Genomic DNA, 115343 nt, shown 5'->3' with positions numbered 1-115343 from the left:
CAGGATGGGAAAAAGCCCTGGAAACGGCGGCTTTGCTTGCCTTTGCCGCCGAACAGAATGCCTGTCCCCTGGGTGCTGTTTCTTTCGGAGCTTCAGTGGAAAAGATTTTCAGTCCCAGACAGGGCAGGGATTATGTGCTTACAGTATTATCAGCGCTAGAGAGAACATCTTCCGGTGAACCCGGGTCCGCGCTGGCAAATGCATTGGCGGGAACTGCAAAGATCCTCCGTTCCAGATCCCTGGTAGTGATTATTTCCGATTTCAGAATTTCCGGATATGAAAAAAGCCTTGGACTTCTCGCCAGAAAACATGACGTAATCGCGGTCAGAATAACGCCTCCGGCTTCTTTTCCCTTTCCTGATTCCGGCTTCCTGGATGTAGCTGATCCGGAGATGGGCATGCACAAGAGCTTTCCTACCGGTTCAAAGACTTTCAGAAGTCAATGGGAGAGGGATCAGAAAGAATCTCTTATGCGCTGGAAACACATATGTCTCCGGCGGAATGTCTCGCCTCTTATTCTTTCAACCGGTGATGATGCGGTGTACAAGTTTTCATCTTTTTTCTCTGACCGCCGCAGTAAAAATACACGGGAGTAAAATATGGGAAAAAAAAAGCTGATTCTTTTGCCCGTACTTTTCTTTTCCATTCTCTTTATGCTATGGCCGGTAACACTTATTCCCCAGGAAGTTTTTATTGGTGATATCGCTGAGTGCCGGTTTGCGACCGATTCTTTCGATTCTGCTGCGGAACAGATTTTTCCGGTAATGCTGCCTCCCGAATCATTACCTTCTTCTCCTGATGCAACCATTCATTCAATAACCATCCAGAAAAACGGACCGGATATAACTGTTTCCATCAATTTTACGCCATGGAAGACCGGCGTTCTCCAGCTCCCGCCATTTTTTGTGAACAATGTCCGTATCCTTCCTCCTGCATTTCAGATTGCGTCATTAATGGAAAAAACAGGCATGGCTGTTCTTGCTCCTCCGAGACGGCCTCTTCTTGTTCCCGGAACAACATATTTGATATACGGAACTATTGCAGCTTCATGTGTTATAATTATGGTGCTGATTATTGTCTTCAGAAAATTGATTATAGCCCGCACAATAACTGCGTCTGCGCGGATAAACCGGGTCCGCTTCAAAAAAACAATGAAAGCTATGCGTAAGCTTGAAAAAAAGATACGGAAACAGCCGCAGGCAGAATGGTATGCGCAATTGTCACGGGTAATGAGAAATTACTTCGGCTTGTTATGCCGGAATGATCCTCTTTCCCTTCTTTCGTCAACCGGTCCTGAAATTGCTGCGGAAATCAAGTTTGTCTTTTTTCATATCCCCGATGCCATTTCCGATTCTCTGCTGAAAATGTTTGAAGAAATGGATATGATACGATTCAGCGGCCGGCCTTTTCCCGATATGCGCAAAGACCGGATTCATGACATAAGGCAACTGTTGCTTCAAACGGAAAACGCAGTAAATGAACCCGATCAGGAGATACAGCCACATGCCTGATTTTTCACGTCCGGTTTTTTTATTGTTAATTCTGCTTGTCCCCCTGTTTTTTCTCCTCCGGAAATACGGAATACTAAAAAAAATAGAATTCCCTCTTACTTTCTGTGACTGGCAGGGAATGGCCTTTACGTGGAAGGCTCCCTTTCTGCAATTTGCTTCCTGGTTTTCAGTTTTTACATTAATTGCAGCTTTTGTCTGCGCCATCATTGCCCTCTCCGGACCGGTCCGGCTCCGCCAGGAACCAATATACTCGGGCAGAGGAGCCGCAATTATATTTGTTATTGATATAAGCCCGTCAATGGCGGCATATACAGAAGACGGACAAACCAGAATTGACACCGCACTCCGTTATATAAAAGAATTCACTGAAACCAGGCCGGGTGAATCTTTTGGTCTTGTAGCCTTCGGGTCCGAAGCTGCGCTTCTTATTCCTCCTACTATTGATCATTATGTTTTCATTAACCGGCTTGAATCTCTTGTCCCCGGAGAGCTTGGCGACGGGACGGCAATTGGTATGGGCCTTGCGGTAGCCGCAGCCCATCTGATATACCGTTCATCGGGCAATGCATACGTCATACTTTTGACTGACGGCGAGAGTAATACCGGTGAAATAAACCCGTCCACTGCTGCAGGTATTTATCCTGAAAATAATATACATCTCTTTGTTGCCGGTATAGGCAGTACGGGTGAAACCGCAATTGAATATACGGACCCGAATACCGGAAGGCGCTATAGCGGATTCCTGGATTCTGATTACGATGAAAAAACACTGATGGATGTCGCCCAAAAAGCCGGCGGTACTTATATACGGGCAAGGAACAGCGAAATGCTTGAATCGGTTTTTATGCGCATGGGAAATACTATTCCGCTTGCTGATACTTCCTGGACGCAGTCCGTCGAGGAATCCCTCGACCATATATTTGTTTTATTTACCCTTGCGCTGGCCTGCGGAGCCTGGATATTGCGGCGGCTGATAATGGGGGGCGTATTATGAATCAGCTTTTTGACCGCCCGGCCTGGCTGTTCGCAGCTTTTGCAGTTATTCCCTGCCTGATATTTCTTTTCCATAAATTTAAAAAAATATTTTCTACTCTTGGACCCGCGGTACGGTCAGAACATGTTACGGAAAAATCATTAAAAACCGGATTCTTTCTGAGGAGCCTTTTTTTTGCTTTAAGCTGGATATGTCTCACTATAGCGGCCGCCGGACCCCGCTGGGGAAGCAGATATACAACAGTCCCTCAGGAGGGCTCGTCAGTAGTATTTGCTATGGACATTTCCCGGAGTATGACTGTTTCTGACATGCAGCCCAGCCGCCTGGCTTTTGCGGCGCAGTATGCAAATATGCTGACCGGGCAACTGCAGAATACACTTTGCGGAATAGTTCTGGTTAAAGGTTCTGCTGTTCTTGCCATTCCTCTCACCGCAGATTACCAGATAGTCAGGAGCCTTTTTGAAAGCCTTTCCCCTGCGCTTCTTTCATCTCCCGGATCGGATATAGCGAGCGGAATACGCACAGCCCTGACGGCCTTTCCGAAAAATATCGGAACCTCAAAAACGATTATACTTTTCACTGACGGTGATGAAACCCAGGGTTCTCTGATCGCTGCCGCCCGGCAGGCCGGAGCGGAAGGCGTACAATTGATAATCGTTGGTGTAGGAACGGAAAGCGGCAGTGAAATTAATGTATACCCGAACTCGGAAAACGCCAGTTTTATTTTAACTCCGCTAAGAGAGGATACGCTGAAAGCCGCCGCGGACGAGGCGGGTAATAACGGACTCTATGTTCAGGCAATCCTCCCCGGTTCGGCAAGAACAATTCTTGATTTTATTTCTGTTTCCGGAGGAAACCAGCGGCGGATAGTATATTCATCGCAGCCTGTATACAGGTATTTTGAATTTATTCTGGCAGCGCTCCTTTGTTTTTGCGCCGGTATAATGGCAGGAGGACGAATATGGAGAAAAAAATAGGATGCCTCCTTGTTTTTCTTTTTCTGGTTTTCATGTCAGGCTGTACCCCAGCAAAGCCGGCTTTGAAAATACTGTCGGGCGCCCTTGCCTCTAACCGGCAGGATTTTGACATGGCTGTCATGAAATTCCTGACTGCGGAACATGAAGCTTTAATAGGAGATAATCCCTCCGTCTGGGAATATGCGGAATACGGTCTGGTGTCAGTGTATCTCATCCAGAATGAATATGAAGCCGCCCAAAACAGGCTGGAGGGAATTCTTGACGCATCATCACCCGATATCCGTTCCGGGGCATGGTATCATTTCGGAATAATCGCTTACCGCAGAGGTGAATATCAGGAAGCGGCTTCATATTTCCGGAAGGCGCTTGAAAATAAACCGGATTCAATTGACGCAAAAATAAATCTGGAATTGAGTCTGCAAAATACTAAAGATGAAACGGTGGAATCGACCGGACAGACCCGGGTATTTCATGGCTCGACTGACGAAGAGCATAAAAACCGGACAATCTTTGACTTAATCAGGAAAAAGGAACAGGACAGATGGAAAAACCAAAAAGACACTGCGGACAATTCCTCAATAGCGGATTATTAACAATTTTCTGCCTGCTTTTTTTTCTTTTTCAGCCAGGCTTATGGAAATTATATGCACTTGAAACCTCTTTTGACATTTCCTCATACGAGGTTATGACAGGAGAACCGGTTTTACTGTCAATTACCGTATATAATGCTTCCCCCCAGGATATTCAGGCGGAAATTATCAATATCCCTGAGGGATTCAAACTCATTTCAGCCGGCAAGGAACCCCGCTGGGCTGAGTCCTCCGGCGTTTTTTCCGGAAACAGAATTCCCACAGTGTATATTACATATGAATGGGTCCCGGAAAATCCCGGTTTTTTTACTCTGGGACCATTTAATATAACAGCCCCTGCAGAACATGTTTCACTGCCCCAGGTTTCAATACATGTTATGGCTTCGCCCGGCAGTACGCATGCTTCCCTCCGCTGGAAAGTCCATGACGGACAGCCGGTTGCCGGCGTTCCTGTCCGCATCCTGCTGGAAGGCCTTTTCACCGGAACGGTAACCTCTCTTATATGTCCTCCGCCGGAAAACGCCCTTCTGGAGCGCCTCCAGGAAGAATTGCCCTCCGGTGAAATAGATGAAAAAAACGGAGAACCTTGGCTGCCCCTCGCAGTTTTCAGCTGGACCCCCCTTGTATACGGAAAACAGCCGCTGCCTGAAGCCTTTATCGAATATATCACTGCCGACGGAAAAAAATATACGCTTTCTTCCATACCTGAAGAAATATCCATCAGCGCTCCTTCCGCACACACCGCAGAAACGAGCATCCCGGATTCCCCTGTTTTACGGGACGCTTTTTCCTCATCCGGTGATGATAACAGGCTTTCCGGCGGGGAAACATCCCTTGCGGAAATAAAAATGTTTGCGGATATGTTACAGGAAACAGAACGCGTCCCGGAGGTTCTTGCCTTGGCTGAATATTTCCGGCAGGGCTTATATGCGGAAGCCCTTGCGCTACTGCGCCGCGCGGAATATACAAAACTCTTTCCCGGAAAATACCGGAATATCCGGACCCGGGCGGAAGAAATACTCGGGTTTGAAAAAACGCTGTCCGTGCCGAATACCGTACTCCCCTGGTGCATTATACTGGTTTCAATACTCACCGGACTCACTTTACTAATAAAAAAACGAGTATCCGGGACAGGCGTTCCGGGGCTATGGGTATATATTGGAATATGTGCTATAATATGCATGATCGGATTTGCCTCTGTTGCCAGGCTGCATTTTTATCATGCCGGAGTGACGGTCGGCACCGATGTATACCACATTCCCGAATTGAATGCGGGAATAATGGGAAGCCTCCCGGCGGGTACGCCGGTACGTATTGTCCGAACGGCGGAAAAGTGGGTTTATATACAAACCGCTCAAAATCAAAGGGGCTGGGTGCCGGCTCTGAAGGTTATAGAATATACAACAGGAGAATAGATCAATGAATTTTGGTGATATTCTTGACGAATGGGAAAAGATACCCGCTTCCGCGAAGGTAAAAAAAACAACTGCATTGCAGGATGAAAGTACAGAAAACGCATACGGCCAAAAAGAATTGCCCCATGCAAATCCCATGGATGTCTGGATGCGGCGGTACGGAATTCAGGATAAGGATGCTCTCCTTGAAAAGGAACGGGAGCAGGAAAACAGTTCCGGCAATAAAAACTATAATGCCGAACGCCGAAAAAAGCTCCGGGCCATGAAACCCGAGGCTGTTATTGATCTGCACGGATTAAACCGTGAGGAAGCCTGGATAAAGCTGGATGTTTTCTTTGCCGATAGTGTCCGGCAGGGGTTGAGTAAAATTCTTATTGTGCACGGCAAGGGTAATCATTCCGATGAAAATCCCGTTCTTGGCAAAACAGTGCGGGAATTTATTGAAAAAAATCCCCATGCCGGAGAATCCGGGACGGGAGCCAAAGAACAGGGTGCTGCCGGATCAACCTGGGTTATCCTGAAGTAACGCGGCTGAAAATAACAAAAAATTATGAAAAAGTCGTGTAACTGTATGGCTTTTCTGGGTATTTTCTTAATAAGGTTTAGAGGGATGCAATTTTAAAACTGAGAAAGTTTTGAAATTGCAACCTTAGGCGTAACAAAAGAAAAATCTATTTCTATCAGATATAAAGAAATAGATTTTTCTTTGAAAAGCTTCTTTCAAAACTAACCGAGTTTTGAAAGAAGCTCGGGGATATGAAAAATATCCGTAACAGTATAAAATAATATATGTACTTTCCAACTGACGGAGACAGGGTTTATGACAGATTATTATGAAATATTGGGAGTCCCCCGTGATGCCTCACAGGAGCAAATAAAAAAAGCATACCGTGAACAGGCCCTGAAATATCATCCCGACCGGAATCCGGGAAATCCGGCCGCCGAAGACCGGTTTAAACTGATAAACGACGCTTACTCCGTACTCAGCGATACAGATAAGAAGCAGCAGTATGATATGGGCGGCTATCAGACCGATGAAGACCGCAGGCAGAGAGCGGCGCAGGAAAATAACACATACGGCCAGTATGGCTGGACTTTTTACGGGCCTTTCGGTGCGTCAGGCAGCTGGAATACGGAAGAGCGCAAGCGGACATATACAACATACACAAAACGGCAGGCCTTTGAGATGCTCCTCAAAAATATTCTTCTGACTCTGGTAGGATTATTTTCACTGCGTTTCGCAATATGGTTTATTCCATTCGGATTAATTATCAGTATAGCGCTTATCAGTAGCGGTGTTACCAATATAATCCGGGCCATCAGTATTCTGTTGGGGGCGGGGAAAAACAGCAGAAAGGGAGATCAATAGGGGCGGATGCTTCCAAAACCCTGTTCTGGAAGAGCTTTCGCTTACTTTTCTCGGTAAATTATTCTGCCCCTGTTTAAATCATAAGGGGATAACGCGACTTTTACGCTGTCGCCGGGAACAATACGGATATAATGCTTCCGCATTTTTCCCGAAAGATGGGCCAGTATAATATGACCGTTTTTTAATTCGACCCGGAACATTGTATTCGGGAGAGACTCCTTCACAATACCTTCAACTTCAATAGCTTCTTCTTTGGCCACAATTCCTCCAAAAGAGAGATAAAAAGCGAAAAAAAATTTGCCTTTTCATGATTTCATACGTATAATTCTATGGACTATCAAATTTTTTGTCAACTGGAGTTTGCCTTATGGAACAGGAATTTGTTGAACAGATGAAAGAATCGTTATACGCTCTGAAAAAAGAGATAATAGATACATTGGTTTCGAATAATGAAGATTTTCGTGATATTGTAGAAGGTATTGATCCCAAAGATTTTGCGGATATTGCTTCGGACGATATGGACCGGAAAATGCTTGAAACACTCGGGACCAAGGAAATGAAAAGGCTCCGGCTTATAGATTCGGCGCTTTCGCGCATTGAACAGGGAAAATACGGTACCTGCATGAAATGCGGGAAGAAGATTCCCAAGGAGCGGCTTGAAGCCATTCCGTATGCGCTTATGTGTATCGATTGCCAGACCGCGGATGAAAGGCGGAACCGGTAAACCTACGCAGGACATGCGGTATATCACAGCCTGAATTCTCATATCGTATCCAGCTGACGGATATCCTGATAATGGGTTATTTATCAGCGGTGTACGAGAGACATAACCGTCAAAAAAATAAGCGCAAAAGCAACAAGGACAGCGGGAATTACAAGCAAAAAGCTGAATCCTGATCCGGTTTTTTTATACAGGGACCAGCCCTTGAAAACACAGATCAGGGGTACGACAAAAATATTCATACCAAGAATAACCATCCAGTTTCCGCCTGCGCATAACAGTATTCCCAGCGAAACAGCTATAATGGTTATGAACAGCAGGCCGGCACCTATACCCCTTTTTTCATGGAATAGCTGTTTTAAATATCCTATATTAAAGAAAACAGGGATAAACAGAAAAGAAAGGCAGGCCAGAATAAATGATTTTCCGCTCATGGAATTAATGGTTCCGGTTTTTTCGCGGGATTCATTCAATGCAGGAGTTTCTTCATTCCCCCGGCTCCGCTCGCCGGCCGGAAATATACCAGAGAGCAGGTTCGCGGCTTTTTCCGCATGTTCTTCCCGCACAAAAATTTCTATTTCGCCGGCGAGAAGGTCCATGCCAGTAAAAAGTTTTGTTGTCCCCAGAATATTCTGGATATACAGGTTTTTGATGTAGAAATCAATGTTATTTTCTTCAAAAATATTTTTAACCTGCAGCGCTTCAAATTCCTTATTTGTTGCAAAAACGCATTGATCCATTTTATACTCCGTCTGTACTCTCTACGCGAAAAGAGTATACCATAAATAATAAGGCCCGTAAAATCCGGGCAGTGGACTTGTTTTCACAAACGAAACTTACATGTGTATATCAGGGAGAATAGTATTATGTTTTTTAATTCGGCATTCTGGCTTGTTATTTTAATTATAGTGCTGCTGGGTGCGGGATTCATCCTTGGAAGACAGTTTACCAAAACCAGAGAAAGAAAAAATACCAATATTTCCGGCAGAATCAGGGAAATTCTGCCGGCGTCGGAATACGCCTGCCTGGTATATCATTACAGTTCAGTTGTGCAGGACTCGAACAGCCGTTCCATTATTAACTGGAACATACCGTTTACGGAGAAAAAAATAATATTCGTAATTGACGGAACAATAAAACTGGGCCTCAACGGAAAAGATATAGCAATCAAAACGGATTATAATGTTATAAAAATAATGCTGCCGCAAATACGGATACTGTCTCATGAATTATATCCGGAAACATTGCAGGTATATAATGAAAAAAGCGGTATTTTTAACCGGTATAAAGCAAAAGAACATTTTGAATTGCAGGCTGAAAATAAAAATGTTATGGCAGATAAACTGCTTGCCAATGATGATATTTTTGCGCAGGCAAGGGAAATAGCTGAACAGCAGTTCAGAAGTTTCCTGGAAAACCTTCCCGGGATCAGGGATGTTTATTCAATCATTTTTCAGTGGAAACAGGATTTTCTTCCTGAACCGGCCCTGAACAGCGATCAATAACGTCGGCTGCCTCCCTGCAGCATTTCAGGAGAGCATATCCGGCAGCTTATATACATCTTCCACGCCGGAAACCAGTATGCCTCCCATCCCCAGCTCCAGCGGAAGGGCGATATCTATGTCAAACCGGTCTCCGACTGAAAGGCATTTGCTGAGCGGCACCCCGGCGGCTTTTGCCGCCCGGCGGAGGGGTTCCGGATGGGGCTTTGAGTAACCAGTGGTATCAAGCGCAATAATAACCGGAAACAGGTCCGCGACCCCCAGCGCGGCAAGCGTTTTTTTCGCGGGAACCAGAGGATTGTTTGTAACTGCCCCCAGCGTATATTTTGCCGACAATTCTGAAAGGGTCTCCCTCAGACAGACATCCGGAGCCAGAAATTCCGCCGGTTCAAGCAATTCATTCCTCCAGCGGATGCTCTCCTCTATGGGTATCCCGAAATGGGTCAGCGTATTACCCAGACTCAGCGAAGTACCGTGTTCCTTCCGGAAGTTTTCCCGGAAGGCTGCAATCATTTTTTCCGCTTCAGAATAGGAAATACCTTTGATATCAGCGAATCTGCGTATCTGGATACCGGTCTGTTCCCGGGCATATGCTTCGTTCGTATACAGGGTTGAATCTATATCAAATATGATACAGGAAAGATGATCAGGAATTCTGTAAATTGTCATACTGCGCATATTTCCGGGAATAACTGGCCAGCCGTTCCGGGGACGGCTCAAAATACCTGCTGATTTTTACCAGCCTGTCCGCGGCCTCCTGAATGGCGCCGTAATCCCCGAGGGAGGTAAAACCGATAATTGCATCTCCCATGAGTTCGGCATCAGGAGTACGGGTAAGCGCGAAAACTGAACCGGTAATATCGGCCTTAAGCTGGTTCCACAAATTGTTTTTTGCCTGCCCGCCCGCAAGCGTAAAAACAGGCGTATATCCGGTAACCGCCTGAAGGATTTCAATCCCTCTGCGTATGGAAAATCCTATTTTTTCGATGACTGCCATTCCGGGGTGTCCCGGGGTTTCCAGTATCTCTTTGAGAATTTCAGGGTAGGGCAGATCCTCCTTTCCCGATTCTTTCCGGTAGTTATGGAACAGTGTTCCCGTTTCCGGCAAAAGAAAAGAAGCATTCCAGAAACCGGATAAAACCGAAGGAAGCGTCCTGACTGAAGGGTGTGAAACAGGCTGTTCCGTACATATATTAAGACCTTCACTGGTCCCGGCCCTGTCACAGGCCTTCCCGGGCAGAATGGTTCCCGTTCCGATCAGCGCGGCAAAAAAATCAGGCGCGCCTGCTATAACCGGAATGCCTGACCTTGTTTTCCCGGCGACCGTGCCGGGAGGAACAAAGGGAGGGAGTTTTGCGGGGTCAATGCCGGCTGCTTCAATATCATGATCTGTCCAGTATGCGTTCCGGAACCGGGATTCCGGTAAAATGGTAACCGCATTTGCTGTCAGGGAATATATGAGATATTCCGGGCAGGAAAACAGAAAACGGGCTTCAGTATATGCTTCGGGAAAAAGTGTACGGAAAGCTGTTATACGGGGAATAAAGAGTGATTCTGAATGTACCTTCGACGGTGATTCGGGGACCGGATCATCCCATAAAAGAACTTTTCCCGGATTGCCCTTGCTGTCAGCACTGACCAGCGTAGGCCCGTTTCCCGAAATAATTATTGCTGAAATATCGCCGCCGCGCCGGCAAAGGGAAGTCCAGGCCTGGTCAAAGGCTTTAGTCCAGGCCCTTGCCCTGCTTGCGGGATCTTCCGCCGAAGGAAAGCGGTGCCGGACAGAGGCATGTATTGTCCCTTCCGAATCGATCAGGCCGGCTTTTAATGAAGAGGTCCCGATATCTGCGGCCAGGACAAATCTGTTCATTTTCAGGATTTTGTCTGATCCGTTTCGGCCGGTTTGTCCTGTTTTACCAGTTTTTCAATAATGTTCCGGTTATCGAGCAGGTCGCTGAGGGACTGGTTATGATGCAGCCGTGAAATAACCTGCGCAAATAAACGGGAAACACTGGTTTTAATATACCATTCCTTTTTCAGCAGTTCTTCATGATAAACGGCATTGGTGCCAATAATGCGGTAAAAGTGACCCTTTGCATATGCCTCATCGAATAATTCGATGGCATTGCCCGTAAAGAAGGGCAGGCTTATGGCTGCAATAACCTTTGTGGCCCCTTTTTCCTTCAGAAATTCCATGGCCTTGAGCAGCGTTCCTCCGGTGCCAAGCATGTCATCGGCAAGAAAGGCAACCTTCCCCGAAACATCCCCGAGCAGTTTGATACTGGTAATATTTGTGTCGGTCGCGTTCTGGGTAACTACAGAATAGTCCCTTTCCTTGTAAATCATCGCGAGGGACTTTTTCAGACCGGTTGCGTAGAATTTATTGCGGTCGACGGCCCCGGTATCCGGCGACACAACCACAAGATCATCCTCGCCGCTGGTCAGATCGACAATTTTTGAAAGTTCCCGGATAATCTGGTAGCTTGCGTGGAGATTTTCTATCCTGGCTGAATAAAAAGCATTTTCAATTTCACGGGAATGAATGTCCAGTGTAATAACCTGGCTCACTCCGAGGTTTTCATATAAATGACCGAGCAGACTTGCCGTAAGCCCTTCGCGGCCTTTTTTCTTGTGCTGCCGGCTATAGGGATATACCGGCAAAACCAGTGTAATGCGTTTTGCCCCGGCATGCCGCACCGCATCAATTGTTACCAGAAGACACATGATATGGTCATTTACCGACAGCCTCATTTTATTTTTGCCGTCATTCAGGGTCAGCTCCTGGTGGTTTTCCACATCCTGAAAGATAAAAACATCCTTTCCCCTGATGCAGTCCAGTAATTCAGTCTTGAATTCCCCATTCATAAACCAGGTAAAACGGCTTTTTACCTTGAAACCCGGAGCCCTGTACTTTTTTATGTCACCTTTAATGCAAATATCAGATGTCTGCAGGTCATTGTAGAAGTTGATGTCCTTTATGAGGCTGGTTTTTTCCATATCATAACGTTTTGCCAGGACATCACTTTTCTGGTTAAAGCGACGGCGGTAAATATGGTTCAGATGATGGATAGTCTCATCAGCGAACTTTTCACCGCCCGGACAGGCAACAATTGCAAGATCAGTTGGCTCTGAATATGTCATGTAATCTCCCCGATACATAATATGTATCATTAATCGGAGAAACTATCAAGATTTATTCAAGCCCATTATCCGTGCGAAAATGGAATGTTACCATTTTTTTACTTTTGCGGGGTTTTCTTTACAGGAAAGGAGGATCATTGTTCCTGAACAAGGGATTTTAAAATCCATCCGGCCCCGCTATTTTTCGAGAATGGTGATTTCAACCCGGCGGTTCCGGGATCGGTTCGCTTCGGTGGTATTCGGCACCAGAGGTTTTTCCGCCCCGAAACCTCTGGTGTATACATTATATTTGCTCCGGACTCCCATCTGGACCAGATAAGCGGCGACCGCCTCGGCCCTTGCCTCTGAAAGTTTCTGCCTGCTGCCTGCCGTTCCCGCGAGGGCGGTATGCCCGCTGATAAGCAGTTCCTTATCGGGGTAGCGCTCAAGAAGAGCGGCAAGCCGGGTTATTTTTTCCTTTTCAAGAGGAAGCAGATTTGCGGAATCAGGTTCAAATTGTATATTTTCAAGAGTTATCGTAATCCCTTCTTCGGTTTCACTGACCAGGGTGTCAGGGATATTCAGGCGGGCTATTTCCTCATTCATTTCCCGGACAATCCGTGTCCTGTCCAGGGCCGTATTTTCCGTGACCGTAGCCTCCGCCTCTCCGCGGAATTCAAGCACAATCCCCGAGGCAAGCTGCATCCTGATATGGAATTCTTCCGTATAATACTGGATCATTCCGGCCTCATTATCCCAGTAAATCTGCTGTCTGGAAAATCCCTGGGTATTCACGGGATAATTGACCGAATAATCAGACGGACGTCCCGGCGTTTCAAAAAAAAGGGTATATTCAGCCTGAATATGGTGGAGTGTTTTCCCTTCTTCTTCAACCGTTTCCTTGTAAAGATATGAAACCTCAAACGGCACCCTGAAAGGTTTTTCCAGTCCGAGCTGGTCACGGAGATCATGCACTTCTTCGCCTGTTCCTGTCCATGTATCTCCGGGTTCCACATTATATTCGGGAAAAGTGGGAACATTCCGGACAACGGGCATAAAGTACTCGTCACCTATGGTATATACTCCGACTTCATCCCGCCGGAAGATACTTTCATATTCGCGGCCCCAGGTAAAGGACCGGTTGTTGGTCTGCTCACTGGTCATAAAAGTACAGTAATGACGGGCCGAGTAAAAAGAATCCCCAGCCTTTTTGTCAACATCGGAAACCTGGACTGTTATCCTGTTTGTAATTTCCGCGCTGTGGGAATATCTGCGGTTAATATATACGGTTTCACGCACAACCGAATTGATGCGGTAGGAATCCCCTTCAAAAAAACGGTAGCGGAAGGTTTCCGCCGCTGAGAAGAAGGGCAGTATCGAGAAAATAAAGAAGACAATGCCGGTGCGGAGACGCTTTTTCATACTACGAATATCGGCGTTTTGAAAAAAACTATTACAGGTTTTTACAATGTTACATGTTGGCAGGCTTCTCCGTATTTTCCAAAAACACTGTAACGTTTCAGGATCATTGTTATTATATTAGTGTATGTTTTGAAGCTGAATACATAAAGCTGTATAAACAACCTCCTTTTGTTATCCCGGCAGGGTTTTAAGCTCCTCCTTTTACCTGCCGGGTTTTTTTACGGGCGGATTGCGGTGGAAATACCGGGGTTCTCCTCCTAATACTTTATGAGCAGGGAAGCACGATGTATCACGTTGTAATATATCGTGTTTTGATATATCGCATTATGCTATAGCGCGATATATCAAAACTCCCGATCAGCATCCCCGTGCCGGATTAAATCGGTTAAGTGAAGCTTTCTCCTTAATTTATCCGCTTTCCGGCAGGAACCGGCCGGGGTTGCTTGACTCAATACCATCTTTTTGATAGTATGACATTATACGACGCAGGGTAGAGCAGTTGGCAGCTCGTCGGGCTCATAACCCGGAGGTCCCAGGTTCGAGTCCTGGCCCTGCTATAGTCCTAATTCTTTATGTTATAGGGAATTAGGGCGGGACTACCAAACAACGATGTCCTTAATCATCGCATATAGCGACAAAGTGGCACAAAAAATGGCGTAAATCCATTTTCAATGTCACGGACAGGATTAGGGACATGAAAACACACCTTCCTTTTTCCGTATTAAAACGGAGCGACCGGCAATTCTACACAGTCAGATTCAAGAACGAACAAACCGGTAAATACCTTCCAGCAATTAACACCAAAAAAGAAACTGAAAAAGAGGCCATAGAAATAGCCTTTGAATGGCTCAGGGACGGCATACCCCAAAAAGGGGAAATGGTCAGTCTGAAAAAGTATTCCCTGCGGGATACAGCGAAAGAGGCTGACCTGACCAAAGCCGACGCTGAGTTTATCTGCAAAGAGCTTCAGCGCCGGGGACTGCTGAAGTCATATATCCTTGAAGAAAGTAAACAGGCAATAGATTTTATAACATACCTGACCGACTTCTGGGACTGGGATAAATCCCCTTACATAAAAGAAAAGTTACGAAGGAACCACGGAATCCACAGGCGCTATGCTATCGAAATGACCGGAACGGTCATAAGATACTGGGCGCCTTTTTTTCGTGGTAAGGCCCTGGGCGAGATTACCCGGCAGGATATAGAAGCCTTTATTACCCATCTGGAAACTCTGCCTGAACAAGCCCAAAAAGAGCAGGCTGAAATAGACAGGGCGTTACAGGAAGAAAAAGAAAAGGAACAAGCTGAAATCAAAGCGGGCTTACGGAAACCGAACCGGAAAAACGCCGCTCCCAAAGTCCGCCCGATTGTCCGCTTTCCGAAATCAGCCTCAAGAAGAAATACCATAATACAGGCGGGGACTGTTCCCCTTGCGTGGGCCTTTCAAAAAGAAATGATAGAAAAAGATGTTACATCGGGAATAACCTGGTTTTCCGGTAAATCCAAAGAACGCCAGATATTAACTCCGGAACAGGCCAAAGCCCTTTTTAAAGTTAACTGGAAGGATGAAAGATCAAGGCTTGCCAATATGCTGGCAATGGTTACCGGAATGCGGGCGGGAGAGATTCAGGGTTTACGGATACAGGATTTAGGACAGGATTGTCTTTATATCAGGCATAGCTGGAATTTTCAGGACGGCCTGAAAACCACAAAGAATAATGAAACCAGGACTGTCGAGGTTCCTTTTCCGGGGCTTATGCGTGAGTTAATAGAGATGGCAAAAAGTAATCCCCACGGCCAGGACATGGACAGCTTTGTATTCTGGGCGGAAAAATTTTCAAACAAACCTATGGAACAGGATATTTTCAGGCGTGACCTGAAAGACGCATTGATAAAAACCGGACTCAGTCAGGAATCGGTAATGGCCTATACCTTTCATGGCTGGCGGCATTACTTTACTGCTTATATGAGGCCCCGGATTGATGAAAAACTCCTGCAATCCCAAACCGGACATAAGACGCTGGTTATGCTTGATCATTACGCCGGGCATAGGATTGCCGGAGACCGGGAGCGAATCAAGCAGGCCCAGATAGAAACTTTTGGGGATATATTGCCGGAAGAAAAGATTAGTTTTCCGGTGGTACATTTCCCTGCGTAAGATAACAGGTTTGTATGTTTTTCACGGTTTGGGTGACCGCCTCGACAATATCATTACTCCAATTTGTTAAGGCGGTTGTTATTTCCGGCGATACAGCATTTTCAGGCTTAAATAGCTCATAAGGTTCTATATCCAAGGCAGAAGCCAATTTTACCAAAGTTAACGGAGAAATCCATTTTCTGCCATTCTCAACATCACTCAGAAAAGGAATAGAAATATCAAGCTTTTCAGCCAATTCAGCCTGTGAGAATTTACGATAATTTCGATATTTTTTTAAGTTTGAGCTTAGAATACCGCGTATTTCAACTTCCGTCATATCCTACCTTGATCCCTCGTTTTAAAAATATGTACTTATATATAACGGATTGGATAAAAATCACCTCATATATTGCACCCAAGTTACGAATTACAAAAAGTAATTCTGATAGCTAGGTAATTATTATCTTATTGGCCTTGATCGTATTGCAAATAGCTATTAAAATTATAGTTATATTGCTATTAGCAATGGTTAAAACAACTAAGAAGGATTAATAAGGAGCTTTTATGAAAACGTTTATTTGGACTTTTCTATTATGTTTATTCTGCATTTCTTGTTCCGGCGGGACAAAAAGTGATATTCTAGGGTTACCTTATGGTATTGAATATTCAAAAGCAAAAGAAATCATCATTAAGACAGGGCTGGAAATAAAAGAAGAAAATTCTAACCAAAATGATAGTGAAGATTTGAAAAAGTATGGTTTAAGATCAAGTTTTTCTGTTGATAGTAAATATGGTTCAGATGATGCAAAATACACTCTCTCATTTCATTCCAATAAATTAGTTGGTGGATTGATTAGGATAGATTATCCGGATACTCAGAAACTTGAACGGAAATCTATTGAAATTAAGAATAAGTTGATAAGAGAGTTTGGAAATCCGAAAAATGAAACAAATAGCATGTCAGCATGGGAAAAAAATAATTTATTTATTTTTCTCGCCTCAATGGATTTATCTTCCATCGATACTTATTATAATATATTAAATTATCAAAATGAAAATTACTATAATCAGGAAATACTTGCAAGATATAAAATGCTTGAAGATACATGGAAGGTATCCATTTATCCAAAAGAATATAGAATTATATTCTCTAATGGTCAAATGGTTAATGAAACTTATGAAAGAAACAAATTGATAAAAAAAGGCGAGCCAATTCCATATATCCTTTCCGGAAATAAAATTAGAGCTGTTGATGAGAATGGTATTTTAATTGAAGAAATGGAATATATTCTTGATAGAAATACTTTAAAAATAACATTTGCCGATGGTGATAAAATGGATTTCATAAGAGTGCCATAAAAGAGAAGATTGCACACAAGTTCCCCCGCTATGCCGGGGGATTTTTTATTTATAAAATACAATTTTTTACAATATTTAATCAAAATGCCACATTCATAATGCAGTCGTTTTCTAAAATCATAATGTTCTACATTAAATTCCTATAATATAAGGTGAAAGGGCAAAAAAATTTTATAAGGAGAATAAAGGAAATGACACCAAAAGAATATCGTTTGCTAAATAATCATGACTATTCCCAAGATATGGGAGAAATGGGCAAAATTTTCACTGAATGGAATGACAAGAAAATCAATGGAACAAATGCAGTTCAAATGATGAAACAATGTTATGATGTAGGCTTAGAAAAAATAGAAAATAAAAAATCTATAGAAATTCAAAAGAAAGAGCTAAAAAGATGCTTTGATTCTTTAGCTTCTTATATCAAAAATCGTGACTCACTAGATGATAAAGAATTATTTACCACAAACAGTGATTCAGCACCAAAAACCAAGGATCATAGCTTAGTAGATAGTGAAGAGTTGCCTGATTGTTATAAACACTTTTTTATGGTGCTTCTCGAAAATACTGCACCCGATGCTTATAACGCCATGAAAAAAGCACTTGATATCAAAATGGTAGTTTATGAAAACGGCTTTTATAACTTCAAATGTGCAAAGGGTTGTGTAGGTTTAATTTTTTCAACCGCGGGATATACAGAATACAAAGTAATAAATCAACATATTTTGATAAACGGGAATTCACCAGGAAAATCAACATTAAAAAATGGGAGAAACAATACACCTCCGAAAGAATGGAATGAGATAGAAAAACTGCTTTTTTCTAATTAAACCCAGAATAAACTCAAAACAAACCTCTACGGATTTAGCCTTATCAATGCTTAAAAAATATATTTATTTTATAACATGCAAAGAAAAAATTGCATGAGGAGGTTAGATATGCTTAATTCTGAAATATCAGGTAGAGAAGTTTTAAGCCGTGAGGAAGCGGCAACGTTTTTGGGTATATGTAAAACTACTCTGGACAGTTTGCCTATACCACGAATCAAAATCAGGCGGAGGGTTCTTTACCGGAAATCCGAACTGGACGAATGGCTCATCCGGAATACACAAATAAAGGATGGCCTGAAATGAATGAAAAACAAGCAAGCCTAAAGGTCATCAATATTGCAGAACGGCTTTGCGAGAATGCCGCAAAAATCCGTTATGGTTCGGTCAGCGCTACCCTGAAAATCCATAATGGGCGGGTTGTGGATATTACTCACTCCATAACGGAAAATACACGGGAACAGGAGAAATAAAAATGAAGCCGGATGCCATTTATTATTTTGAACGTATACCTGGAACTCGAACCCGCTACAGAAAAATTGGTCATAAAGGAAAAATTATTCCAGATTTTCCATCTGTCTATAAAAAAGGGAAATATAAGGGGGAGAAATATATAGTTTTCCGGAAGAAAGAAGGTTATTACAATCAAAGTTCCCCGCAATTTTCCCATACGCTTGAATTGGCGAGAAGTCAGATAATTACATGGCTGATTTTTATGCCTGAACGTCCCCTGCAATCATACGGAGATTACAATGATTATGGGCTACTCATTGAGTTGTCGGAAGATTCTGAGCAACTTACAGTCTGGTTTTTTAAGGGGTTACAGGAAGCGGTACCTCTTCTTTTTCAAAAATGGCTGGCAGGGCAAATCCCTGAAGTAACAAAATCCGGGATAGTAACACTGAAATATGGAACCGATTCATCACACTGGTAACAAGTTACTTTGCCCACCAGTTTCTGTCTCTATAGGGAGGTTTAAGATGTTTGATAATGTAACACTGAAAATATATGATCCGCCAAGAAACTATATTCCGGGTAGAGATATTACAGACAAATATAGAAGTGATATAAACACCTACAGAGGAAAAATAAAGAATATGGGAATATATAAAAATCTTAATTCTCTGGTAATCTGTGGTTCACTGGCAAAATATCTGTATGGTGAAAATATAACTCCATTGACTCGGGAAGAAGTCAGGATGAGTATAGAAAAACTGGAACAGGATATTAATCTTGATTTAAAAAAAGCCATTGTCACGTCTGCGGAATTTGGAACAAGTATCATCATCAAAGAAAAGCCATTTGAATATCTGAATTTATTTGGAAATACAAAAAGACTTACCCGGATAGAGTATTCAAAATGGACTGGCGTTGAAACCGTGACTTATACTTCCAAAAAAGGTTCATTTGAATTTATTGGATATGATAAAGTCAAAGAAATGCTTGATAGAAAACAGGAAATCCCTTCTTTATTTGCCGGGGCAAATGTCCTTCGCCTTGAATTCAAAATACGAAATAGAAAGGGTATAAAATCAATATTTAAAAATGACTTAACAGCCCAGGATCTTTTGATGAAAATATTTATAAGAGATTTCAAAAACTATTTTATGATAAATACACAGTTATAGAAAAAATGGGGCAGTTAGTATATGCCGATAAGTCAGAAAATATAACTCCGGCAAATTTGCGAAAATTGCAGGCTGAGCAATATCGTCAATGCTTTCCTAAAGATTATCGCTATTCTATACAGCAATTAAAGGAAGCTGGTAAACTATCTCCAAAAAATCTTGAACGAATACAGGCGGAAAATAATAAAATGGGACATGATATTTATATAGCTGAGCCCAATACTTTAATAAAAGAACTCGATGTTCTTGTATATGATAGAATGATGTTCGGGACTTAAATTGTATGAAAGTTAATATAAACCCCTCTTTAATAGGCTGAAAATTCCCTTTAAATAGGGGTAAATGATTATAATAGATATATACTAGTATAAGCCAGTTCCAAAATGCAAAATTTTGGAGCGGCTCATTAGAGGATGATGAGGTAAAAAAAAAATGAAGATAAAAGAACTATTTAAGAGAACGCCTCCTTTTTCTCTTCGGGGGATAGCGCACTTTATGAATGGCTTAAAAATGAACTAGATCCAAACTTTGATGTAAAAACAATGCAAGAAGCTATTTCATATCTTGCCCTTTTCATAAATCAAAAAATTGGAGTTGATTTTATCCGGAGTAATGAAACTATAGAAGTTCCATCCCTAAAGAAAGGAAGTGGGATTTCCGATGGAAGGGTTGATTTGCAAGGATGGAAAACAAACACTCTTTCTTATATGCTCAAAGAACTTCAAAAAGAAGTTTGATTTTGGGGAATTGGGGAGGCTCCTTGGTGAAAAGGTATATCCCCGATCAATAAGCCTGCCCTGATCCGCTATAAACTACTCCTGGACAGTCCAGGAGTAGTTCCAGTGCTTCGATAGCCAGACAACAGTAAAATCACTAATGAGGGGCCTTGAATCACTATAAACCCTTATTTTAAGCCACTTAAATAATTAGCTTTAATTCTTTTATGTCTTTATAATGCTTTATATCATTTGACATTAATTTTTCATCACCAAAATTAAACAATCGGTTTTAATATTTTGCATTGTACTAAAAATTTAATTGCATAATGAAACGATTTATTTTTGGCAGTAACATTATATTGCTTTTTCAACTCGCCAAAATTTACTATTCCGTATTCTTTAAGTTCTTGTACAAAATCGAAGTATTCCTTATTAATCATAAAGAACATATTATTTCTGACATTGAAAACAACAAATACATTTTCATATTCCTGCCTATATAAATATTCGCTGTTGATTTCAAAATTAATATTATCTGTCAACTCAATTGGTTTTTTATGAAGTGGTGGTTGTGCTTTCAACGGCATTGTCCCCCAAACATCTTCAGCGTTCCATTTACCTGAAAAAACCTTGGCATTTGTCCGACAGCCGCCAAGACAGCGATTGAGCCAAGTGCATTTCTCACATTTTTTAGGTACATATTGCATAGACCGCCAATCGCTCATCTTTTTCCAAATTGTTTTTAATTCCTCTTCCAAAATATTTCCATACGAAGTTGTATTATTAGCACAAGGGCGAACATCGCCATTGCACGATACCGCAATAAATGAGCGCCCCGCTTGGCACTTACGAGAGAGAAATAAATGGTCTTCAGATAAAATTTTATCAGAAAATAAACACTTTGGTAATACATCCAAACAATCCACTTTCAATTCTAACGTTTTTTCTGCCCAAAGCAAATCGTTAATTACCTGACGAACTTCATCTTTTGAAAGCAGTAAATCCAATCGAGGATATTCCATATTTAGTGCCATCGGTGTTGTAGAAAATGCACGACAACCTATTTTTTTCATCTTTTCAGCTGTAGCACGAATCTCATGCAAATTATCTTTTGTAACAACCATATTGACGCTAAGTTTTAGGTTCGCTGCGACTATTTTTTTTGCATTGTTTTCAAACAAGGTATAATTATCTACCAAAGTTAATTTTTCAAAGAAGAAGATACAGCTGAAGGACACGAAGTTAAAATACGGGTTTCGGATTTCTTCAGAAATTCAATAAAATCGTCATCTAAGAGAGTTAAATTTGTATTAATTGAAACTATCGTATTTGTATTATTTGATAATGCAATAATTTTTTTTACTAAATCCTTATTAAGTAAAGGTTCTCCACCGGTTATTATTATTTGGATGATACCATTGTTTATTAATTTTTAGCACACGCCAATACAGTTTCATCGTCAACTTTTCGCATAGGACGATTTTCTATTTTGGAATCTAACTTATAACAATGTAAGCACTTGTGATTACAAGAATTTGTAATTTCAAGGTGTGCCATTAAAGGAACTGATAAATATTGTCTTTCTATTTTCATATCATTTCCATTTCTTCTTTAGTTTTAGTGATTTCATTGGTTTTGATAGTTCTCTAATACCCCAATAGCACATTTCAAACATTTTATAGGCATTGCGTAATAAAAAGAGTTTTTGATACTCAAATTCCTGCGTTTCTGATAAATCCAACAGTTTATTTGCGACTGCACTCATCGAATGATATTTATTACTATCGTTAAAGGATGTAATCGACCCTTGTCGTCGCCGATGAACATAATGATGAAATTTTATATGAGAGTATGTCGTTGCTAAAAGCAACATTTGAGGAACCCATTCTTCATCTTCATATGTTATTGCTTCATTAAAAAACAATTTGTTGTCTTGAATTATTTTTCTTTTTACAACAAAACGCCATACTGTATGAAGGAGTCTAATCCGATATAAATAATTCAAAACTTTTTCTTGTGATTGGTTATTGATTTTCCGATAATTAATACTTTCTGGATTTAGAGGAGTTCTTCTTTCATCTTCGACAATGCAATCAAAACCACCAATAAAACAATCAATATTCTTTTTTTTATTAACATTATTAATATATGTAAATAACTCTCCCTGCATGTAATCATCGCTATCTAAGAAAAAAATATATTCGCCAGAAGCTTTGCTTATCCCAACATTTCTGGCATGAGAAACCCCTGCTTTCTGAATTTTCTCTACGAATATTTTTTGGGGGTACAACCTTTCATATTGTTTTGCAATTTCATACGAATTATCATTTGATTGGTCAATAATAAAAAGTTCCCAATTTTCATAATTTTGAGCAATTACACTCTTGATACAAGTTTCTAAGTAGTTACTTGTATTATAAGAAGGAATAATTACTGAAAATTTTACTGTATCTTTCATCTATTTGTCCAATTATAACATTTTTGTCAACAGAACTCCGACCACCTGCATACAACACACCTGTGGCTTGGTGAACGCGAGGATTTATCTACACTTAAAATGTGACACGAACAGTGATTGTTCTCACTGTTTACCAGCCGAATCGCATCCTTCATTTATCAAACCGCCTCGCTGTCAGCAGGCTTCGGTTGTCAAATCTTGCTATTTAATGAGCAAAATCAAACAAAACTTTTACCTGTGGTAACAAGAACCGTGGTCATAATGTTGAAAAGAATCATATGTGTTAACATAACCCTCTTTATCAATACAACCATTTTTGCCTTCGTATAAATTTAGATTGATACTATAAAAATCATATACAATCATTTCGTCAAAATTGACTTTTGCTTCCTTATCCTTTGTGTCCATAAAATACTCCTTATAAAGTCATTGTAAAATTGTTCTTTTAATCTTTGTTTGTCAAGGCTACGGAGCATGCATCATTAAACGTATAATCTTTCATACACATTTTCCACTATTTATCCAGTGTAACATAACGTCCCGGGTGTATCCGACGCAGGCCCGTGCCGATAGGTGCGTCCGTGGATACACGCTGTTAGACGAAGTGCCCAATAATATATTTAGAGCATAGCTAAAAGTTCAATATGATTTTTGATAGAAATACGCTTAGGATATCCCAAGCCTTTGTATTGTTGATTTTTAAGATTTTCTCTATAATTTTCAGCAGCCTGTGTTTCAATATGATTTTCAAATTTATTAAAAAAAGCAACAAGCTTCTTCAATGCTTGAAAATATTTTCCTTGAACGTTTGCTGTTGTTTCTTTTTCATCGGAAATAAAATGATATATCCACATCTGGCTGTTTTTCTTAATGCATGTCCAATGCAAAGCAACTGCATGAGCAGGTCCTCCAGGAGATATTTTTCTTCCTATCATTTGATAATCACTAAATCCATTAAATCCGTTTTCCTTATAAAGAATATGATTACTTGAGAAATATTCGTTTTCTGGATAATCTGCATTCCTAATTGCTGGATTGAAAGGATCATCTAATAGGATAATTTCATTTTGTGATTTAATTTTAGTAATAACATCATTCGAAAATCTATCCTTAAAAATAAAATATTTTGTATCTTTTAAGATACTTAATATGCTATCAATTTCATCAATTTGTCTATATAAAATAGGAACTAATCTATCTTTAAATGGGGCTTTACCTGATAACTCTTTTAAGTATTTATAATCAATTGAATTTTGTATATTCATTGCAGGAATAATGTTGCTATTCGCTACTAATTCAAATAATACTTTTTATCAATGGAATCAGAAAGTTCAGAATTGATTATTACAAAAGTTTTGATTTTACTTGAAATAATTTTCTGAAAAAACTTAATTGTTGTTGAATTCATATTCATAAGTTCGATCACAGGAAAAACATTTTTTGTATCAATGATTAAATTTTGTAATTCTTGAATTGCATATAATTCTTCTCTCTTTCCTCGCAAAATTGGATAATACATAACAACTCCTTTTAATCATGTTAATGAGGTAACACTTTCTCTATAAATTGTTTTTTTTCATTCTTTGTAAGAGAACTTTTCCTAGCAATAAATGTTAAATAGTTTGGTATTCTATTATCAGAATAGTCTTCAATCTGAATTCTTTCTGCTAACCGTTTTCTAAAAAGTCTATAAAAAAAAAGCATTGGGATTTCCATTGCTAAAGAAAAACATTCCGAAAATATCAATCCATTTGGAACATTTGGGACATAACCATAATACTCTTTAATTAGTAACTCATATTCATGTCGACGAAGAGTATAAAACATTGTTTTTTTGTCTAAAAGAGAGTCATTATATTTGGCATTTCTTAAAATATTTATTGAAAGATCGTTATTTAAAACTAAAAGACCAATATCTTTAGAAATTACCTTGAATATCTTATCTATTTGATCTTTTGAAGAAATAAGTGACACAAGTGGAAACATTTTTTGATAATCAATAACTTGCGTTGTTGCTTTAGAAATTTTATCAATATCACTTTTTATTTCAATACTATTAGAAGTTCTTTTACTCCCAAAGGTAGCTATATCAGCTATTGAATTACCAGTTCTCAACTCAGAAATGACACTAAAATTACTACTTTTCTCTTTATCCTCTAATATTTGAGAATAAAACACGGTTTTATATATATATTCATTTCTATAGTCATTTGCTAATAATATAAAAGCATTTTTATATAAAAGTTCATAATCTGAATTCGCTAAAACTTCATTAATAAATGAAAACGTAGGTTTTAACTCATTTAAAAATAATTCATCTGAACCATTAATAATTTTCCTTGCGAAAGTCGTAGTAAATATCCTAGACAATTGTGCAACATGTTTCATATCAATTCCTATTATAGCTATTATTGGGCATTTCGTCTAACAAATTATAAACGAATTTCCTATAAAAAACAGAAAAATTATAATAAAATATAGATTTCTTTAAATAGTCTAATCAACTTCATTGAGAAATGCCCCTTACCCCCTTTTTTGACATCAATTACTTAAGTAGCTCATGATTATAATCCTCCCAAAAACTGGCATAAAAAGTGACGTAAATTCACCTAATCTTCCATGATTCAATTCACTCCAAAACAAGCCACAATACGTTTAATTATCTTGTAAGTTCTTATCTGACAATGATATAATACGTTCAGATAGTATGTGATGATTCTTGGCAGGCCGGGGAGAGAAATCTCATAACCCGGAGGTCCCAGGTTCGAGTCCTGGCCCTGCTAAATTACAGCGCTTCTGAAAAGAAGCGCTGTTTTTATTAAATCCTGGGACTCGAACCGGAGTTCCGGCGCGACCAGGCGGGAGCGCAAACCGGCATGGATGCCGGTTTAGGAACGCAGGCGGATTGGAAAGAGCCGGCACGATGCCGGCGACTGGAAGCCGAGTCCTGGCCCTGCGTCACGCACATTCACCGTATCTTCTGTTTATTCGGATTTGAATTTATAAATGACTGTCCTCCAGACAAAAATATATTCCGGGAAAATAAACTGTCATGATTATTCAATCATACGTATCATACATTTCATACTTTTTCTCCGGTGGAATATAGCCCTGGCAGGTAACAGTATCTCAGAACTGAAAAAATAAAAATGTCATATCATCATGCTGGGGTGTATTAGTGCGGAATATATCAAGCGCCTCCGGAAGCACCTGCGACAGTTTTTCGCCTGATTTTATGCACTGTCTTGAAAAATCAACAATCCTGGTTTCCCCGAATTCTTCTCCTTCCTGATTCTCCTGTTCTGGTATTCCGTCTGAATAAACAAGCAGGGCGTCTTCAGGCTGAATTCCGAAAGCATAAATGACCGGATCAATATCCTGCTCAATTCCGAGCGGAAGATTGCCCTTTGTTTTTGTTAGAGGGTGGTCGGCGCTTTTCCGGATAATAACGGAATGGGCGTGCCCCATATCGGCAATGGACAGTCTGCTCTTTTCACTGTCATATATAAAAAAGAAACCCGTTACATATTTTTCGAGATGAAATGTTGATATGATTGCGGTATTGAGCGCTGACAAAAGGCTTTTCAGGCCCCTGTTTATATCATACGCCCTCAGGAATCCCCAGACCATTGAAACGACCAATGAGGCTGCAACACCTTTTCCCGATACATCGCAGAGGGCCCCGAAAAAACGGTTTTCCCCGATATTTTTTATATAATAAAAATCCCCTCCAACACCTTTTGCCGGACGGGACCAGGCGTCGGCCCGTATATTGAGAATGCTGATATTGTCAGTATTTTCCAGCAGACGTTCCTGAAGTACTCTGGCTGTTTCAATATCGCGGTTTGTTATTCCCGCCATAAAACCCGACAGTTCATGTTCAGAAAGAATTCCCGAAAAGGTTCCCCCATGTCCTGTAAGAATGATGTAGATAGACTCATCGTTATCACACGCTTTTTTGTATGACGCGAGCATTTCCGCGGCGGCAAATATATTTGTGTTTCCCTGTATGACCAGCCCCTGCCCGGCGATTTCCGATACATTGCATTTTTTCAGGAGGTCTCTTCCGAAAGGTTTTCCCAATAGCTGAAACAGATTTTCCCTTCTGACTATTCCGACAGGCCGCTGTTTTTCATCTACAATGCACAGGACCTTTATTTCTTCCTGAAGTGCGAGGGCATCTGCAATTTCCAGCATATTCTGACCGGAATAGGCATATTCAAAATTTTCTGCAAGCTTTTGTATCGAGTTCGGATAGCTTTTTATTATCCGCTGTTTCCTGATGCTGGTTTTTTCGGTGGTTGTTTTCATAACTGAAATATATATGCTGACTGTTAATTTTCTATTAGTAAATTATTGCGTTTTATCTTTTTAACGGAAAATTAACTTCGCCGGTATCATTCCGCGTTTTATTTAACCAGTTTTTCATTATCGCCTCATTAAATCCTAACAATCATCTTTTATAACTTCCTTCAGATACCAAGAAAAGGAGGTTCAGAAAATGAACAAACGAATTGCAGGCATGGTGCTGTTTACCGTATTAACCGGTTGTTTTCTGCTGAGCGCAGAACCGGTTATAAAACTAAATTCCCGCATAAAGGCAACACTATTCACGGTTGACTTTGAAGATGACGGAAACAATTTAGGAGTCCGGCTTCCCGGAGATGATTTATTTGATATTGAGATCGCGGGTGAAAATGCCGGAGCGAGGCTGGTGATTAATACGACCTTCGGCGAGGCCGTTCCCTTCTCGATATATGATTATTACGGCTGGCTGTCTTTCGGTGATGTATTCAGGGTTCAGTTCGGTGAATGGGACCACAGGTATGCCGACCGCGTAAAGAATGAAGAAAGCTCCTGGATGCTCTGGGAAATATTCAAACTTGGCGCTATTGATTTGCAGAATCCGCTCAAGCTCAAGGCTGAAGCTGACAACATGACCCCATGGAAAGCAACGGAACTCGCGGGCGATTTCACTTTAGGTGATGTTCTTATCGGTATCAGTACCGGGACCAATGATACGAAGCAGGCATACAATGTACTCCATTCCTTTGGCGCGAGGGCAGGTTTTAAAGCCGGGGACGCGGTAAAAATGAATGCGACTTATGTGCAGCTCGGAGAACAGACCGCCTCTCTCGGCGCTTATATCAGTCCCATACTGCCGGGAGGAATGACAGCCGTTTTCGGTTATTCCGCTTTTTACGACTATGAAGACTTCAGTAAAAAAAGCCTTCACGCAATCGAAGCCCGTTTCCGCGCTCCCTTGTTTGAAAATGCGCTTCTCCTGACAACTCACAATAATTGTACTTTCAGCAATGGAGAATTCGCCTTGTATAATATGGTCAATATTTCCTGGAACGCGAACGAATCGTTCATTCCCGTATTATGGGCCGCGAACATATATTCCAGTACGCAGGAAACGGACGTGCTCTATATCCGCCCTGGAATTACCATAGTCGCGATGAAAAAATGTACCATTGATGCGGGCATCCAGTTCACCATTACAATGAATAAGGACACGTCCGCAACCGTTATGGAAGTGCCTGTTGTCTTCCGCGTGCAGCTCTGACAAATATACGGCACATAAAGAACCGGACATATCCGTCGGGATCTCTGGATCACGGATTTGTCCGGTTTTGTATTGTCTGAAGCACTTAATTATTTATTGATAAATACTTTATTACCGACAGTTTTCCGTACGTTACCTTTTCTGATTAACCGTTTTTTTGTTTTTTAACCGAATTCTAATACTTTACTCATCATTTCCTAACAATGGAAAACTATACTGCAATTGTCTTAATGGACTGGAGAAGGACAAAAAAAACTCTCCAGAATGTACAGGAACTTATAAGGAGTAATGTATGAAAAGAAAATGCTGGTTTCCGCAATTCTGTTTGGGGTGTTCGGTTTGACATTTCTTTTTGCAGGGGGCGGCAAGGAAAGTCCGCAGGGCGCTTCAGGAAAGACCTCTTATACTATCGAGGTGTCCGGTTCAACTTCCGTAACGCCTCTCATGGAAATGCTGGCCGCCGAATATTCAAAGGTCAAACCGGAAATTACTATCAACATTAATGGTACCGGATCTTCTGACGGGATTACGGCCGCAAGCCAGAAAGCCACTGAACTCGGAATGTCCAGCAGGACACTGAAACCCGAGGAAAAAGGATATGGTTTGACGGAACTCATTATTGCGATCGACGGAATTGCCGTAATTGTAAATCCGGCAAATCCGGTGCAAAACCTTTCAATCGAGCAGATTAGGGATATATATGCCGGGAATATTACCGACTGGCGTCAGGTTGGAGGAAAGGCGGGAAAAATTGCTGTCGTATCACGGGAACCCGGTTCAGGTACCAGAGGCGCGTTTGAGGAAATAATTGCCTTCAAGGATGCGCTTGTTCTCGGAGCTACCGAGTTCGATGGAACCGGAGCGGTCAAAGCCGAAGTATCAAAGAACGCCGATGCCATCGGATACATATCCCTTGGTTCCATGGATAACTCAGTCAAAACAGTTTCCGTGGAAGGCGTGCCGGCAAGTACTGATAATGTAATCAACGGGACTTACAGTATAGCCAGGCCTTTTATCATTCTGTATCTGCCCTCAAATATCCGCGCCGAGACAAAACAGTTTCTTGACTGGGTAATGTCTTCGGACGGACAGGCTATCGCCGGGACAAGCTGGATTGCCGTAAACTAAAAAACGGATAGCGTGCGGAAAAATGCGGTTCACTGCAGGACCGCATTTTTCCGGCGCCAATGAAACGGAGGAAAGGGTGCTTTTTAATCGCTATAAAACAGACATTATGTTCAGATATCTGCTTATAGGAGTATCAGGAATATCGATCATTGCCCTGGGCGCCATTTTGCTGTTTGTCTTTTTTCAGGGAACGGAACCCTTTATCACATCCACCGCTCCCGGAATACGGATTGTAACAGAACAGATTGATGAAATCGAAGTAAATGGAGTGGGCTACAGGGACCATTCAACATTTATCGAAATCCCCCGGAATACCCCGGAACTTGCCATCACTTTTGCCGGGAACGGAGAGCCCGGAGTTTTGAATGTGTCTATTGATACGGGAAAAAAAGATATCACCCACTCTCTCTTATTCGAAAAAACCGGGGCCGGAGAAGTCAGCAATCCTGAGGCCTATGTATATACAGTAACTTATCCCGGCAGAATGGCCGGTCTGGAGCAGAAAATACACATTATCCTGCCGGAACCGCCCTACGGAATATTCCGGTTTTTAACGGGACTTGACTGGCGGCCCACCTATAATAAAGTATATGGCATTCTGCCGATGATTCTCGGGACGGTCCTGACCAGCCTTGGCGCGATACTGCTTGGCGTACCTATCGCGCTTTTATGCTCTCTGTTTCTTGCGGAATTCGTTCCTGAAAAACCTGCGGCCCTTTTGCGGAGCGGTATTGAACTTCTTGCCGGCATCCCTTCGGTTGTTTACGGGTTTTTCGGACTTATGGTAGTTGTTCCTGCTGTTAAAAAAATATTCCATGTCCCTTCGGGAAACAGTATGCTGTCGGCCGTAATTATCCTCGCTATTATGATCCTTCCTACTATAACGTCCATTGCTGAAACATCAATGCGTGCAGTCCCCGGGGCAAACAGGGAGGCCTCGCTTTCACTCGGAGCAAGCAAGATGCAGACTGCCTGGCATGTCGTTCTTCCTCATGCCCGCTCCGGCGTCATTACCGGAATTATTCTTGGCATCTCCCGCGCGGTCGGAGAGACTATGGCCGTTATACTGGTTGCCGGAAATTCCGCTCAGATAATCAGAGGCCCGCTGGATAGTGTGCGCACACTTACCGCTACAATCGCACTGGAAATGGGTTACGCCCAGGGCCGGCATAATCAAATGCTGTTTTCGGTTGGCGTTGTCCTCTTTATTCTTATCCTGCTTTTGAACAGCGCCATCTTATGGATGCGCAGAAGATTTTCCGAGGAGGCTGTTTAATGGAACTCGCAATGACTGCGGCACCAGTACAGAACAATAGCGTTATAAAAAAACAAACGCCTATGAAGGGGCGAAAAGACAGAAAGTTGAAGGATAGTTTGCTTTACGGATTAATGGCGGGTGCGGTTGTACTTGTCCTCACCATACTTGGATTCATTCTTGTATATATTATCAGCCAGGCAGCCGGTTATCTCAATTTCAAATTCCTTTTCGGATCCGCCCAGAGCGGCGGAATCCTTCCGATGGCCGTCACAACTCTTTATGTTGTAATTACCTCTCTCGTGATTGCGCTCCCCATCGGGGTTATGACCGCTATTTTCCTGAATGAATACGCAGGCGATTCCAGCCCTGTCCGGCTTCTCAGGCTGGCTATTGAAACTCTGGCGGGTATCCCGTCGATCCTGTATGGATTATTCGGTTTGCTGGTGTTCTGCCGTGTCCTTGGCTTCGGTCAGTCAATCATAGCAGGGGCGTGTACGCTGAGTATTATGATTCTTCCGGTAATCATACGGACTACCGAGGAATCCCTGAAAACAATACCTGTTTCCTTCAGGGAAGGTTCTCTCTCCCTCGGCGCAACAAAATTTCAGACAATCCGTCATGTAGTTCTTCCCTCAGCCATGCCTGGGATCGTAACTTCCGCAATTCTCGCCATAGGCCGGGTTGTAGGCGAATCGGCCCCTGTCCTGCTTACTGTGGGAATCGCGAAAAATATTCCCAAATCAATCTTTGAGTCCGGCAGAACCCTTACTATCCACTTGTATTACCTGACAAAAGAAGCAATCAATCCCGATGATTTCGGCCATGCCTTTGCAACTGCCGCGGTACTCATCATTATGGTCATCATAATAAACTCGGCGACAAGAATTATTTCGTCCCGTTTTGGAAAAAAACAGGGAGGCGGCGCATGAATACCATCCCGGAAAAACTGACTGTCCGCGAACTTGATTTATTTTACGGTGATTTTCAGGCCCTGAAAAAAATCAACTTTTCACTTGCGGGAAAGGAAGTATCCGCCCTGATCGGACCTTCAGGCTGCGGTAAATCCACCTTTATCAGGGTCCTTAACAGAATGAATGATCTGATTCCATCCTGCCGGATTGCCGGGAATATTTTTCTGGACGGCGAGGATATTTATGGCGGTATTGATGTGACGGAACTCCGGAGCAGAGTCGGCATGGTATTCCAGAAACCGAACCCCTTCGCAATGAGCATTTTTGATAACATTGCCTATGGACCCCGGATGCAGGGAATAAAGGATAAACGGAAGCTTGCCGGCCTTGTTGAACAGTCGCTCGTAAAAGCGGCACTCTGGAACGAGGTCAAGGACAGACTGAAAAAATCAGCCCTGAGCCTTTCCGGCGGCCAGCAGCAGAGGCTCTGTATTGCCCGGTCTATTGCCATGGCGCCGGAAATAATTCTTATGGACGAGCCGACCAGCGCGCTTGATCCGATCGCGACCGGAAAAATTGAAGAACTTATCGGCGAACTGAAACAGGATTACAGTATTATCATTGTAACTCACGCCATGCATCAGGCCGCGAGAGTGAGCGATAAAACAGCCTTTTTCCTGCTGGGAGAAATAATTGAGTGGGGCGATACAAAAGAAGTATTTACCAATCCGAAAGACAGACGTACTGAAGATTACATTTCGGGAAGGTTCGGTTAAGATGCCGCAGTTTAGAATGATTGTTTTTTGCGCTGTCCCCGGGAATTCGGGACGGCTCAGGACAACTGATTATTTCAAATGCGCTGGAGGGAAACAATAATGAATACACGAGCCGGGTTTAATGAAAAGCTGGAAAGTCTCCGGCATGATATACTCCGTATGGGTACAACAGTTGAAGAAAATCTCGAAAAGGCCATGACAGCCCTGAGAAATAATGATACAGATCTTGCGGAGACCGTAAAGGCGGAGGATAAAAAAATAGATGCCATGAAGCTCTGCATTGAAGATAAAACCGCCGGTTTGATTGCGACCCAGTCACCGGTCGCCCGGGACCTCCGGGAAATGGTAGCCATTTTTAAGATTACCGCAAATCTGGAGAGGGCCGGCGATTACACGGCGCATCTGGCCAAAGCGGCAATAAAGCTCGGGGGGAATCCGGCATTCCGTTTGCCTGACCAGCTGGAATGTATGGCCGGAACAGGACAGGAAATGATCCGCGCCGCGGTGCTTGCCTATCTCAGCCAGGATGCCGAAGCCGCCAGGAAAGCGGCTGCAATGGATGATATAATAGACCGGGAACATAAGGCGCTGGTTGAAGAACTTCTGCGTTTTATGAAAAAAAATCCCGGACTCGTTAAAATGGCGGTCAGGATTCTTAACATATCCGGATTTCTGGAACGCTTCGGAGACCATGTTACCAACATTTGCGAAAATATAATATATATGGTAGAAAGTAAACATGAGGAACTCAACTGACTAGGAGTGCATATGGCAAAGCAGTCTATCCTTATAGTAGAAGATGATCCCGATATCCGCGAGCTATTGACCTTTTCTCTTTCCAGGGAAGGCTGGGAACTCCTTATGGCGGAAAATGGGGAAGCCGGACTGAAACTGCTCGGAGAACATTTGGCAGATTGTGTTTTGCTTGATATAATGCTCCCCGGGATAGACGGTCTGGAGGTTCTGAGACGGATCAAGCACCAGCCTGACTGGAGCAAAATCCCGGTCATCATGGCCTCCGCAAAGGGCGAAGAATCCGATGTAGTCACCGGACTGGAACTGGGCGCCGACGATTATATTGTAAAACCCTACAGTCCGAAAATTCTGGCTGCCAGGATCAAAACAGTCATGCGGCGCAGGCAGGAATCCGGGGCTGCGCAGGAGGAACGGAATGTATGGCAGCAGGGAAGCCTGAAAATCGATACACTCCGGCATGAAGCTTACAACGGCGAGCACTTGCTTGATCTATCCGCAACCGAGTTCGCCATTCTTCATGTGTTTCTGTCCCATCCGGAGGAAGTATTCACCCGGAACAAAATTATTTCAGCGATCAGGGGAGACGATTATCCGGTAACGGACCGATCGGTTGATGTGCAGATTCTTGCCCTTCGCAGAAAACTGGGAACGGCGGGAGATATGATTGAAACAGTCCGCGGCGTAGGATACAGGTTTAAAATTCAATGAAAACTATATTCAGAAAAAGTCTGCAAATTCTGACAGTTATTGTCCTGGGCATTTCCCTTTCTTTTATTATAGCTGTGCTGGGTTTTATGAATTCCCTGTACTATGAGACAAATACCGGCAATCTTGAATATATGGCAAGAACAATGCTGGCTTTAATCGGCCAGGAAAAGCTGGGAGAATATTTTTCAGGTCAATCCGGTTCCGCACAATCCGGAATTCCGGTACTTCAGGAAGTCCTGCAAGGTTCTTCCTATCGGGTAACGCTTATTGATTCAAATGGAACTGTTCTCGCGGACACTCACGGCGACGGACTCGAATTTGAAAGTCACCGGTACCGGCCGGAAGTCGAAGCCGCGCTTCAGGGCGAAGAGTCAGTCAGCCGCCGGAATTCACGAAGTCTCGGGTTTGAATTGATATATGTTGCGCTTCCGGTAAAAAACGATATAACCCGGGAGATTTCGGGAGTATTCAGGATATCCCTTCTTATCCCTTCCTTCTGGAAACGGATAGCTTCCGTGGTCTTTCCTTTTATGCTTGTCGCGCTTGCCGTTATCGCTGCGGCTGTAGCGGCCGTGTACGGATTTTCCCGTTCTCTTTCACAGCCGGCTACCCATCTCGTCCAGATCGCTTCTTCCGCGGCTGAACAGGAAACCAGAGATGCGGACAGCATGCCGCCTCCGGTAGTTTCCGATATCAGCGAATTTGTAAGGCTTGATGCCACCCTCCGCACCATGGCTTCCGAGCTGACCGCACGGATTGAGAACGCCGAATCTGAAGGCATGCGCCTTGAAGCCATTCTCAATGGCATGACGGAAGCGGTTTTTGCCATGGACAATAGACTCCGCCTCCATCTGATTAACCCGGCGGCAAGGAGATTGTTCGGCATATCTGAGATACGGGATTATCCGGACCAGGCTTTCCTCTCCCTGCTTGAGGCGACCCATTCAATGGATCTGGAAGAGACTGCGGTACAGGTGCTTTCCGGCGGGACTTCGGGCGAATCTGAACTGGTTATTCACCGGAACGGAGGCAGGGAATATTTCCAGGTTTTTGCGGCTCCTCTGCTGAGGACCGGTCCGCAGGGAAATTATATTGACGGCGTCGTTATGGTTCTCTCCGATGTTACAAGGCTCCGCAAACTCGAAACAATACGGAGAGATTTTGTGGCAAATGTTTCCCACGAACTCAGAACCCCCATTCAGCTGGTAAAAGGATTTTCGGAAAATCTCGCGGAATCCGGAGCCGTCAGCGGAGAGCAGGGTCTTCACTTTCTTGAAATAATCCGGCGGAACGCCCAGCGGATGGAAAATCTGACTGATGATCTCCTGCTCCTTATGAATCTGGAAGCCTCTGATACAGCAAGGCCCGTTCCTGATGAAACAGACATTAAGGGAATTTTATCCGAAGCTGTTTCATCAGTACAGTACGCGGCAGGAAAAAAACATATTTCAATTTCACTTGAATGTGAGGACGGCTTGTCCGCGCGGGTTAATGACTCGTTCATTATCCAGGCTGTAATAAATCTTCTGGATAACGCGGTAAAATATTCTCCCGAAGGTTCGCCGGTGTGCGTAAAAGCCTTTATCCGGGAAAAAAATCTGGTAATTGAAGTCGCTGACAAGGGGATCGGAATACCTCCGGAACAGCAGGAGCGGATATTTGAACGGTTTTACCGCGTAGACCGGGCTCGCACCAGGGAAGCCGGAGGTACCGGCCTCGGGCTCGCCATTGTCCGCCATATAGCGCTTCTCCATAATGGGACAGTGGAAGTTGAAAGCCGCGCAGGCAAGGGCTCCGTTTTCAGATTGCGGATTCCTCTTGAAGAATAACCTGCATGCTTTCTTTCTAGCGGCCCTGTTTTTTCGGATATCTGTCTGAAGTTCCTCCGAATATCCTGTCGTACATGACGGCCAAATCTGCGCTTGTATCAATGGCTATGCCGCGTTCTTCATCCCCGAGAAGGATGATAGTGTCGCCGGGATTCAGATTGAAAATTTCCCGGGCTTCCTTCGGAATAACAATCTGGCCCTTTTCGCCCATTTTTACCATCCACGCATGTTTCCGTCCCCGCGCTGTTTTTCTGTTCGCCATATTTTGCTCCTTTCAACCGGAATAACTAATCATACAAAACATACTGGTCATACTTGATATATAAATCATACAAATCATACTATAATTAAGGCAAGCGTTTTTTTATAACAGCATTACTGGCAGACATGTACGAAAAAAAAGAAATTTTTTCCCAGTCAATCCACCCTATGGCAATATGATAGCAAAAAGTATTCCGTAAAACTTCAGTTCCAGGGCGGTTTCCCGTCAGTTTTAGTTATATACGCTTTTTCCTTGTATCCTGCCCGGTTTCTTTGTATATTTAAGGGCAATGAAACTATACCGGCTTATTACTTGCTTGACCGTTTGTTTTCTGTTTTTGCAATTTTTCCCTGTGTATTCTCAGACAGCTGATCAAGAACCTTACATGCAGAATGCCGGCCGCCCTCAGGTCGCCATTGTTCTGGCAAGCGGAAGCGCCTGGGGGCTTGCCCATATCGGAGCGATCAGGGTTATCGAGGAGCTGGGGATTCCTGTCGACATGGTAGTGGGGACCAGTATAGGCTCTATTGTAGGAGGAATGTATGCAAGCGGTTACTCGGTGGATGAAATACAGCACGTTTTTGAAACAACAAACTGGCAGAGCCTTTTCTGGGAAGAAAAAAGACCGGAAAATGAAAGTTATACCATAATAGAGCAAAAGGCAAAGTACGCGCTGTCCGTTAATTTTGACAGGTACGGACTTTCATTCGGAAAAGGTTTTCTTCCTGGGGACAATATCCTTCGCATGCTGGATACCTACTTTTTGCGCTGCCCGTCACCGGTACATTTCGATGAACTTCCCCGGAGGTTCAGGGCTGTGGCGACTGATTCACTGACCGGCGAACGCGTTGTTTTATCACAGGGTCATCTTTCCGATAGTATCCGGGCAAGTATGAGCATTCCCGGTGTTTTTTCGCCCTGGTATATTGACGGCAGGTATCTTGTGGACGGCGTCATGTCCGACAAGCTGCCGATCAATGTAGCGAAAGAAGCGGGAGCTGATATTATAATAGCCATTGATCTTGTTGATTCCGAAGGATACCGGTTTGAAAATAATGACATAACAGGCGGTTCCGATCTTATATTAACGAGGCAGGTCCAGAATCAGGAAAAGGTCCTCGCGCAGATTCATAATGCGGACATATATATCCCGATTGACATAAAGGGGTTTACGATAACCGACTTTGACAAAGTCGTCGAGTTGAGCGAGGTAGGCAGACTCACTGCGCTGAAGTATGAAAAAGAACTGCAGAAAATTCTGGTCCGCACCGGTGAAGAGAATCCGGCGAATATTGAGGCTGAGGACACTCGGCAGGTTTTCAGTCTGTTCTTAACGGAAGACACCACGCTCGAAATTGTCGGGGCGGTAAATAATGACAGGGAACATATAGAGAATAAATTTTATTCACTCGTCGGAACGGTCTCGGATGTTGAAGCAATCAATTCCCTGTATAACACAATATCCCGTACCCGGAGGTATCAGACTGTCAGAATGAGAAGGCATGCTGATCCGGATAAAAATACACTGGTTATAATCCTGGAACGGAAAAATACGGAACGGAATACCCTGCGCGTCAATTTTCTGTATTATCTGTCCCTGTCCTCCAGAGGTGTGGTGGGCCTTGATGTAATTCCGGCCGTTTTCCTGAACGGGCTTACAACAAAAGGTTCGCAGCTGGTGATTGACGCAAAACTGCTGGATATGCCGGGAATAGATATATCTTTCACACAGCCCCTGGGAAATCTGTTTGCGCTGCGGGCTTTTTTTTCATATCAGCAGGATTCCATAGTCGAGTTCTCGTTTGACCATCTGGGCTATCAGTATAATACAAATGTACTCAGTACCGGCGCGGACCTTTCACTGTATCCGGTCGGAGGTGTATTATTGAGAGCGGGCTGGAAATTTGATTTAACGAATACTCATGATTTTCCGGATTCCGGTTTTTTCACCGCTGAAAAGAACGCGCTTCATACGGCCTATGCGATGTATCACATAAGGCGGTTTGATACTCCTATTTTCGCAAGTCGGGGATTTATGTTTAATATCGACTATGAAGTTTCACTGAAACAGCATACGGCTTCAGAATTTTTTCAAACGATAAAAGGCGAGGGGCAGGGTATTATACCTTTCGGCGCCCCCTTTTCAATGTCTCTGCGCTGGAAGGCCGGCACTGATTTGAATATCAATAATATAAGCAACAGGGCTCCTTTTTATTATTTGCCTTCAATAACTTCCAGGTGGATGTTTCCCGCTCCGCTCAAAACTGATGAAGAAAGAGGGAGCCTTGCTCTGGGGGCGGTATCGAATTCAGATACCGTTTCAGATGGAGGGACGCCGGGTTCAGACTTCCCGACTTTTTGCTGTTCCATGCAGCTGTCGCCGCAGTCGCACAGGATACGGCGAATATAGTATGGCGGGATATTATTCACTGGAACGCGTCCGCAGGCTTCGGCATGAGAATAGGAGATGCGCTGGGAATTGCTATCCGCGGCGGGGTCCATCAGGGGACCGATAAAAAAATTCTTCCCTATTTTGCTATAGATCTGGGCGCAATAGGCTTGTAACAAATTCGTGATCTGTTCAGGGAATAGTCCGGCAAACGGGACTTGTTTTTTGCCTTTCCTGACAGTTATTCCGCTTTTCCTGTTTCCCCGTCAAGACAGCGTACAATATCGTCTTCCAGCTTGTCCGGTGTATACGCCGGGGAATAGCGTGCGGATACCCGGCCGCTGCGGTCAATCAGGAATTTTCCGAAATTCCACTTGATATCCTGGGGCGCGGCCTTTCTTCTGAAAAAACTGATCTTTTTTTCAAATGATTTTGATTTGGCGTCGCCGGTGTCTTCAGGGGCCTGTTCCTTCAGCCATGAAAAAAGTGGGCTGGCGTTTTTTCCATTGACGTCAATTTTCGCAAAGCGGGGAAGGTCGTGCCGTAATTCAAGGTACAGAAATTATTTATTTCCTCATCGGTCCCTGGGGCCTGTTTTAAAAACTGGTTGGAAGGAAAATCCAGTATTTCTAACCCCCTGTCGTGATACTTTTTGTACAAAGCTTCGAGCGCTTCATACTGCGGGGTCAGTCCGCATTTTGTCGCTGTATTAACAATTAACAGCACTTTTCCTTTGTACTCGCTCAGGGAAACATCCGCGCCCCCTTTATCCTTAACAGTAAAATCATATACAGTCATAATTACCCCATGCTTACCGGATTAAATGCGTTTTTCTGCTTACAAGATACTGCTTTACATCCTCTTTTGTAAAGAAAAGTTTATGAGTTTTTTCTGCTTTTTATAAAAAAATGAATTTCCTGGACGCGATGAAAATGCCTGCCGGAGTTTTTATTCGTGACGAGGGTTTAATACTCCTCATTCTGCAACAGGGTATTTTATTTCCCGAAAATACCTTTACAATTCTGCACATTCTTTTTGTTTTATGGTATATTTGTGGTATAGTACTACTTAATGAAAGGTTTACCGATGGGAATGTTTTCCAATTTCAGATACCGAAAGATTTCACAGACTGTTACGGTAAATGATTTACTGAAGGAAATCTTCCGCAAATCAATTCATTTCTGTGCGGCTATTGTGCCGTTTTTCGCGGCATGGAATTACAACTGGACGATATTTTCACTGTCGCTTGTTATCTGCCTGTATATTTTCTGTGAAAGTCTCCGGCTGCGCGGAATCTCCATTCCGTTTATTTCCCGTATAACCGCCTTTGCCGCCCGGTCTCGGGACCAGGGCCGCTTTGTTCTTGGCCCTGTAACCCTGGCTTTAGGAGTACTTTTTGCGCTGATACTATATCCGCCTGAGATAGCAAAAGTAGGTATTTATACACTTGCCTTCGGCGACGGCATCGCAAGCCTTGCCGGACGTCTGCTGGGAAAAACAAAAATTCCTTTTACCAGGGGAAAAACTGTTGAAGGAAGTATTGCCTGCTTTACGGCCGTATATATTTCATCGTTTCTTGTGCTTTATAATCCCTTCTACTCATTATTGATTGCGTTTCTTGCAATGCTAATCGAAATGCTTCCGCTTAAAGACTATGATAATCTGGTTATTCCCCTTGTTATCTGTTCCTTTGTATGTTTATTGCCATAAATAATAATGATGGATCCGCTTCAGATACAGCCATGACCCGAAAAACAGCATAATGGCCCCGGTGACGAGAAATAACCATGTGTCACAGAAGATGAGCTGAACATAACCCAGCAGCATCAAAAGAATACCTGCGGCCGCTCCTGTATATTCCGCTATTCCCCGCTGCTTTCCCAGGACAATATATGATAAGACTGTCAGAATTCCTGTTATCGCGAAAAAATAATTGACTATTGAATTATATCCCTGCGCAACCAGAAAATTTGAGCCTATTATTTCCGTATTCATGGGAAATGCGTAAGCAAGGCTGACAGATACAAATGCAAGCAGAAAAATCAGGGAGCCGACCATCTGTACAGCCTGTTCCGTATTGAAAATAACGCTGGCCAAAAGCGTGAGCAGTACAAAGAACCGGCTGAACAGTACAATTCTAGAAACAGTTACCGATAAGAATGTGGAATTTATCCATAAATGGAACAGGGGGATAAAAAGCCTGAATGTTTCAAGAGATACGGCAAAAACAGCGGCGGCAAAGAACGTAATTTCAACAGTCTGGGTTTTTTCAAACGTGAAATGTATATATGAGAGCAGGAGGACCGAATAAAGAGGCAGAATACCAATGGCTATTATCGCCGCATACGGACTCTGCAATGTTGTTGTAAAGGAATCAAGTAATTTAAAAGGCCTGTTCAACGGTATTTCAGTAATAACTTCGTGCCGCAATAACAGTTGTATTATGCTGAGTACGGCAACAACGAGAAATGCCAGGGAAAAGAAACGGAACAGACGTATAAAACGGTTTCTTGCTGCTATGGTCATAGTAATAGAATATTATCACATAAATGATAAATGACCAATCTGTGGGGCAGTTTTCCATGAAAAAAACACCCCACAGAATAGTTCTCAGTATCAGTCGGAAAACTCGGATAATCTGCCGGATACGCTCAGTAAGAATGGGTATACCAGCAGAAGATTTGAAAGAACTCCGTAAAAAAGAGTTATAATGGCCACAGCCAGGTTGGGTCCCAGAACTTCATAATCGTTCAGAAAACTGAAAATACCTATAAGGCCTGTTACAAACCCTACTGCGGAAAAAAGCCACAAAACCTTGCTGAACCCCCTGAAAAATGCCTGTGAAAATACCAGGTCCTTCTTTTCGGGATTTTTTGCAAAGGCAGTTTTATATGCCCGGCCTATCCCCCGGAATCCGAATGAACCGGCCATATACAGCAGCGGCAATACCGGCACTATCAGAAATGACGGTATATCAAAAAGCAGTGAAAGTTTGGTAAAACTCAGGATGGATACTGCTATACAGGAAACAATAGCAATACAAATGGGAATCAGTATTTTTTTTACCATAAAAAAGACTCCTGTAAAAAGATCAGACAGAAGTTTGTATGCAGCTGGCTGACATACCGCAATTTGAAAAGTAACACTCTGCAAACTGCGCCTGATAAAAAGCATATAATGCTTTTTATCATCCTTCTGAAAGCTGGTTTTTTACCCAAGCCGGCGTTGGGTCCATATTATTAAGACGGATTGTTCCGCGGAATTTACACCCCATGGCAGTATAAATCCGCCGCCGTCATTTCATAGCACCTGTGCTATAGCATGAAGAACCGCCGCAGCTTTTTCTCCTATATCGGGAGGAATTATTCCGCTCAGTTCACCGGCCAGCGGCCTTAAATACATGAATCCTGTTCCGCTGAATAAAACAAGTACAGCGCAGCAGGCGGCCGAGACGGCAAGCAGCACCGGAAATTCCGGGACCCGGAACCGTCTTGCTTTTTTGCAGGGCTTTTTTGCGTGAGTCATGGCCCGTTCAATATCTTCCGGCCGGGGTTCCCTTTTTTCTGACGCATCAACTTCCAGCGCGAATGTTTTTTTTATCAGATTATCTATGTCTGCCATAATCTTCTCCCAGAGAAACAGCTATACTGTTTCGTATGGTATAAATCTTCCACCGGACTGTACCGGGGGGAAGTTTCAGAATTGTACCGATTTCTTTTGCATTCATATTTTCATAGAATTTCAGGTATGCGATGCGCCGGTCTGTTTCCGGCAGTGTATCAATAGTTTTTTTGCATTTTTCAAGCAGGTCCTTTGCAACGGCCTCCGATACCTGTGTGTCCGGGACAGATGGTTCCAGTGAGGGAAAATTTCCATCACTTTCTCCGATCAGAACAGGAGAAATTCGCTTAGCCCGCCGGGCCGCGTCCGAAAACCGGTTTGCCGCAATTCTGTAAACCCAGGGGGAAAGAGGTTTTGAGGGGTCATAGCGGGCAAGGGAAAGAAAGACCGCGATGAGCGTGTCGGCAACAGCATCTTCGTATTCGGAATAAGGCAGGCCCCTGTAGGATCCGGCGAAAAAAAGCAACCGTTTATAATAATATTCCCAGAGGCTCAAAAAGGCTTTTTGTGCGCGTTCGCCGCCCGAGAGAACTCCCTCCCGGAGCGATAAACTATCCAGTTCATCCATATATACTTATAATACGCTGAAAATACGCCTGGTGTTGGAAAAAAGATTGTCAGGCGTCCGGTACCCACCGCTTGTTCTGTAAATTCAGCAGATATTCTGTTTTCAGCAAATCATTGAGGCCCTTGTGCATCTGCCCGGATATTTTTCCCATTTCAGACGCATTATGATTATCCGGCGGCAGGCTGGTAATAATATTCTCCATAAGCATTTTTGACGCGACAAAACGTTTGCTTTTTTCAACGGCAAAAAAGAACGGTTTTGGTATAAGGCCGATAATTTCCCAGGTAATCTGTTCCATTTGGGCGTATAGTCCCGCATCTTTATCCTGGTCAGTAATTCGCAGCGGTAATTCGTAAGGAATAAAATCCAGATGTTCTATAAGTTTTTTCAGGTCAAAAAGACCTATCCCGCAGTTAAAAAGTATATGTTTGCCCTCTGTTTCAAATTCGTGTACTTTTTCAATTGTAATGGCCGGCCCTATGTCAGCGCAGGTAATTTTTCCCTGCCTGTCGCTTACCAGTATTCCTCCCTTAACATCCATTGGAGTCCTGTATGAAGCCTCAAATGCCGCATCAGTGCCGGAAAGCGCAAAAACAGCCAGTGAAACGGGATCTACAGTAAAGCCTAAGTTATCCACATTTCCGAGCCATACATACCGGATCCCCTGTTCATACATGTTCCGGTAAATTCCGGCAAGAATTTCAAAATTCTGACCGTGTCCGCCCGGCAGGGGCAATCCGCAGTCCGGTTTGCCGTAAGCCGTATCAAAAATTCTCCGGGGTTTCCCGAAAGATGAATGGGTAATTGCCGCCATCATTGACTGTGAAGCTGTACTCATTTCTATTGGAGGGCAGCCGAGTTCAGCGGCAATTTCCGTAAGCTCCTGAAATGTTTCATATTCAAGCAAAGCCTGATTAACTGCTGTGTCCGTTAGAACACTGGTCATTTGAAACGCCGGTAAAATAACCTGGGGAAGCCTTCCTGTCAGATCAAAAAACTCTTTTTTATGCCTTAGAAGCATCCGGAGCTTCAGCAGCAAAAAACTGTATCCCGGACTTCCGTCCGGGTTGATAAATCCCGAAGTTATCCCCTTTGGTCTGTCTTTTGTATTTTCGGCCAGTGAAAAAAACTTGTCTTGATACTCTTCAAAGAGCGCCGGATCAAACAGTTTATTTCGTTTTACATCGGTGTATGTTGATGCAGACCCTCCGTTGAGTATCCCGTAAGCAGCTTTCGGATATAAATAGACGCCGATTTTTTAAGCGCAGCTTCGTCAAAGGTTATATTGCCATTAAGGATAATCCCCAGAGAATCGGGATTCAGAGGAATTTCGAGAAAATCAAAACGGCTCCGCGCCTCATTATAGGGCATGGTCCAGACAGCGGGTTTGCAGCGGTCGAAAATAGCCGGATTTGTAATTTCCGGGACTGAATACGGAACAAATTCCGGCAAATTATCAAATTTTCCGTCATTTAAATCATTGATAAAACGGATCAGCCTGTCCAGATCTACACCTTCCGACGTGAGTTGAGCAATTAATTGTTGATGCAGATCAGTCCTCTTCAAAACCCGGTATCTCCTAGTCTTTATCTTAATGCTTTTGCTGAATAAGTCAATAATGAAGTTTCATAAAAGTGTATACTCCGTATGCAGGAAATGTCAAAATAACCCCGCTTCCGCAAAACTGAAGTAGTTGCCTTTCGGGGTCAGAATAAGATGATCCAGCAGGGTAATGCCGATGAGTTCGCCTGCTGCCTTGAGCATCTTGGTAATGTTTTTATCTTCATCTGACGGATGTATTTGTCCGGAGGGATGATTATGGCAAATAATGATTGCCGCGGCCCTGTCCGCTATAGGGTCCGCATATACTTCCCTCGGATGGACAATTGTTTTATTCAGTATTCCTATACTCACAACCCGTATCGCGAGAACTTCATGGGCGCCGTTCAGAGACATACATATAAAATGTTCCTGCTTTCTGTCTTCAAAATGACGAACCAGCGGATATACATCGGTTGCCATATGGATTTTCCGACGCTGGGTTCCAAAATATCTTCTGCCCAGCTCCAGCGCCGCAAGTATTGTACTTGTTTTTGAATCGCCCATTCCCTCTATACCATTCAGACGTTCCGTAATTATTTCTGAAGAACCCGTATCAAGGGCTTTTATTACATTCGCCGATAACTCCATCACAGGAAAATTAGCGGTTCCGGTCCGGAGAATGAGGGCAATGAGTTCTTTATCGGTGAGAAATTCCACTCCCCGTTTTTTTATCCTTTCTCTTATATCCGGTTTTCTGTGTACAGACATAACCTCTCCTGCCTTATTTTTCTTCATAAATTTCATGTTTTGGCCGGAAATTCCGATGAGAAAAATATGAAAAGTATACTTTTTTTTATCTGCGCACTGATATTGTTTGTGTCCGGCTGCCGTACCCTGCCGCCTGAAAAACCGGAAGGCCCCGGGACGGAAATCGAAAAAAAGGCCGCCCCCATCTTATTATGGGAACCGGATATATACCGGAACACAGAAAGGTTTCTTTTTTTATGGAGAAGAATCCGGATGCCGACATAGACAAAGTCCAGCGGCTTATCACCTTATATGTGGAGGAGGCTGAAATTGAAGGAGTAAATCCTGATGTGGCTTTTATCCAGATGTGCCTGGAAACCGGATTTCTCCGGTTCGGCGGACTGGTAACGCCCGATATGAATAATTTTTGCGGACTCGGATCAATCGGTCCCGGACAAAAGGGAAATATTTTTCCCGATGAGCGGACCGGCGTCCGGGCTCATATCCAGCATTTGAAGGCCTATGCTTCACCTGAACCTCTGGTAGGGGATTTGGTTGACCCAAGGTATAAATGGGTTAACCCAAAAGGGAAATCACCTGAAATACACGGCCTCGCAGGAACCTGGGCCGCTGATCCTGAATACGGAGAAAAACTTAAAAAGCTCCTTGATCATTTATACGGCTAGAATCTTCTTCCGCAATTTTCCGTTTTTCAGCCTATTATGGTACCAGTAAAGGGCTTTTTGTCCAGAATAGCGCGCAGGTTATCAATGTCCCGTCCCGCGGCGCAGATAACCTGTATTCCCGCCTTTTCAGCGTGAAGACTGGCTATCGGATCAAAAGGAACATTCTTACCCGGGACCCACTCATCTCCGACCATTTTCCGGAAGTCGGCCCAGCAAATTGTATCAATAGGCTTTGCCTCCCGATTAACTCTGGGATCTTCCGTGTAGACTTTGGCAATATTTGATAGATTAATTACAGTATCGGCCGAAAAACGTTCGGCAAGCAGAACCGCGTCATTATCGGTTGAAAATCCCGGTTTCCACCCGGCCGCGACAAGAATATGTCCGGTAAATACTTCCACTGATGTCGGGTCATAAACTACTTCTGACGGACAAATATCGGCAAAAAGGGCTTTCATTAATTGGGCATTCAGCCGGGTCGCCATAATCCCAATCCAGTCCGCCTGATCATTTCCCGCATCCGGGTTAACGGTTTTTAACGCTTTTTGATATGTCCTCGCCGGGCCGCCGCCTCCAACAACAAGAATCAGCTTCCGCGAATTATCTTCCGATATCCAGGCGCGTATCAGCGAAACAAAGGAAGACAGAAATTCGGTATCCGGATTATCCGGCGCGACTATAGATCCCCCAGGGAAATAACCATAACCATATAAGGCTCCATTTTATGTGATATATGAACCAATTTCAAAACTAACCGAGTTTTGAAATTGGTTCTCTGGAAAGCATGTTTTACGCGCTTTCTGCACTTACATATAGGGAAGCGATTTCAAAATCTGACATTTTGAAATCGCCTCAGATAACTTATACCCTAAATTATGAATTATGTCAGGAAGGAGAACGCTATTTTTGCGTCAAAACCGGAATTCGCCGGTCTTTAATAAAAACCGACAACGCCCGGATTGGTCCAGAATGAAGTATAGCCGCTTATTTTGCCTATTGATTCTTCCCACACAGACTGGAACGCAAAGGCCCGGGGCCTGTAAACGATTTTGCTGTTAGGAGTCATCGGTTTCTGGTCAGTCCAGCCCCTTGAAAAAGCTATATGATTTACATCAATATTTCCGAAATGCCGGTTTTTTTCAGCATTTACAGAGAAGGGGATCCCGATTTCAAGCGCGGGGTCGACCGGAAACCATCCGAAATTCTCAATATAAAATTCAGCCCAGTAATGTGTGACCGGATTCAGTTTCTGGTCGATAAGAATTCCTGCCGCCGGTATTGAGGGAATCCCCGACGCGCGGGCGAGCGCACAGAATAAAACAGCCAGATCATATGCGTCTCCGCTCTGTGTATTCAGAGCCTCGGTAACCGGACGGTCAGGACTGGCCGGCGGATTGTATGAAAAATTTCCGGTCAGCCATGAATAAATCATGTTTGCTTTCCGGTAAGGGTTCTGTTCCCTTCCGGTAATGGAAGCGGCCATTTTTTTTATTTCCTCATTATCGGAAGGAACAATGGGGTCGGCGGCCGTATACAGCAGATAAAAAGGATCTTCTTTGTCCGAGTAAGTCCTGACACGGGCCGGATTAATTTCGGTTTCTATGCCATAATTTGTCAGAATAAAGGAATTGGAAATTCTCTCGTTTTTTCCTGTTCTCAGATTTTCAAGCTTTACAAGAATTGTCCCCCGGTGATTTTCCATATACGGATCAGGGGATGACTCGGTTATGCGGATTCCTCGCTGGGAAGCGCTTACAGCGGGCCTCGGGACACGCAGAAAAAGCGTGTTTCCGTTTTCGGCTTCCAGATTGGTGATATCTATCTGCAGGGACAAAACATAGGTTCTCCGGTCCGTGTACTTTTTTGTACCCGGCATGTTGATCAATTCTATCTGCGCCGGATTACTCAGTCCCCGTTCTGTCTGGATATACACATTTCCTGTGGCCGCGCCGTCCGGAACCCTCACACGGATTTCCTGGTCACTCCAGTATTCATAATCGGATTCCTGCTCATAACCGGCAGCAATCATTTGCTCAGGCTGAAAACTGTAATTCAGCGGATCATTTTCCCAGGTGAAGAACACCTGGGCCCCGCTGCGGGACACCCCGAAATTCTTACCGGTGATTATTAAACGTTTTCCTATTGAGGTTCTTGCGGAGTCAAACTGGGAAATAACGGGCAGGCCTATGTCTGAAGCGGTTTGAATAATAACAGGGATGTTTTTTTTATTTGCCAGCATCTGGGGATTGCTTTTTCCGTACCTGCTGCATACATACAGCAGCCCTTCATCGGCAAGGGGCGGCAATTTAAACATGATAGTGGAATCGGACCATTTTATAACAGTTGAATTCGACAGCCGGTTCCCGCCCAGTTCTATCCAGGAATCCCCCTGTTCGTCGCCGAAGTCCCTTCCCCGGAGAATAACTATTTCTTCCGGTTCCGCAACCGCAGGGGATATGGACTCAATAACAGGATCCCGTTTCAGTAAAAAGGTAATACCTGCGATGCATGCAATGAACAGAAGAAACAGGACAGGCAGGATCAGAAACCTGAATAACGCAGAACGCTGGAAGAGACCGGTAAAAAAATTTTGTTTCATTATTTATAATAGTTCACGAAACGCTGTGAAGCTTCCTTTCTGGAAAAAAGCTGCTCCCCCGTATTGCTGAAACGGGTAATATCAGGAAGGCTGATTATAATAATTTCAGCGTTGGAAAACATAGTTTTGTCGGTGGCAAAATTTTTGCCGTAGTCAACAACAGTAAAAATCTGTCCGCCTTCCGGCTGACGCGTATTGGAAACTGTTCTTTCCGGCATATCGGGACTGTAAATGACCGGCAGGCTTGTATTTACCATATGCTGGTTTGACATATTCTGCTGGAGGGCTGATAAAATAGCATTAAACTGCCTTGTCTGCTCCCTGTTTACAGAGCCGGCTGATTGCATTACAAAAATACTGGGAAGAAAAATCGCGGCAAGCAGTATGGCGGCAAACGCGGGCAGCGGGAGCCGGACCGATTTCTGTATCCAGGATGAAGTCTGGGTTTTCTTCTGGTACATGGTTTGCACAATCATTCTGTGCCTTGCGGAAATTTGTGTAAATGAAGATTCCATTATTTCCTGCGAAACTGCCGGCACATCCGAATGCATTACTATATGCAGCTGCCGGTATTTTTCATATCTTTTTTTACAGGCTTCACACGATTCCATATGGCTTGCAAGCCTTTCTTTCCAGGGAGAAGGGATTTCTCCATCCAGATAAGAAGAATAAAGATCAGGATCAGGGCACATAAACATCATCCTCTTCTAATAAACGTGATAATTGCTCGCGGGCACGGAAAACTCTGACCTTAACATTGCCTTCGGTAATTCCTAAAACCCGCCCAATTTCTTTATAGTTCAAATCCCCGTATTCCTTGAGCTGAAGTACAACCCGCAGATTCGGAGGAAGTTTTTCAAGTGCATCCTGGACTCTTTTGATCGAATCCCGTTTCAGGAGGATGGTTTCTCCCGAATCAATCGTCCGCTTGTCTTCCTTTAATACCCGCTCATAGGCCCGCCTTTCACGGGTTTTTCTTTTCGCATAATTGAGCGAGGCATTTTTTACTACACGTATAAGCCAGTATTTCGCGTCATTTACCGACGGAAACTGCATATCCTTTTCCGTCATTTTAATAAGCGCATCATGACTTAAATCCTCAGCGGCTTCTTCATTGCCGGCAATACGGTATGCGATTTTGAACAATATCGGCATCGTTTCCGTGTAAATCGTCCGGAAATCTTTTTCATCCGTCGCCCGGAGCACATCTACTGTTTCAAACACATAATCCCCCGGAATAGTTACAACTCATGATCGTCTCCAGATTGTTCCCGAAGGAGTATCTTCAAGTATAATCCCTTTTTCCCTGAGAAGGTTACGGATTTCATCCGCCCGGGTCCAGTTTTTTGTTTGCTTTGCTTCGGTCCGTTCGGCAACAAGCTCCTCTATAAATGTATTATCTTCATCACTGGCAGCGGCGCTATTCTGCTCCGTGATACTTTTCCGGGCTTCGGTTATCAGATTAAGGCCCAGGACGGTATCCATAAGGGCAATCCCCTGCAGTATATGTTCCGGAGATATGTCCGGGGCGCGCAGCAGGGCCTGCAATTCCGAAAGCGCGCGCGGAGTATTCAAATCCTGTTCGATGTGGCTTTTAAATCGCTCTGCATACACCGAGGCCGGGGTATTCTCAAGGGACGTAAAATCACCGGAGCTGAAATCCGTATTCCCTGCGGACTCAATCAGTTTTTTAATCCGCTGGAGCAGGCTTCGCCGCGAGTTTTTCGCACTGTTCATGGATTCCCAGGAAAAAGCGAGCTGGTTCCGGTAATGTCCACCGAGAAGAAAATATCGGTAATCCAGGGCTTCATACCCCTCATCAATGATTGTCTGAAGGGTAATAAAATTACCGCTCGATTTTGACATTTTTCCCTTTGACATGACAAGAAATTCATTATGGAGCCAGTAATACACCCATTTTTTCCCGGTTGCGCCCTCACTCTGGGCTATTTCATTTGTATGGTGGATCGGGATATGGTCTATTCCACCGGTATGAATGTCAAACTGTTCTCCGAGATAATACATACTCATTGCTGAGCACTCGATGTGCCAGCCGGGATACCCGCGGCCCCAGGGAGAGTCCCAGGTCAGGGCCTGGTTTTCGAATTTACTCTTGGTGAACCACAGTACAAAGTCATAGGGATTTCGTTTATTCTCATCTATTTCTATGCGCGCGCCCGCTTTTAAATCATTCAGATCAAGCCTTGCGAGTTTTCCGTAATCGGGAAATGTGGAAATATCATAATACAGGTTTCCGCCGGCCATGTAGGTATGGCCATTTGCCTCAATCCGCTTTATGAGATCAATCATTTGGGGGATATGTTCGGTTGCCTTACACACTACTGATGGCCTGATTATATTCAGCTGTTCCGTGTCTCTGAAAAAGGCGTCTGTATAATACTCGGCGATTTCAAGAACCGACTTTCCGCGTTCTTCCGCCGTTTTGACCATTTTATCTTCACCGTCATCCGCGTCGTCCGCCAGATGCCCGATATCGGTGATATTCATTACATGGGCCACATCATAGCCGAGAAAACGGAGCGCACGTGTAAGCGTATCCTGAAAAACATAGGCGCGAAGGTTCCCTATATGGGCGTAATTATATACCGTGGGCCCGCAGCCATAAAAACCGACTTTTCCGGAATCCAGAGGCTGGAACTGTTCAATAGATCTGCTCATGGTATTGTATAGTTCCAAAGCCATTATTTCCTCCGCCTTTTCCGGGACAATCTTCCCTTTTGCAACAATTGTTTTTCCTATATAATTAACATTGAATATGAATAATGTACGTAAATTACTGGAAAATAGCAATATCACAAAAGACCATCCTCTGATCCGCGGGCTGCTCGGACAGCGAAAACTGCTGTTTGATGAACCCATGTCCGCTCATACGTCATTTCGTACCGGAGGGCCTGCGGATGTTTATATTGAGCCTGAAAACCGTGAAATTCTTATTGAACTCATTACTTTTTTCATGCAAAACGGAATACCGGTATCGATTGTCGGCGGCGGCTCGAACCTTCTTGTTTCTGATACGGGTATCCGGGGGGCGGTACTATCTCCGGTAAAACTGGACCGGATTACTTTTTCGGATACCGGGGACCCGGATAAGCCTGTTCTGGTTACCGCCGAAGCCGGCTGTGAAATGAATACCCTGACCCAATGGTGTGCGGAACACGGACTTTCGGGGCTGGAAAGCTTTGCCGGACTGCCGGGTACTGTCGGCGGCGCCGCCTATATGAATGCCCGGTGCTACGCCTGTTCAATATCGGATGTTTTTTTTGAAGCTGAAATAGTTGGTTTTCGCGAAGAAAGGTGTATAATTGAAAAGAGACAGTATATTCCTTCCGAATGGGAGTATAAAAGATCGCCCTTTCAGAAAGAGTACGGAGAAAAACCTTTACTGCTGTATGGCGGTACGCCGGTAATACTTTCCGTAACTTTCAGGCTTTTTCCCGGTTTACCTGAACATATCACTCAGGAAATGAATGAACATATCAGGGACAGAGAAGAAAAAGGGCATTTCCGGTATCCTTCTGCGGGCAGCGCCTTTAAAAACAACAGGGAGTACGGGAAACCGTCGGGGAAAATTATTGATGAAACAGGCCTGTGCGGGCTGCGGATAGGCGATGCGCAGGTGTCCCCCTGGCACGGGAATTTTATTATAAATACGGGTAATGCGCGGGCATCGGAAGTGTATGCGCTTATCAAAAAGATAAAAGAACAGGTATATGACCGGACAGGCTTTGTGCTTGAACCTGAAATAATTATTGCCGGTGAATGGGAAAATATTGAAGAGGAGTGATATAGTCAAATAAATTATTTGGCTGCTCCCGATCCTGAGTATTTCTGAAGTAAAGAATTAACTGATTCTTTATTTCAGAAACATAAATTAAAGGAGTATAGTATGAAAAAACAGGTTTTTACCGGAATCCTGCTGATTTTTGGGTGCATTGCGGTTCTCTCCGCACAGGTAGTCGGACAAATCGACTATATGGAAGGCCGCGCCTCTCTTATCCGTAATGGCGAAGAGGTAAAAAATATCGGTATTGGCACGTCAATAGAAAATCTTGACCAGATTACCACTCAATCCGATGGCCTGATATCTATTGCCTTTAACAGGGACTCGGGACTCACCGGAAACATCCAGATTGTTCCCAAAACAACTGCGATTATACGGCAGGACAACCTGTCCGGAGGGGCCTCGAATGAAGTCCAGCTTATGACGGGCGCCGTCAACCTCAAGGTAAAAAGACTTGCGGGGGTTAATTCGGGCGCGCAGGTCCGGACTTCTTCTTCTGTTCTTGGCGTCCGGGGTACTGAATTTTCCGCGGCCAGTTTTAACGGAGCGTCAATTGTTGCCTGTAAGGAAGGCGAGGTCTTCTGTACCACGACCGACTCCAAAGCAAATGGTCTTTCCTCAGTTCCGGGCGTAATGGTGGAAATATCGAATTCGGGAACCCTCCGGGCAGTTGATTTTCCCGAAGGCGACTTTGACACAAACTGGGGGGAAGTATATGGCAAATGGCAGGAATTCAATATTGAATTGTTTGTCAGCGATTCCGTGGGTTTTATTAATCAGCTGATGCCCTCCTGGAAACGCTATTCTTCTGAATTTACCAAGGATGTCGCGAAACTGCGTTCAAACAGCACAATGAAAAAATGGATAACCGCTGCAAAAACAGGGGCCTCGATCGGTACCCGGGCGGACTGGGCCCGCGAAAAACCCTCTGTTACGCGGGAACTTGTCAGCATCCGTCCGAATGCCGTCCTTACAATGATACATTTTTACCGCCTGCAGGAAGTTATTCCCCTTATTCCGAAATCGGAAATGAACCGGAAATTATCTGACGGCCAGACCGTCCAGGCTTTTGTAACACAGTTTAATAAGGACCTGAAAAAAATGGCCGAGGATATGGCCTTCTATAATGCGGCTGAAAAACAGTATATGCTCAGAAATGACGGTATTTCCCCGTTTGCGGATTTTTAGATATTTTGTAATTGACATTATAGGAACTCAAATTTATACTGAAGTTTCGGGTGGTAGTATTTGTTACAATTATCATATGTAAATTTTAGAAGAGGTTCCTATATTCTCGTTGAAGGCAAGGCCGAATCAGACCGCTTTTATATTATACAGGGCGGTCAGGTTCAGATTACCCGGGAAACCCAGGTTGTAGCCGAACAGGATGGAAATATCCTCGGCCCGGGCGACTTTATCGGGGTAGTCTCCAGTATGTCCAGCCACAGCCAGATTGAAACGGCAATAGCGCTTACCGATGTAACACTCATATCTGTCCGCAAAGACCAGTATCCTGAACTTATCGAAAAAAATACTCCGGTAGCCATGAAGATAATTCTTTCATTTTCAAAAAAATGCGCTACCTTGACGAGGCCCTCACCCGGATAACCCTGAAAAAAAATGTGGAAGCGGATATTTCCCAGCTCTACAATATCGGCGAGTATTATGCAAAAATGGGAAAATACAATCTTGCCCTGTATGCCTACTATCATTATCTGAAGAATGCTCCGAACGGTCCCTATGCCGGGGCTGCCCGGGAGCGGTTTCTGGCAATAAAATCAACGGGATTGAGCATTAATCCGACCCTTTTTGAACCGAAGACAGGCGATATGTCCCGGGTTTATCCCGTGGAATCCATGGTTTTCTGTGAATGCCAGCCCGGCGCCGAACTCTATATTATTCAGAAAGGGCAGGTGAAAATAACCAAAATTGTCGATAACAATGAGGTACTCCTCGCTGTTCTGAAAAATGGCGATATGTTCGGTGAAATGGCCCTTCTTGAAAACAAACCGCGTTCAGCCAGCGCCATAGCGATGGAAGGAACCCAGCTGCTGGCAGTAAACAGACAGAACTTCAACCTTATGGTTTCAAGACAGCCCCAGCTTATTGCCCGCCTCACCACAACCCTGGCCGACCGTATCTGGCTTATGTATAAACAGCTTGCAAATACCCGGATAAATGATCCTGTGGCCAGAATGTGTGATATGCTTACCATTCAGCTTGAAAAACTCCGTGTTTCAATGGATGTGCCGAAATCCTACCAGTTTGATTTCGGTCCTGTTGAACTTGCGAATATGTGCGGAATTCAAAAAGAAGAGGTGAGCGGTATTATTCAGGATTTCCTGAAAGAACCCATTATCCGTCTTGAAAATGAAAAAATCTGTGTGACTGATCTTGTTGAACTTAAAAAAGTTTCTTCCTACCGGAAAAAACTGGTCCAGATGGAATATGCCCGCAGTACCCGGAGTACCGCCCGGCCCTGGTAATATCTCCGGAAAACCGAAAATATACACCTTTAATGTAAGTTTCTGATATAAACAATAGGCTAATTCTGTATATCAGAAACACTTATAACCGGAAATAGTCAAATAATTTAAATTATTTGACTATAATCCTCATTTAGGCTGAATAAATTTCTTTTTTTTCCGAAAATCATAATATGAAAACCGGAAAACTGCGTTTTTTTTTAGGTGTATGCTCTTTTCTTTTTGGCATTTTCACTCTGGCGGCCCAGACTGAAGGGCAGGGAGCCGAAATTTCAGATACATACCGCCGAATCAGACTCGGAATGGATATTGAAGCGGTCAAAAAACAGCTGCTGGCTGACGGTATATTCGGCTACCGGGGAGACCGTGACGTGTCCCTTCTTCCGGCGCCAAACAAGGCTCTCATTGAAACCGCGGGCGCTTCATTTATAGAACGCTCCTGGTTCCAGTTTCATGACGGAAATCTGTATATAATGACTTTTAAACTGAATCCGGAAAGAATTGACTATTATTCGGTTTTTTCCGCACTCCTTGAAAAATACGGGGAACCGGCAATCCTGAATCCCCTGAAAGCAGTCTGGAATGATGAAAGGGTAACGCTTTCGCTTGAGCGTCCTCTGACGGTCAAATATGTTGACGCGCAGATGTTCGGCGAACTGATGGAAGCAAGCGGTACGGAACAGGCCGCGTCCGACATGCTGCGGGAAATGTTTATCAGCGAGTTTTAATCATGAAAATAAAAATCAATACGGCAGCAGGATTCTGTGTCGGCGTTATGCTGATTGTTTCAGCCTGCTCGGGAATGTCAGCGATGGAAAAAATTCCGATAGAAATCCGTACTTCCGGGGAAAGTCTTGTCCGGTTAACGGTAGAGGCGGCGCGGACCCCGCAGGAGCAGGAAAAGGGCTATATGGGCAGGAAAAACATTCCTGACGGAACGGGCATGATATTTGTTAATACACAGGACAGAAGACTGCATTTCTGGATGAAGGATACGCCCCATCCGCTTTCAATAGCCTATATTGATTCCCGCGGAATAATCAGGGAAATTCATGAACTGACGCCGTATAGTACCAAGACTGTTTCAAGCACGGGTTCCATGCGGTATGCGCTGGAAGTCCCTGCGGGCTGGTTTTCCCGCGCCGGTATTACTGTAGGGGACAGCCTTACTCAGGCCTCACTGGATGCCATACTGAAGACAAAAAACTGAAGCGTTATTCGAGGCGGGGTTTAATACCAGAGACCAATTCCACGGGGGCGAAAAATACTCCAGACCGAAGGTCTGCCCTGCTCTGGGGAGTATTTTACTTTTCCGTTATCTGATCAAGCATTTCCCGGGCAATATAGTCATTCGGGTCAATTTCCAGAACTGTTCTGAAAAAACCAGCGGCCTCTTCCGGGTTTCCCTGCTTGAGCGCCACCAGGCCGAGGTTCGAAATTATTTTTGTATTTTCAGGTTCCTGTTCCAGCGCTGAAATAAGCCATTTCCTGCTTTCGTCTGTTTCGCCCAGTTCCATAAGGCAGATGGACAGTTCATTGCATATATCGGTATAAGCCGATTCGATACCGGAACCGGCGAGTTTTCCAAGTTCCAGCGCCTGAATAAAGGCGGCGCGCGCATCTTCCCAGCGTTTGAGCCTTCGTAACGCCCAGCCGAGTAAAAACCAGGCGTTCCATACCTTGGGATGGTGTTCCAGAAATAATCTGATTTGTTCCAGCGCTCTTTCTTCCTGGCCCATATTGATAAAATCATACGCCGATTTAAAAAGATCATCATCGAGTTCGCTTGAGGATATACTGTTTATTATCTGAAGAGCCCTGTCTTTTCTTGCCTGGACCTGCTCGGTCTCGGCCGTTTCAGTTTTCATATATGTTTCAAGCAAATGTCTGGCTTTTTTGAAATTTTTCTGTTTAAGGTAAAACAATCCTGCATGGAAAAAGGCCTCCGGCATCGGCTGTTCTGCGGCAATGGCTGTCCGGTAAAATTCCACCGCGTTTTCACAAAAGAGATCAGCCTCATCGTCCAGTCCGGATCGGCGCATGTTGTCCGATCTTTCATCATTCAGCAGGGCAAGGTTCAGCACTGTTTGCATATCCTGGGGGTCTAGCCCGTTCAGCGCGAGAAAAATCTCTTCGGCCAGGTTAAAGTCGCCGTTTTTTATCTTCATTACGGCAACTTCGGTCATTTCGTCCCGCACAGAAGGGTATACTGCCCTGATTATCGAACGGTAATACTCAAGATGAGGATTGTCCCTGTCATAGGCAAAAACAGTCAGAATTCCCGCTAGAATCATTTCATTTGAAAGTCCGCTCAGTTCTATTTTTTCATCCGGGGCGGAAAGCTGTACCGGCAGCGGTATTGAAGGATCAAATTCGGGAAAAACATCCGAAAAACTATGGTTTTCCGTGATGGTTATAAAAACAAGTGAATCAAACGGATGGGCCATGAATACTCCCGCAGCAGTGTAAAGATTTTTTTTTAATTGTCAGTTTCCGACTTTTGTGAGTCATCCTCATTCGGCGTGCGCTGGATTTGAATGCGCCTCTGCTGGGTCAGATAGGTGTTGATATGCATCTTATACAGCATAGGTACCGTTTTTTCCTCATATGCAATGGAAAGCGCGACAATGTTTTTCCCGCTTTCTATTTCCTCGGCGCGGACTATTTTTCCGAGAAGCTTTATTGCCGCCCGTGAGTCATCAAAGTCGATTTTGAGGATACTTGGCTGGTTAAGCAAAAATGAAGAATCGCCTGCCATCAGGATTTTTGCTCCTGAAAATGATACGTCCCTGAGAATGCACCGGTACGGAGTTTCCTGGACAAAAAGAATACATTCCTTGCGGATAATGCCCAGTTTCTGCATGCTTTCCGTATTAATCGTAATGCGTTCTTCCTTCCGCTTCGCGAAATTTACATTTGCTTCAAGCAGGGAGCCGAGTCTCTCTATGAGGTCGTCCGGCGCCCGCTGGGTATACTGGATGCTTATAAGAATCAGATCAGGAGAATCCGCATACTGGTTCATTCCCAGAACCTTTGCCGAAACAAAGAACGTAAGGGCTTCTTTCTTTTCCTGGCTGAGAAATGCGAAACGGAGGCTTACGGAGTTATTTCCCTGGTTTATTTTTGCGTATAATCCGCTTTTTATTCCGGCAATGACTTTTGCGCCTACAAGTGAGGCTGAATTAATTACGCAGGGCCACTGGCCGTCGCGGGTTTTAATATATACCTGCTGCGGAATCAAATCTATCGCATTTATTACTTCTTTTGTAAAAGTAACATCGATGTTCTGATATAAGTCATAATACCGGGCCAGCCGCTGACTTGTTACATAATCCATAGACTTTAATATAGAGGGGTTCTTTTAAAAGGTCAACTGAACAATTTAATTATATAATAAAACCCAGTTATAAAACCGGGCTTTACAACAACTATTCAAACTAAAACGCGTATTAAAACCCTTTCGAGTCCTTTGTTTTCCGTGTTTTTTTCATGAGTTTCCGGCGGAGCGCTTTGTTTTTCCGGTTAAGAATGGTCGACGGCTTTTCATAGTATTCGCGTTTTTTCCATTCGCGGATAATTCCTTCTTTTTCAACCATGCGTTTGAAGCGTTTGATAGCTTTTTCAAGATTTTCGGAATCGTCTATTACAATATGTGCCACTGAATCACCCCTTCCGGTATCACCGTCAGACTTGAAACTAGATTTTATGCTGAAAAAGAGTTCGTTGTCAATATAAAGGCCCCTGAAACTGCATAAAATAAACTCTCCTCCGCGGATATAACAACAGTTTTGGATAAAAGACGGAATATTCAGTCCGCCTCATACAGGACCGTTCCGACAAAAAAGTCGGGCGAAACGGCGGCCCCGTTAACTCTGAATTCCCAGTGCAGATGCGGTCCGGTTGATAATCCCGTATTCCCTGATTTTCCGATAAGGGTTCCTGCCCGGACATATTCCCCGACATCCGCCGCCAGCGTATCCAGATGGTAATACAGGGAAAAGACCCCCGGGAGATGTTCAATAACAATAGTCCAGCCGGTTGATATTCTGTTTTCCGCCATAACGATAATTCCGTCGCCGGAGGCGAAAACAGGGGTCCCGATGGGAACACCGAAATCGACTCCGTAATGGGTGCTGGTATCCGTCCTGCCGGTGTTATACCGGTATATGCGCCGTTCAGCAAACTGGGACGTCCGGCGTATTGACGAAAGCGGAAGAATATAGGGTCCCGCGAACCTCGGCGCGTCATTATTCTGTGAAAACAGAATGGCGTTGAGTCTTTTTATCTGGTCGTCCCTCTCGGGCGAGGTATCGGTTCTTATTGCGGTATTTCTGCTGTTCAGATAGAGTTCTTCGGTAATAAATTCTTTTTCCAGCACTGTAAAGGGAGTTGTCGATTTTATGACTGTATTGCCGGTTTCGGCTTCGGACTGCAGAATATAGTTGCCGGGTTCAAGAAAAGTCGAAAGAGGCAAAAACGCAATCTGTGTATATTTTTTTTCTGCGTTTACCGGCGCGGAATGTATTTCTTTCTGTTTTCGTGGCGGCTGTTCGCTTTCCGGTTCTGTTCCGGCTTTTTCAGGAAAGGGAAGCCCTTCGCTTTTTTTTACACCGTTAAGGTCAAGGATGGATGCCTGCGCGGCTGCAATAGGGTATTCCGATATAAACAATACGGTAACCATGTCCCCCGGGGCGCAGGCGGCCGGTGCTGTAATAGTCCAGTTATTTTCATGCTTCGCGGGATCAGGCCGTCCGGCGCCGAAGACAAGCTGGTATTCCCTCTGTTCCCTTTTTCCGGAGGCAAAGACTCCGGAGAAAAAAGACAGCACGGTGAGAATTCCGCATGCAGCGGCCAGTTTCCGTCTGTTCATTCCCCGGCTCTCCGCAGGTCACGCAAAATCATTTGAGGTGTTTCCATGCCATTAAATATGTTCCTCGTAACCTGAAATACCGCGTCTGCGGAGTCGCCGACGGAAAAATCCCTGTTAAGTCTTTGCGCTTCCTGCCAGTACATGGCGGGCCATTTATATGTACCGCAGTCAAGTGTAAGTTTAAGATGCTGCTTTTCCGTTTTTCCCACAATATCCGCGGATATTATTTTCAGATTTTTTGCCATAAGCTCGATCTGGGCATTGCCTTCGCCGTAGGGTTCAAAACGGTCTACCAAATCGAGAAGGGCGGGCGAAAGAAAGGTATGGGGGATTTCGGCATCAATAATTATTTCCTGTTCATCCGCCGTGTCGGGAAATTCGATTGACGCTGAAATATTTTCAATTCTCGCATAGAATTCATCAAGATGTTTGCGGCAAAAGCTGAAACCGGCCGCAAAGGTATGCCCGCCGTGGTCAATAAAAAGGTCCGAGCAGTGAGCAAGGACTGTTTCGAGGCGGACGCCTCTGGCCGAACGCATGGAACCTACAATGGTGTCGTCTTCCAGAAAGCAGATAACAATGGCCGGTACCTTAAAGCAGTTTGCCAGACGGTTTGCCATAATTCCCGTAATGCCCCGGTGGATTTCCGTACTTGCAACAAGGACCAGGTTTGAGTGGAGTTTTTCCAGACTTTCCCGGGCAAGGGGTTCGGCAATAATCCAGCCGTCATTCCCGAGCTGTTTGCGTTCGGTATTCATTGTTATTATCTGCTCCGATAAGGCGTTTCGTTCGTTTTTGTCCTGCGAGATCAGGAGCTGCACCGCTGTTTCCGGTTTACCCATCCGCCCGGTTGCGTTTATCGCCGGCGATATTTGCCATGCGATTTCCGTTGTACTTATTTTTTTCCGATAAGGTTTTGCCTGGCAAGCAGCTCGGCAAGCCCGGGCCTCGGACTGGTATTAATGGCTGCCAGTCCCTGCCTGACAAGGATGCGGTTTTCATTTTTCAGGGGCATTAAATCGGCCAGAGTTCCGATTGCAACAAGCTGCAGTTCTTCAGTTTCGCGTTTCGCGAACAGTGAATTTTTCTTTTGGAGGAAAGTGATAAAAATGTTGAAAAATCCGTCAAGTTCTCCTGCCGGGGCATCCTGATACCGTGCGATCCGGGACAAATCTTTCAATTTCAGGAGGCTCATTCCGCGGACGGCGGGGATTATTTTTCCTACCTCTTCCGAAATATCAAAAAAATTAAATTCGACGCCTTTTCCGAATATCTTTTCCAGCTGCTTGGTCTGCATAGGCGCATCCCAGACAAATATCTGCTGGCCCTGTAAAAAGGGGATCAGCCTTGTCTGTTCAATGGAAATCATTCCGGGTACTATGGTTTCGGTAATTCTTCCCGTTTCTATCATGTTAACGGTTTTTATTGCTTCGATAATATAGGCTTCATTTGCGGGCCGTACATTCAGGAGACAGATTTCCTGCTTATACAGTTCTTTCATTCCGAAACGGAGCGCGCTGATACATTTCCATACAACAGCGCAGCCCGCGAGATCCCGAAACGGGTAGCCCGAACCCTCTACTTTCGGGTTAATTATGCTGACGGCAGCGGGGAGTGTATCCTGCGCGTTGTGGTGGTCGAGTACAATTACATCTATATTCAATTCGTTGGCGTGGGCGATTTCTTCAATACAGGAGATGCCGCAGTCAACAGTAATAATCAGGGTTCCGTAATTTTTCGCGTGTTCATCAACCGCAGCAATGCTTAATCCGTAGGATTCATTCCCTGAGGGCACTTTCCAGGTAACATCCATCCCTATATCCGTGAGGGCCTGGAAAAGCAGGGTCGTTGAGGTAATCCCATCCACATCGCGGTCGCCAAAAATAAGGACCTTTTCACCTTCTTCTTTTGCCGTCAGAATTCTGTCTACAGTATCTTCCATCGCGCTGAACAGAAAGGGATTATGCAGATATCTGAGATCATCTTCCAGATAAAAAAGGATATCGGGACCTTCAATTACACCTCTCCGGATTAAAATTGAAGCGGTAAGCGCGTCGCAGCCGTAACGGCCGGTTATTTCTTTTACAAGTTCTCGGCTTATATTTTTTTTATTCCATATCATAATGCGGTTATTTCCTTGATAATGAGCGGTGTTTTCTCAGGTTGCCTGTCCGAACAGGTAAGGGCCTGTTCAATCAGGACCGCCGCGGGTTCCAGACTTTCTTCATTTTTTCCGAATATGTCGAAAATAATGTCCCCTTTTTTTATGCTGTCCCCTTTATGAAAATGTATGATAATACCGGCGTCCGGATCAACAGATTCATCCGTACGGTTCCGGCCGACGCCAAGATGTACGCCGGCCAGTCCCAGCTTATATGCATCAATTCCTGCTATAAATCCGTCCTGTGAGGAAGTTAATACATGATGATAGCTGCTTCTGCGGGTGTTTTTGTCCGCAAGCAGTTTTTCTGTATCGCCGCCCTGAAGCTGTACGTTTTCCATAAACAATTCCATTGCCCGGCCTGAGGCGACAGCTTTCTCCGCCAGTATTTTGCCTTCATCAACAGTTTCTGTTATCCCGCCGAGAACAGCCATCCATCCCGCGAAGGTATAGGTCAGTTCCGTGACATCGGAAGGGCCTTTCCCGGCAAGCACATCCATGGATTCTTCAATTTCAAGAAAATTGCCTACCGTATTCCCGAGCGGCTCATTCATGTCGGTAATAAGGGCCACAATTTTTTTCCCCATGGCGTGTCCTGTCCCGGCAAGACTTTGCGCAAGACGTTCGGCATCTTCCTGTGATTTCATAAAAGCTCCCGAGCCGTATTTTACGTCGAAAACCAGGGCCTCAGCGCCCTCAGCAACTTTTTTTGACAAAATGCTGGCTGTAATCAGGGGGATGGATTCAACTGTTCCTGTGACATCCCTGAGCGCATAGAGAAGCCTGTCTGCCGGTACTATTTCCTTTGTCTGTCCAGTCATTGCGAAACCTGTTTTTTCGATAATCCTCCGGAAGTCGGATACGGACAGGTCCGTCCTGTATCCGGTGATGGATTCAAGTTTATCCAGAGTTCCCCCTGTATGCCCCAGAGCCCGGCCGCTCATCATTGGGACCTTAAGGCCGCAGGCCGCCGCAATAGGGGCAAGCGGAATGGAAATTTTATCTCCGACCCCGCCTGTTGAATGCTTGTCCACGAAGGGGCCGTACAGACCGGATAGATCTATTGTGCTGCCTGAATTAAGCATAACATCAGTGAGGACGCCTGTTTCTGAAAAACTCATGCCATTGAAATATATAGCCATGAGCAGTGGCGAAATCTGGTAATCCGGTATTTCGCCCTTCACATAACCGTTTATCAGGAATTCTATCTCACTGCGGGTTAATTCTTCTCCATGAGGAAATAAGGGGTTGCCTCTCTTCTTAACAATTATATCAACAGCTCGCATTGAATCAGTCCTCCATTCCACTGGTATAATAAAAACGCAACTGTTTTTCAAACCGGGCAGCTTGAAAAATGCCTTATAGTAAAAGTTATCTTAAACATCCTGAAGAAACTGTCCGGGATTTCCTTTTATAAAATACCCTCTCCTGTTTCCAGGGTTTTCAGCGGTCCGTTAACCATTCTGGAGATCAGGAAAAAAAGAAACAGCCTCAGCTCTGCGTACATTTCAGGACTCATTGTCCGCGTCCGCGCATCCTTTGGGGAGAATGTTCGACCGTAAAAAGATAGCTGCATGAGTCCGGAGAAAGTCTGAAATGCCGGTCTTCCGGACGGGCGCAATTGCTGCACAGACAGCCGTCCTCGTGCGGAAAATAATATAGTACTTCATTTTCTTTGTTTTCTCCACACCGGAGACATTCTTCCATATCTGGTTTTACTCCTGCGGAAACCAGCAGCCGCCACAAAAAACGAAGCAGGGCCCTGCGGCATTCGGCTTCATCAGAAACGGCTACTCCGTCCAGAAAAGAATTAACCAGAACCCAGTCAACTATACCCTGGGAACGGGAAACAATTTCAACCGCCAGCGAGGCGCACCATGAACGTACCAGATTTTCCCGTATACCGGCCCGGTAGGCTGTAACATCAAAATCGGTAATCTTTGTTGAATTTTTCACCGGATTGGAATACAGCCATACTGTTCCTGTATGGAATGGAGAAACCAGCGATCTGAATCTGCTTTTCGCGCCGCCAAAAAGAGCCGCGCGGACCAAACCCTGATCTTTTGTTAATAATATCGCTTCACGGTGTATTTCGCCGAATGAAGAAAGTGACAGTACAAGAGCTTCCGTACTCCATGAACGGTTTGCCATGTGGGTATTGTGATTAATCCTTCCGATCCTGTCAATCAATAACAGTGTCCTCCTTCATCATTCTTTTTCCATAAAGAGCGCCTTTTATAAAGATATTTTCCGGTTTTTTATTGCTATACCGGATATACTGTTTTCCGGTAAGAATGCAATATTTGGCAAATTAGAAAATATTTGTATTGACAAATTGACAAAATTTGACTATATGTAATTTATAGTACAGGAGGTTTACCGATGAAGAATACCATTCCGCTGCTTTTCAAAGACCGTGCGATGGCTTACCCTGAAATAACTGTTCAGGCTTATAAGGATAAAGAAGGGACCTTTCAATACAGGACTTACTGGGCTCTATACGGTGATGTTCTTGACTTTGCGGCCGGACTCAGATCCATGGACGTAGCCAGAGGAGAATATATCGGGCTTATCTCTGATAACCGCAGGGAATGGCTTATTACCGACCTTGCCGTGATGACTCTGGGCTGCGCTGATGTGCCCAGAGGCAGCGATACAATTGAAAAAGAACTGGTTTTTATTCTTTCTTCAACGGAATGTAAAATTGCCTGCATTGAAAACAAACATCAGCTGAAAAAACTTCTCAACAGTGTTACCTCCCTGCCAAAACTTAAAACGTTGATACTCTTTGAAGATGCTGAACCCGAAGATATAGAACTCGCGGGTAAGCAAAATCTGCAATTGCAGTCGTTTTCTTCGGTATTGGCTGCCGGCAAAACACTCCGGCTGGATGCTGACTCCGGAAGCAAAAACGGCGAACTGTATTCGACAAAGGCCCTTGAATCTGAAATGGAAAAGGGCTTGCCGACTGATCTTGCGACTATTATTTTTACCTCAGGCACAACCGGCGAACCAAAGGGTGTTATGCTCACTCAATCAAACTATATCTGGCAGCTTGAACGGACGCCGAAGGTCTTATATGGCGTGCCGGGCGATATGTGGCTAAGCGTTTTGCCGGTCTGGCACAGTTTCGAGCGTCTTATGCAGTATATTATTCTGGAAAGGGCAAGCGGTATGGCTTATTCCCGTCCCATAGCCTCAATTATGCTTCCGGACATCGCGGTAATTTCCCCCCAGATTATTCCCGGTGTTCCCCGTTTATGGGAAGCCGTAGCCGCGGGGGTTTTCCGCTCAATGAAAAAAGAGGGCGGTATAAAGAAAACCCTGTTCACATTTTTTATTTTTATAGGAAAGAAATTCCGGAAAATGAAAGAAAATCTCTGCGGTCAGATTGTCCGGTTTACCCGCGGGAACAGATTCCTGCAGATACTTTCTTCAATTATTCCGTTTTTACTGCTTGCCCCACTGTACGGACTCGGCGATCTGCTTGTGTACCGCAAGATCCGCGCCAAATTCGGAAAGGGATTCCGTACGGGAATTTCCGGCGGCGGAGCGCTCCAGCCTGACATTGATGATTTTTACCGGGCAATCGGTTTGAATCTTCTTGAAGGTTACGGAGTTACGGAAACAGCCCCTCTGTTATCACTGAGAAATGAACGCAAACCCACAACCGGCTGCGTAGGGAAAATGCTCCCCGATACGGAATGCCGTATTGTTGACCCGGACACACTCGCGGCTCTGATTGAAAAAGAACATGAGACAGGCAGTTCGGGAAATTCTGATTCAGTCCGGGGATCATGGGCCGCGCCGGAGCCGCTCCCGACCGGAAAAACAGGCGTTATCATGGTTCGCGGCGGCCAGGTTATGAAGGGATACTTTAAGCGCCCTGACCTTACCAGATGTGCGGTCAGTTCCGACGGCTGGTATAATACGGGTGATATAGGCGTATTATCTATTGACGGAGACTTGAAAATAACCGGCCGGGCAAAAGATACTATTGTCCTCCTGGGCGGTGAGAACATTGAACCTGTCCCGATTGAACAGGCTATCAAGAACTTCCAGCTTGTGGAGAACGTTATTGTACTCGGACAGGATAAAAAATTTCTTGCCGCATTGATTGTTCCGGTAAAGGATATGGTGCTTGCGTATGCGGCTGAGCAGGATATTTTTGTAGATGATTATGCAAATCTGCTTAAGAACCCTGAAATAATCCAGCTTTTCAGAACAGCAATTGACTCACGCATTAACCGGCAAAACGGTTTCCGCCCTTTTGAATTTATTTACCGCTTTGCGCTTCTTCCCGATTCTTTCCGTGTAGGGGAAGAACTTTCCATGAAGCAGGAAATGATGCGCCACAAGATCAATGAAATTTACAAGGATGAAATAGAAGATATTTTTTCTGATGAGTGTTAGTCCCGTCTTCATTAGGAATGACGGGACTTCCGGTTGTAAGTGTTTGTCCGGCAAGGAAGTATAAAAACCTTGCCGGACAAACCTAAATTTATGGAGTATAGCTGAGCGGATTCTTGACCTCGCCTTTTAAACGGGTTATATATTAGTAACATGGTTTTACTAATAACAATTACTGTCTGCGGACTGCTTGCTTTTGCGGCGGCTCTCATTCTCCAGTTTCAGCTTCCCTCCTGGCTTGCACTTTCGGGACTCGGCAGACTGCCCCCGGAAAAAAAAGCAAATATGGACATCCATAAAATCCGCCGCAGATTAAGCATTCTGCTGTATTTTCTCGCCGCCGGTTTTTTAGCCGGGGCGCTGATTGTGTATCTTAAAATTATCAGTTTGAAATTACTGTTTCCCTTCTTTTTCCTTTTTATCCTGATTATTTTTGACTGTATCTGGTTCGTTTACCGGCACTATGACCATAATACCTATGAACAGAAAGTCCGCATAACATCGCGGATTCTCTGCGTAGCGGTCAATGTTTTTTTTCTGCTGCTCTTTTTTCTTTTTCTGAATCAGGTCTGATGCTTCGGCAGCTAGACTTTCAGTGAAATCCACTTTCCGGCTTTAAACCGGAGCCTGATCATTATAAAACGGACAAACTGGTCGATAAAAAGGGCGCACCAGGCTCCGAAAAGTCCGGCTCCTACAACATTAATAAAAACGTAAGATAATGCAGGCCGTATAATAAGTATCCCAACCGATAGCGAAATCGCGGGGTATAATGAATCTCCCGCCCCGCGCAATGCTCCCGCGTAAATTTGAAAAGCGGATTGAAATGGCTGCAGTAAGGCAACCAGGATCATTATCTGCGCGCCAAGCAATATGATTTCCTCATCGGCTGTAAACAGCAGCATCAGATATTTTCTGAAAACAAACATGCCTATGCCCATCACTGTCGAGATCAGGGACCCGATATGCTGGCACACCCTTGCTGATTCTTTTGCCCTATCAGGCTCCTTCCGTCCCAAAGCCTGCCCGCTCAGTGTAGCCGCGGCTATACCGAATGCCTGTCCATTTACAAAGGACAGGTTGAGAATGACAAGGACAATCTGATGCGCGGCGAAAACTTTTGTTCCGAGAGAAGTAATGGTAATGGTATAAATAAGCAGACCCGCCCGCAATGCGAACTGTTCGCCTGCGGCGGGCAATCCGATTTTGATTATCCGCTTAAGCATGAGGAAATCCGGCAAACAGTTTTTCCGTGTAAAGCGCAGTTCAATAAAATCTGAAACATTTTTCTTCCTGTTTTTCTTCCGTCTTTTTCCCGAAATCGCATAAAAAGCCATACCGCAGGCTATGGTATTTCCCAGAACTGTTGCGAGCGCGGCCCCGTTTACTCCAAGTTCGGGGAATCCCCATTTTCCGTAAATCAGAAAATAATTAAAAATTATATTGATAATATTTGCCGCAATATTGTAGCGCATTGAAATTTTTGTATCTCCGACACCGCGCAGCAGGGCGGAAATGACCAGTGAAAGCGCTGTCGGCGTAAATCCAAGCATAAGGATTCTGAAATAGCCGGTTGCCTCCCGCACTGTTTCAGCGTCGGCGCCCATAAAAACCACCATGTGCCGTGAAAAAAGCACGCCCGGAATAGTAAGAATAATTGCGGAAACCAGTGTCAGAAGCAGCGCCTGCATACTGACGAGAGCCGCGTCATCTTTGTTTTCCTGGCCTTTAAATCGGGCTACTAGGGCTGTTGTTCCGACGTTAAGCGCGACAAAAACTGAAAGCATGATGAACCGGGGCTGGGTTGTCAGTCCGACCGCGGATATCGCATGATGGCCTATTTTTCCCACCATTATTGTATCGACAAACTGGGTAAGCGAGGTCAAAATCAGTTCTGCGACCGCGGGTAGAGCTATACGTAAGACTGTCTGTGTCAGCGCTTTGTTCTTCATCGGCTTCTGTAATTACTGTAACAATATGCAAGTATTGTAACAAGAGATATCCGGAAGCAATTGTATACCTCAACCATCCATGTTATTCTTTTTGTATTATGGATATTTTACGGAAGATATGTATCCTGATATGCAGTATTTCTGTGGGTTTTACGCTTTCTGCCCAGACCGCGGCGTCATTGGCCGGGGTTTGGGAAAATTCAGGCAGATTTATGGAATTCTCCGCTTCGGACCAGGCCAGGATTGTTCTGAAAACGTATTATGGTTTTGTATATGAAGAAACACTGCAATGGTTTCCCTGCGCAGTCACGAATGAAGCCTCTTCAGATTTGGCGGGGACAGACATAGAGTCTCAAATCATACTGTCCTCGGGATTCTCCGTCAGAAATTCCGGATCGGTTTTTCATCTGCAGCTGGGTTATCCGGGTGAAAAAAAAGCGGAACAGGTTTCAGCGGCGGTTATCGGAAATTCACTGTATCTCGATTTTTACCGCAGGGCAACGAACGGGCAGGCAGCCCTGAGCGAAACGCAGAATTTTCCTGATGGATTCTGGATTGCCGGCGGCAATTCCCGGACAATAAAAATATATAAAAACAAGCCTGTTGAAGAATTCTTCTGTTATTATTTTACCGGTTCCTCTTACTACCGCATACGGTTCTGGCGGACTGACGCGCGTTACCGGGACATCCCGGCCCAGTTTCCGGCCCCCTCAGGCGAAGCCCTCTCCATTCCGAAATTTATACGAATCAATGAAGATCTGTATACCTGTATTACTTCCACCGGAACAAAATTGCGGAATTATGAATACGGAACATACACGATTCAGGACGGATTTATTGTTTTTACCCCTGTCGTGGGGCTTGTCGGGCCGGACAGCACCCGCCAGCGGACAATTTCCTGTATCAGTTCTCCTGACGGCAGCCTGTTTGTTTTGGGACCGGCCTATGTAACCCGGTCCGGAATCAGTAATCTTGATGAGGAAATAGCCGCCCATAATGCCCTCCGCCGGCCTCCGCGCAAGCCCTTTTTTGAATACAGGGAACCGGGATTTTACTGGGAAGAGGTAGAATGGCTGCCGATTGAGCCGACAACCCCTCCAAAATGATACTTTTTATGTAATTTTCCTGAATATTCGGGGTTTTATTAGTATAATATATACAACCACAAACGAAATAATACTCGTATCTGTACTTTTTTTATTCGCGGCGAGGGTTTAATACCCGCCGCTCTGCTGTGGAGTATTAAACCCGAGACCAATTCCAAGGGAGAACGAAATACCACGTTGTTCCGCGACGGGGTATTTTATCAATATAAGTAAATTTAATTTAATGTATCACAAAAAAGGCGAGGAGATTCACTATGAAAAGGATTTTTGTGTTAATTTTGATATTTATACCGGTTTTCTGCTGGGCCGCGGTACCGGAAACCATAATCAGACATGAAGGGCCCACGGCGAACCAGACAGAATTACTCACATCCGGGGCGGAAAACATGAAGAATTTTTCTTCCGAGCTTTCTGCCGCTGATAATGCTTTTTTGAGTTCGGGACTGTAATCAAGCCGAAGCCCTTTCTGGAATATACCGCCAGCGAACGGATGAAGACTTTCAGCAGAACAGCCTGGATAACCTCTTTGGCGTTAACGCTGCTGAGCGGGGCGATAATAACGAACTACGGCACACGGAATGACGTTTTTCAGGACCCCTGATTTCCATTCCCATATCTTCAGCGATTGTTTTTGCCGGAGCTCTTATTACCGACTCATATTATTCCTTTAAATCATATCGTTTGAAAAAGGAATTGGAAAGCAATGGCTTCCGTTATATGCTGGTGCCGGGAATAAAACTCGATGCTTCCGAAGACGGAAACTGGATTCCTTCCCTGACACTGAGCATTAAATATTAAATTTCTTGATTTTTCCCTGGTATAACTCGTTTCTTGTTTGTCTGACCTGCTCATCATTGATATAATCTTCGAAGGACATCATACGGTCTATGATGCCGTTCGGGGTTATTTCAATGATGCGGTTGGCAATCGACGAGATAAATTCATGGTCATGGCTGTTAAACAGCACAACACCCGGAAAATCAATAAGGGCCTCATTGAGACTGGTTATTGCTTCGAGATCAAGATGGTTAGTCGGCTCATCGAAAATAAGCACATTGGCGCCTGAAAGCATAAGTTTGCTCAGCATACACCGTACTTTTTCCCCCCTGAAAGAACCTTTACCGGCTTAAGCGACTCATCTCCGGAAAAAAGCATTCTGCCGAGAAATCCCCTCACATAGCCGTCATCCTGGTCCGGCGAATACTGTTTGAGCCATTCGGTAATATTCAGATTATTATTGAAATAGGAAGCATTGTCCTTTCCCATATATGCGAATTTTGTTGTCTGCCCCCAGTATACATCGCCTGAATCGGGTTTGATTTCATCGGAAATTATGTCAAAAAACGCGCTTTTCGAATTATGTTCTATACCGACAAAGGCAATTTTATCGGTGCGGTTAACCGTTAAGTCAAAATTTTTCAGCAGCTGTATTCCGTCGGAACTGTAATTGAGTTTTTCAACGCGCAGCACATTATTCCCGATTTCCCTGTCCGGTTTGAAATTGACATACGGAAATTTACGGGAAGTAACTTCAACTTCTTCAAGGGCAAGCTTGTCATAAATCCTTTTGCGGCTTGTTGCCTGTCTGCTTTTTGCCGCATTCGATGCGAAGCGCAGAATAAATTCCCGCAGGTCTTTCATTTTTTCTTCGCGTTTTTTCTGCTGGTCGCGGGACTGACGCTGCATAATCTGGCTCATCTGGTACCAGAAATCATAATTCCCGCTGTACATCCGGATTTTTCCGAAGTCTATATCACAGACATGCGTGCAGACTGCATTAAGAAAATGACGGTCATGGGACACAACAATAACGGTATTCGGAAATTCAATAAGAAATTCTTCAAGCCATGAAATGGACTCAATATCCAGACCATTTGTCGGCTCATCCAAAAGCAGGATATCAGGATTGCCGAAAAGCGACTGCGCGAGAAGAACACGGACTTTCTGGCTTTCATCCAGTTCCGACATCCTGCTGTTATGATATTCTTCTTCGAGGCCGAGCCCTGAAAGCATCTGCTCTATCTGGTTTTCAGCCTCCCAGCCTCCCATTTCGGCAAATTCACCTTCCAGTTCAGAAGCTCGCAGGCCGTCTTCTTCCGTAAAATCTTCTTTTTCGTAAATAGCTTCACGTTCTTTTAATGTATTATATAATGCGGGATAACCCATCATCACAGTGTCTTTTACACTGAAGGCGTCAAAGGCAAAATGGTCCTGCTTGAGCATAACCAGTCTCTGTCCGGGGGGAATAATAATATCCCCTTTATCATGCTCCAGCTCTCCGGCAAGAATTTTCAGAAATGTTGATTTTCCGGCCCCGTTTGCGCCAATAATTCCATAACAGTTTCCGGGAGTGAATTTGAGATTAACATCCTTAAATAACGGCTTGTCACTAAAAGAAAGACTTAAATCGCTTACTGTAATCATGCACACAGGATAAACAAAATAACAGGCAGTGTCAAAGGCGGGGAGTAAGCAGGCAAATCAGACCGGAGCTTGCGGCTCCGGCTTGAAAACTCCGCGTCAATTCAGGAAAAGCAGGAAAGAGAACGAACACACATTCCTGCTCCTGGGTTCAGTCTTTATTTTTAAACAGGTTCCTGAAAAACCCTTTTATACCGCCGCTTTTTTTTGCCTCGGGCCGGTCCGGCGGATTCTGGACGGCGGTTTTGTTTCCGCCGTTATTTCCTTCATATTTTTTGAGGCGGGTTTTCCGTTATTGGACGGTTTGCCTTTATACTGTCTGTTCTTATTCTCCGGGACCTGTCCGTTTCTTTGTCTGTTGCCGGGACCTGTATTTTTTTCTGTCCACCGGTATGATTCTTTTTATTGGCGGGATTGGGTTCGCCTTCGGCAGCATATTTATTCTTGTAATATGTCATCCGCTCTTCGAAGGAGAGCTGCGAAAGGTCCTGTTCTCCGGAACGTTTTCTGTCCCCATATTCGCGCCGGCTGTTCTGACTCGCGGCCCCTTTTTTCGCATAGCGGCCGGCATCGTCTCCCGGTTTTTTTCTGTCCGGCCCTGCTGAAGGAAATCTTTTATCCGGAGCACGGTTCCCGCCGGACCGCCGGCCGGCTTCCTGTCTTTCATTCCTTCCCGGACCGTTCCTCTGCTGGCGCCGCCCCTGATCCCGTCCTCCCGGTCTGCGTCCGGAACCGCGGTCATCATCATAGTCGGTATCATATTTTTCAGTCCGGATATACATACCCTCGCTTTTATCAGCGGCAAACAGTTCATCAGCAATAGAGGCGGCCGGGATTTTATTCTCTATGTATTTTTCGATGGCAGGCAAATTATACACATCCTGCTCGGAACAGAAACTGTACGCCTTTCCCGTTTTTCCGGCGCGTGCGGTTCTTCCGATTCTGTGTACATAATTTTCGGCCTCATTGGGGAGGTCATAATTGACAACCATAGCGAGACTGTCCACATCGATCCCGCGGGCCGCGACGTCAGTCGCCACAAGATATTTCAGGGAACCTGACTTAAAGGAATCAATAACCTGCAGGCGTTTTGACTGGGGAAGATCGCCGATGATGAATTCGGTTTCAAAACCGTTTATTCTGAGCCGCTTCGCAATTACCTCAGTCATTCGTTTTGTATTGCAGAAAATGATCATGCTTTCCGGTTTTTCATCCCGTATAAGCCCGAGAAGGAGTTTCATTTTTTCATCACTTGAAACATGAAACAGGAGCTGTTCAATTTCATCGACTGTAATATTGTCGGTTTCGATAGTGATTTCTTTTGCGTCAACAGTATATTCCCAGGCAAGATTTTTTACCCATGAATTCAGGGTGGCACTGAAAAGCATTGTCTGCCTGTCATTAACCGGAGGAAGTACCCTGATAAGCTTCCGGAGGTCGGGATAAAAACCCATATCAAACATGCGGTCCGCTTCGTCAATAACGAGAAAGGCAGTCCGGTCAAGTTTCATTGTTCCCGATTCCTGCAGATCGATAACCCTTCCCGGTGTCCCGATCATCAGATCCACGCCCTTGCCCAGCTGGTTTTGCTGGCGGGTATAACCGACCCCTCCGTAAAAACTTGCGGTCCTGAACTGCAGGTGGGCGCCGATAATTCTGGCTTCTTCCTCTACCTGCACGGCAAGTTCACGGGTCGGCACTAAAACCAGCGCTGTCTTTCCTGAAAGCTCAGGATCGCTTAGCAACCGCTGGAAAATAGTTATCAGAAAGGCTGCCGTTTTTCCTGATCCGGTGTGGGACTGCACATATAAATCGCTCCCTTCAAGACCATTCAAAAGAACCTGTTCCTGGACCGGCATACAAAATTCGTATCCGGCATCCGCAATACCTTTTTGGAGATCGCTATTTAAGTTAAATTCTGTAAATTTCATTGCGGTAAGTATAGCATACTAAAAAAAAATAAAATAGACGGTAAGGAGGGGCGAGTTGTTATTCTGATGATAATATGGGAGATGAAGATTATAGCATATTTTGCGTCTGGGCTTTTGACGCTATACCAACCGTTCGGTATACTATAAAAAGTCATGGCAGCTGTTTTAGCGGATGAAAAAATATATCATACTCGGGAAATGAAAATCCGGAGACTCTTCCGGAATAAGGATTCAGGAAAATGACAAACGCGGGATATGAACGAATTACGGAAAGGAAGTGATATTGAATAGGTGCTGCAAGTGAAAAATACTTTCCGTGTCAGTCATAAAATTTTATTTTAAAACCATATGAACACTTGTTAACATCAGGTTAACAAGTGTTCATATGCAGTGCCGGAAAAATTACCAGGATTCCTGTTTGATAAGAAAATCCGTATAACCTGCGGCCGTCAGTTTAGCTTTGACGTTTTCCAGATCCTTTTCGGGTATGCCGGGGAGTACAACTCTGGTAACAGATGTTGTTCTTTCAAAGGCGGGTGAAAAACCTTCCTGTCTCATTTTGTGAACAAGCCGGGTCGCGTTTTCTTCGCGGGTAAATGCTGCGATCTGAATACGCCATGTAGGGCCTGTGTGTGCGGCCTGCTGAACCGCAGCCGCCGGAACCGGTTTTGGCGCTGCAGCGGGCTGGGCCGCAGGAGCAGGCGCCGGTTTTGGCGGCGGAGCGGGTGGGGCTGCAGGAGCGGGTGCGGGTTTCGGTGCCGGCTGGGCAGCCGCTACTGTGCCTGCTTCGGGTTTTTTTGCTGTTTCCTGAATGGCAACTGCCGGCGTCGGAGGTTCCGGCAGTCCGGGTAATGTTCCCGCCTCTGCGGTTTGAGCCGCCGGTACCGGGGCAGTGGTTAATGATGCGTTCATTCTTTCTGCGGCGTCTTCAAGCGTAATTTTTATAATGGAGACCCGCGCTGTCCCTGTTGTCAGCATGTCAAGTTTTTCTGCGGCTGCTTTGGAAACATCAAGCTCCCTTCCCGGGGCAAAGGGCCCGCGATCATTTACCCTGACAATGACTGATTGTCCGTTATCAAGGTTAGTTACTTCAAGTAAAGTCCCGAATGGCAGCGTTTTATGCGCCGCGGTAAAATCATTCATATTGAATATTTCGCCGCTTGAAGTAGGCCTGCCGTTGAATTCATCCGCGTAAAATGATGCAATGGCTTCTTCGTTTAATACTTCCGGCTGGGCCGTCAGCGGAACAAGCACAAATGAAAACAATAAAAGTATGATACCAAACCTGACAGAATAGTTCTTTGCCATATATTCTCCTGATTAAAAGGTCAAACTGAAGCCTGTATGTCATGAATGACACACACCGCAGGCCGGAAAGCAACGTTTTTCAACCTGCAAATAATAAAAGTGCATAATGCGCTTTTATCATTCCTCCTCCCTCAAAAAACGAATCTATATTTCTACTATCGGAATAAATTATTGCCGCTTTAAGGAATAAGAAACCCGGATACAAAAAATCCCCTGCATGGACTAAAGATTTACCGGTTTTTCAGTTTGTTATACATCTGGTGTACACATGGCAGTAATATATACACAATATATAAGTAAATTTTTTGTTTTTCATTTTACGGAATAATTCCGTCATGATATACTGCAAATTATAAGGAAGAAGCATATATGATACAAAAAATTCCCTATAAAGACGGGCATTCCCTTGCCTATGCCGAGTATGGAAATAAAAACGGATTTCCCATTCTCCTCCAGCATGGTCTTGTAGCGAGTATCAGAGACTACGCCTTATTGGACAGACTTATTAAAACAGGCGCGCGGGTTATCTGTATAGCGCGTCCCGGTTATGGCGAATCCTCTCCAAGCATAATGAATAAGTTTGCTGATTGGTCCGAAGTGATAGGGGCCTTAATCCAGGAGTTACAGTTATCCTATTTTGATATTCTTGCGTCTTCCTCAGGCGCGCCCTATGGCTATTCCATCGGAGCCGGTTTTCCCGATAATGTCAGAAATATATATGTATTCAGCGGTACGCCTGCCCTGTATGATGATGTCGTTCTGACTTACTGGCCCTATCCTGTGAATAAGGACCTGAATCAGGAAGAGGCAGAAAACACTGTCGCCGAAGTGTATTTCCCCGGAATCCAGCCTGAAACCGCTGAAAATGACGATATCAGGGATTCAATGATGAACCGCTGTTTCGGTGTGGCGCAGGATCAGAGAATTAAATATCTTGACTGGGGCTTTGTCCTGCCCGAGGTGAAATCAAGGGTTTTTATGCAGCACAGCAGAACAGATGATGTTATTCCCTACAGGTGCGCAGTGAGAACTTCCCAGCTTTTGCCGAACTGTTCCTTTGAACTCCTGGGTGACGGTCCCCATTTTTCGCCCGAAGCCTTTGAGCAGTTTATTGAAAAAACAATAGCCGTGCATTTTTAGCGGAACGCTTTTTAAGTGCATGCGGCAATGCTTGACAATTCAGCTTTTTCGTCATAGCTTTGATATATCAGGCCGGTTTTTTCTTTCGGGAAAGAACCGGATCCTGAGAACGGTATAATTCCGGGGGTGCACCGGTTTCGACTGTGGTGGTCGGAGCTTGGGCTGCAGGTGAGGCCGTCTGTCCTCCAAACAGGCAAAACTTATAACTGCCGAAAATAACGACAGTTACGCTCTCGCTGCTTAATCAGCGGAACGCGGAACCCGTTTGATGCTGCTCCGAAGCAAACGGATGTTCCGACGCCAACCGGAGCTTGCTTTTTGCCGGGTCTGAACGGTAAAAGGGACTTTACTCAGAATACGGAACCGATGCTTGCGAAGCTGCTACCGGGTCCCGACAATTACCTCGCTTCGATAAACCTGTAGACGCCCCTGCGCCGCACTTCAGGACGGGGGTTCGATTCCCCCATCTCCAGAAAACCCCGGTTTTAACAACCGGGGTTTTGTTTTGGTATATAATGCAGCTATAGTCCGGCTCCGTAAGGAAACTTTCCGCAGAAAATTATGCGATTTCCTTTTTAATCACTTTCAGTGTTTTGAGTCCCCAGTCATAATGGCTCGAAGTGCTTGAAATAAAATACGAACCCAGAGATGTAGTTCCCGTCCAGGGATAATATTGTTTCGTGAATAATTCCTCATTGGAATGCTTTTCAATAAGTTTCATGATTTTTTTGTGGCTCTGTTTTAAAAGAGAAACGGCCTTTTTCCAGTCAGTACCCAGATATTTTTCGTGGATTTTTCTGTTCAGGGCGGGCAGGGTTTGCCAGGTATATCCTTCGCCGGGAATAATCGGCTTTTTACCGGACATTCCCGTGGCGTACCAGTTTTCCATCATTAAATGCCACTCATGAAGATGACAAAGCACGTCGGCGATTGTTTTATCCCGTTCATTCAATTCAAACCGGTTGTTCCTCAGTTCTTCAGGTATGGAATCGATAAAGCTGAATAGTTTTTCAAGGTTGGTTTCACTCAGCGTAAGCAGTGATTCTTTTGTTGTAGGTCTCGGCATGATGATCCTCCTGTATGTCATGGTACTTACAGAATACAGTATATACCCTGACCACTGTCTGTCCTGTTATTTTTTTAAACTTCGTTTCCCGTGATTGATAATCCAGAGAGTTTCCTTTGAGGGATTGTCTGAAAGCCATTCTTCAACAATTTCTTCCGCTTTTTCCGGGTATTCTTTGTATAAATCGTTGAGATTGTTGCCCACGCTTTTCCGGACAAACCCTGAGGGATCACTTTTCAGATTTGAAAGAATGGTTTTATATGATTCAAATTCTTCTACCGACGTGTACAGTTTTTTTGCCCAGGGCAGCCGGATGCGCATGCATTCGCTGGAGAGCCGCCTCACATGAACATTGGGGTCTTTGCTCCATTTCAGAATAATTTTTATTGTTTCTTTTGGTTTTTCCGCGATAAGAGGGCGGATGGCAAATTCACCTGTAAAGCGTTTTGTCAGTTCTTTAATGAAATCCAGTGATTTTTTCACATCGTCAGTGCCATGACGCTCTACATATCTTCCTACAGGCCAGAGCCACCAGCCTTCAGTGAACATGCCAGTCTCCTGCCCAAGCTCGGGTCCCAGCAGCTGTTCAAAAACAGTAACTGTTTCTGCATAATTGCGGGGAAGGGTCAGTTCAAAAGCGTCGGCAAACACATCCTGCCTCGCGAGAAATTCCCGGTCACCCAAATGCTCTGTTATATATGAAACAAATTTTTTTCCGTCAAAATCCGCATATACGCCCTTTATTCTGGCTGCGAGATCCTTTGCGAAAGCTTCATTATAATGATCCTTAAGCTTTTCCGCCATTTCTGTTCAAACCGAATTCTACTCCCACCCGAATGTCGCGGGGGTTTGTTGGTTATATCATAATAAACCGCGTCGACAAAGGGCAGTAATGAAATCCGTTCGGTTATTTTTTCCAGAATATCAGTATCAATATGGGCAAAGCGGGCTGTCATGACATCTTCGGATACTACGGGGCGGAGCACAATGGAACAGTGTCCTGGATTAGCCGCGTACGGCAGATTAATTGTCAGGTGCTGGAAAATTTTCCGGTACCAGTCGCTTTTTTTCAATTCTTCAAGAACAATAGCGTCAGCCTCTCTGGTTTGATCAAGCCGGTTTTTATCGCAATAGCCTTCACGCAGAGACATGACACTGTCCTGCCGTTTCCAGAGTTCAAGAACTGTTCTATTTACATCCATTATTTTATTTGTAATATCGGACGAGGCTTTTTCAAGCTGTACCCATGAAGGAAAGGCATTAAAAATGCGGCTAAAGGATAGCGCCGCGGGATAGCGGTACGTACGGAAATCCCCCTGGACGCCTACCGATTTAACAGGGAGTACTCCGGCCCCCGAAAGTCCGGGCCTGCATTCACCGGCTGTTCCCGGTGTACTTTCACATTCGGTAAAATAATGGGAAAGCGGAAACGCGCTGATCTGTCTGCCGGCTTCCACAAGCTCAGCTTCATCACTGTCTTTTCCGGTCGAGCACAGTACATTTATTGAAAGCCCCGGGCCCGGGAAGGGGTGGCGGTACACCAGTTCATCCGGAAGACCGATTTTTTTTCCGATTATACGCACCTCGTCCTTATATAAATCTTTGAGAGGTTCAATTATCAGCCCCTTTTCAATGAGGGCCTGAATCCCCTCAACCCTGTTGTGATGTGTTTTAATTATATTCGAGTTTTTTGTTCCGCCGGATTCAATTATATCCGGATACAGGGTCCCCTGCCCAAGGAGCCATTCATCTTCCCGGAGTCCGATTTTTTTTACTACCTCGTCCCTGACTGTAATAAAAGTTTCACCGATAGCCTTTCTTTTCTTCTGGGGGTCGGTCTCATGGTATACCGCTTTCAGAAAACGGTCGCTTGCGTCTTCAACAATAAAATTGGTAAAGCCCGCGTTTTTATATCTCTCCGCAATAACAGCGCTTTCATTTTTCCGCATAAACCCATTGTCAATATGGAGACCGAGAACCCTGTCCTGTCCGAGGGTTTTATTCAGAAGAGCGAAGGCTACGGTAGAATCAACTCCGCCGGAAAGAAAGAGAAGCACTTTCCGCGAACCGGCGTCTTCCAGAATCTGGCTTTGTATTGTATTAAGAATTTCATCCTGGTCCCAGTTTTTGCTCATGCCGCAGATTCCGGCAAAATTCCTGAATATTGTGTCTCCGTCCGGAGTGTCTTTTACTTCCGCATGAAACTGGAGGCTGAAGCGCTTTTTTTCACTGTTCTGGAGCGCCGCGAACCTGCAGTCCTTTGTTGAACCTGTAACTTCAAATCCGCCGGCAGGGCTTGTGACCGCGTCCTGATGGCTCATCCAAACCTGCATCGGAAACTGAATGCCCCGTAACAGCGGATTTTCCGGATATTCCCGGCCGTCAGTGTCTTTTACGTCAAGATATGCTATGCCGAATTCCCCGTCCGTTTTTTCGACGGTCCCGCCGTATTCCTGCGTCATCAGCTGATGGCCGTAACACAGGCCCAGAATCGGGATATCCAAATTCAGAATATCGGAGTTAAATTCAGGTATATTCTTTTCATATACGGAAGAGGGGCCTCCTGAAAATACGATTCCCCTGGCATTATCAAAAAAATCCAGTGAAACGGAGGGAAGCGCAATTTCGGAATAATATCCGAGCAGCCTAAAACGTTTGGCAATGAGATGCGCATACTGGCTGCCGAAATCAAGTACGGCTATTTTTTCATTCGTCATGGTTCAATATAGCAGGTTGCGCCCGCCTATTCAAGGATTGGCCGGACAATCGGCAGACAATACGAAAAAAATCTTGCCCCTGCTATTTCAAACAGGATATAATAGATAAATGTTTCGTACGGTATTTGCAAAAATTATGTACTCAGCCATTCTTGTGTTTGCGATTTTCGGAACCGATCTTCCTCCCGATAATCCCGGGGTACATCGCAGTGTGCCGGAAAAGCCCTGGCTGATTCTTGGGACCCTTAAGGCGGCTTACCCCGATAAAATACAGTCCATCGGATTTGATCCCGGAAAAAAAGACTGGTTTTTGCAGATTGACGGGACAAGACTCTTTTGGGCGGGGGGCCGGCTTCTCCCTGCACGGGAATTGTACGCGGCCATAAAATGGCAGCCTCATGTCGATTATCTGTATCCCGGACAAACGCCGGATCCCGAGTCCCTTACGCAGGAACAGATAGAACGGCTGAAAACAGCGATTCTGAATGACAATCGCGGTGAACATAAGGTCAAATATCATCCTGCCTTTTTTGAACTTTTATACGGGGGATCAACCAGAATTGCCATTGAAAGGCATATCACCCGCGTAAATTATCTGGGAAAACGGGTGTCTGTGCACAGGGCCATTGTTGCTCCGCTTAAGCGGGTAGAAGAGGCGCTTGACAGAATGGCCAAAACAGACGACTCGGTCCGCAGATTTATTGATTCCATTGCAAGCATTGACGGATACCACTGGAGAGAAATTGCCGACCGCCCGGTTCTCAGCAATCACAGCTGGGGGATCGCAATAGATATTCTTCCGAAAAACCACAATACCAAAAATATTTACTGGAACTGGAACAGTACATGGAATGAGGACTGGATGCTCCTTCCTCTTAACCGGCGGTGGATGCCGCCCGCGGCCGTTATTTCGGCTTTTGAAAAGAAGGTTTTATCTGGGGCGGGAAATGGGTTTACTGGGATAATATGCATTTTGAATACCGTCCCGAGCTCATTATTATGCAGCAATGGGGATTAGCGGGGACATATAAAAATGCCATATGAATTTTCTCAGTATATAGCGCCGGCTGTTTTCGGCTTGCTCGTTTTATGTATGTTCTTTATTTGCATACGGCTTGGAATGTTTATCGGCAGACTTAAAACGGAACGCAATTTCCGTTCAAGAATCATTTCCGAGCGCTCTGACGCCGTTAAACGCTCCCGCGCTGTTCTGGGCGGGCAATTCGGCGAACAGCTTGCGCCCTATATGCCGGAATTTCCCGGCGACCCGACTGAAATCCGATTTATCGGAAAGCCGGTCGATTTTATTTGTTTTTCCGGCTCTTCAAATGGTGAAATTGACGAGATTATATTTATAGAAGTAAAAACGGGAAAATCCCAGCTCACGCCGGTTGAAAAAAGTTTGAGGGAAGCCGTCAGGGACGGGCGGGTCTCATATTATGAATACCGGTTGCCTCAATGAAAAGTTTTTCGCAGTCTCCCTTTGTCATGGGGCGGCCAGTTAAGTAACCCTGGATGGTTTTACAGTTGAGCTGCTGGATAGCGGCCAGCTGTTCATCCGTCTCAACACCTTCTGCGATAGTATCCAGTCCGAGTTTTGTCATAAGGGATACAATAGCGTCAGTAATATCATATTCAATACTTGCTTCCTTCGCAATGTTAGCGATAAAGGATTTGTCGATTTTAAGTGTATTCAGCGGCAAAAGCTGAAGATAGCGCAGCGAGGAATATCCTGTTCCGAAATCATCGAGCGAAATGCACACTCCGAAACTGCTTATATCCTGAAGCAGCTTGACGGATTTTTCAAAGTTGTGGATAAGAAAACCTTCCGTTATTTCAATCTCAAGAGATTCAGGCGGAATCTGGGTTTCCGCGATAATGGCCTTGAGGTTTTGCAGAAAATCTTCATGCTGGAGCTGTATGGGAGAAATATTAACCGACATTATCCCCCTGAAACCGTATCTTGTCTGCCATTCGCTTAAAGTCCGGCAGGCTGTTCTCAGGATCCAGTATCCGAGCGGAATTATTATCTTGTTTTCCTCCGCAACCGGAATAAACGTATCCGGCTGAATTGCGCCCAGATCAAAATCAAACCAGCGGATGAGCGCTTCAAAGCCCCTCAGCCTGTTTGACGTGACTTCATACTGGGGCTGAAAGAAAAGCTGGAATATTTCATCATCAAGGGCCTTGAACATTTTCTGTTCCATATTAAGCCGCGCGATCAGATTTTCCTGCATGACAAGGTGGAACATGGCCAGCGTGTTTTTTCCTTTCCGCTTGGCTTCGGTCATTGCGAGATCGGCAAAACGCAGCAGTTCGGAAACTGTGGCGGCATCCTCCGGGTAGGTCGCAATACCGATGGAAACCGTGGCCTGCCTCTCCTCATGCAAAATATAATACGGTTTCCGCAGGGCTTCCTGGATCATGGTGATTGTATAATGCAATTCAGCGTCATGTTCATAACCGCTTAACAGAATGAGAAATTCGTCGCCGCCGAAACGGCTGAAATGTATGGAATCCGTTTTGAATTCAAGCAGGCGCTGCGCAATCTGGCACAGCAGCGCGTCGCCCGCGTCATGCCCCTTTGTGTCATTCAGAATTTTCAGATTATCTATATCGAGAATGGCAACCGCCAGTTTATTGTTTGTCCGGCGGGCGTATTCAAGCTCATCGGCGAGGATAGCCGAAAACCGGAGCCTGTTCGGCAGTTTTGTAAGCCGGTCATAATTGATAAACTGCTCGAGATTATCATTCAGATTCTGGATTTTTTCCAGTTTTACTTTCAGATTCGTTTTTGAAGCTTCAAGCTCGGCCGCAAGATTTGTCAGTTTGACATTCTGCTTTTTTATATGCAGTTTGTCATTTTTCTGTTCGGTGACATCCGAAAAATGTACACAAATATGGTCGGGTTCAAGATAAAAAACAGTAATATCAAGCCATTTATCCAGCCTCTCGCTGAACAGGAGCTGCTGCAGTCCCTGTTTTGTTTCATTAACATGAATCGCAAAATCAAGCCAGGGAATGGGTGAATTTTTAAATATGGTCTGGGAAAACATTTTTCCCATGATAGTTTCTCTGGGAACGCCGACTATGTGTTCCCAGGCGGGGTTCACATAGTCGATCAGAACATCTGTTTCCCCTGCCTGCTCCGGCAGGGGAGTGCCAACTATAATGATTTGCGGAAGTCCTTCAAGTATACCACGATAAAACTGTTCAATATTCATAACTTCGTAAATACATTATAGTCCCACTTGGGCTAATCTGTAAAACGAATTCTTTGCCAGAAATCATTATATAATTCGAGGTTTTCTCCTAAATCATCTTTCAGCTCGCAGTTTGCGATATCTTCCGGCTGGTAATACGGTATTTTTTTCTGGAAGTCAGCCGCTTCGGTATGGACTGTTGACGGAAAACCGAAGGTATCAAGGAATTCCGCGTAAATTTCCGGGCGGAGAATAAAATTGATGAAAGTATGGGCCAGCTCAGGGTTTTTTGCTCCCCTGGGAATACACATACTGTCAATGTACATCGGTCCGCCCTCTTCGGGGATGAAGAAAGCAATCTTGCTGTGCATTTCGGGAGGAACTTCCTCATATACTACTTCAGCATAACCCTGGACGACCCAGAAATCTCCGGTAGCAAAGGATTTACCGAAACTTTCGGCGTCAAATTTGACCAGGTTCGGTTTCCAGACATTGTTTATGATTTCATAGGCGCTCCGGAGTTCATCCATGTCGGTAGTATTTACCGAATAACCCAGATGGGCCAGTCCGTCGCCCATAACTTCGCGCATGTCGTCCAGCATTGACATTCTTCCGGCAAGGTCTTTTCTGCCAAAAATATTCCAGGTTTTCTCGAATTCCGGAACCCTGTCCAGATTCACCGCAACCCCGCGGCGCCCATAAAATAGGGAACCGACACTTCCATGGTATTGTCAAAAGTCATTTTTTCGAGAACTGTAGGCCTGATATACGCAACATTCGGGATCTTTTCCAGATCAAGCGTTTCAAGCATGTTCTGGCTTTTCATTATGGAAACATAGTCTCCCGACGGAATAACAATATCATATCCCGAACCGCCCGCTTTCAGTTTGGCGTACATGTCCTCATTGGACGCGTAATCATCATATACAACCTTTACGTCATATTCTTTTTCAAATTTCTGAATAACGGAATCGGGCGTGTAATATGTCCAGTTATAAAGATATAATGTTTTCCCGTCATTTTTTTTGCAACCGGAAAACCCAATTACTGAAAATACTCCTATTCCCAGTACCGCAGTTTTGAGAGCGATCGCCCCCAGTTTTGCAGCAAAAACGCTAGCTCTTTTTTTCATGGCGTTAATGCCTCCTTTTGAAAATATCCATAAAACATGCCTGTCGCGCATGATTTTATCAGGGGTAAGGAAAAGTGTTATACTCCTTTAAGATAAGTTTCTGATATAAAGAATTGGCTAATTTTTTATATCAGAAACACGTACAATCGGAAATAGTCAAATAATTTAGATTATTTGACTATGCATTACTTTGATGCAGCAATACTTTTAAGGAAATTCCGGAGAAGAAACGCTATAAGCATTGTTCCCAGAATCATAACAAGGGACAGGGCGTTTATAACGGGAGAAACCCCATATCTGACCATCGAGAAAACATACAGCGGCAGCGTGGTTGATCCCGGCCCGGAAACAAAAAAGGTAATGACAAAGTCTTCAAGAGACATTGTCACCGACATCATAAAGGCGGAAAGAATTCCCGGCATTATTGCCGGCAGTATAATTTTGAAAAGGGTTTGCCGTTCCGTCGCACCCAGGTCGTGGGCCGCCTCGATAATGGAAAAATCAAATTCATCAAGACGCGCCAGCACCAGCAGAAAAACAAAGGGCAGACAAAAGGTGGTATGCGCTATAAAAATAGTTCCCATCCCGAGGGGAATATTTATTGCCGAAAAGAAAATCAGCATTGAAATACCTATGATAACTTCGGGAAGCACCATGGGCAGAAAACTGGTTGTCTGGATATACAGGCGCCCTTTAAAACGGTACCAGTTTATGCCTATCGCTGCCAGCGTACCTATAACAGTGGCCAGAAAGGCCGAAGAAAAGGCAATAATAAAACTGTTCCTGAACGATGTCCACAGTTTTGAAGAATCAAAGAAGAGTTTCTCATACCAGTCCAGGGAAAAGCCGGTCCAGACCATTCCCTTTGCCTTATTAAACGAATAAAAGACGATTACTGTCAGCGGCAAAAACAGAAACAGGATACTCAATATCATTACCGTGTTAGAAAATGATATCCTGTTTTTATTCTGAAGCGCGCGTCTGGCATGCCGCGCGGGTTCCGAAGACGGCCTCTTTTTAGAAAACCGGGATAAAAGCTGATGATATAAACCGCCCTGATTAACGCTGCTCATACCGCAGTCTCCTGTTTGCCTGTCTGTTTCAAGCGGGCCGCGTCCTCGGCGCTGCTCCGCATCATCCACAGAACACCGATTGTACTTACTACAGTAATAACCATGGAAAAAGCCGATGCCAGCGGCCAGTTCCGTATCTTGGTGACCTGGTCGACAATTACATTCCCGATCATATAGGAATCTTTTCCTCCGACAAGGAGGGGCACTGTGTACGCCCCGAAAATCGGGATAAAGGTAAAAATAACAGCCGTTATGATGCCGGTGCGCACATTGGGCAGCAGGATCCTGATCATTGACTGGGCCTTTGAAGCGCCGAGGTCCCGGGCCGCCTCAAGCAGGGAAAAATCGAATTTGTCCATCGAAGTAAAAATAGGCAGAATAGCGTAGGGAAGATACATATATATCAGTACCAGTACGACTGCCCTCTGATTATACAGCAGGGGCAGGCTGTCCTTAATCAGGCCTATTTTTTTCAGGGTTTCATTGATAAAGCCTTCGTTGCCGAGGATAGCTATCCATGCGTTTATCCTGATAAGGGAATTGGTCCAGAACGGAATAATAATAAGAAAGAGAAGCAGCGTCTGGTGTTTGCTGCGAGCCATTGCGTATCCGCACGGAAGCGCGATGAGTATGCAAAAGAAAGTAGCAAGGAACGTTACCCACAGGGTCCGTACAAAAAGACGGCCGTAACTCGCGCTGAACATCTGCTGATAGGCCTTCAGGGTAAACTGGCTGAAAATGTCCCCTATAAGCTGCTTTATGTTCTGGAAAGACAGCGGTAGATAATCTTTCAGGGTTACAGTCCATTCCACACCGCCATGCACGCCCTTATGCAGAAAGCTGTAAACCACAATAATGGCGAGGGGAAACACAAAAAAGAGGGTAAACCACAGTCCCATTGGGTAACTGTATGCAGGGCCGTAATTCCGGCCCTGCAGGGGCCGTATGCGGCTCATTGATTGATTACCTCAACAATGTATCCGTCGTTCGCACTCCACGAAACATATACGGTGTCTTTCCATTCGATTTCGGGACCGTCCTCAAGGTAGTTCTGATGCTGTTTGAACACTTTCAGAATAGTTCCATTTTCAAGCTGCACATAAAATTTCGACTGGAACCCCGAATAAACCGGTTCGGCAACAATTCCCTTGAATACGTTGATCTCCTTGCCGGGTTTGGTCGGTTCTTCCAGAGTAATGCGTATTTTTTCGGGCCGCACCGTAAAACTGACCTGCTGGCCCGGCTGAGTTTCATCATAATCGGTAACCTTAATCTGTTTGCCCAGTTCGGGAACATCCAGAGTTACCATATATTCATCTTCTTTATATTTCTGGCAGTCCACTACCTTGGAGGCAAAGAGATTAGTTTCACCGATAAACTTTGCGACGAATTCCGTGGCAGGACTTTCATAAATTTCAAACGGCGTTCCGATCTGCAGAACCTTTCCCTGGTTCATAACGGCAATCCTGTCTGAAACCGAAAGGGCTTCACTCTGGTCATGCGTTACATAAATAAAAGTAATGCCGATCTTGTCATGAAGATTATCCAGTTCCACAAGCAGATTCGAGCGCAGCTTTGCGTCCAGGGCGGAAAGCGGCTCATCCAGAAGCAGTACACTGGGTTCATTTATCAGAGCGCGCGCAATGGCTACCCGCTGTTTTTGCCCGCCTGAAAGCTGGTTCGGTTTTTTATCAATATGGGCGTCGAGCTGCACAAGCCGCAGGTAATCCCTCACCTTTCTGTCAACTTCGGGTTTCGGGAGTTTCCTTATTTTCAGGGGGAAAGCGACATTCTCATATACTGATAAATGAGGAAAAAGCGCATAACTCTGAAATACCGTATTTGACTGGCGTTTGTTGGGATCAATACCTATAACATTTTTTCCATCAAAAGCTACAACTCCGGAATCCGGTGTTTCAAACCCTGCAATAATACGGAGCAGCGTTGTTTTACCGCATCCCGAAGGTCCCAAAAGCGAAAAAAACTCGCCCTTATTTATTTTGATGTTTGTATCATCAAGTGCGTGAAAATTCCCAAAGGATTTTGACACGTGTTCAATTGAAACATCGCACCCTTTCAATCTTTTTCCCTGCCCTCCTGGAAGGCTGAATTTTCCTTAAAAACGAATTTTTAAGTGTCTGAAACTGACTTTCTTCCATTTATTCGATTATGTCAAGGTTTATCAGGGTATATTTGAAAAAAAAATGTATCAATTGCCGCAATCCTGTTATTCGAGGCGAGGGTTTAATACCCCAGACCGTAGGTCTGCCTGCTCTGCGGTGGTTTTTATAATAACCTATAAAAACGTTAGTTTTTGTAGGTTCCAGGGTATTAAACCCGAGACCAATTCCACGGGAGAGAAAAATACTCCGCTCTGCGGCGGAGTATTTTATTTTTTACATAAAAGTTTTTCCCGGTTTTTAAAAACTTTATTTGCAAAAATCCGGAAATGGCTGTATAACATAGAAAGGGGTACGCGACCCATAAATTTTAGGAGGACATAAGTATGAAAAGGAGTATTGGCCTGATAATTTTGCAGGTTTCGGTGGCTCTCTACCTGTTTGTTAACGGTATTCTTGGGCTGTCAAAGGATTCAAATGAGTTTACCAGACTCATAAAGGAAATTTTCGGACGCGGAGATTTATCAAACATCCTGGCTATTGTATTCTCGGTATGTGCAATCATTGCGGGATTGTTCCTTCTTCTGGAGCTCTTCTCTCTGCCGATCCCTGTTACGGATCTGATTCTGTTCATCTTCATCATTCTGTGGGCAGTGTATATCATTCTGGTTGACATTATTGCGCCGATCAGGAGCAGCGGATCATTCTTTAATACCTTCAACATCTGGTCATATCTGAGTACGCTTTCATCCCACCTGATGGTTCTGGGTTCAATCATGGCGGTGAACAAGAGGTTCAGCTGATCAATACCTGAAATTTCAGGAGATTTTATGTCCCGCTGCCGTTTGAAGGCTGCGGGACTGTGGCCCTGAGAGGCCTCAAAAAATCATAAAAGGCGCTTTTCCCTTCTGCACACTGAAAAGTGTACGCTAGAAGAGAGAATGCGCCTTTTTTATTTATACCGGCGCAAAAGAGACCCCGGGTTTCAGCGTACGGCGAAGTCCCGCATTTTTACCGGATAAAACAGTTTATTCCGGAATATTTCCTCTGAAAATTGAATTCCGCCGCTGTATTGTATATAAATAAGTAATATAAAATTAGATATTTAATTTTGAAGGAGAAGAAACTGTTATGAAAACACACACAACCGCATTTTTAGCTATATGCGCCGCCGTACTTGTTCTGACTGCAGCGGGCTGCAAAATGGGTGATGAAGAAAACGAACCGGAATGGCCCTCGGCCATTACCTGGGGTCAGTGGGGAATTTCCGGCGGAATGCCCCGGCCTGATAACGGAACAATAAAATCGGTCAGCAGGACAGACGGCATCGAAGTTATAATGAGCGGCTTTACGCAGCAGTCGTATGATTCCTACATCGCGAAGATAAAAACAGCAAAGGGTACGGATTTTTTCACCCAGGAAGGGACCGCCAGCGCTGAAAGGGAATTCACCGATAACTTCAATCCGCGGGTATTTACCGTAGCGTATGATGGCAGCAGGAATACGCTGGACGTTTCGGTTTTTGAGAATCCCTCCGGCTATAAACTCTGGAGCGCTGTTCCCTGGATTAACTATGGTCTTGGCGGGTTTCCGGCGCCCCCGTCCGGCAATGTCCTTACAATTACCACCAGCGCCAGCCCGGCCGGTTCATCGGTTCTGATGACCTCCGCCACCCTGGCGTCCCTTGATTGGCTCAAAGAAACGCTGGAAGATGATTATGCTCTGACAATGACCTCCGCCGACTTTGACGGGCTGACTGTTTATAACAGCAATACCTATACTGTCGGAGTAAGTACCTACAGTATATCCATCAGATATACCGGCAGTAATGAATATATAGCAGACAGCACCGTAGTCGCGCCTGCGAATGCTATAATGGTTTTTGTCGGTACAACCGCCTACATGGCCGACAAATAAAAAACGCAGCCGGAATTCAGAAAAAGGCCGTAAACGCTGATCCGTTTGCGGCCTTTTTTATCAGGAGTCCCTGTTCCCGAATTCGGAGGTTCAGGCCCGGAGACTGCTTTCTATAGCAGATGTTTCAGTACCATGTATATTATGGTACTCCCGAAAATCGAAAGCATGGCGTTGTTTTTCCATAAATGAAGAACCACAACCGCCGCGAGCGCGATAAGCTCTCTGATCCCTGAAGGGTAAACCGCCCACTGGACATCCTTCAGGCAGTAAATGACAAGAACAGCCATTACCATCGGCGGGATAAACTGCTCGATAAAACGGATAAGCGCCGGAGGCTCCCTGCGGGAAAAAAGCAAAAAGGGGAAGGCCCTGGTTAAAAAGATAATGAGGGCAAACAGAAAGGTGGCGATCAGGGCCTGGGACAGTGAAATCATTTTGACCTCCCCCTGAAAAGGGCCAGAACGGCCAGGGCGGACACAAGGGCGATAATAAGCATGTTTTCCGGTCCGGCAAAAATCAGCGCCAGAACAGCGCATACAAAACCGATCGCGACCGGGAGTATATCCCGGGTCCGGCGGAGCTGGTCTATTAAAAGCACCGTAAAGAGGGATGTAAGGGCAAAATCGATACCCTCAAAGGAAAACGGAATCAGGGTCCCTGCGAGAGCACCGACTGTACTGCCTATTACCCAGTAGGATTGATCGAGCAGGGCGATCGCACCATAAAAATCGCCCTGATTACTTATTTCAGGCGGTTTAACTCCGGTCAGGAGCGCATAGGTTTCATCGGTAAGGGCGAAAATGAGATAGGGCTTCCATTTTCCAGCTGTTTTGAATTTTTCAATAAGTGAAACGCCGTATACAATATGACGGATATTTACCATCAGCATGGTGATAAGCATCCCCGATAGCGGTACTCCCGCCGTAAAAAGGCCGATTGCAATATACTGTCCGGCTCCGGCATACATAGTGAGGCTCATTATCGGCGCAAGCCACCACGGATACCCCGCCTTTGTCAGTGTGAGCCCGAAGGGTATGCCGATGGCCAGATACCCGAACAGCACAGGAACCGTAAACGGGAAAGCCATTCTCAAAACGGAAAGGGCTGTCTGTTTTTTTTCTGAAGAAACTGGAGAAGAATTCATTCTGCAAGTATATAAAATCCTCTTTCAGTTGACCATCCCCGATAATTATGCGAAACTTAAATATAAGAACGAAATGTCCCGCCGCAGAGCAGTGTGGTATTTTGTTCTCCCGTGAAATTGGCCTCAGGTTTAATACCATGGACCCTATATAAACTAACGTTTGGTATAGGTTTTTATGGGAAAACGACGCAGAGCGGCGGGGTGTTAAACCCTCGCCGCGAATAAACGGGAATATCATTGCTTTTTGGTTTTTACCCGCTCTGACTTTTGAAAAAAAGCCGCGGTTTATTCTTGTATTTTTGAAGTGATACAACTTCATGGAGGAATGTACGTATGGTAGCTTTACTGGTTGGAATTATCCTTATAGCTTTTACCGTTTTTGCAGCCCTTCCGCCGGAGCTTGTGGGATTCGGACTTGGCTGGGGAGCCGATATTCTGCTGTTCCTCCGGGGCTGTCTGCCGATTCTGGCTGCCTTTATCGGACTCGTCGCGATATTTATAGGAATAGCCGATTTAAAAGACAAGGCTGAGGCAAAAAAAGAGGAAAAAGCAATACAGGCGAACGAAACAAAGCCTGAATAAAAATACCGGGCTGTCACTCCATGGGGAAATCCGGAATTTTTGTTCTGTTCCGGAAGTTACCGGGCTTGACACAGGTTTTTATTTTTCTATAGAATGAACATCCCACATTATCTGCGAAAACAGTATGCATATACTGATTACAGATTTATTTTGAGTAAGGTAATATAAATGAAGACACTTTTTGTAAAAGAGTATGAGGCGCCCCGTTCATGGTTTGTTATTGACGCAGAAAATAAGCCGCTTGGCCGTGTTGCTGCAAAGGCCGCCTGTATGCTGAGAGGAAAGCATAAGGTCACCTACGCTCCCCATCAGGAGACAGGTGATTATGTAGTAATTATTAATGCAGACAAGGTTCTTCTCACCGGAAACAAGCCGGAAGATAAACTCTATCATCATCATACCGGTTTCTCCGGAGGACTCCGCTCAATAACTTATAACAAGCTTGTCCAGCGGCACCCGGCGGAACCCATCCTTAATGCGGTAAAAGGAATGCTGCCCAAGGGCCATCTCGGCAGAAAACTGCTGACCAATGTTAAGGTATATGCAGGTTCGGAACACCCCCACGCAGCCCAGAATCCGCAGGTTCTGGAAGTATAATGAGGAGCAAAAATCGTGGTTAAGAATATTGGAATGGGAACAGGAAGACGTAAAACGGCCGTGGCCCGCGTTTATGTACGCGAAGGCAACGGTAAGCTCCTTGTTAATGACAAGGAAATAAACGAATATTTCGCAACACCGGAACAGGTACAGATCGCGAGGCAGCCCCTGATGGTTACCGCCAGCGATACAAAATTCGACATTGTTGTCACTGTGTACGGCGGCGGGTTGAACGGCCAGGCCGGCGCCTGCAGTCATGGAATTGCGCGGGCCCTTGCCCAGGTTGACGCCGGAAACCGTTCTTCTTTAAAGGCGAACGGCCTGCTGACCCGCGATTCACGCATGGTTGAACGCAAAAAATATGGCCAGCGCGGTGCCCGCAGAAGATTCCAGTTCAGCAAACGTTAATTCGGCTGTTATCATACGGAACGCAGAACGGACCTCCCCGGATATTTTTAAAATATCCCTGACGGATGGTTCGTTTTTTTTTGTCCGGGATGAATATCTTGAAGCTATTCCGGCTTTGTGGAAAATCCTGAACGCTGAAAACAGTAATTTCTCCCAGCTTTCCCTGTCTCCCGAAAATGCGGAGAATCTGTTCATTTGCGGGCGGATATATCTTGCCGAACGCACTGCACTTGCTTATCTCTCCCGCTCCGAACATTCCCGCCGCCAGCTCGAACTGAAACTGAGGAAAAAAAATTATATCCCGGACGAAATCAGCCCTGCCCTTGATTATCTTGAATCCCGCGCGCTCATCGATAATAAGCGGTTTGCCGAAGCCTGGATAAAAAACAGGCTTATTCACCGGAACGAGGGCAGACAGAAGCTGTATTATGGTCTTATATCCCGGGGCGTTCCCCGGGAAGACGCGGAAGTCGTTCTCGATCAATACTTTTCGCCGTCAGATGAAAAAGACGGGTGTCTGAGGGAGACTGAAAAACTGCTGCGTCGGACTTCCGATCAGCTTCAAATCAAGCGTTCCCTGCTGAGGAAGGGCTTTTCCCTTAAAACAATTACACAGTGTCTTGAACATACCAGGACGGAGAATCTGAACTGATTCCGTTCCGGGGAGAAAAAATGAACAAAGATGATATATATAAAAACGGGCAAAAAGTCTCAGAGATAAACGGGGATATCCTGACCTATTACTAAAAAAGCGGACAAGTAAAGGCGGAAGGAAAATATAGTAATGAAAAGTCTGAAGGGAAATGGCTGTTTTTTAAAGAGAATGGAACGTTGTGGCAGGAAGGTAATTTTAGAGATAATAAAATACCTCGCCACAGAGCAGGCAACCCTTCGGTCTGGGGTATTAAACCCTCGCCTCGAATAAAAAACACGGAGAGTGGAAAAGATATAATGATAATGGCGAAGAGGAATACTTCGCCGAATTTACTGACGGAAAGCAGATAAAAAAACAGAAATAAAAGATACAGCACACATCATTTATTTTCCTGCGTGTTTTCTTCAGGAACTATAAAATCCTGTATGCGGTTGGTAATAACGCTCCGGGCGCCGCAGGCAAACAGCTGCCCGGCCGTTTCACGGGAATCGACAGTCCAGGTGAGAACAGGCCGCCGTCCGCGCTCGTGATACTGGGAATACAAAACGGTCTCCCATGCCGGCTTCTTTATGGCCGCTCCCGAGAGAAAAAGCCCTTCCCGGTGCCGGAAGAAAAATGGAATACTTTTATACGGGCCGTAAATTATCGCGGTCGTCTCCTTCCCGTATTTCCGGTATGAAATGAGGGAAAGCGGATCAAACGACGAAATGATGCAATTAATCCGGCTGTGACGCTTGAGGCAAAGTGAAACGGCAATACCCAGTGAATGATCAAAGGGCTTGGCGGTTTTCAGCTCAATATCAAAGAAAATATCCCTGCCGACAGCTTCAAAAACCATTTCAAGCGTAGGTATCCGTTCTTTCGAAAAAGCCGGATTCGCCAGGTCAGGGTACAGACGGTTAAAAAATGAGCCGACATCAATTTCACAGAGCTCTGCGTAGGTCAGATCTTCAACACGCCGGTGAATGCCGGCAACCCGGTCAAGCCAGCGGTCATGGGTAACCACAATTTCCCCGGTTTTGCATAGCCGGACATCAAGCTCGATTCCTTTTGCGCCCAGTTCCTTCGCCTTTATAAAGGCAGCCAGCGTGTTTTCCGGCGCAAGTGTTGAGGCTCCCCTGTGAGCAAAAAAAACAGGCCAGCCTTCAGGAAGCACAGGTGCATTTTTTTTGTTGCGTTTCATCCTGATACATATTACCATGAAATTCTAAAAAAAACAGGAGTATAATGTGGAAACTGACAAAAAAGGCTTTAGAAAATATGTTCCTATAACATTTTTGATTGGTTTTGGCTTTTTTACCGTAGGAATGATGGATCCCTTGTATGACAGCTATGTGGAAATTTTTCTGGGGAATTATATTTCAAAAAAAGCGCTCGTAGGCGCGATAATGGCGCTTGATAATGTCTTTGCGCTGTTTCTCATTCCGATAGTTTCAATCTGGTCAGACCGGACAAGAACGCCCCTTGGCAGACGGATGCCCTGGATAGCGGTTCTGCTGCCTGTTTCCGCTGTTTTCTTTGCACTGATCCCCTATGCCGCCGAATATTCCTTGCGGCCCTGATGATAGTGCTTATTCTTTTGAATATTTTCAAACAATCGGCCCGAGGCCCGGTTGTGGCCCTGATGCCGGACACCATTCCGGGCGAATACCGTTCGCAGGCAAACGGTGTTATCAATACAATGGGAAATATTGCCGCTCTTGTGAGTACTCTCTTTCTTGCCCGGCTCATGGACGTAAATATCATATTGCCGGTTCTCGGTCCGACAAAAAACAGACTGGCTTTTCCGGCCGCATCCGCCTTTGTTATTCTCGCGGTTATCATGCTGCTTATCTTTGTCCGGGAAAATAAAAACAGCCCGGCATCTGCCGAGCCGGAAGAACGGAAAGAGCCTTTTTTCAGAAGTTTTCTGCAGGTTTTCCGCGCTGAGGATAAAAGTTCCTTCTGGGTCCTTATCAGTCTTTTTTTGTGGTTTACCGGTTATCAGGGCGTTATGCCCTATCTGACGGATTTTACAATAAAAACATTTGATTTATCGATGGGGCAGGGGGCGCTCTCCATGGGTATGGTTGTAATCGCATCGGTGCTGGCAGCCATTCCAATGGGCTACGCGGCAAATAAATGGGGCCGAAAGCGGATAATCCGGATTTCCCTCATTGTCATTGCCTGTGCCACCGGGGCCGCGTTTTTCCTCCAGCCTTTCGGAAGAGTGACAGGACTTTCAACGGCCGGTTTGAAATATGTTTTCTGGGGCCTGATGTTCCTGTACGGTATTTTCTGGATTGCCGTTGTCACCAATTCATTTCCCATGCTCTGGCAGATGGCCCATTTTGGAAATATTGGTGTGTATACCGGCCTTTATTATACATTCTCTCAGCTCGCGGCGGTCGTTGCCCCGGCCTGCGCCGGTGTTGTCATTGACGCCGCCGGTTTTCCTTCAATGTTTATTTTCTGCTGTGTCTTTTTCTTCTTGCCTTTATTACTATGGGCTTTGTTAAGAGCGGCGAGAGGAATGATCCGCCCGCCGAAACTGCGGCGGCATAGGAACGGGAAAAGGGTCGCGGGTTTCTCCGGGGCTTTTATTCGTGGCGAGGGTTAATACTCCGCCGCTTTGCGGCGGGGTATTTTATTGGTCCCCGGAAGTCTGTGTATTTCAGCTTCCGGAAACCTCGCCAAGCATTTCAGTATAAAACCGGGGTTCAATAGCTTCCCGCGGGATCCCGCAGCGTCCGAGCAGTTCTCTGAGTATATTCCGGTCCCGGCTTATTTCCTGTTCGCCGGGAGATTCGGCGAGAATTTCAAGCTCGATAAACCAGCCGAGTCCGGCAACCAGTGAAAGTTCAATGGTCACCGTCGGTCCATCCCCGGTTTTATAACAGAAACTGCGGGTAATTTTCTCCTTTTCGGAAGAAATGGAAAACCCAAGATCGGTTATCAGCGTTTCAAAGGCTCGCCGGTCGCTTACGGCAAATTCCTGCTCGTCATTTATTTCTATACTGTCCCGTATTTCCTTGCGCTTATACGTTACCGTAATGCAGTCATTTTCTTCCCGTATCCGGATTTTTACCGGCGAACCGGAGTTGCATACCCAGTATACATCGCGTTTCCGGCTTTCGCGGCTGAATTCCGCTAATGACCTGATTGTCTGTTCGGTAATATCGGGATCGGTAACATGAGCCTTTATTTCGATTTCCGTCACAGTACAGCCCGCTTACAACAGAATTCAGCTGAAATTCAGCACTGAAGGGTCATATCCTTCCGGGGCCTTAAGCCCGAGAAGCTCGATACAGGTGGCCCCAATGGATGAAATACCAAGTCCTGTTTTAAGGTCCCTGCTGTATTCGTCCTTTGATTCAGGGTCAAAAACAATACAGGGAACCGGATTAAGCGAATGGCTGGTTTTGGCTCTGGGCGTTCCGTCGGCTTTCCGCGAAACGTCCCCGGTTTTTTTATCATGTTCAAACATATCATCCGCGTTTCCGTGATCGGCTGTAATGAGCATAATACCGCCCGCCGCCGCCACCGCTTTTTTAAGGCGGGCAAGCTGCAGGTCCATTCCTTCCATTGAACAGATAACGGCCTGGTATACTCCTGTATGTCCGACCATATCGCCGTTCGGATAGTTAAGCCGGATAAAGTCATATTCGCCGGATTTTACCGCGTCCAGTACATAATCGGTAATTTCCGCGCATTTCATCCATGGCCGCTGTTCAAAGGGCAGTACATCGCTTTTTATTTCAACATAGGTTTCGAGATTTTCATCGAATTTTCCCAGCCGGTTGCCATTGAAAAAATAGGTAACATGCCCATATTTCTGGGTTTCACTGATGGCAAGCTGGCGTACGCCCGAAGCGCATAAATATTCACCGACTGTCCGGTCTATGGCCGGAGGCGTAACAAGATACTGGGAAGGAATATGCAGGTCGCCGTCATATTCCATCATTCCCGCGTATTCAACTTTTGGGACCCGTATGCGGTCAAATTTTTCAAAATATTCCGGGCTTTCAAAGGCAGCCGTAATTTCCAGGGCCCGGTCGCCGCGGAAGTTAAAATAAATAACCGAATCGCCGTCCTCGATAGTCCCTATCGGCTTGCCGTTTTCGGCAATTACAAATTCCTTCATATCCTGGTCAATAATACCGGGAATTTCCCTGCGCCAGCTTTCAACAGCTTCCCTGGCTGAGGCAAACTGCCTGCCCTCACCGAGAACATGGACCTTCCACCCCCGTTCAACCATGGACCAGTCCGCGCCGTAGCGGTCCATTGTAATATACATTCGTCCGCCGCCCGAACCGATGCGGTAATCTACGCCTTTTGCATTCAAATCTTCAAGAAAAAGCTCAAAAGGATCAATATATTCGAGGGCGCTTGTTTCGCCGACGTCTCTGCCGTCCAGGAGAGTATGGATACGCGCGCGTTTGATACCTTCCTTTTCCGCCCGGGTAAGCATTGCTTTCAGATGATCTATGTGCGAATGGACATTTCCGTCAGAAAAAAGTCCGATAAAATGCAGCGTAGCGTTGTTTTTCTTTGCGTTTTCAATCAGTTTTTTCCAGGTTTCTCCCTCAAACATGAATCCCGAATCAATGGAATCCGAAACCAGCTTGGCTCCCTGGGCAAAAACCCGTCCGCAGCCCATGGCATTATGACCCACTTCGCTGTTGCCCATATCATCATCCGAGGGCAGTCCTACTGCCGTTCCGTGAGCCTTGAGTTTTGCAAGCGGGCAGGTTTTGCTGAAATTCTCCAGCGCTTCCATATGCGATTCCTGTACCGCATCTCCTTCGCGGTATTTTCCGTAACCGACTCCGTCCATAATTACCAGAACAAGCGGGCCTCGCCGTCCCTGCCATTTTTCATTTTTTTCAAGCGCCTTAAGCATACTATTCTCCATAAATTTAGATTTGTCAGGCAGCTTTATTATACTTCCTTGCCTGACAAATATGTAGAATCGGAATTCCCGTCATTCCTGATGAAGACAGGAACATTTATATCTTCTGTCATTAAAAAACCGGTTTTAATCTATACTTTTTGCACTATTTCAGCAATACGGGCTCATATAAATACAGTCTGAAATGAGAAAATTATACGAGTTTCTTCTATAAAGTACGCGGCAATTTTGCCGGAAGCCGCCGATTTCGGGGATCAGCCCTTTACAAGCCTGGCCAATTCCTTCCCCGCTCCTTTAAAAGCGCAATATCTTCCGCGCTGGGTATACCCTGCCATTCAGAGGATTCCACACTTGTCCATTTGAAATCGGCAATTGTTTCGTCATATTCCTTTTTCGCTCCGCCGACCCAGCCCAGCTCCCGATACGGAGGGCCTTTTTACCTGTGAAATGCTTGCGTCCGAAAAGATCGAGGATCTGGGCCATGGGAGGAAACATTTTATACTCATAGGTAGGCATCGCGAGAACAAGTCCCTCTGCCCTGTAGGCGTCCGCGAGTATGAATGAGGAATCGGTATCAGGAATGCGGTGGATAGTGTACGGGACGCCTTCTTCCTTAATACCTTCTATAACCGCGTCGAGTCCCTGTTTGGTATAACCGTACATCGATCCCCATATAATGCAGATTTCTTTTTCACAGGGGCCGCCTGTGTTGTAACCCGCATATTTTGCGTACCGGCTGACAATTTCAGCAGGATTTCTCCTCCAGATCATTCCATGGCTTGGAGCTATGGTCTTTATTTCAGTATTTCCCAGTTTTTCAATGGCTTTTTTTACGAAGGTGCTGAAACTGGAAACAATATTGGCATAATAGCGGAGCGATTCCTTCTCAAAACAGGCATGTTCCTCGGCGGAAAATTCATCATCAAAAACCCTCTCTCCAAGGGTCCCGTAGGACCCGAAAGCGTCGCAGCTGAACAGGATTTTTTCATTTATATCATAGGTCATCATTGTTTCGGGCCAGTGTATGTTGGGCGTTTCAAAAAAAGTCAGGATTTTCCCCTTTCCGAGGTCCAGCGTGTCCCCGTTTTTAACTTCCCGGAGATTTTCATTTATATTGAAGAAATTGCGGACAAAGGCAATGCCCTTTGGTGTTGAAATGATCTCGGCCCTGCCGTTTTTTTTGCGGAATTCATTTAAAAAGTCCGTATGATCAGGTTCCAGATGGTTCAGAATAAGGAAGTCTATTTGTTCAAGGGAAGAACCTATCGAGGCAAGCTGTTCTTCATAATGCGCTATCGAATTATCACAGTTTTTCGCCAGTTCAATAAGAGCCGTCTTTTCTCCCCTGACCAGATAGGAGTTAAGCGTAATTCCGGTAGGAATCCGCCAGAAACCCTCAAAAAAAACGTCCGTTGTAAGCTCGGCGTGGATACTGTACACACCTTCCGCGATGGAAATTGCCTTCATAAAAATTTCTCCTGTTATACTGGTATTTTTTCTCTATAATAATGTACCGATTTTGGGCGGAATTTGAAACCCTTTGGCTCCATACGGCAAAATTTCATGAAAATTCCTGTTTACATTGTTACTTTTTGTTATATGACAGAAAATTTTTTCCCGGTATTTTAAAAACCATTGTATACTGAAAATGAGCGGAATTTATTTAAATGATACCGCCGCATATTATAAATGGAGGCTTTCTGGGATGAAAAAGCTATTCGCAATTGTGTTATTAGTAATGTTTGTGACATCAATGGTTATTGCTCAGGAAAATGATAATGAAATATCAGGAGCGGCGCCCTCGGGTGCGGAATCCTCTTCCGGTTCCAGGAATATACTGGGAATCTCTCTCGGTGCGATTATTGAAGCGAATATGAATTCAGCCGAAGGCTATGCCATGGGTATCGGTTTCGCGGGCAGTTACATGCTTCCCGATTTTATGCCGATCGGACGGGCCGCGGCCGGTATAAAAGCCCTTTTTTCGATGAATTTTTCGGACCTTAATTCAATTGAAGTAGGGGCTACCTTCCGCTGGTATCTTTTGCGCGTTCAGGCTGCTCCCGATTCCGGACTTTTTGCCGAAGCCGCGCTCGGATCGACAATTGCCTGGAGTGACGAACAAACAAAAGCCTATTTCCTTGGCGGTCTTAACGCCGGATTCAGGTATTTTTTCGGAAATATTTTTGCTGAAGCCTATCTGCGCTTCGGTTATCCATACTTCTGGGGAATCGGCGCGGGCGCCGGTTATCGCTTATAATTTTTTGGTATAAAGGATGTTTTATATGAATAGAAAAATTTTATTAGGATGCCTGGCCTTCTGCGCAGTTTTGCTGGCATCCTGCAGTAATCCCTTTTTCAGTGATTTCCTGAAATCTTCAGGAGGATCAAAAGCGACGGTCCATGCCCCGACTCCGAATATTACATCTCATCCGTCAGCGGCAAATGTGAATGAAAACGCTGTTCACATACTCAGCGTGGATGCGGAATGTACCGGCAGCGGAACACTTTCCTATCAGTGGTACAGCCACACGGAAAACGCGACCTCAGGCGGTACGAAAATTTCCGGCGCTACCGGATCTACCTATACTGTTCCCACGCATACGGCGGGAACATTCTACTATTATTGCGTAGTCACCAACACCGATGACACCGTCAGCGGAAACAAAACGGCTTCTGTTAGCTGTAACGCGGCGTGTGTAACGGTAAGTTCTTCCATTGTCGACGCCGCCACGCCGTCAATCAGCGGACAGCCCCAGGGCGTGACCGTAAGTGTAGGCGCTCCGGCAGACCTGTCCGTTACTGCCTCAGTCGCGGACGGCGGAATACTTACCTATCAGTGGTACTACAGTTTAACAGACAGTAATGTTGGCGGAGCCATTATCATCGGCGCGACCGCTTCTTCATACAGTCCGTCTACTTTGACGCCAAGTGACTTTTATTATTACTGTATTGTGACCAATACCAATAATGGAGTCTCCGGAAACAAGATTGTGACAGCGGCCACAGATACAGCAAAGGTCTCGGTGAATAATCTGGTTAACGCCGAAACCCCGACAATTTCCTCTCAGCCCCAGGATGATACCGTGGGCTACGGCGAGTATATAACCCGTCCCGTTTCAGTGACCGCGAGCGTCTCTGACGGCGGAACCCTGGGTTATCAGTGGTACAGCAATACAACGGACTCGAATTCGGGCGGAAGTATTATTTCCGGCGCGACCGCGGCTGCGTATAGCGCGCCGACAGTTGATCAGGGTACCAGGTATTACTATTGCGTGATAACAAATACCAATAATTCGGTAACCGGTGAAAAAAACGCCAGCGTCACATCAAACGCGGCAGCAGTTTCCGTGGTGCGGAACGCGGCGGAACCTGCAATCACGACCCAGCCGTCCGGCGATTCTGTTACAGTCGGCGACCCGGCGGTTACCCTGACAATAGCGGCAAATTCGCCTGACAGCGGAGTCATTACCTATCAATGGTACAAAAACGGCTCGGTAATTAACGGCGCCACAGGAAATTCATACGTTGTTGAGACAGCTGCGCCGGATACGGCCAGTTATTATTGTATCGTGACAAATACAAACGATTCGGTAAACGGCGTTCAGACAAAATCCAAACAAAGTAATGAAGTGACTGTTGCTGTAACCGCTCCCGCCAACGCTGCGGCGCCCCGGATAACCGGACAGCCGCAGGTGACAACAACTGTAAATCCTGACGTCCTTGTTACGCTTGAAGTGGAAGCTGAATCGACCGACGGCGGAACCCTGAGCTATCAGTGGTACAGCAATACATCGAACAGCAATTCGGGCGGCAACTCTGTCGGTGGGGCGACCTCCGCCTCATACAGCCCGTCTACCGCTTCGGTCGGGACCACATATTATTACTGTGTAGTAACAAATACCAATAATTCGGTTACAGGTACCACAACGGCTGCTGCTGCCAGCAATACAGCCACGGTAACGGTAAATACGCTGACCAATGCCCAAACCCCGGCAATTTCAGCCCAGCCTGCAAATGTATCGGTAAATTATGGTGAATACGCGACCCGTCCCGTTTCAGTGACCGCAAGCGTCACCGACGGCGGAACCCTGGGTTATCAGTGGTTCAGCAATGCTGCGGACTCGAATTCAAACGGAAACATTATTTCCGGAGCAACTGCGGCTACCTATAACGCGCCGACAACCGCCCAGGGGACTGTTTATTACTACTGTGTGATAACGAATACCAATTCCTCGGTAAACGGCGAGCAGAATGCTCAGGCTACATCAAATGCGGTCTCGGTTACCGTAGTGCGGAGCGCGGAAGCCCCGGCAATTACAACACAGCCCCAAACTGACACCAATGTGGCCCTCAATGCTGTCAAGCATCTCTCTGTTGCTGCGACAGCTTCCGGTTCACTTACCTATCAGTGGTTCAGCAACACATCAAACAGTACCTCCGGCGCCGCTGAAATTTCAGGAGCGACATCTTCTTCTTATACAGTTCCGACAACTGTCCAGGGGACTGCTTATTACTATTGTATTGTGAAAAATACTGACAATACAGTAAACGGGACCAAAACGGCGACCATAACCTCTTCAATAGCTGGAATTACCGTAATACGGAACGCCGTGACTCCGGTAATCGGCACCCAGCCGGCCGGCGCTACGGTTAATGTCGGCGGTTCAGTAACCCTGAATGTCGGCGCAACAAAGACAGATGAGGGAACCCTGAGTTATCAGTGGTACAGCAACATAACGAATGCGAATTCGGGCGGAACCATGGTGGGAACCAATTCTTCATCATACAGTCCGTCCACGGCAGCCGCGGGGACCACCTATTACTACTGTGTGGTAACAAATACCAATAATTCGGTGAACGGTAACACGACAGCGACTGCGACCAGTAATACTGCCACTGTAGTTGTAGACGCGCTCGTGAATGCCGCGACCCCGGTAATCGGCACCCAGCCGGTCGGCGCTACGGTTAACGCGGGAGGTTCGGTAACCCTGAGTGTTTCCGCAACAAGATCGGATTCCGGGACGCTGACCTATCAGTGGTACAGCAATGCCTCGAACAGCAATTCAGGCGGAAGTCTCCTTTCCGGCGCTACCTCCGCCTCATACAGCCCGTCCACGGCAGCCGCGGGGACCACCTATTACTACTGTGTGGTAACAAACACCAATAATTCAGTGAATGGTAATACGGAAGCGACTGCGACCAGTAATACTGCCGCGGTTGTAGTAACCGCGCTCGTGAATGCCCAGACCCCGAATATTTCGGCCCAGCCGGCCAGCGACACCTCGGTCAATATTAACAGTACGAAAACACTGTCAGTAACGGCCAATGTCACCGACGGCGGAACCCTGAGCTATCAGTGGTACAGCAATACCACAAACAGTACTTCAAACGGTACCACGGTTGGGACAAATTCTTCTTCCTACACGGTCCCGACGACCGCAACGGGAACGACCTATTATTACTGCGTGGTAACGAATACCAATAATTCGGTCAGTGGTACAAAAATCGTACCGGTGACCAGCAGTATCGCGACAATAACGGTAATCGCAGGTTCAGGCGGTATTGAAATCGAATTTTAGTTTCAGGCGTCCGTATAAGGAAGTCCTTATACGGACAGAAACTAAGGAGGATAACATATGAAAAAACATATATCCGGTAGCAACTGGCTGACAGTCTTCGCGGCTGTTTTATTCGCCGCCCTGCTTTTTGCCGGCTGTCTTAATCCTTTTACTGAAGGCTCCCGTGTGGAGAATGTTTCTAAAAAATACGGTTCTCTCATGTTTACCGGGGATGAAGATTATTCCCGGGCTCTGGATAAAGAAACTATTGTCCGGGCGGACGTTACCGTATCCGGTTATGGAATGACTGATATCACTTCTGAAGATGTCGAACTTCAGAACGGAAAAAGCCTTTCCAATGTTCTGATAAACAACATCCCTGTCGGTTTAAACCGGGTTGTAAGTGTCGAAGCAAAAAGAATGGTTAATTTGCAGCCTTCAAAAATGGACGGCGTTGTAATGCGGAAAGTCCTGGATATAGAATCCGGTCCGAATACCACCAAAGTTGAATGGGCTTCAACCGCGGCGGGAAATGTCTTTTATTCACTGCTTAAAACGGAAGGATATAACACATCATCCGTCGAAGGAGCGGCAAGGGATACGCTTCTTTCCCTTATAAACACTGCGGTTACCACGGCAACCCATGCTTCGCTTGTAAATACCGCGGCGATTGCCACGGACTTTAAGGCAGGTTCACTGAAAGCTGCGGCTCAATATGTGATAACCCCGGCAACGGTTACTTTTGATCCGGGTACAACAGGATCATCCTTTACCTCTCAGGTCACGGACCCCGCGTCCGGCGCGCTGGAAACTTTCACCGCGGGAACAAACACGATTACCGGTATTGCTCCCGGGACCTGGGTCTTTTATGTAAAAGACAGCGGTACAATTGTTTATGAACAGAGTGTGACTCTGTCGGCCGGACAGGTACTTGATCTTGGCTCTCTTGATTTTAAGGTTCCGGATCCGGTATTCAAGCCGTCCACTCCCTATTTCGGAGGGACCCTGGTAGTTACCCTTGAATGCAAAAAATATGATGATGACGCACCTTATGACGCGGATATATATTACACCATTGACGGCAGTACTCCCACAACGGCCAGTACCCCTTATACATCTTCAGGGATCAGTATCAGCGCTACAACGACAATAAAGACCATCGCGGTAAAGAGCGGCTTTGCCAACGGCAGTTCCGAGATGACATATACCCATTCGTCTATCGGTTACGGCCATCCTTCGACAGGGGCGTACAGCCCGGTCGATATGAACGGAGCTTCAGCCGGTTACGGCTGGACGTCCGGTACCTGGGCCCTCGGATCGCACAGTGACGGCGATACGGTTACTTTCGCTGTATATTCGAAGAATGCCACGAAAATCCTTTTGGAAATATACAATGAAGCGACCGGGGAAGACGCTGCCTATGACTACTGGATGGAAAAAGGCAGTGACAATATATGGCGGGCAAAGATAAACGGACTTCCGCAGTACACTCTCTATGCCTTCCGCGCCTGGGGTTCGAACTGGCCCTTCAGCAGCAGCTGGACCAGAGGAAACAGCAGCGCGGGTTTTGTTGCCGATATGGATTCAAGCGCCTATCACCGGTTTAACCCGAACAAGGTCCTTTTTGATCCTTACGCCAGGGAACTGAGCCATGATACGGAAAATCTCGAAATGTACGCAGCCGGCCATAACGGCGGTATGTACGGAACAGGAAGCACGGCCTATCAGGGCGTGCCCAGAAGAACGTATGATACGGCAAAATGGGTCTCAAAGAGCGTGTTTGTTGAAGACTCAACCGCAATGATAACCAAACCGAATATCCCGCAGCAGAACGCTATAATTTACGAGTCCCACGTGCGCGGACTGACCCAGCATCCATCCTCTTCGAATTTGCAGTCAATTCTGTCCGGTCTCAGCGGGTTTGAAGAAGTCGTAAATGTACCCGAAGAATACCGCGGAACATACAAGGGCGCCGCGTATATGGCGCCCTATCTCAAGGCTATAGGTATAAATACCATTGAATTCCTTCCCGTCCATGAGACCCAGAATGATAATAATGGATATATGGAAGGGACATCAAGGAAAGGGAATTTCTGGGGCTATATGACTTTCGGATTCTTTGCTCCGGACCGGCGGTATTCATATGACAAATCATACGGCGGTCCGACACGGGAATTCAAGGAAATGGTCAATGCTTTCCACGCCGCGGGCATAGAAGTATATCTCGATGTGGTTTATAACCATACCGGTGAAGGCGGAAACTGGAGCGGCGATGTTAACGTTACCGGTTTTACAAGCCTCGGCGGCTTTGATGTAACCGAATATTATCATTATATCCCGGCCGGCCTCAGCGGCGATACTCCTGGAAGGCTGGAATGCGGCGCGACCGGTGTCGGAAACCAGGTTAATGCGAATAACGCGGCCCTTAAAACACTGGTGCTCGATTCGCTTGATTACTGGATAGATGACATGGGCGTAGACGGATTCAGGTTTGATCTGGCGGCGACACTCGGACGGTATGCAAATCAGCATGTTCCGGCCGATTACTGGACGACGGTCAAGAACTTTGACGCGAACCATCCTCTTATTCAGGCTATCGCGTCCAAGGGTACGTCAAAAAATGTTAAAATGATTGCCGAAGCCTGGGATATGTGGGGCTACCCGGTCGGCAGTTTCCCCGCCCCCTGGGGTGAGTGGAACGGACGCTACCGTGACGCGCTCCGGAAATATCTGAAAGGCGAACCTTACGGTCATGACGGAGTCAGTTACATAGACGCGTTCAATGGTGATTACAATCATTTTAACACCCATGGAGGTCCCCATAAATCAGTCAACTTTTTGGTCGCGCATGACGGGTTTACCCTTGCGGACCTTGTGAGCTATAGCGCGGGCGGACCGGACCAGAATGCCCTGCTAACCTATCCTTTCGGTCCTTCCGACGGAGGCAATGACAGCAATGAATCGTGGGATTCCACCGGTACCGCTGTGGACAAGAAAGACCTCCGGCGCCAGCGCATCCGGAATTTCTGGACCTTCCTGATGTTCTCCCGCGGTACCCCGATGATTGTGTACGGCGATGAACTGGCCCGGACCCAGAACGGAAATAACAATCCCTATAATCTGGACACGGTGGCGACATGGAATAACTATAACATGATAAATACCAGCTCACCCCAGACAGTGGTGACCGGTGATTCCGGATCTTCCTATCATAACAATATCGGGACTTACGGCAATTCCGGCAATGTGAACGGCAATTTCATTTTCGCAACCTTTGTTATGAATGAGAGAAAGAACAACGCCGCTCTCCGGAGGAGCAGTTACGGCAGCACGACCTATAAAAAGGAAGATGGTACATCCGATATTAATTCATTTTCGGACCGCTGCGCCTGGATAAGGATAGGGGATGACACTGCGGGATATCTTATTTTTTCCAATATGTGGGAAGCCGATGTTGACTTCACTGTACCTGCGGCGCCTTCAGGAAAAAGCTGGAAGAGGATTATTGATACGCAGCCCTATTTTGAGTCGGCCAATAACTGCTGGAGCGATTCCACCGCGTCAACTATTACGACAAAATATGGTGTAAAAGCCTGGTCAATGGTTGTGCTTAAGCTCCTCTGATTTTCCGGGAAGTGTTTTCCGGTTTCCTCAAGGTGGAAACCGGAAAAACGTTCATAAGAATACCGGGCGAAACCACCCGGCATATGGCACATAAAATGAAAGGACTATATATGAAAAGAAATCTGAAATTACTTTTTATACTCGCGGCCTTTGCCCTGGCCGCGGTACCGGTACTGGTAACCTGTACCAACGCGGTGCCGCCGGGAAATACTGTCGAGCAGGCGTATCTTCCGGGGCATGGTAACCTTGTTCTGGGAGACGGAAGCAGGTCTCTGCTTGCTTCAGACCTGGAATATGCGACCGTTACTATTTCCGGCTATGACATGACGGATATAGTAAAAAGCGGAAACGCCCTGACAAACAAGAGGACCTCATCCGCTGTGGCCATAACCAATATACCGGTCGGTAAAAACCGGGTTGTCAAGGTTGAGGGCTTCAAGAATTCAACAGGCGTTGCCGGGGCCGTCATGTATGCGCTTACGGATATTGTTGAAGGAAACAGCAACAGCGTGACTGTAAACTGGCCGAGTACTCCGCTCGGCGGCGTTTACGCGGGACTTCTCGGAAAAGGCTATGATATTTCCTCAATGACAGCGGCTGAAAAAACCACTATATCAACCACAATTACGAACCTCGGCGCGTCCCACGGTTCCCTCGTGAACAGCGGCGCGATCGCGACCGACTATCCGACCCTTAAAACCGGGACGGCCGCGCAGACCGCCTACCTGTATTCATCAGGGACAGTTACGTTCACCCTGAACGGTTCGGCGTCAAATCTGACCGCCCAGGTCACGGACCCCTCTTCCGGCGTGTCTTCTTCGGTCGCGGTCGGATCAAATACACTATCAGCGGGGTCCTTCCCGGAACCTGGGTGTTCTACATTTTTGAAAACGGCACCCAGAAGTATACCGCGAGTGTTACGGTACCCTCGGGCGGCAGCGTAAACGCCGGGACTTTCGGCACCGCCACTGTTTCAGCAAAGAGCGGGGTCATGCTGCAGGGCTTTAACTGGAGCAGCGCAGACCGGGCCAATCTAACAAGTACACAGAACAAATGGTACACCGTCATGCAGGGCCGCGCGAACGACATAAAAGACACGTTTGAATATGTCTGGTTCCCGCCGCCAAGTAAATGTCCGAGTTTCTCCCCCGAAGGATATATCCCGACGGAACTGAATGATCTTAATTCATACTACGGGACTTCTGCGCAGCTGACGGCCACAATCGCCGCCATCCAGCCAGCGAAGGCTATAGCTGATATCGTTGTAAACCACCGGGGCGGATTCAGTTCCTGGGGCGATTTCAAAAATCCCCAGTGGACCGAGGATTATTACTCCATCTGTTCCGGCGATGAAGGCTTCACAAATTCGGGCTCGGATCCGATGAACGGTTCAACAAAGAAAGGCGCTGCGGATACCGGCGAAAATTACGCCGACGCGCGCGATCTTGATCATACCAATACGGCAGTCCAGAACGGTATTATCAGCTGGATGAACAATTATCTGAAAACCATAGGGTTTGTCGGATGGCGCTATGACTTTGTCAAGGGTTTCGGCGGCACCTATGTAGGCCAGTATAACACGGCAACCAGCGCCGAATTCTCGGTAGGTGAATTCTGGCCGACCAATACATATGAGTACAGCAATTCAAGCAACTGGAGCAACCAGATTGTCAACTGGATTAACGCCACCAGCAATAACGGTGTAAAATCCAGGGCTTTTGACTTCGTTCTCAAGGGAAATTTCCAGACCGCGTTCAGCGATACCCGTTATGACCTGCTCGCGGACAGCAATGCCATTTTCCGGCGCCTGCCTGCCCAGGCAGTGACCTTTGTTGACAATCACGATACCGGAAGTACCCAGAGTCACTGGCCTGTTCCGACTTCCCATGTCGGCAAGGCCTATGTGTTTATCCTGACCCATCCCGGTTACCCGACTGTGGCCTGGCAGCATTACTTTACCGCCGCCGAATGCGGGGTTTCCTCATACGGAACTTCAGCGGATATCGCGCAGTATATGGGCGGAACAACCGTTTCGGGAACCAGCAAGACGCACCGGCAGCACATTGATTATCTGATCGAACTCCGGAAGGAACTGGGAATCGAATATGACAGTTCCATCTCGGTATTGAGCAGCACCACCACCTGCTACGCGGCAAAGATCACCGGCGCTAACGGCGAACTGGTTGTAAAACTCGGGCCAAGCACTTCCTACAGCCCCACCGGCGACGGCTATACGGGCAATAATCCCGTGTATTCGGGCAATGATTTTGCCATCTGGGTAAAGGGCGAGGACGGGGACGATAACGGAGGCGGCGACAATCCGACAACTGTGACCCTCAAAATGACAAAGGACGTCGGTTTTGGAAACGCTCTCTATTTTACCGGTTCATATAATGAAGGAAGTAACTGGACAGTAGCCACCCGTGGAACTTATGATGATGCCGGATACTGGCATGTTACTGTTACGCCTCCTTCCGGCGGAAACTTTGAATGGAAGGTTCTGAAGGGAACATACGATCTCGGAACGTCGGTCAACAGTCCGTTTAGCGGGATGACATGGGAAAGTGGGACTACTAATCATGATCAGTCGAACCTTCATCCGTCATTCAACGGAGGTTTCTAGGGATTGATTTTCCGGAATTTATGAGGTAAGAATTACAGGTACCTCCAGAGCAGAGGAGCTTTGGAGGTACTTTTTTTATATTTGGAGAAATAACCTATAATGAAACTTGCCCTTGCGCCGATGGCAACGCTGAGTCATGAGGCTCTGCGGCGGCTGATTTATACATTCGCCGAGCCGGATGAATATTATTCCGAAATGATCCACGCGCCGTCTTTTGTGAACGGGACAAAATTCGAAAAATTTTATGTCAGGACGGGGCCTTCTCCTGAAAAAATGGTCTGGCAGCTGACGGGTCCTGACCGGGATAATCTGGCAAAGGCGGCGGCCATGCTCTCCGGACTGGGCGGAACCGGCATTGATATAAACATGGGATGCTGCGCGCCTGATATTGTCCGGACAGGGGCGGGAATTTCCTGGATGCTCAAACCCATGGATGAAACCGCGCGCCTTATTGAGGCAGTCCGGAAATCCATTGATTCGGTTTCACCGGGAAAATCAGGGCCGCGTTTCAGTGTAAAACTGAGGCTGGGGGAGGGGAAAAATTACGGACAGCTCCTTTTATTCTGTAAAATGCTCGTTTCCGGCGGAGTAGAACAGATTACCCTGCATCCCCGTACAAAAAAGGAGTCGTACAGCCGTCCTGCAAATTATGAATTTGTCGCCCGGCTGGCGCGGGATTTGCCTGTGCCGGTATACGGCAATGGTGATATTGATTCCGCAGAAAAAGCCCGGCAGTATATGGAAAAATATCCCTGTGCCGGACTAATGCTGGGCCGGGCCGCCGTCCAGAAACCCTGGATTTTCAGGCAGATCCGCGAAACCGGAACGGAAAACAGGGAAGCGCAAAAGGTAAATCATCTGGAGAATTCATTATATTTTCTTGAAGTATTCAGGGAAGTGCAGCCTCCGGAATTTTACCTTTCCCGGGCGCGCCGTTTTTTCTTTTATTATTGTGATAATTTCCAGTTCGGGCATTATATTAGGATGAAAATACAGAGAGCCCGGTCCCTGGAGGAAATACAGCTTTTACTGGAAGCGTATTTCGGGGAATCACCGAAGGATTTGTTTTCAGTTATCTAGGACCCGACTGTTTGCGGCGTCAGAGTGAAAGTGTCTGCACCTGTACGTACCCGCCTTTTGAAACACCTACTGATTCAAGTTTTTGCCGGATGGAATCCAGCTCCATCAATTTCATGTTGTAAACACAGCCTGTCCAGACTTCTCCATTCCATACCCAGCCTACCTCTTCATTCAGATACAGGGTACAATCGCTGTCGCACTCCACCGTGGTTTCCGGATTTGACATAAATGGGCAAAATGACATAACAGCCTCCTTTGGTAATGCTATTCCTATAGAATAGGATACGTCTGCCCGGAGGTAAAAGCAAGGGCAGACTTCAGACATTATTTGCGGCAAGGACTAATGCCTTGAAACCCGGGCCACTTCCACGGGAAAAGAAAACACCCCGCCGTATAGCGGGGTGTTCTATCAGCTGAAATGATTAAGGCGAATTTTCTGCGGACTCCGATCATTCCTGCGGGAATTTAAATTTAAAATCTTCCAGGACTATTCCGCTTGCGGGCGGGCGTCAATATCCGTCAGCTTGTCCTGTTTTTTATAATGGTCTATCAGAGGCGCTGTCTGCTTGCGGTATACCTCGAGGCGTTTTTTTATAGAGTCAATTTTATCGTCTTCCCTGATAATCAGCTCGCCGCCGCATTTATCGCATACATTTTCAACGGCGGGTTTCGAAAAGACCATATGATAGTTCTGTCCGCAGTTTTTGCACATCCGTCTGCCGGAAAGGCGCGCGATTACGTCCTCGTCTGAAATGTCAAAATTGATAACCCTGTCTATGTCAATAATTCTCTCAAGAGCTTCTGCCTGGGGGATTGTGCGCGGAAAGCCGTCAAGAATAAATCCTCCGCCGATATCATCTTCCATGAGTCTGTTCTGCACTAATTCAATGGTAATATCGTCGCTGACCAGCTGTCCGGAATCAATAATCGACTGAACCTTAAGACCGAGAGGAGTTTTATTCCGTATTGCTGTCCGGAAAATATCACCTGTTGAAATATGGGGAATTTTATACTCGGCCGCTACCAGTGTAGCCAGGGTTCCTTTACCGGCCCCGGGAGGGCCTAAAAAAATAAGCTTCATTTGGACTCCTTTGTTTGTTACATCAGGAAAACTTCAGGAAAATGGAACTTTACCTCATGCAAATCAAATAATACGCAAGCCCTTCACGAACCACAAAACAGGTGTTCCAGGAGCATTTTTTTGAAGATAGATACGGGCGGAATGAACAGTTTCCATTGTATCCGCTGATTTAATGATAACGTTTCAGCCGTTATGAATCAAGAGGAAGAGGAAAAAAAACACTGTTCAGCCGCTAAAGGCTTAATATGGCGTATAAAATATCATATTCCCAGGATACCGGAGCGGATGAAACGGTCTGTTTCAGCGCTTCCTTAATTATTCCGGCTTTCTTTTCTCCGAGTTCTGAATGCAGGGTATTTCCATAGGGCGATTCCGGGCTGAACCAGCGTTCAATATCATCCGGGAGAATTCGCCGGGATTCCGAAATATGGGAAAGGTTTATTGAAGGGAAATACCCCTTGTTCCGCAAGGTCCCGGCAAGTGTGTTTTCATCCCAAGCAAAGAGAGGGTTTGATGTATCCGTATATACTTTTTCTTCCGCTGACGCGATCTCTCCGAACAGCGCGTTCTTCTCATCCAGCAGCCGTGAAATCCGCATGCCACGGACCGGTATGCGGGCTGAAAAAACAATCCTGCCCTGCAGAGCGCAAAGAGGTTTGACTGTGTCTATGAATTCAAGAATATTTTTCTCATCAGCCGCCGGTTCCCGCGCAAGTATTTTGTCAAATACAAAATACTGGTTTTTCATTTCCGGAAGGGTCAGAAGAAGCGGGCGGTCAAGTTCTTCAAGTGTGGCTGCGTATTGTTCAAGAATTTGTTTTGAACGGGCCGTATGGCAGATTCCCGCGGTTAAACCTTCCGGAGCAAGCCTCCCTGCTTCCCATATTAGCAGTCCGTCGTCAGCTCCGTATATGAGTACCCTGTCATGACGGGAAATTTCCGCGAGCGAGGTTATTTCATTGCGTACTGCAAGGAGCGTATCCGATTTTCCTGAGTCCAGTCTTTTTACCCATCTGTCCCGCTGGGCCGCTCCCGGACTGAATGTCAGTATTTCGCCTTTCGGACCGGGTGTTTTTCTTTTTCCGGAAAGGGATTCATCCTGCCCTGAAAATTCATATTCTTCAAGGATTGCAGCTATCTGCAGTTCCCTGTGCGTAAGAACTTCTTCCCTGATTTTTCCTTCATAACCCTGGGATGAGGGAGTATAAAAGACTTTTCCGACCAGCGGGTCAGGCAAATACTGCTGCGCTGTCCAGTGGTCACGGTACGCATGCGGATACATATATCCCTGCCCGTGACCGAATCCTTCGGCATCCCTGTGCGAGTCCCTCAGGTGGTTCGGGACTTCGGTGTCTTCTTTTTCAACAGAGGCAAGCGCGTCAAAAAAAGCCATGGCACTGTTTGATTTTGGCGCTGTCGCCAGATACAGCGCTGCATGGGTTAAAAAGAACCTTCCTTCGGGCAGCCCGACCCGGTCAAACGCGTTGGCGCAGCTTTCTATCACAGTGATCGCATGCGGATCCGCAAGTCCGGTATCTTCACAGGCGGATATCAGCATCCGCCTGAATATAAAGGTCGGGCTTTCTCCGGCCGCGACCATTCTGGCAAGCCAGTACAGGGCCGCATCAGGATCCCTGCCTCTCAGGGATTTTATAAAAGCGCTTATTACATCATAGTGATAGTCGCCGTCCCTGTCATAGAGTACAACTTTCTGTTGTATGCTTTCTTCCGCTGTTTGCGTGGAAATATAAATCCTGCTGTTTTCCGGAGGGGGCCATCTTGGAACGGAAGTTTCTATTGCAAGTTCAAGCGCATTAAGAACGCTCCGGGCATCGCCGCCGGCGGTTTCTACCAGGTGATCGAGGGCATTTTCTTCAAATTCTATTTTCCATTTTCCATAGCCCCGTTCAGGGTCCTGTACCGCGCTGCGGGCTACATTCAGCAGATCTTCCTGTGTCAGCTGTTTCAGCTGGAATATTCTGCTCCGGCTGACGAGGGCCTTGTTTACTTCAAAAAAGGGGTTTTCGGTAGTTGCGCCGACAAGAATAATGGTGCCGTTTTCAACCCAGGGCAGTAATGCGTCCTGCTGGGCGCGGTTCCACCGGTGGACTTCGTCAACAAAGAGAATTGTTTTTCTGTTATACAAATGCCTCTGCTTGTCCGCTTCGGCGATGGCGTCCCTGATCTGCTGGACGCCGGCAAGGACTGCATTCAGGGTTACAAAATTGCTTTCAGTGTGGTTTGCTATAACCTGGGCAAGTGTGGTTTTACCGGTCCCGGGAGGTCCGTAAAAAATAAGTGACGACAGTCTGTCCGCCTGGATTGCCCGGCGGAGAAGCCGCCCCTGTCCTACGATGTGCTCCTGACCTATATATTCATCAAGATTGCGCGGACGCATTCTGGCGGCGAGAGGTTCATTTTTTGTTTCTCGTGTTCCGGAAAACAGCTCCACCCGTCTGTCCTGTTTTAGTGTGTTCTGCTATTCACGGTTCCATTCTGTCTGAGTATCCGAATAATATGCCCATAATCCGTTGTATTTCCGGTGTGAAATTCCCGCGTAGACAATATAGTTATTGCCCGCAGGAACCGGTGAGGTGACCGCATAAATACGGTTTACCATATAATTTCCCACACTGCTGTCATACTGGGCTTCCGAACCTGTCTTTACAGAAGAGTTGGAATTTGCGCCCGGGGCATTTCTCGATACACAGGCCCCGGTGGTATCATCGAGATGGACTTCCCAGTATCCTCTGGTCAGGGCAATTAAAAGTATGTTTTTTGTTCCCGCTTTCAGAATGGAAAGTCCGCCGCCGGCACTGTAATCCGCATTGAAATTATATGGGCTGTCCCAGGTGTCTGTCACTATATTATAATGATAGGCGTTTCCTGAAGTTACGGCATATAAATGATTCCCGCCCTCATCAAGGGCAATACCCCGGATTCCTGACGTCGGGCCGCCCACAATCACATTTCCGGTTATATCATAAATACCATTCGAGGTCGCGAAATAATCTCCCGCGCTACCTTTCCAGATCGGCGCATTTGTAATGACTTCCGTACTGTCAAATGTCAGCGCGCCAGCGCCGGTTGTTTTATATACGGAAGTCTTTCTTGAGGTCTGATTGTAAGTAGCGGCAAAAATGACAGTACCGCCGCTGCCCAGTGCGACATCTATTCCTGAAGAAATCGACGGCAGCCCGGTTACCATGTCCCAGGTTCCCGCCGAATATTTCTGGACAGAATGGAACGACCAGTCCTCATTCTGGAATAACCCGTAAAGGCCGGCTCCGTCGACCGCAAGTCCCGCGCACCGGGTCACGCCCGAGGGCATTTTGACTTTTTTCCATGAGCCCGCGCCGGCATTTCTGCGGTACAGATATCCGTCCGCCGCATATAAATCGCCGTTATACTCAACTAACGCATAAATATTTCCGGTTATGGAAGGATCTTTCAGTTCTACTTCATTTTCAATTGTTGCGAATATGGGGTCGTTGGTACAGCCGGAAAAACAAATTACTGCTGAAAATATGAGAACAGAAATTGAAAACAACATTCTATATAATCTGTATGGTTTAAGCTTCATTAATTAACTCCCGGTTAAATCAGAAATGGAAACGGACTGACGCAAGCACATCCAGAAGATGGGCTGTCCTGTTATACCTGTTCTCTTTGTATAATTGCGGGAGGATATTCCACGCGCTTGAAATGCCGAATGACCAGTCGGGGTTATATTGAAAATAAACCCCGACTTCAGGTTTAAAGGCCATTCCGAAATAGGTTACGCTGTTATAGCTCTGGAAAGCCATCCCAAGGGCGACTGAAATCGGTATGTGAAAACGGCCGGCCACAAAAACATATGACGCCTTGAATAAAACAGGAAGGTAAAAAAGGATATTCTGCCCCAATGTTGAATTAAAGGCAAAATTGATTTCCCCGCCCAGCGCTATGCGCGAGGTAACAAACCGTGAATACCCGATGCTTCCGGTACCGCCGATTTTCAAATTCGTTGTTGTGTTAATCCCGTCCGATGACTGGAAAAAAAGGGGGAAATCAGCCCCGAGGCCGACACGCATAAACTGATCGCCGACGCGTATCGGTTCATATTCATAGACTGACTCCGGAAGCGGGGTCTGTTCCGTTTCCGGCCCGGTTTGGGCTGCTAACGCTGTAATGGTGGACAGCAGAAAAAA

At 45.6% G+C, this 115343-nt stretch carries 107 protein-coding genes, 1 tRNA gene, 1 other RNA gene and 7 pseudogenes (2 of these 116 running past the window's edge); 57 read left to right on the top strand and 59 right to left on the bottom strand.

Features of this window, described 5'->3' with window-relative positions; translation table 11 throughout:
• The 8 genes from K7I13_RS05430 to K7I13_RS15510 form a co-directional block, all read left to right on the top strand.
• Window positions 1-596: the 3' portion of a DUF58 domain-containing protein gene (locus K7I13_RS05430; protein ID WP_255948600.1), read on the top strand. The gene continues 289 nt to the left of window position 1, outside the view; 596 of the gene's 885 nt are visible here — the last part of the coding sequence; its start codon lies beyond the left edge, outside the window; the stop codon is at window positions 594-596.
• A gap of 3 nt (window positions 597-599) precedes the next feature.
• Entirely contained in the window at window positions 600-1511 is a 912-nt protein-coding gene (locus tag K7I13_RS05425) for a hypothetical protein (protein WP_255948599.1), read from the top strand.
• Window positions 1504-2505, top strand: a complete 1002-nt coding sequence (locus K7I13_RS05420; RefSeq protein ID WP_255948598.1) for a VWA domain-containing protein — start codon at window positions 1504-1506, stop codon at window positions 2503-2505. The genes K7I13_RS05425 and K7I13_RS05420 overlap by 8 nt, the downstream gene beginning before the upstream one ends.
• A complete protein-coding gene (locus tag K7I13_RS05415) occupies window positions 2502-3482 on the top strand; it encodes a VWA domain-containing protein (protein WP_255948597.1) in 981 nt (326 codons plus the stop codon). Before K7I13_RS05420 ends, K7I13_RS05415 begins: the two co-directional genes overlap by 4 nt.
• On the top strand, window positions 3467-4075 hold the full coding sequence (locus K7I13_RS05410) for a tetratricopeptide repeat protein (protein ID WP_255948596.1): 609 nt from the start codon (window positions 3467-3469) through the stop codon (window positions 4073-4075). The genes K7I13_RS05415 and K7I13_RS05410 overlap by 16 nt, the downstream gene beginning before the upstream one ends.
• A 92-nt stretch (window positions 4076-4167) precedes the next feature.
• Complete coding sequence (locus K7I13_RS05405; RefSeq protein WP_255948595.1) at window positions 4168-5487, top strand: SH3 domain-containing protein; 1320 nt, start codon at window positions 4168-4170, stop codon at window positions 5485-5487.
• Window positions 5488-5491: 4 nt separating this feature from the next.
• Complete coding sequence (locus K7I13_RS05400) at window positions 5492-6013, top strand: Smr/MutS family protein (RefSeq protein WP_255948594.1); 522 nt, start codon at window positions 5492-5494, stop codon at window positions 6011-6013.
• 294 nt (window positions 6014-6307) lie between these two features.
• Window positions 6308-6856 (top strand): J domain-containing protein, encoded by a 549-nt coding sequence (locus K7I13_RS15510; protein WP_305118717.1) that lies wholly within the window; start codon window positions 6308-6310, stop codon window positions 6854-6856.
• Between the two features lie 41 nt (window positions 6857-6897).
• Here the strand turns inward: K7I13_RS15510 and infA are convergent, their stop codons facing one another.
• The gene (gene infA / locus K7I13_RS05390) at window positions 6898-7116 is read right to left on the bottom strand and encodes a translation initiation factor IF-1 (RefSeq protein WP_255948593.1); all 219 of its coding nucleotides are present in this window, start codon (window positions 7114-7116) and stop codon (window positions 6898-6900) included.
• 107 nt (window positions 7117-7223) lie between these two features.
• On the opposite strand from infA, the gene K7I13_RS05385 reads away from it, so the two are divergent.
• Window positions 7224-7580, top strand: coding sequence for a TraR/DksA family transcriptional regulator (locus K7I13_RS05385; protein WP_255948592.1), 357 nt, complete (start codon window positions 7224-7226; stop codon window positions 7578-7580).
• Between the two features lie 83 nt (window positions 7581-7663).
• Here the strand turns inward: K7I13_RS05385 and K7I13_RS05380 are convergent, their stop codons facing one another.
• Window positions 7664-8317 carry a putative signal transducing protein gene (locus tag K7I13_RS05380; RefSeq protein WP_255948591.1) on the bottom strand — a complete coding sequence of 218 codons (654 nt, stop codon included), beginning with the start codon at window positions 8315-8317 and terminating at the stop codon, window positions 7664-7666.
• Window positions 8318-8443: 126 nt separating this feature from the next.
• Between K7I13_RS05380 and K7I13_RS05375 the strand changes: the two genes are divergently transcribed.
• On the top strand, window positions 8444-9082 hold the full coding sequence (locus K7I13_RS05375; protein ID WP_255948589.1) for a DUF4230 domain-containing protein: 639 nt from the start codon (window positions 8444-8446) through the stop codon (window positions 9080-9082).
• A 24-nt stretch (window positions 9083-9106) separates the two neighbouring features.
• Here the strand turns inward: K7I13_RS05375 and K7I13_RS05370 are convergent, their stop codons facing one another.
• The 4 genes from K7I13_RS05370 to K7I13_RS05355 form a co-directional block, all read right to left on the bottom strand.
• Entirely contained in the window at window positions 9107-9748 is a 642-nt protein-coding gene (locus tag K7I13_RS05370; protein WP_255948587.1) for an HAD family hydrolase, read from the bottom strand.
• Entirely contained in the window at window positions 9726-10949 is a 1224-nt protein-coding gene (locus K7I13_RS05365) for a xylulokinase (RefSeq protein WP_255948585.1), read from the bottom strand. The genes K7I13_RS05370 and K7I13_RS05365 overlap by 23 nt, the downstream gene beginning before the upstream one ends.
• A gap of 2 nt (window positions 10950-10951) precedes the next feature.
• On the bottom strand, window positions 10952-12220 hold the full coding sequence (gene prs, locus K7I13_RS05360; protein ID WP_255948583.1) for a ribose-phosphate diphosphokinase: 1269 nt from the start codon (window positions 12218-12220) through the stop codon (window positions 10952-10954).
• A 177-nt stretch (window positions 12221-12397) separates the two neighbouring features.
• Entirely contained in the window at window positions 12398-13621 is a 1224-nt protein-coding gene (locus K7I13_RS05355) for an OmpA family protein (protein WP_255948581.1), read from the bottom strand.
• Between the two features lie 484 nt (window positions 13622-14105).
• On the opposite strand from K7I13_RS05355, the gene K7I13_RS05350 reads away from it, so the two are divergent.
• Together K7I13_RS05350 and K7I13_RS05345 are read left to right on the top strand one after the other, a co-directional pair.
• Window positions 14106-14178 (top strand) — tRNA-Met (locus K7I13_RS05350).
• Between the two features lie 137 nt (window positions 14179-14315).
• Window positions 14316-15779 (top strand): tyrosine-type recombinase/integrase, encoded by a 1464-nt coding sequence (locus tag K7I13_RS05345; protein WP_255948579.1) that lies wholly within the window; start codon window positions 14316-14318, stop codon window positions 15777-15779.
• On the opposite strand, the gene K7I13_RS05340 is transcribed toward K7I13_RS05345, so the two are convergent.
• Window positions 15748-16095 carry a helix-turn-helix domain-containing protein gene (locus K7I13_RS05340; RefSeq protein WP_255948577.1) on the bottom strand — a complete coding sequence of 116 codons (348 nt, stop codon included), beginning with the start codon at window positions 16093-16095 and terminating at the stop codon, window positions 15748-15750. The genes K7I13_RS05345 and K7I13_RS05340 overlap by 32 nt on opposite strands.
• Before the next feature lie 227 nt (window positions 16096-16322).
• Between K7I13_RS05340 and K7I13_RS05335 the strand changes: the two genes are divergently transcribed.
• The 8 genes from K7I13_RS05335 to K7I13_RS05300 all read left to right on the top strand — a co-directional run bounded on the left by K7I13_RS05335 (window position 16323) and on the right by K7I13_RS05300 (window position 20306).
• Window positions 16323-17117 carry a hypothetical protein gene (locus K7I13_RS05335; protein WP_255948575.1) on the top strand — a complete coding sequence of 265 codons (795 nt, stop codon included), beginning with the start codon at window positions 16323-16325 and terminating at the stop codon, window positions 17115-17117.
• A 191-nt stretch (window positions 17118-17308) separates the two neighbouring features.
• Window positions 17309-17944, top strand: coding sequence for a hypothetical protein (locus tag K7I13_RS05330; RefSeq protein WP_255948574.1), 636 nt, complete (start codon window positions 17309-17311; stop codon window positions 17942-17944).
• 108 nt (window positions 17945-18052) lie between these two features.
• The gene (locus K7I13_RS05325; protein ID WP_255948572.1) at window positions 18053-18247 is read left to right on the top strand and encodes a helix-turn-helix domain-containing protein; all 195 of its coding nucleotides are present in this window, start codon (window positions 18053-18055) and stop codon (window positions 18245-18247) included.
• Window positions 18244-18414 (top strand): DUF2292 domain-containing protein, encoded by a 171-nt coding sequence (locus K7I13_RS05320; protein WP_255948570.1) that lies wholly within the window; start codon window positions 18244-18246, stop codon window positions 18412-18414. Before K7I13_RS05325 ends, K7I13_RS05320 begins: the two co-directional genes overlap by 4 nt.
• A 2-nt stretch (window positions 18415-18416) precedes the next feature.
• On the top strand, window positions 18417-18875 hold the full coding sequence (locus tag K7I13_RS05315; RefSeq protein ID WP_255948569.1) for a hypothetical protein: 459 nt from the start codon (window positions 18417-18419) through the stop codon (window positions 18873-18875).
• Between the two features lie 46 nt (window positions 18876-18921).
• Window positions 18922-19569 carry a phage/plasmid replication domain-containing protein gene (locus tag K7I13_RS05310; RefSeq protein WP_255948568.1) on the top strand — a complete coding sequence of 216 codons (648 nt, stop codon included), beginning with the start codon at window positions 18922-18924 and terminating at the stop codon, window positions 19567-19569.
• Between the two features lie 5 nt (window positions 19570-19574).
• Window positions 19575-19847, top strand: coding sequence for a hypothetical protein (locus K7I13_RS05305; RefSeq protein ID WP_255948567.1), 273 nt, complete (start codon window positions 19575-19577; stop codon window positions 19845-19847).
• Window positions 19848-20111: 264 nt separating this feature from the next.
• Entirely contained in the window at window positions 20112-20306 is a 195-nt protein-coding gene (locus K7I13_RS05300; protein WP_255948566.1) for a hypothetical protein, read from the top strand.
• A 257-nt stretch (window positions 20307-20563) separates the two neighbouring features.
• On the opposite strand, the gene K7I13_RS05295 is transcribed toward K7I13_RS05300, so the two are convergent.
• The 8 genes from K7I13_RS05295 to K7I13_RS05265 form a co-directional block, all read right to left on the bottom strand.
• Complete coding sequence (locus tag K7I13_RS05295) at window positions 20564-21487, bottom strand: SPASM domain-containing protein (protein WP_255948565.1); 924 nt, start codon at window positions 21485-21487, stop codon at window positions 20564-20566.
• Window positions 21488-21489: 2 nt separating this feature from the next.
• On the bottom strand, window positions 21490-21687 hold the full coding sequence (locus K7I13_RS15585) for a radical SAM protein (RefSeq protein WP_439647480.1): 198 nt from the start codon (window positions 21685-21687) through the stop codon (window positions 21490-21492).
• A gap of 195 nt (window positions 21688-21882) precedes the next feature.
• Window positions 21883-22746 carry a glycosyltransferase family A protein gene (locus tag K7I13_RS05290; protein ID WP_255948564.1) on the bottom strand — a complete coding sequence of 288 codons (864 nt, stop codon included), beginning with the start codon at window positions 22744-22746 and terminating at the stop codon, window positions 21883-21885.
• A 231-nt stretch (window positions 22747-22977) separates the two neighbouring features.
• The gene (locus tag K7I13_RS05285) at window positions 22978-23154 is read right to left on the bottom strand and encodes a hypothetical protein (protein WP_255948563.1); all 177 of its coding nucleotides are present in this window, start codon (window positions 23152-23154) and stop codon (window positions 22978-22980) included.
• Window positions 23155-23366: 212 nt separating this feature from the next.
• Window positions 23367-24011 carry a sce7725 family protein gene (locus K7I13_RS05280; RefSeq protein ID WP_255948562.1) on the bottom strand — a complete coding sequence of 215 codons (645 nt, stop codon included), beginning with the start codon at window positions 24009-24011 and terminating at the stop codon, window positions 23367-23369.
• Window positions 24012-24037: 26 nt separating this feature from the next.
• The gene (locus K7I13_RS05275) at window positions 24038-24265 is read right to left on the bottom strand and encodes a hypothetical protein (RefSeq protein ID WP_255948561.1); all 228 of its coding nucleotides are present in this window, start codon (window positions 24263-24265) and stop codon (window positions 24038-24040) included.
• A gap of 20 nt (window positions 24266-24285) precedes the next feature.
• The gene (locus K7I13_RS05270) at window positions 24286-25134 is read right to left on the bottom strand and encodes a sce7726 family protein (protein WP_255948560.1); all 849 of its coding nucleotides are present in this window, start codon (window positions 25132-25134) and stop codon (window positions 24286-24288) included.
• 741 nt (window positions 25135-25875) lie between these two features.
• Window positions 25876-27057, bottom strand: coding sequence for a SpoIIE family protein phosphatase (locus K7I13_RS05265; protein ID WP_255948559.1), 1182 nt, complete (start codon window positions 27055-27057; stop codon window positions 25876-25878).
• Window positions 27058-27247: 190 nt separating this feature from the next.
• Here K7I13_RS05265 and K7I13_RS05260 point away from each other — a divergent pair, with 190 nt between their 5' ends.
• The 8 genes from K7I13_RS05260 to K7I13_RS05225 all read left to right on the top strand — a co-directional run bounded on the left by K7I13_RS05260 (window position 27248) and on the right by K7I13_RS05225 (window position 35681).
• Complete coding sequence (locus tag K7I13_RS05260) at window positions 27248-28315, top strand: hypothetical protein (protein WP_255948558.1); 1068 nt, start codon at window positions 27248-27250, stop codon at window positions 28313-28315.
• Window positions 28316-28603: 288 nt separating this feature from the next.
• Window positions 28604-29443, top strand: coding sequence for a phosphate ABC transporter substrate-binding protein (locus K7I13_RS05255; protein ID WP_255948557.1), 840 nt, complete (start codon window positions 28604-28606; stop codon window positions 29441-29443).
• Between the two features lie 76 nt (window positions 29444-29519).
• Entirely contained in the window at window positions 29520-30719 is a 1200-nt protein-coding gene (gene pstC, locus K7I13_RS05250) for a phosphate ABC transporter permease subunit PstC (RefSeq protein ID WP_255948555.1), read from the top strand.
• Window positions 30719-31630 carry a phosphate ABC transporter permease PstA gene (gene pstA, locus K7I13_RS05245; RefSeq protein ID WP_255948553.1) on the top strand — a complete coding sequence of 304 codons (912 nt, stop codon included), beginning with the start codon at window positions 30719-30721 and terminating at the stop codon, window positions 31628-31630. The genes pstC and pstA overlap by 1 nt, the downstream gene beginning before the upstream one ends.
• Entirely contained in the window at window positions 31627-32388 is a 762-nt protein-coding gene (pstB, locus tag K7I13_RS05240; RefSeq protein ID WP_255948551.1) for a phosphate ABC transporter ATP-binding protein PstB, read from the top strand. Before pstA ends, pstB begins: the two co-directional genes overlap by 4 nt.
• Window positions 32389-32487: 99 nt before the next feature.
• Window positions 32488-33144, top strand: a complete 657-nt coding sequence (phoU, locus tag K7I13_RS05235) for a phosphate signaling complex protein PhoU (RefSeq protein WP_255948549.1) — start codon at window positions 32488-32490, stop codon at window positions 33142-33144.
• A gap of 12 nt (window positions 33145-33156) precedes the next feature.
• Window positions 33157-33852, top strand: a complete 696-nt coding sequence (locus tag K7I13_RS05230; RefSeq protein WP_255948547.1) for a response regulator transcription factor — start codon at window positions 33157-33159, stop codon at window positions 33850-33852.
• Window positions 33849-35681: a sensor histidine kinase gene (locus K7I13_RS05225; RefSeq protein WP_255948545.1), complete on the top strand. Its 1833-nt coding sequence runs from the start codon at window positions 33849-33851 to the stop codon at window positions 35679-35681. The genes K7I13_RS05230 and K7I13_RS05225 overlap by 4 nt, the downstream gene beginning before the upstream one ends.
• A 16-nt stretch (window positions 35682-35697) precedes the next feature.
• On the opposite strand, the gene K7I13_RS05220 is transcribed toward K7I13_RS05225, so the two are convergent.
• The gene (locus K7I13_RS05220) at window positions 35698-35943 is read right to left on the bottom strand and encodes an AbrB/MazE/SpoVT family DNA-binding domain-containing protein (protein ID WP_255948543.1); all 246 of its coding nucleotides are present in this window, start codon (window positions 35941-35943) and stop codon (window positions 35698-35700) included.
• Between the two features lie 385 nt (window positions 35944-36328).
• Between K7I13_RS05220 and K7I13_RS05215 the strand changes: the two genes are divergently transcribed.
• Entirely contained in the window at window positions 36329-38353 is a 2025-nt protein-coding gene (locus tag K7I13_RS05215) for a patatin-like phospholipase family protein (protein WP_255948541.1), read from the top strand.
• 450 nt (window positions 38354-38803) lie between these two features.
• Here K7I13_RS05215 and K7I13_RS15865 read toward each other — a convergent pair whose 3' ends face one another.
• Window positions 38804-39130, bottom strand: coding sequence for a glutathione peroxidase (locus K7I13_RS15865; RefSeq protein WP_439647466.1), 327 nt, complete (start codon window positions 39128-39130; stop codon window positions 38804-38806).
• A gap of 273 nt (window positions 39131-39403) precedes the next feature.
• Here K7I13_RS15865 and K7I13_RS05205 point away from each other — a divergent pair, with 273 nt between their 5' ends.
• Complete coding sequence (locus tag K7I13_RS05205) at window positions 39404-40042, top strand: diacylglycerol/polyprenol kinase family protein (RefSeq protein ID WP_255948539.1); 639 nt, start codon at window positions 39404-39406, stop codon at window positions 40040-40042.
• On the opposite strand, the gene K7I13_RS05200 is transcribed toward K7I13_RS05205, so the two are convergent.
• The 7 genes from K7I13_RS05200 to radC form a co-directional block, all read right to left on the bottom strand.
• Entirely contained in the window at window positions 40031-40858 is an 828-nt protein-coding gene (locus K7I13_RS05200) for a hypothetical protein (RefSeq protein WP_255948537.1), read from the bottom strand. The two genes, K7I13_RS05205 and K7I13_RS05200, sit on opposite strands and share 12 nt — an antisense overlap.
• Before the next feature lie 90 nt (window positions 40859-40948).
• On the bottom strand, window positions 40949-41401 hold the full coding sequence (locus K7I13_RS05195; protein ID WP_255948535.1) for a hypothetical protein: 453 nt from the start codon (window positions 41399-41401) through the stop codon (window positions 40949-40951).
• A gap of 231 nt (window positions 41402-41632) precedes the next feature.
• Window positions 41633-41953, bottom strand: coding sequence for a hypothetical protein (locus tag K7I13_RS05190; protein ID WP_255948533.1), 321 nt, complete (start codon window positions 41951-41953; stop codon window positions 41633-41635).
• Entirely contained in the window at window positions 41937-42521 is a 585-nt protein-coding gene (locus K7I13_RS05185) for an RNA polymerase sigma factor (RefSeq protein WP_255948532.1), read from the bottom strand. Before K7I13_RS05185 ends, K7I13_RS05190 begins: the two co-directional genes overlap by 17 nt.
• 49 nt (window positions 42522-42570) lie before the next feature.
• Window positions 42571-43467, bottom strand: coding sequence for a UTP--glucose-1-phosphate uridylyltransferase (locus K7I13_RS05180; protein ID WP_369413703.1), 897 nt, complete (start codon window positions 43465-43467; stop codon window positions 42571-42573).
• A 233-nt stretch (window positions 43468-43700) separates the two neighbouring features.
• Window positions 43701-44087, bottom strand: coding sequence for a hypothetical protein (locus K7I13_RS05175; protein ID WP_255948530.1), 387 nt, complete (start codon window positions 44085-44087; stop codon window positions 43701-43703).
• A gap of 93 nt (window positions 44088-44180) precedes the next feature.
• Window positions 44181-44831 carry a RadC family protein gene (radC, locus tag K7I13_RS05170; protein ID WP_255948529.1) on the bottom strand — a complete coding sequence of 217 codons (651 nt, stop codon included), beginning with the start codon at window positions 44829-44831 and terminating at the stop codon, window positions 44181-44183.
• Window positions 44832-45067: 236 nt separating this feature from the next.
• Here radC and K7I13_RS05165 point away from each other — a divergent pair, with 236 nt between their 5' ends.
• Window positions 45068-45496: a glucosaminidase domain-containing protein gene (locus K7I13_RS05165; RefSeq protein ID WP_439647465.1), complete on the top strand. Its 429-nt coding sequence runs from the start codon at window positions 45068-45070 to the stop codon at window positions 45494-45496.
• A gap of 26 nt (window positions 45497-45522) precedes the next feature.
• Here the strand turns inward: K7I13_RS05165 and pyrH are convergent, their stop codons facing one another.
• The 5 genes from pyrH to K7I13_RS05140 form a co-directional block, all read right to left on the bottom strand.
• The gene (gene pyrH, locus K7I13_RS05160) at window positions 45523-46176 is read right to left on the bottom strand and encodes a UMP kinase (RefSeq protein ID WP_439647479.1); all 654 of its coding nucleotides are present in this window, start codon (window positions 46174-46176) and stop codon (window positions 45523-45525) included.
• A 254-nt stretch (window positions 46177-46430) separates the two neighbouring features.
• Window positions 46431-48095 carry a transglutaminase domain-containing protein gene (locus tag K7I13_RS05155; RefSeq protein WP_255948528.1) on the bottom strand — a complete coding sequence of 555 codons (1665 nt, stop codon included), beginning with the start codon at window positions 48093-48095 and terminating at the stop codon, window positions 46431-46433.
• Entirely contained in the window at window positions 48095-48787 is a 693-nt protein-coding gene (locus K7I13_RS05150) for an anti-sigma factor family protein (RefSeq protein WP_255948527.1), read from the bottom strand. The genes K7I13_RS05155 and K7I13_RS05150 overlap by 1 nt, the downstream gene beginning before the upstream one ends.
• On the bottom strand, window positions 48777-49319 hold the full coding sequence (locus tag K7I13_RS05145; RefSeq protein ID WP_255948526.1) for an RNA polymerase sigma factor: 543 nt from the start codon (window positions 49317-49319) through the stop codon (window positions 48777-48779). Before K7I13_RS05145 ends, K7I13_RS05150 begins: the two co-directional genes overlap by 11 nt.
• A gap of 24 nt (window positions 49320-49343) precedes the next feature.
• On the bottom strand, window positions 49344-50798 hold the full coding sequence (locus K7I13_RS05140) for a cysteine--tRNA ligase (RefSeq protein ID WP_255948524.1): 1455 nt from the start codon (window positions 50796-50798) through the stop codon (window positions 49344-49346).
• A gap of 73 nt (window positions 50799-50871) precedes the next feature.
• On the opposite strand from K7I13_RS05140, the gene murB reads away from it, so the two are divergent.
• The 5 genes and pseudogenes from murB (at window position 50872) to K7I13_RS05115 (ending at window position 55593) form a co-directional block, all read left to right on the top strand.
• The gene (gene murB / locus K7I13_RS05135) at window positions 50872-51900 is read left to right on the top strand and encodes a UDP-N-acetylmuramate dehydrogenase (RefSeq protein ID WP_255948522.1); all 1029 of its coding nucleotides are present in this window, start codon (window positions 50872-50874) and stop codon (window positions 51898-51900) included.
• Between the two features lie 102 nt (window positions 51901-52002).
• The gene (locus tag K7I13_RS05130) at window positions 52003-53085 is read left to right on the top strand and encodes a FecR domain-containing protein (RefSeq protein WP_255948520.1); all 1083 of its coding nucleotides are present in this window, start codon (window positions 52003-52005) and stop codon (window positions 53083-53085) included.
• A 60-nt stretch (window positions 53086-53145) separates the two neighbouring features.
• Window positions 53146-54383 (top strand): annotated as a pseudogene (locus tag K7I13_RS05125) (cyclic nucleotide-binding domain-containing protein).
• A gap of 173 nt (window positions 54384-54556) precedes the next feature.
• A complete protein-coding gene (locus tag K7I13_RS05120) occupies window positions 54557-55111 on the top strand; it encodes a hypothetical protein (protein ID WP_255948518.1) in 555 nt (184 codons plus the stop codon).
• A gap of 2 nt (window positions 55112-55113) precedes the next feature.
• A complete protein-coding gene (locus K7I13_RS05115; RefSeq protein WP_255948515.1) occupies window positions 55114-55593 on the top strand; it encodes a DUF192 domain-containing protein in 480 nt (159 codons plus the stop codon).
• 94 nt (window positions 55594-55687) lie between these two features.
• On the opposite strand, the gene K7I13_RS05110 is transcribed toward K7I13_RS05115, so the two are convergent.
• From K7I13_RS05110 to recO, 7 genes and pseudogenes are all read right to left on the bottom strand, one after another.
• On the bottom strand, window positions 55688-56830 hold the full coding sequence (locus tag K7I13_RS05110; protein ID WP_255948513.1) for a tetratricopeptide repeat protein: 1143 nt from the start codon (window positions 56828-56830) through the stop codon (window positions 55688-55690).
• A 32-nt stretch (window positions 56831-56862) separates the two neighbouring features.
• Window positions 56863-57720: a PilZ domain-containing protein gene (locus K7I13_RS05105; RefSeq protein WP_255948510.1), complete on the bottom strand. Its 858-nt coding sequence runs from the start codon at window positions 57718-57720 to the stop codon at window positions 56863-56865.
• A 112-nt stretch (window positions 57721-57832) separates the two neighbouring features.
• A complete protein-coding gene (rpsU, locus tag K7I13_RS05100) occupies window positions 57833-58042 on the bottom strand; it encodes a 30S ribosomal protein S21 (protein WP_255948508.1) in 210 nt (69 codons plus the stop codon).
• Between the two features lie 149 nt (window positions 58043-58191).
• Window positions 58192-59253, bottom strand: a complete 1062-nt coding sequence (locus K7I13_RS05095; protein WP_255948507.1) for a M23 family metallopeptidase — start codon at window positions 59251-59253, stop codon at window positions 58192-58194.
• A pseudogene (gene recJ, locus K7I13_RS05090) lies at window positions 59250-61375 on the bottom strand (single-stranded-DNA-specific exonuclease RecJ). Before recJ ends, K7I13_RS05095 begins: the two are co-directional and overlap by 4 nt.
• Complete coding sequence (locus tag K7I13_RS05085) at window positions 61372-62700, bottom strand: thymidine phosphorylase (RefSeq protein WP_255948506.1); 1329 nt, start codon at window positions 62698-62700, stop codon at window positions 61372-61374. Before K7I13_RS05085 ends, recJ begins: the two are co-directional and overlap by 4 nt.
• Window positions 62701-62929: 229 nt before the next feature.
• Window positions 62930-63604, bottom strand: coding sequence for a DNA repair protein RecO (gene recO / locus K7I13_RS05080; protein WP_255948505.1), 675 nt, complete (start codon window positions 63602-63604; stop codon window positions 62930-62932).
• 192 nt (window positions 63605-63796) lie between these two features.
• On the opposite strand from recO, the gene K7I13_RS05075 reads away from it, so the two are divergent.
• Window positions 63797-65827: an AMP-dependent synthetase/ligase gene (locus K7I13_RS05075; protein WP_255948504.1), complete on the top strand. Its 2031-nt coding sequence runs from the start codon at window positions 63797-63799 to the stop codon at window positions 65825-65827.
• 150 nt (window positions 65828-65977) lie between these two features.
• Window positions 65978-66397, top strand: coding sequence for a hypothetical protein (locus tag K7I13_RS05070; protein WP_255948503.1), 420 nt, complete (start codon window positions 65978-65980; stop codon window positions 66395-66397).
• Between the two features lie 11 nt (window positions 66398-66408).
• Here K7I13_RS05070 and K7I13_RS05065 read toward each other — a convergent pair whose 3' ends face one another.
• Window positions 66409-67776 carry an MATE family efflux transporter gene (locus tag K7I13_RS05065; protein WP_255948501.1) on the bottom strand — a complete coding sequence of 456 codons (1368 nt, stop codon included), beginning with the start codon at window positions 67774-67776 and terminating at the stop codon, window positions 66409-66411.
• Window positions 67777-67919: 143 nt separating this feature from the next.
• Between K7I13_RS05065 and K7I13_RS05060 the strand changes: the two genes are divergently transcribed.
• Both K7I13_RS05060 and K7I13_RS05055 read left to right on the top strand, forming a co-directional pair.
• Window positions 67920-68882, top strand: a complete 963-nt coding sequence (locus K7I13_RS05060; protein WP_255948499.1) for a hypothetical protein — start codon at window positions 67920-67922, stop codon at window positions 68880-68882.
• Between the two features lie 254 nt (window positions 68883-69136).
• Complete coding sequence (locus K7I13_RS05055; protein ID WP_255948497.1) at window positions 69137-69331, top strand: hypothetical protein; 195 nt, start codon at window positions 69137-69139, stop codon at window positions 69329-69331.
• Between the two features lie 338 nt (window positions 69332-69669).
• On the opposite strand, the pseudogene K7I13_RS05050 reads toward K7I13_RS05055, so the two are convergent.
• From K7I13_RS05050 to K7I13_RS05040, 3 genes and pseudogenes are all read right to left on the bottom strand, one after another.
• A pseudogene (locus tag K7I13_RS05050) lies at window positions 69670-71306 on the bottom strand (ABC-F family ATP-binding cassette domain-containing protein).
• A gap of 263 nt (window positions 71307-71569) precedes the next feature.
• Complete coding sequence (locus K7I13_RS05045) at window positions 71570-73234, bottom strand: DEAD/DEAH box helicase (RefSeq protein WP_255948495.1); 1665 nt, start codon at window positions 73232-73234, stop codon at window positions 71570-71572.
• Window positions 73235-73636: 402 nt separating this feature from the next.
• Entirely contained in the window at window positions 73637-74542 is a 906-nt protein-coding gene (locus K7I13_RS05040; protein ID WP_255948493.1) for a septal ring lytic transglycosylase RlpA family protein, read from the bottom strand.
• A gap of 369 nt (window positions 74543-74911) precedes the next feature.
• Here K7I13_RS05040 and K7I13_RS05035 point away from each other — a divergent pair, with 369 nt between their 5' ends.
• Both K7I13_RS05035 and ssrA read left to right on the top strand, forming a co-directional pair.
• Window positions 74912-75682, top strand: coding sequence for an alpha/beta fold hydrolase (locus tag K7I13_RS05035; protein ID WP_255948491.1), 771 nt, complete (start codon window positions 74912-74914; stop codon window positions 75680-75682).
• Between the two features lie 122 nt (window positions 75683-75804).
• Window positions 75805-76157: a transfer-messenger RNA gene (gene ssrA, locus K7I13_RS05030) on the top strand.
• Between the two features lie 84 nt (window positions 76158-76241).
• Here the strand turns inward: ssrA and K7I13_RS05025 are convergent.
• The 3 genes from K7I13_RS05025 to guaA form a co-directional block, all read right to left on the bottom strand.
• Window positions 76242-76748: a ClbS/DfsB family four-helix bundle protein gene (locus tag K7I13_RS05025; RefSeq protein ID WP_255948489.1), complete on the bottom strand. Its 507-nt coding sequence runs from the start codon at window positions 76746-76748 to the stop codon at window positions 76242-76244.
• 66 nt (window positions 76749-76814) lie between these two features.
• Entirely contained in the window at window positions 76815-77552 is a 738-nt protein-coding gene (locus K7I13_RS05020; protein ID WP_255948487.1) for a DNA alkylation repair protein, read from the bottom strand.
• The gene (gene guaA / locus K7I13_RS05015; protein ID WP_255948484.1) at window positions 77489-79465 is read right to left on the bottom strand and encodes a glutamine-hydrolyzing GMP synthase; all 1977 of its coding nucleotides are present in this window, start codon (window positions 79463-79465) and stop codon (window positions 77489-77491) included. The genes K7I13_RS05020 and guaA overlap by 64 nt, the downstream gene beginning before the upstream one ends.
• A gap of 109 nt (window positions 79466-79574) precedes the next feature.
• Between guaA and K7I13_RS05010 the strand changes: the two genes are divergently transcribed.
• Both K7I13_RS05010 and K7I13_RS05005 read left to right on the top strand, forming a co-directional pair.
• Window positions 79575-80483, top strand: coding sequence for a M15 family metallopeptidase (locus K7I13_RS05010; protein WP_255948482.1), 909 nt, complete (start codon window positions 79575-79577; stop codon window positions 80481-80483).
• Between the two features lie 15 nt (window positions 80484-80498).
• Window positions 80499-80927 (top strand): Holliday junction resolvase-like protein, encoded by a 429-nt coding sequence (locus K7I13_RS05005; protein WP_255948480.1) that lies wholly within the window; start codon window positions 80499-80501, stop codon window positions 80925-80927.
• On the opposite strand, the gene K7I13_RS05000 is transcribed toward K7I13_RS05005, so the two are convergent.
• The 5 genes and pseudogenes from K7I13_RS05000 to K7I13_RS04980 form a co-directional block, all read right to left on the bottom strand.
• The gene (locus K7I13_RS05000; RefSeq protein ID WP_255948478.1) at window positions 80881-82689 is read right to left on the bottom strand and encodes a sensor domain-containing protein; all 1809 of its coding nucleotides are present in this window, start codon (window positions 82687-82689) and stop codon (window positions 80881-80883) included. The genes K7I13_RS05005 and K7I13_RS05000 overlap by 47 nt on opposite strands.
• A 32-nt stretch (window positions 82690-82721) precedes the next feature.
• Window positions 82722-83800, bottom strand: a pseudogene (locus tag K7I13_RS04995) (extracellular solute-binding protein).
• Window positions 83801-83985: 185 nt separating this feature from the next.
• Window positions 83986-84873 (bottom strand): ABC transporter permease, encoded by an 888-nt coding sequence (locus K7I13_RS04990; RefSeq protein WP_255948476.1) that lies wholly within the window; start codon window positions 84871-84873, stop codon window positions 83986-83988.
• The gene (locus tag K7I13_RS04985; protein WP_255948474.1) at window positions 84870-85829 is read right to left on the bottom strand and encodes an ABC transporter permease; all 960 of its coding nucleotides are present in this window, start codon (window positions 85827-85829) and stop codon (window positions 84870-84872) included. The genes K7I13_RS04990 and K7I13_RS04985 overlap by 4 nt, the downstream gene beginning before the upstream one ends.
• Entirely contained in the window at window positions 85826-86953 is a 1128-nt protein-coding gene (locus K7I13_RS04980; RefSeq protein ID WP_255948473.1) for an ABC transporter ATP-binding protein, read from the bottom strand. The genes K7I13_RS04985 and K7I13_RS04980 overlap by 4 nt, the downstream gene beginning before the upstream one ends.
• A 426-nt stretch (window positions 86954-87379) precedes the next feature.
• On the opposite strand from K7I13_RS04980, the gene K7I13_RS04975 reads away from it, so the two are divergent.
• Both K7I13_RS04975 and K7I13_RS04970 read left to right on the top strand, forming a co-directional pair.
• Complete coding sequence (locus K7I13_RS04975) at window positions 87380-87796, top strand: hypothetical protein (protein ID WP_255948472.1); 417 nt, start codon at window positions 87380-87382, stop codon at window positions 87794-87796.
• A 328-nt stretch (window positions 87797-88124) separates the two neighbouring features.
• Window positions 88125-88910, top strand: coding sequence for a hypothetical protein (locus tag K7I13_RS04970; protein ID WP_255948471.1), 786 nt, complete (start codon window positions 88125-88127; stop codon window positions 88908-88910).
• 110 nt (window positions 88911-89020) lie between these two features.
• Here the strand turns inward: K7I13_RS04970 and K7I13_RS04965 are convergent, their stop codons facing one another.
• On the bottom strand, window positions 89021-89344 hold the full coding sequence (locus K7I13_RS04965) for a branched-chain amino acid transporter permease (protein WP_255948470.1): 324 nt from the start codon (window positions 89342-89344) through the stop codon (window positions 89021-89023).
• On the bottom strand, window positions 89341-90054 hold the full coding sequence (locus K7I13_RS04960; RefSeq protein ID WP_255948469.1) for an AzlC family ABC transporter permease: 714 nt from the start codon (window positions 90052-90054) through the stop codon (window positions 89341-89343). The genes K7I13_RS04965 and K7I13_RS04960 overlap by 4 nt, the downstream gene beginning before the upstream one ends.
• Before the next feature lie 333 nt (window positions 90055-90387).
• Here K7I13_RS04960 and K7I13_RS04955 point away from each other — a divergent pair, with 333 nt between their 5' ends.
• The 4 genes from K7I13_RS04955 to K7I13_RS04940 all read left to right on the top strand — a co-directional run bounded on the left by K7I13_RS04955 (window position 90388) and on the right by K7I13_RS04940 (window position 92293).
• On the top strand, window positions 90388-90636 hold the full coding sequence (locus K7I13_RS04955; RefSeq protein WP_255948468.1) for a hypothetical protein: 249 nt from the start codon (window positions 90388-90390) through the stop codon (window positions 90634-90636).
• 168 nt (window positions 90637-90804) lie between these two features.
• On the top strand, window positions 90805-91233 hold the full coding sequence (gene rplM, locus K7I13_RS04950) for a 50S ribosomal protein L13 (RefSeq protein ID WP_255948467.1): 429 nt from the start codon (window positions 90805-90807) through the stop codon (window positions 91231-91233).
• A 33-nt stretch (window positions 91234-91266) separates the two neighbouring features.
• The gene (gene rpsI, locus K7I13_RS04945) at window positions 91267-91641 is read left to right on the top strand and encodes a 30S ribosomal protein S9 (protein WP_255949226.1); all 375 of its coding nucleotides are present in this window, start codon (window positions 91267-91269) and stop codon (window positions 91639-91641) included.
• Window positions 91595-92293: a regulatory protein RecX gene (locus K7I13_RS04940; protein WP_255948466.1), complete on the top strand. Its 699-nt coding sequence runs from the start codon at window positions 91595-91597 to the stop codon at window positions 92291-92293. The genes rpsI and K7I13_RS04940 overlap by 47 nt, the downstream gene beginning before the upstream one ends.
• 382 nt (window positions 92294-92675) lie before the next feature.
• Here the strand turns inward: K7I13_RS04940 and K7I13_RS04935 are convergent, their stop codons facing one another.
• Window positions 92676-93479, bottom strand: coding sequence for a glycerophosphodiester phosphodiesterase (locus K7I13_RS04935; RefSeq protein WP_255948465.1), 804 nt, complete (start codon window positions 93477-93479; stop codon window positions 92676-92678).
• Window positions 93480-93525: 46 nt separating this feature from the next.
• Between K7I13_RS04935 and K7I13_RS04930 the strand changes: the two are divergent.
• Window positions 93526-94840: pseudogene (locus K7I13_RS04930) on the top strand (MFS transporter).
• A gap of 109 nt (window positions 94841-94949) precedes the next feature.
• Here the strand turns inward: K7I13_RS04930 and cyaB are convergent.
• From cyaB to K7I13_RS04915, 3 genes and pseudogenes are all read right to left on the bottom strand, one after another.
• Window positions 94950-95495 carry a class IV adenylate cyclase gene (gene cyaB / locus K7I13_RS04925; RefSeq protein ID WP_255948463.1) on the bottom strand — a complete coding sequence of 182 codons (546 nt, stop codon included), beginning with the start codon at window positions 95493-95495 and terminating at the stop codon, window positions 94950-94952.
• Between the two features lie 24 nt (window positions 95496-95519).
• Complete coding sequence (gene gpmI / locus K7I13_RS04920; protein WP_255948460.1) at window positions 95520-97178, bottom strand: 2,3-bisphosphoglycerate-independent phosphoglycerate mutase; 1659 nt, start codon at window positions 97176-97178, stop codon at window positions 95520-95522.
• Between the two features lie 271 nt (window positions 97179-97449).
• Window positions 97450-98654 (bottom strand): annotated as a pseudogene (locus tag K7I13_RS04915) (FprA family A-type flavoprotein).
• 238 nt (window positions 98655-98892) lie between these two features.
• Between K7I13_RS04915 and K7I13_RS04910 the strand changes: the two are divergent.
• From K7I13_RS04910 to K7I13_RS04885, 6 genes are all read left to right on the top strand, one after another.
• Window positions 98893-99444, top strand: a complete 552-nt coding sequence (locus K7I13_RS04910) for a hypothetical protein (protein ID WP_255948458.1) — start codon at window positions 98893-98895, stop codon at window positions 99442-99444.
• Between the two features lie 25 nt (window positions 99445-99469).
• Window positions 99470-102766 (top strand): beta strand repeat-containing protein, encoded by a 3297-nt coding sequence (locus K7I13_RS04905; RefSeq protein WP_255948456.1) that lies wholly within the window; start codon window positions 99470-99472, stop codon window positions 102764-102766.
• 57 nt (window positions 102767-102823) lie between these two features.
• Window positions 102824-106369, top strand: a complete 3546-nt coding sequence (locus K7I13_RS04900; RefSeq protein ID WP_255948454.1) for an alpha-amylase family glycosyl hydrolase — start codon at window positions 102824-102826, stop codon at window positions 106367-106369.
• Window positions 106370-106479: 110 nt separating this feature from the next.
• On the top strand, window positions 106480-107313 hold the full coding sequence (locus tag K7I13_RS04895) for a hypothetical protein (RefSeq protein ID WP_255948452.1): 834 nt from the start codon (window positions 106480-106482) through the stop codon (window positions 107311-107313).
• Entirely contained in the window at window positions 107241-108992 is a 1752-nt protein-coding gene (locus K7I13_RS04890; protein ID WP_255948450.1) for an alpha-amylase C-terminal beta-sheet domain-containing protein, read from the top strand. The genes K7I13_RS04895 and K7I13_RS04890 overlap by 73 nt, the downstream gene beginning before the upstream one ends.
• Before the next feature lie 99 nt (window positions 108993-109091).
• Window positions 109092-110072: a tRNA-dihydrouridine synthase family protein gene (locus K7I13_RS04885; RefSeq protein WP_255948448.1), complete on the top strand. Its 981-nt coding sequence runs from the start codon at window positions 109092-109094 to the stop codon at window positions 110070-110072.
• A gap of 19 nt (window positions 110073-110091) precedes the next feature.
• Here K7I13_RS04885 and K7I13_RS04880 read toward each other — a convergent pair whose 3' ends face one another.
• The 5 genes and pseudogenes from K7I13_RS04880 to K7I13_RS04860 form a co-directional block, all read right to left on the bottom strand.
• A complete protein-coding gene (locus K7I13_RS04880) occupies window positions 110092-110316 on the bottom strand; it encodes a hypothetical protein (RefSeq protein ID WP_255948446.1) in 225 nt (74 codons plus the stop codon).
• A 205-nt stretch (window positions 110317-110521) separates the two neighbouring features.
• Window positions 110522-111153: pseudogene (locus K7I13_RS04875) on the bottom strand (adenylate kinase).
• Window positions 111154-111385: 232 nt separating this feature from the next.
• Window positions 111386-113551: an AAA family ATPase gene (locus K7I13_RS04870; protein ID WP_439647478.1), complete on the bottom strand. Its 2166-nt coding sequence runs from the start codon at window positions 113549-113551 to the stop codon at window positions 111386-111388.
• An 81-nt stretch (window positions 113552-113632) separates the two neighbouring features.
• Window positions 113633-114706 (bottom strand): hypothetical protein, encoded by a 1074-nt coding sequence (locus K7I13_RS04865; RefSeq protein WP_255948442.1) that lies wholly within the window; start codon window positions 114704-114706, stop codon window positions 113633-113635.
• A gap of 49 nt (window positions 114707-114755) precedes the next feature.
• Window positions 114756-115343 carry the 3' portion of a TP0733 family outer membrane beta-barrel protein gene (locus tag K7I13_RS04860; protein WP_255948441.1) on the bottom strand. Its footprint extends 24 nt past the window's final position, so only the last 588 of its 612 coding nucleotides appear in the window; its start codon lies off the right edge, out of view — the gene reads right to left on this strand; it ends in the stop codon at window positions 114756-114758.

Origin of the sequence: Brucepastera parasyntrophica, from assembly GCF_022376835.1 — a bacterium.
Classification (GTDB): domain Bacteria; phylum Spirochaetota; class Spirochaetia; order Treponematales; family Treponemataceae; genus Brucepastera; species Brucepastera parasyntrophica.
Note: the sequence above shows the minus strand (reverse complement) of the source record. Positions and strands in the feature narration are given on the sequence as shown.

Bases quoted from the DNA above. Each gene is read 5' to 3' on its own strand.
- K7I13_RS05415 (WP_255948597.1), top strand. From the start codon at position 2,502: ATGAATCAGCTTTTTGACCGCCCGGCCTGGCTGTTCGCAGCTTTTGCA.
- K7I13_RS05195 (WP_255948535.1), bottom strand. From the start codon at position 41,401: ATGGTAAAAAAAATACTGATTCCCATTTGTATTGCTATTGTTTCCTGT.
- K7I13_RS05150 (WP_255948527.1), bottom strand. From the start codon at position 48,787: ATGTGCCCTGATCCTGATCTTTATTCTTCTTATCTGGATGGAGAAATC.
- rpsI (WP_255949226.1), top strand. From the start codon at position 91,267: ATGGGAACAGGAAGACGTAAAACGGCCGTGGCCCGCGTTTATGTACGC.
- K7I13_RS04910 (WP_255948458.1), top strand. From the start codon at position 98,893: ATGAAAAAGCTATTCGCAATTGTGTTATTAGTAATGTTTGTGACATCA.
- K7I13_RS05330 (WP_255948574.1), top strand. From the start codon at position 17,309: ATGACACCAAAAGAATATCGTTTGCTAAATAATCATGACTATTCCCAA.
- guaA (WP_255948484.1), bottom strand. From the start codon at position 79,465: ATGACGAATGAAAAAATAGCCGTACTTGATTTCGGCAGCCAGTATGCG.
- K7I13_RS05005 (WP_255948480.1), top strand. From the start codon at position 80,499: ATGCCATATGAATTTTCTCAGTATATAGCGCCGGCTGTTTTCGGCTTG.
- K7I13_RS04940 (WP_255948466.1), top strand. From the start codon at position 91,595: ATGGCCAGCGCGGTGCCCGCAGAAGATTCCAGTTCAGCAAACGTTAAT.
- K7I13_RS04895 (WP_255948452.1), top strand. From the start codon at position 106,480: ATGAAAAGAAATCTGAAATTACTTTTTATACTCGCGGCCTTTGCCCTG.
- radC (WP_255948529.1), bottom strand. From the start codon at position 44,831: ATGTCTGTACACAGAAAACCGGATATAAGAGAAAGGATAAAAAAACGG.
- K7I13_RS05410 (WP_255948596.1), top strand. From the start codon at position 3,467: ATGGAGAAAAAAATAGGATGCCTCCTTGTTTTTCTTTTTCTGGTTTTC.
- K7I13_RS05280 (WP_255948562.1), bottom strand. From the start codon at position 24,011: ATGAATATACAAAATTCAATTGATTATAAATACTTAAAAGAGTTATCA.
- K7I13_RS04955 (WP_255948468.1), top strand. From the start codon at position 90,388: ATGGTAGCTTTACTGGTTGGAATTATCCTTATAGCTTTTACCGTTTTT.
- K7I13_RS05105 (WP_255948510.1), bottom strand. From the start codon at position 57,720: ATGGATTATGTAACAAGTCAGCGGCTGGCCCGGTATTATGACTTATAT.
- K7I13_RS05335 (WP_255948575.1), top strand. From the start codon at position 16,323: ATGAAAACGTTTATTTGGACTTTTCTATTATGTTTATTCTGCATTTCT.
- K7I13_RS04985 (WP_255948474.1), bottom strand. From the start codon at position 85,829: ATGAGCCGCATACGGCCCCTGCAGGGCCGGAATTACGGCCCTGCATAC.
- K7I13_RS05215 (WP_255948541.1), top strand. From the start codon at position 36,329: ATGCAGAATGCCGGCCGCCCTCAGGTCGCCATTGTTCTGGCAAGCGGA.
- K7I13_RS05365 (WP_255948585.1), bottom strand. From the start codon at position 10,949: ATGAACAGATTTGTCCTGGCCGCAGATATCGGGACCTCTTCATTAAAA.
- K7I13_RS04905 (WP_255948456.1), top strand. From the start codon at position 99,470: ATGAATAGAAAAATTTTATTAGGATGCCTGGCCTTCTGCGCAGTTTTG.
- K7I13_RS05265 (WP_255948559.1), bottom strand. From the start codon at position 27,057: ATGAAAACAACCACCGAAAAAACCAGCATCAGGAAACAGCGGATAATA.
- K7I13_RS05180 (WP_369413703.1), bottom strand. From the start codon at position 43,467: ATGACCAGTGTTCTAACGGACACAGCAGTTAATCAGGCTTTGCTTGAA.
- K7I13_RS05070 (WP_255948503.1), top strand. From the start codon at position 65,978: ATGGTTTTACTAATAACAATTACTGTCTGCGGACTGCTTGCTTTTGCG.
- K7I13_RS04880 (WP_255948446.1), bottom strand. From the start codon at position 110,316: ATGTCATTTTGCCCATTTATGTCAAATCCGGAAACCACGGTGGAGTGC.
- K7I13_RS05110 (WP_255948513.1), bottom strand. From the start codon at position 56,830: ATGGCCCATCCGTTTGATTCACTTGTTTTTATAACCATCACGGAAAAC.
- K7I13_RS05355 (WP_255948581.1), bottom strand. From the start codon at position 13,621: ATGAAAAAGCGTCTCCGCACCGGCATTGTCTTCTTTATTTTCTCGATA.
- K7I13_RS05275 (WP_255948561.1), bottom strand. From the start codon at position 24,265: ATGTATTATCCAATTTTGCGAGGAAAGAGAGAAGAATTATATGCAATT.
- K7I13_RS05075 (WP_255948504.1), top strand. From the start codon at position 63,797: ATGAAGAATACCATTCCGCTGCTTTTCAAAGACCGTGCGATGGCTTAC.
- K7I13_RS04865 (WP_255948442.1), bottom strand. From the start codon at position 114,706: ATGTTGTTTTCAATTTCTGTTCTCATATTTTCAGCAGTAATTTGTTTT.
- K7I13_RS05185 (WP_255948532.1), bottom strand. From the start codon at position 42,521: ATGGATGAACTGGATAGTTTATCGCTCCGGGAGGGAGTTCTCTCGGGC.
- K7I13_RS04935 (WP_255948465.1), bottom strand. From the start codon at position 93,479: ATGAAACGCAACAAAAAAAATGCACCTGTGCTTCCTGAAGGCTGGCCT.
- K7I13_RS05035 (WP_255948491.1), top strand. From the start codon at position 74,912: ATGATACAAAAAATTCCCTATAAAGACGGGCATTCCCTTGCCTATGCC.
- K7I13_RS05165 (WP_439647465.1), top strand. From the start codon at position 45,068: ATGGAGAAGAATCCGGATGCCGACATAGACAAAGTCCAGCGGCTTATC.
- K7I13_RS05285 (WP_255948563.1), bottom strand. From the start codon at position 23,154: ATGGACACAAAGGATAAGGAAGCAAAAGTCAATTTTGACGAAATGATT.
- K7I13_RS05400 (WP_255948594.1), top strand. From the start codon at position 5,492: ATGAATTTTGGTGATATTCTTGACGAATGGGAAAAGATACCCGCTTCC.
- K7I13_RS05385 (WP_255948592.1), top strand. From the start codon at position 7,224: ATGGAACAGGAATTTGTTGAACAGATGAAAGAATCGTTATACGCTCTG.
- K7I13_RS04990 (WP_255948476.1), bottom strand. From the start codon at position 84,873: ATGAGCAGCGTTAATCAGGGCGGTTTATATCATCAGCTTTTATCCCGG.
- K7I13_RS04965 (WP_255948470.1), bottom strand. From the start codon at position 89,344: ATGATTTCACTGTCCCAGGCCCTGATCGCCACCTTTCTGTTTGCCCTC.
- K7I13_RS05290 (WP_255948564.1), bottom strand. From the start codon at position 22,746: ATGAAAGATACAGTAAAATTTTCAGTAATTATTCCTTCTTATAATACA.
- K7I13_RS05155 (WP_255948528.1), bottom strand. From the start codon at position 48,095: ATGAAACAAAATTTTTTTACCGGTCTCTTCCAGCGTTCTGCGTTATTC.
- K7I13_RS05370 (WP_255948587.1), bottom strand. From the start codon at position 9,748: ATGACAATTTACAGAATTCCTGATCATCTTTCCTGTATCATATTTGAT.
- K7I13_RS15865 (WP_439647466.1), bottom strand. From the start codon at position 39,130: ATGACTGTATATGATTTTACTGTTAAGGATAAAGGGGGCGCGGATGTT.
- K7I13_RS05405 (WP_255948595.1), top strand. From the start codon at position 4,168: ATGACAGGAGAACCGGTTTTACTGTCAATTACCGTATATAATGCTTCC.
- gpmI (WP_255948460.1), bottom strand. From the start codon at position 97,178: ATGCTTAAGGCGCTTGAAAAAAATGAAAAATGGCAGGGACGGCGAGGC.
- K7I13_RS04960 (WP_255948469.1), bottom strand. From the start codon at position 90,054: ATGAATTCTTCTCCAGTTTCTTCAGAAAAAAAACAGACAGCCCTTTCC.
- K7I13_RS05095 (WP_255948507.1), bottom strand. From the start codon at position 59,253: ATGAACAGACGGAAACTGGCCGCTGCATGCGGAATTCTCACCGTGCTG.
- K7I13_RS05225 (WP_255948545.1), top strand. From the start codon at position 33,849: ATGAAAACTATATTCAGAAAAAGTCTGCAAATTCTGACAGTTATTGTC.
- K7I13_RS05270 (WP_255948560.1), bottom strand. From the start codon at position 25,134: ATGAAACATGTTGCACAATTGTCTAGGATATTTACTACGACTTTCGCA.
- K7I13_RS05040 (WP_255948493.1), bottom strand. From the start codon at position 74,542: ATGGCAAAGAACTATTCTGTCAGGTTTGGTATCATACTTTTATTGTTT.
- K7I13_RS05140 (WP_255948524.1), bottom strand. From the start codon at position 50,798: ATGGCTTTGGAACTATACAATACCATGAGCAGATCTATTGAACAGTTC.
- K7I13_RS05120 (WP_255948518.1), top strand. From the start codon at position 54,557: ATGAAAACCGGAAAACTGCGTTTTTTTTTAGGTGTATGCTCTTTTCTT.
- K7I13_RS05260 (WP_255948558.1), top strand. From the start codon at position 27,248: ATGAACAAACGAATTGCAGGCATGGTGCTGTTTACCGTATTAACCGGT.
- K7I13_RS05320 (WP_255948570.1), top strand. From the start codon at position 18,244: ATGAATGAAAAACAAGCAAGCCTAAAGGTCATCAATATTGCAGAACGG.
- K7I13_RS04970 (WP_255948471.1), top strand. From the start codon at position 88,125: ATGAAAACACACACAACCGCATTTTTAGCTATATGCGCCGCCGTACTT.
- K7I13_RS05310 (WP_255948568.1), top strand. From the start codon at position 18,922: ATGTTTGATAATGTAACACTGAAAATATATGATCCGCCAAGAAACTAT.
- K7I13_RS05230 (WP_255948547.1), top strand. From the start codon at position 33,157: ATGGCAAAGCAGTCTATCCTTATAGTAGAAGATGATCCCGATATCCGC.
- K7I13_RS05010 (WP_255948482.1), top strand. From the start codon at position 79,575: ATGTTTCGTACGGTATTTGCAAAAATTATGTACTCAGCCATTCTTGTG.
- K7I13_RS04870 (WP_439647478.1), bottom strand. From the start codon at position 113,551: ATGCGTCCGCGCAATCTTGATGAATATATAGGTCAGGAGCACATCGTA.
- K7I13_RS05020 (WP_255948487.1), bottom strand. From the start codon at position 77,552: ATGGCGGAAAAGCTTAAGGATCATTATAATGAAGCTTTCGCAAAGGAT.
- K7I13_RS05200 (WP_255948537.1), bottom strand. From the start codon at position 40,858: ATGACCATAGCAGCAAGAAACCGTTTTATACGTCTGTTCCGTTTCTTT.
- K7I13_RS05300 (WP_255948566.1), top strand. From the start codon at position 20,112: ATGCAAGAAGCTATTTCATATCTTGCCCTTTTCATAAATCAAAAAATT.
- K7I13_RS05380 (WP_255948591.1), bottom strand. From the start codon at position 8,317: ATGGATCAATGCGTTTTTGCAACAAATAAGGAATTTGAAGCGCTGCAG.
- phoU (WP_255948549.1), top strand. From the start codon at position 32,488: ATGAATACACGAGCCGGGTTTAATGAAAAGCTGGAAAGTCTCCGGCAT.
- K7I13_RS05055 (WP_255948497.1), top strand. From the start codon at position 69,137: ATGAAAAGGATTTTTGTGTTAATTTTGATATTTATACCGGTTTTCTGC.
- K7I13_RS05220 (WP_255948543.1), bottom strand. From the start codon at position 35,943: ATGGCGAACAGAAAAACAGCGCGGGGACGGAAACATGCGTGGATGGTA.
- K7I13_RS05000 (WP_255948478.1), bottom strand. From the start codon at position 82,689: ATGAATATTGAACAGTTTTATCGTGGTATACTTGAAGGACTTCCGCAA.
- K7I13_RS05205 (WP_255948539.1), top strand. From the start codon at position 39,404: ATGAAAGGTTTACCGATGGGAATGTTTTCCAATTTCAGATACCGAAAG.
- K7I13_RS05305 (WP_255948567.1), top strand. From the start codon at position 19,575: ATGGGGCAGTTAGTATATGCCGATAAGTCAGAAAATATAACTCCGGCA.
- rplM (WP_255948467.1), top strand. From the start codon at position 90,805: ATGAAGACACTTTTTGTAAAAGAGTATGAGGCGCCCCGTTCATGGTTT.
- pstB (WP_255948551.1), top strand. From the start codon at position 31,627: ATGAATACCATCCCGGAAAAACTGACTGTCCGCGAACTTGATTTATTT.
- K7I13_RS04885 (WP_255948448.1), top strand. From the start codon at position 109,092: ATGAAACTTGCCCTTGCGCCGATGGCAACGCTGAGTCATGAGGCTCTG.
- K7I13_RS05425 (WP_255948599.1), top strand. From the start codon at position 600: ATGGGAAAAAAAAAGCTGATTCTTTTGCCCGTACTTTTCTTTTCCATT.
- K7I13_RS05045 (WP_255948495.1), bottom strand. From the start codon at position 73,234: ATGAAATTTACAGAATTTAACTTAAATAGCGATCTCCAAAAAGGTATT.
- K7I13_RS04975 (WP_255948472.1), top strand. From the start codon at position 87,380: ATGAAAAGGAGTATTGGCCTGATAATTTTGCAGGTTTCGGTGGCTCTC.
- K7I13_RS05325 (WP_255948572.1), top strand. From the start codon at position 18,053: ATGCTTAATTCTGAAATATCAGGTAGAGAAGTTTTAAGCCGTGAGGAA.
- K7I13_RS04900 (WP_255948454.1), top strand. From the start codon at position 102,824: ATGAAAAAACATATATCCGGTAGCAACTGGCTGACAGTCTTCGCGGCT.
- murB (WP_255948522.1), top strand. From the start codon at position 50,872: ATGAATAATGTACGTAAATTACTGGAAAATAGCAATATCACAAAAGAC.
- K7I13_RS05315 (WP_255948569.1), top strand. From the start codon at position 18,417: ATGAAGCCGGATGCCATTTATTATTTTGAACGTATACCTGGAACTCGA.
- K7I13_RS05025 (WP_255948489.1), bottom strand. From the start codon at position 76,748: ATGCCGAGACCTACAACAAAAGAATCACTGCTTACGCTGAGTGAAACC.
- pstA (WP_255948553.1), top strand. From the start codon at position 30,719: ATGGAACTCGCAATGACTGCGGCACCAGTACAGAACAATAGCGTTATA.
- K7I13_RS15510 (WP_305118717.1), top strand. From the start codon at position 6,308: ATGACAGATTATTATGAAATATTGGGAGTCCCCCGTGATGCCTCACAG.
- K7I13_RS05255 (WP_255948557.1), top strand. From the start codon at position 28,604: ATGTATGAAAAGAAAATGCTGGTTTCCGCAATTCTGTTTGGGGTGTTC.
- K7I13_RS05345 (WP_255948579.1), top strand. From the start codon at position 14,316: ATGAAAACACACCTTCCTTTTTCCGTATTAAAACGGAGCGACCGGCAA.
- K7I13_RS05085 (WP_255948506.1), bottom strand. From the start codon at position 62,700: ATGCGAGCTGTTGATATAATTGTTAAGAAGAGAGGCAACCCCTTATTT.
- K7I13_RS05190 (WP_255948533.1), bottom strand. From the start codon at position 41,953: ATGGCAGACATAGATAATCTGATAAAAAAAACATTCGCGCTGGAAGTT.
- prs (WP_255948583.1), bottom strand. From the start codon at position 12,220: ATGACATATTCAGAGCCAACTGATCTTGCAATTGTTGCCTGTCCGGGC.
- K7I13_RS05065 (WP_255948501.1), bottom strand. From the start codon at position 67,776: ATGAAGAACAAAGCGCTGACACAGACAGTCTTACGTATAGCTCTACCC.
- K7I13_RS05115 (WP_255948515.1), top strand. From the start codon at position 55,114: ATGAAAATAAAAATCAATACGGCAGCAGGATTCTGTGTCGGCGTTATG.
- K7I13_RS05340 (WP_255948577.1), bottom strand. From the start codon at position 16,095: ATGACGGAAGTTGAAATACGCGGTATTCTAAGCTCAAACTTAAAAAAA.
- K7I13_RS05375 (WP_255948589.1), top strand. From the start codon at position 8,444: ATGTTTTTTAATTCGGCATTCTGGCTTGTTATTTTAATTATAGTGCTG.
- K7I13_RS05420 (WP_255948598.1), top strand. From the start codon at position 1,504: ATGCCTGATTTTTCACGTCCGGTTTTTTTATTGTTAATTCTGCTTGTC.
- K7I13_RS05130 (WP_255948520.1), top strand. From the start codon at position 52,003: ATGAAAAAACAGGTTTTTACCGGAATCCTGCTGATTTTTGGGTGCATT.